This window comes from Rufibacter roseolus (assembly GCF_017916365.1).
Classification (GTDB): domain Bacteria; phylum Bacteroidota; class Bacteroidia; order Cytophagales; family Hymenobacteraceae; genus Nibribacter; species Nibribacter roseolus.
On sequence record NZ_JAFMSU010000001.1, the window covers coordinates 1,814,042 to 1,929,384 of the forward strand.

At 52.5% G+C, this 115,343-nt stretch carries 90 protein-coding genes (2 of these 90 running past the window's edge); 46 read left to right on the forward strand and 44 right to left on the reverse strand.

Going from position 1 to position 115,343, the window contains the following annotated elements; genetic code table 11:
* From J3P35_RS07140 to J3P35_RS07175, 8 genes are all read left to right on the forward strand, one after another.
* Window positions 1-91: the end of a DNA translocase FtsK gene (locus tag J3P35_RS07140; RefSeq protein WP_210463639.1), read on the forward strand. The gene continues 2,591 nt to the left of window position 1, outside the view; only the last 91 of its 2,682 coding nucleotides appear in the window; its start codon lies beyond the left edge, outside the window; its stop codon occupies window positions 89-91.
* 38 nt (window positions 92-129) lie between these two features.
* A complete protein-coding gene (locus tag J3P35_RS07145) occupies window positions 130-783 on the forward strand; it encodes a LolA family protein (RefSeq protein ID WP_210463640.1) in 654 nt (217 codons plus the stop codon).
* A 207-nt stretch (window positions 784-990) separates the two neighbouring features.
* A complete protein-coding gene (pyrF, locus tag J3P35_RS07150) occupies window positions 991-1,821 on the forward strand; it encodes an orotidine-5'-phosphate decarboxylase (protein WP_210463641.1) in 831 nt (276 codons plus the stop codon).
* A 153-nt stretch (window positions 1,822-1,974) separates the two neighbouring features.
* A complete protein-coding gene (locus tag J3P35_RS07155) occupies window positions 1,975-3,276 on the forward strand; it encodes a DUF2851 family protein (RefSeq protein ID WP_210463642.1) in 1,302 nt (433 codons plus the stop codon).
* Complete coding sequence (locus tag J3P35_RS07160) at window positions 3,273-4,568, forward strand: hypothetical protein (RefSeq protein ID WP_210463643.1); 1,296 nt, start codon at window positions 3,273-3,275, stop codon at window positions 4,566-4,568. The genes J3P35_RS07155 and J3P35_RS07160 overlap by 4 nt, the downstream gene beginning before the upstream one ends.
* 171 nt (window positions 4,569-4,739) lie before the next feature.
* The gene (locus tag J3P35_RS07165; RefSeq protein ID WP_210463644.1) at window positions 4,740-5,372 is read left to right on the forward strand and encodes a NeuD/PglB/VioB family sugar acetyltransferase; all 633 of its coding nucleotides are present in this window, start codon (window positions 4,740-4,742) and stop codon (window positions 5,370-5,372) included.
* Between the two features lie 221 nt (window positions 5,373-5,593).
* The gene (trhO, locus tag J3P35_RS07170) at window positions 5,594-6,562 is read left to right on the forward strand and encodes an oxygen-dependent tRNA uridine(34) hydroxylase TrhO (protein ID WP_210463645.1); all 969 of its coding nucleotides are present in this window, start codon (window positions 5,594-5,596) and stop codon (window positions 6,560-6,562) included.
* Window positions 6,563-6,703: 141 nt separating this feature from the next.
* Window positions 6,704-7,570, forward strand: a complete 867-nt coding sequence (locus J3P35_RS07175) for a nucleoside phosphorylase (protein WP_210463646.1) — start codon at window positions 6,704-6,706, stop codon at window positions 7,568-7,570.
* A 137-nt stretch (window positions 7,571-7,707) separates the two neighbouring features.
* Here the strand turns inward: J3P35_RS07175 and J3P35_RS07180 are convergent, their stop codons facing one another.
* Both J3P35_RS07180 and J3P35_RS07185 read right to left on the reverse strand, forming a co-directional pair.
* Entirely contained in the window at window positions 7,708-8,010 is a 303-nt protein-coding gene (locus tag J3P35_RS07180) for a hypothetical protein (protein WP_210463647.1), read from the reverse strand.
* Window positions 8,011-8,166: 156 nt separating this feature from the next.
* A complete protein-coding gene (locus J3P35_RS07185) occupies window positions 8,167-9,186 on the reverse strand; it encodes an acyl-CoA reductase (protein ID WP_210463648.1) in 1,020 nt (339 codons plus the stop codon).
* 123 nt (window positions 9,187-9,309) lie between these two features.
* Here J3P35_RS07185 and J3P35_RS07190 point away from each other — a divergent pair, with 123 nt between their 5' ends.
* Window positions 9,310-9,660 carry a 4Fe-4S binding protein gene (locus tag J3P35_RS07190; protein ID WP_210463649.1) on the forward strand — a complete coding sequence of 117 codons (351 nt, stop codon included), beginning with the start codon at window positions 9,310-9,312 and terminating at the stop codon, window positions 9,658-9,660.
* 573 nt (window positions 9,661-10,233) lie between these two features.
* Window positions 10,234-12,867 carry a valine--tRNA ligase gene (locus J3P35_RS07195; RefSeq protein ID WP_210463650.1) on the forward strand — a complete coding sequence of 878 codons (2,634 nt, stop codon included), beginning with the start codon at window positions 10,234-10,236 and terminating at the stop codon, window positions 12,865-12,867.
* A gap of 376 nt (window positions 12,868-13,243) precedes the next feature.
* Here J3P35_RS07195 and J3P35_RS07200 read toward each other — a convergent pair whose 3' ends face one another.
* From J3P35_RS07200 to J3P35_RS07210, 3 genes are all read right to left on the reverse strand, one after another.
* Window positions 13,244-13,786: a hypothetical protein gene (locus tag J3P35_RS07200; RefSeq protein WP_210463651.1), complete on the reverse strand. Its 543-nt coding sequence runs from the start codon at window positions 13,784-13,786 to the stop codon at window positions 13,244-13,246.
* Between the two features lie 207 nt (window positions 13,787-13,993).
* A complete protein-coding gene (locus tag J3P35_RS07205) occupies window positions 13,994-15,373 on the reverse strand; it encodes a dihydrolipoamide acetyltransferase family protein (protein WP_210463652.1) in 1,380 nt (459 codons plus the stop codon).
* Window positions 15,374-15,537: 164 nt separating this feature from the next.
* The gene (locus tag J3P35_RS07210; protein ID WP_210463653.1) at window positions 15,538-16,800 is read right to left on the reverse strand and encodes a competence/damage-inducible protein A; all 1,263 of its coding nucleotides are present in this window, start codon (window positions 16,798-16,800) and stop codon (window positions 15,538-15,540) included.
* Between the two features lie 72 nt (window positions 16,801-16,872).
* Here J3P35_RS07210 and J3P35_RS07215 point away from each other — a divergent pair, with 72 nt between their 5' ends.
* Together J3P35_RS07215 and J3P35_RS07220 are read left to right on the forward strand one after the other, a co-directional pair.
* Window positions 16,873-17,619, forward strand: a complete 747-nt coding sequence (locus J3P35_RS07215) for a DUF4197 domain-containing protein (protein WP_210463654.1) — start codon at window positions 16,873-16,875, stop codon at window positions 17,617-17,619.
* A gap of 384 nt (window positions 17,620-18,003) precedes the next feature.
* Window positions 18,004-19,284, forward strand: a complete 1,281-nt coding sequence (locus J3P35_RS07220; protein WP_210463655.1) for an erythromycin esterase family protein — start codon at window positions 18,004-18,006, stop codon at window positions 19,282-19,284.
* A gap of 437 nt (window positions 19,285-19,721) precedes the next feature.
* On the opposite strand, the gene J3P35_RS07225 is transcribed toward J3P35_RS07220, so the two are convergent.
* From J3P35_RS07225 to lpxD, 4 genes are read right to left on the reverse strand one after another with little or no spacing between them, the layout of a single operon-like run.
* Complete coding sequence (locus J3P35_RS07225) at window positions 19,722-20,363, reverse strand: ABC transporter ATP-binding protein (RefSeq protein ID WP_210463656.1); 642 nt, start codon at window positions 20,361-20,363, stop codon at window positions 19,722-19,724.
* Window positions 20,353-21,144: an acyl-ACP--UDP-N-acetylglucosamine O-acyltransferase gene (lpxA, locus tag J3P35_RS07230; protein ID WP_149089109.1), complete on the reverse strand. Its 792-nt coding sequence runs from the start codon at window positions 21,142-21,144 to the stop codon at window positions 20,353-20,355. Before lpxA ends, J3P35_RS07225 begins: the two co-directional genes overlap by 11 nt.
* Window positions 21,141-22,535 (reverse strand): bifunctional UDP-3-O-[3-hydroxymyristoyl] N-acetylglucosamine deacetylase/3-hydroxyacyl-ACP dehydratase, encoded by a 1,395-nt coding sequence (locus tag J3P35_RS07235; protein WP_210463657.1) that lies wholly within the window; start codon window positions 22,533-22,535, stop codon window positions 21,141-21,143. The genes lpxA and J3P35_RS07235 overlap by 4 nt, the downstream gene beginning before the upstream one ends.
* 31 nt (window positions 22,536-22,566) lie before the next feature.
* Entirely contained in the window at window positions 22,567-23,589 is a 1,023-nt protein-coding gene (gene lpxD, locus J3P35_RS07240) for a UDP-3-O-(3-hydroxymyristoyl)glucosamine N-acyltransferase (RefSeq protein ID WP_210463658.1), read from the reverse strand.
* Here lpxD and J3P35_RS07245 point away from each other — a divergent pair.
* From J3P35_RS07245 to J3P35_RS07285, 9 genes are all read left to right on the forward strand, one after another.
* On the forward strand, window positions 23,579-23,878 hold the full coding sequence (locus tag J3P35_RS07245; protein WP_210463659.1) for a hypothetical protein: 300 nt from the start codon (window positions 23,579-23,581) through the stop codon (window positions 23,876-23,878). The two genes, lpxD and J3P35_RS07245, sit on opposite strands and share 11 nt — an antisense overlap.
* Window positions 23,879-24,281: 403 nt before the next feature.
* Window positions 24,282-28,457 carry a hybrid sensor histidine kinase/response regulator transcription factor gene (locus J3P35_RS07250; protein ID WP_210463660.1) on the forward strand — a complete coding sequence of 1,392 codons (4,176 nt, stop codon included), beginning with the start codon at window positions 24,282-24,284 and terminating at the stop codon, window positions 28,455-28,457.
* Between the two features lie 642 nt (window positions 28,458-29,099).
* Window positions 29,100-31,955, forward strand: a complete 2,856-nt coding sequence (locus tag J3P35_RS07255) for a TIM-barrel domain-containing protein (protein WP_210463661.1) — start codon at window positions 29,100-29,102, stop codon at window positions 31,953-31,955.
* A 46-nt stretch (window positions 31,956-32,001) separates the two neighbouring features.
* Window positions 32,002-35,076: a SusC/RagA family TonB-linked outer membrane protein gene (locus J3P35_RS07260; protein WP_210463662.1), complete on the forward strand. Its 3,075-nt coding sequence runs from the start codon at window positions 32,002-32,004 to the stop codon at window positions 35,074-35,076.
* Window positions 35,077-35,095: 19 nt separating this feature from the next.
* Window positions 35,096-36,688 carry a RagB/SusD family nutrient uptake outer membrane protein gene (locus J3P35_RS07265; RefSeq protein WP_210463663.1) on the forward strand — a complete coding sequence of 531 codons (1,593 nt, stop codon included), beginning with the start codon at window positions 35,096-35,098 and terminating at the stop codon, window positions 36,686-36,688.
* Between the two features lie 120 nt (window positions 36,689-36,808).
* Complete coding sequence (locus J3P35_RS07270) at window positions 36,809-37,666, forward strand: hypothetical protein (protein ID WP_210463664.1); 858 nt, start codon at window positions 36,809-36,811, stop codon at window positions 37,664-37,666.
* Window positions 37,667-37,805: 139 nt separating this feature from the next.
* Window positions 37,806-40,235 carry a beta-galactosidase GalB gene (gene galB, locus J3P35_RS07275; protein WP_210463665.1) on the forward strand — a complete coding sequence of 810 codons (2,430 nt, stop codon included), beginning with the start codon at window positions 37,806-37,808 and terminating at the stop codon, window positions 40,233-40,235.
* Between the two features lie 85 nt (window positions 40,236-40,320).
* On the forward strand, window positions 40,321-40,977 hold the full coding sequence (locus tag J3P35_RS07280) for a GDSL-type esterase/lipase family protein (RefSeq protein WP_210463666.1): 657 nt from the start codon (window positions 40,321-40,323) through the stop codon (window positions 40,975-40,977).
* 125 nt (window positions 40,978-41,102) lie between these two features.
* Window positions 41,103-43,520, forward strand: a complete 2,418-nt coding sequence (locus J3P35_RS07285; protein ID WP_210463667.1) for a glycosyl hydrolase family 95 catalytic domain-containing protein — start codon at window positions 41,103-41,105, stop codon at window positions 43,518-43,520.
* A gap of 348 nt (window positions 43,521-43,868) precedes the next feature.
* On the opposite strand, the gene J3P35_RS07290 is transcribed toward J3P35_RS07285, so the two are convergent.
* Window positions 43,869-45,086, reverse strand: a complete 1,218-nt coding sequence (locus tag J3P35_RS07290) for a glycoside hydrolase family 88 protein (RefSeq protein WP_246850012.1) — start codon at window positions 45,084-45,086, stop codon at window positions 43,869-43,871.
* 1,552 nt (window positions 45,087-46,638) lie between these two features.
* Here J3P35_RS07290 and J3P35_RS07295 point away from each other — a divergent pair.
* Genes J3P35_RS07295 through J3P35_RS07310 form a run of 4 tightly spaced genes read left to right on the forward strand, consistent with a single transcriptional unit; the run spans window position 46,639 to window position 54,409 of the window.
* Window positions 46,639-49,863, forward strand: a complete 3,225-nt coding sequence (locus tag J3P35_RS07295; RefSeq protein ID WP_246850014.1) for a SusC/RagA family TonB-linked outer membrane protein — start codon at window positions 46,639-46,641, stop codon at window positions 49,861-49,863.
* Window positions 49,864-49,883: 20 nt separating this feature from the next.
* A complete protein-coding gene (locus tag J3P35_RS07300; RefSeq protein WP_210463668.1) occupies window positions 49,884-51,626 on the forward strand; it encodes a RagB/SusD family nutrient uptake outer membrane protein in 1,743 nt (580 codons plus the stop codon).
* A 30-nt stretch (window positions 51,627-51,656) separates the two neighbouring features.
* Window positions 51,657-52,832: a glycan-binding surface protein gene (locus tag J3P35_RS07305; RefSeq protein ID WP_210463669.1), complete on the forward strand. Its 1,176-nt coding sequence runs from the start codon at window positions 51,657-51,659 to the stop codon at window positions 52,830-52,832.
* Window positions 52,833-52,855: 23 nt separating this feature from the next.
* Entirely contained in the window at window positions 52,856-54,409 is a 1,554-nt protein-coding gene (locus tag J3P35_RS07310) for an IPT/TIG domain-containing protein (RefSeq protein ID WP_210463670.1), read from the forward strand.
* 263 nt (window positions 54,410-54,672) lie between these two features.
* Here the strand turns inward: J3P35_RS07310 and J3P35_RS07315 are convergent, their stop codons facing one another.
* Entirely contained in the window at window positions 54,673-55,086 is a 414-nt protein-coding gene (locus tag J3P35_RS07315; protein ID WP_210463671.1) for a hypothetical protein, read from the reverse strand.
* 87 nt (window positions 55,087-55,173) lie between these two features.
* Complete coding sequence (locus J3P35_RS07320; protein WP_210463672.1) at window positions 55,174-56,412, reverse strand: HD domain-containing protein; 1,239 nt, start codon at window positions 56,410-56,412, stop codon at window positions 55,174-55,176.
* Between the two features lie 144 nt (window positions 56,413-56,556).
* Here J3P35_RS07320 and porX point away from each other — a divergent pair, with 144 nt between their 5' ends.
* Genes porX through J3P35_RS07335 form a run of 3 tightly spaced genes read left to right on the forward strand, consistent with a single transcriptional unit; the run spans window position 56,557 to window position 59,792 of the window.
* Window positions 56,557-58,119, forward strand: a complete 1,563-nt coding sequence (porX, locus tag J3P35_RS07325; RefSeq protein ID WP_210463673.1) for a T9SS response regulator signal transducer PorX — start codon at window positions 56,557-56,559, stop codon at window positions 58,117-58,119.
* Window positions 58,112-58,588 carry a tRNA (adenosine(37)-N6)-threonylcarbamoyltransferase complex ATPase subunit type 1 TsaE gene (tsaE, locus tag J3P35_RS07330; protein ID WP_210463674.1) on the forward strand — a complete coding sequence of 159 codons (477 nt, stop codon included), beginning with the start codon at window positions 58,112-58,114 and terminating at the stop codon, window positions 58,586-58,588. Before porX ends, tsaE begins: the two co-directional genes overlap by 8 nt.
* Window positions 58,566-59,792, forward strand: a complete 1,227-nt coding sequence (locus tag J3P35_RS07335; RefSeq protein ID WP_210463675.1) for an alanine dehydrogenase — start codon at window positions 58,566-58,568, stop codon at window positions 59,790-59,792. Before tsaE ends, J3P35_RS07335 begins: the two co-directional genes overlap by 23 nt.
* A 454-nt stretch (window positions 59,793-60,246) precedes the next feature.
* Here the strand turns inward: J3P35_RS07335 and J3P35_RS07340 are convergent, their stop codons facing one another.
* The 4 genes from J3P35_RS07340 to J3P35_RS07355 all read right to left on the reverse strand — a co-directional run bounded on the left by J3P35_RS07340 (window position 60,247) and on the right by J3P35_RS07355 (window position 64,228).
* Window positions 60,247-61,158, reverse strand: coding sequence for a flavin reductase family protein (locus J3P35_RS07340; RefSeq protein ID WP_246850016.1), 912 nt, complete (start codon window positions 61,156-61,158; stop codon window positions 60,247-60,249).
* A gap of 242 nt (window positions 61,159-61,400) precedes the next feature.
* The gene (gene fahA, locus J3P35_RS07345; RefSeq protein WP_210463676.1) at window positions 61,401-62,678 is read right to left on the reverse strand and encodes a fumarylacetoacetase; all 1,278 of its coding nucleotides are present in this window, start codon (window positions 62,676-62,678) and stop codon (window positions 61,401-61,403) included.
* A gap of 172 nt (window positions 62,679-62,850) precedes the next feature.
* Window positions 62,851-63,120: a NifU family protein gene (locus J3P35_RS07350; protein WP_210463677.1), complete on the reverse strand. Its 270-nt coding sequence runs from the start codon at window positions 63,118-63,120 to the stop codon at window positions 62,851-62,853.
* Between the two features lie 4 nt (window positions 63,121-63,124).
* Window positions 63,125-64,228 (reverse strand): Mrp/NBP35 family ATP-binding protein, encoded by a 1,104-nt coding sequence (locus J3P35_RS07355; protein ID WP_210463678.1) that lies wholly within the window; start codon window positions 64,226-64,228, stop codon window positions 63,125-63,127.
* Window positions 64,229-64,435: 207 nt separating this feature from the next.
* On the opposite strand from J3P35_RS07355, the gene J3P35_RS07360 reads away from it, so the two are divergent.
* The 7 genes from J3P35_RS07360 (at window position 64,436) to J3P35_RS07390 (ending at window position 71,938) form a co-directional block, all read left to right on the forward strand.
* The gene (locus tag J3P35_RS07360; RefSeq protein WP_210463679.1) at window positions 64,436-64,987 is read left to right on the forward strand and encodes an META domain-containing protein; all 552 of its coding nucleotides are present in this window, start codon (window positions 64,436-64,438) and stop codon (window positions 64,985-64,987) included.
* A 79-nt stretch (window positions 64,988-65,066) separates the two neighbouring features.
* A complete protein-coding gene (locus J3P35_RS07365; RefSeq protein ID WP_210463680.1) occupies window positions 65,067-65,537 on the forward strand; it encodes a hypothetical protein in 471 nt (156 codons plus the stop codon).
* A 69-nt stretch (window positions 65,538-65,606) separates the two neighbouring features.
* Window positions 65,607-66,149, forward strand: coding sequence for an META domain-containing protein (locus J3P35_RS07370; protein ID WP_210463681.1), 543 nt, complete (start codon window positions 65,607-65,609; stop codon window positions 66,147-66,149).
* 210 nt (window positions 66,150-66,359) lie between these two features.
* Window positions 66,360-68,354: a DNA primase gene (dnaG, locus tag J3P35_RS07375; RefSeq protein WP_210463682.1), complete on the forward strand. Its 1,995-nt coding sequence runs from the start codon at window positions 66,360-66,362 to the stop codon at window positions 68,352-68,354.
* Entirely contained in the window at window positions 68,351-69,379 is a 1,029-nt protein-coding gene (locus J3P35_RS07380) for a potassium channel family protein (protein WP_210463683.1), read from the forward strand. The genes dnaG and J3P35_RS07380 overlap by 4 nt, the downstream gene beginning before the upstream one ends.
* A 375-nt stretch (window positions 69,380-69,754) precedes the next feature.
* The gene (locus J3P35_RS07385; protein ID WP_210463684.1) at window positions 69,755-70,957 is read left to right on the forward strand and encodes a bifunctional 3,4-dihydroxy-2-butanone-4-phosphate synthase/GTP cyclohydrolase II; all 1,203 of its coding nucleotides are present in this window, start codon (window positions 69,755-69,757) and stop codon (window positions 70,955-70,957) included.
* A 276-nt stretch (window positions 70,958-71,233) separates the two neighbouring features.
* Complete coding sequence (locus tag J3P35_RS07390; protein ID WP_210463685.1) at window positions 71,234-71,938, forward strand: hypothetical protein; 705 nt, start codon at window positions 71,234-71,236, stop codon at window positions 71,936-71,938.
* Window positions 71,939-72,048: 110 nt separating this feature from the next.
* Here the strand turns inward: J3P35_RS07390 and J3P35_RS07395 are convergent, their stop codons facing one another.
* The 7 genes from J3P35_RS07395 to J3P35_RS07425 all read right to left on the reverse strand — a co-directional run bounded on the left by J3P35_RS07395 (window position 72,049) and on the right by J3P35_RS07425 (window position 78,876).
* Window positions 72,049-72,825 (reverse strand): ABC transporter permease, encoded by a 777-nt coding sequence (locus J3P35_RS07395; protein WP_210463686.1) that lies wholly within the window; start codon window positions 72,823-72,825, stop codon window positions 72,049-72,051.
* On the reverse strand, window positions 72,822-73,724 hold the full coding sequence (locus J3P35_RS07400; RefSeq protein ID WP_210463687.1) for an ABC transporter ATP-binding protein: 903 nt from the start codon (window positions 73,722-73,724) through the stop codon (window positions 72,822-72,824). The genes J3P35_RS07395 and J3P35_RS07400 overlap by 4 nt, the downstream gene beginning before the upstream one ends.
* A 172-nt stretch (window positions 73,725-73,896) precedes the next feature.
* Entirely contained in the window at window positions 73,897-75,282 is a 1,386-nt protein-coding gene (locus tag J3P35_RS07405) for a M56 family metallopeptidase (RefSeq protein ID WP_210463688.1), read from the reverse strand.
* A 1-nt stretch (window position 75,283) separates the two neighbouring features.
* Entirely contained in the window at window positions 75,284-75,649 is a 366-nt protein-coding gene (locus J3P35_RS07410) for a BlaI/MecI/CopY family transcriptional regulator (RefSeq protein ID WP_210463689.1), read from the reverse strand.
* Window positions 75,650-76,009: 360 nt separating this feature from the next.
* Window positions 76,010-77,761 carry a M14 family metallopeptidase gene (locus J3P35_RS07415; protein WP_210463690.1) on the reverse strand — a complete coding sequence of 584 codons (1,752 nt, stop codon included), beginning with the start codon at window positions 77,759-77,761 and terminating at the stop codon, window positions 76,010-76,012.
* A gap of 136 nt (window positions 77,762-77,897) precedes the next feature.
* A complete protein-coding gene (locus J3P35_RS07420) occupies window positions 77,898-78,329 on the reverse strand; it encodes a hypothetical protein (RefSeq protein WP_210463691.1) in 432 nt (143 codons plus the stop codon).
* Window positions 78,330-78,435: 106 nt separating this feature from the next.
* Window positions 78,436-78,876, reverse strand: coding sequence for a DoxX family protein (locus tag J3P35_RS07425; protein WP_210463692.1), 441 nt, complete (start codon window positions 78,874-78,876; stop codon window positions 78,436-78,438).
* 194 nt (window positions 78,877-79,070) lie between these two features.
* Here J3P35_RS07425 and J3P35_RS07430 point away from each other — a divergent pair, with 194 nt between their 5' ends.
* Window positions 79,071-79,886, forward strand: a complete 816-nt coding sequence (locus J3P35_RS07430; protein WP_210463693.1) for a pentapeptide repeat-containing protein — start codon at window positions 79,071-79,073, stop codon at window positions 79,884-79,886.
* A 145-nt stretch (window positions 79,887-80,031) separates the two neighbouring features.
* On the opposite strand, the gene J3P35_RS07435 is transcribed toward J3P35_RS07430, so the two are convergent.
* On the reverse strand, window positions 80,032-80,754 hold the full coding sequence (locus tag J3P35_RS07435) for a hypothetical protein (protein ID WP_210463694.1): 723 nt from the start codon (window positions 80,752-80,754) through the stop codon (window positions 80,032-80,034).
* A gap of 131 nt (window positions 80,755-80,885) precedes the next feature.
* On the opposite strand from J3P35_RS07435, the gene surE reads away from it, so the two are divergent.
* Entirely contained in the window at window positions 80,886-81,719 is an 834-nt protein-coding gene (surE, locus tag J3P35_RS07440) for a 5'/3'-nucleotidase SurE (RefSeq protein ID WP_210463695.1), read from the forward strand.
* A 161-nt stretch (window positions 81,720-81,880) separates the two neighbouring features.
* On the opposite strand, the gene J3P35_RS07445 is transcribed toward surE, so the two are convergent.
* From J3P35_RS07445 to J3P35_RS07455, 3 genes are all read right to left on the reverse strand, one after another.
* Window positions 81,881-82,177 (reverse strand): hypothetical protein, encoded by a 297-nt coding sequence (locus tag J3P35_RS07445; protein WP_210463696.1) that lies wholly within the window; start codon window positions 82,175-82,177, stop codon window positions 81,881-81,883.
* Window positions 82,178-82,586: 409 nt separating this feature from the next.
* Window positions 82,587-84,254, reverse strand: a complete 1,668-nt coding sequence (locus J3P35_RS07450) for a S8 family peptidase (protein WP_210463697.1) — start codon at window positions 84,252-84,254, stop codon at window positions 82,587-82,589.
* Window positions 84,255-84,471: 217 nt separating this feature from the next.
* Window positions 84,472-84,963 (reverse strand): hypothetical protein, encoded by a 492-nt coding sequence (locus tag J3P35_RS07455; protein WP_210463698.1) that lies wholly within the window; start codon window positions 84,961-84,963, stop codon window positions 84,472-84,474.
* A gap of 266 nt (window positions 84,964-85,229) precedes the next feature.
* Here J3P35_RS07455 and J3P35_RS07460 point away from each other — a divergent pair, with 266 nt between their 5' ends.
* Window positions 85,230-86,876, forward strand: a complete 1,647-nt coding sequence (locus J3P35_RS07460) for an ABC-F family ATP-binding cassette domain-containing protein (protein ID WP_210463699.1) — start codon at window positions 85,230-85,232, stop codon at window positions 86,874-86,876.
* A gap of 159 nt (window positions 86,877-87,035) precedes the next feature.
* On the opposite strand, the gene J3P35_RS07465 is transcribed toward J3P35_RS07460, so the two are convergent.
* From J3P35_RS07465 to J3P35_RS07485, 5 genes are all read right to left on the reverse strand, one after another.
* Complete coding sequence (locus J3P35_RS07465; RefSeq protein ID WP_210463700.1) at window positions 87,036-87,962, reverse strand: bestrophin family protein; 927 nt, start codon at window positions 87,960-87,962, stop codon at window positions 87,036-87,038.
* On the reverse strand, window positions 87,959-88,234 hold the full coding sequence (locus tag J3P35_RS07470) for a UBP-type zinc finger domain-containing protein (RefSeq protein WP_210463701.1): 276 nt from the start codon (window positions 88,232-88,234) through the stop codon (window positions 87,959-87,961). The genes J3P35_RS07465 and J3P35_RS07470 overlap by 4 nt, the downstream gene beginning before the upstream one ends.
* 11 nt (window positions 88,235-88,245) lie before the next feature.
* Entirely contained in the window at window positions 88,246-89,907 is a 1,662-nt protein-coding gene (locus J3P35_RS07475; RefSeq protein WP_210463702.1) for an FAD-dependent oxidoreductase, read from the reverse strand.
* A 37-nt stretch (window positions 89,908-89,944) separates the two neighbouring features.
* Window positions 89,945-91,333, reverse strand: a complete 1,389-nt coding sequence (locus tag J3P35_RS07480; RefSeq protein WP_210463703.1) for an ATP-binding protein — start codon at window positions 91,331-91,333, stop codon at window positions 89,945-89,947.
* A gap of 212 nt (window positions 91,334-91,545) precedes the next feature.
* The gene (locus tag J3P35_RS07485) at window positions 91,546-94,836 is read right to left on the reverse strand and encodes a VPS10 domain-containing protein (protein WP_210463704.1); all 3,291 of its coding nucleotides are present in this window, start codon (window positions 94,834-94,836) and stop codon (window positions 91,546-91,548) included.
* A gap of 243 nt (window positions 94,837-95,079) precedes the next feature.
* Here J3P35_RS07485 and J3P35_RS07490 point away from each other — a divergent pair, with 243 nt between their 5' ends.
* Window positions 95,080-96,075 carry a DUF1028 domain-containing protein gene (locus tag J3P35_RS07490; RefSeq protein WP_210463705.1) on the forward strand — a complete coding sequence of 332 codons (996 nt, stop codon included), beginning with the start codon at window positions 95,080-95,082 and terminating at the stop codon, window positions 96,073-96,075.
* An 81-nt stretch (window positions 96,076-96,156) separates the two neighbouring features.
* On the opposite strand, the gene J3P35_RS07495 is transcribed toward J3P35_RS07490, so the two are convergent.
* Window positions 96,157-96,603 (reverse strand): energy transducer TonB, encoded by a 447-nt coding sequence (locus J3P35_RS07495; protein ID WP_210463706.1) that lies wholly within the window; start codon window positions 96,601-96,603, stop codon window positions 96,157-96,159.
* Window positions 96,604-96,822: 219 nt separating this feature from the next.
* On the opposite strand from J3P35_RS07495, the gene J3P35_RS07500 reads away from it, so the two are divergent.
* The 4 genes from J3P35_RS07500 (at window position 96,823) to J3P35_RS07515 (ending at window position 100,474) form a co-directional block, all read left to right on the forward strand.
* Window positions 96,823-98,208 carry a M28 family peptidase gene (locus J3P35_RS07500; RefSeq protein ID WP_210463707.1) on the forward strand — a complete coding sequence of 462 codons (1,386 nt, stop codon included), beginning with the start codon at window positions 96,823-96,825 and terminating at the stop codon, window positions 98,206-98,208.
* A gap of 181 nt (window positions 98,209-98,389) precedes the next feature.
* Window positions 98,390-99,040 (forward strand): hypothetical protein, encoded by a 651-nt coding sequence (locus J3P35_RS07505; RefSeq protein ID WP_210463708.1) that lies wholly within the window; start codon window positions 98,390-98,392, stop codon window positions 99,038-99,040.
* 87 nt (window positions 99,041-99,127) lie between these two features.
* Window positions 99,128-100,147 carry a glycosyltransferase family 9 protein gene (locus J3P35_RS07510; protein WP_210463709.1) on the forward strand — a complete coding sequence of 340 codons (1,020 nt, stop codon included), beginning with the start codon at window positions 99,128-99,130 and terminating at the stop codon, window positions 100,145-100,147.
* 78 nt (window positions 100,148-100,225) lie between these two features.
* Window positions 100,226-100,474: a glutaredoxin family protein gene (locus J3P35_RS07515; protein WP_210463710.1), complete on the forward strand. Its 249-nt coding sequence runs from the start codon at window positions 100,226-100,228 to the stop codon at window positions 100,472-100,474.
* A gap of 710 nt (window positions 100,475-101,184) precedes the next feature.
* Here the strand turns inward: J3P35_RS07515 and serS are convergent.
* On the reverse strand, window positions 101,185-102,462 hold the full coding sequence (gene serS / locus J3P35_RS07520; RefSeq protein ID WP_210463711.1) for a serine--tRNA ligase: 1,278 nt from the start codon (window positions 102,460-102,462) through the stop codon (window positions 101,185-101,187).
* Window positions 102,463-102,740: 278 nt separating this feature from the next.
* Between serS and rho the strand changes: the two genes are divergently transcribed.
* Window positions 102,741-104,726 carry a transcription termination factor Rho gene (gene rho, locus J3P35_RS07525; protein ID WP_210463712.1) on the forward strand — a complete coding sequence of 662 codons (1,986 nt, stop codon included), beginning with the start codon at window positions 102,741-102,743 and terminating at the stop codon, window positions 104,724-104,726.
* Window positions 104,727-104,957: 231 nt separating this feature from the next.
* On the opposite strand, the gene J3P35_RS07530 is transcribed toward rho, so the two are convergent.
* The 4 genes from J3P35_RS07530 to J3P35_RS07545 all read right to left on the reverse strand — a co-directional run bounded on the left by J3P35_RS07530 (window position 104,958) and on the right by J3P35_RS07545 (window position 107,901).
* A complete protein-coding gene (locus J3P35_RS07530; RefSeq protein WP_210463713.1) occupies window positions 104,958-105,563 on the reverse strand; it encodes a hypothetical protein in 606 nt (201 codons plus the stop codon).
* Between the two features lie 60 nt (window positions 105,564-105,623).
* On the reverse strand, window positions 105,624-106,505 hold the full coding sequence (locus J3P35_RS07535) for a UbiA family prenyltransferase (RefSeq protein WP_210463714.1): 882 nt from the start codon (window positions 106,503-106,505) through the stop codon (window positions 105,624-105,626).
* Between the two features lie 9 nt (window positions 106,506-106,514).
* On the reverse strand, window positions 106,515-107,297 hold the full coding sequence (locus J3P35_RS07540) for a class I SAM-dependent methyltransferase (protein ID WP_210463715.1): 783 nt from the start codon (window positions 107,295-107,297) through the stop codon (window positions 106,515-106,517).
* Between the two features lie 178 nt (window positions 107,298-107,475).
* A complete protein-coding gene (locus J3P35_RS07545) occupies window positions 107,476-107,901 on the reverse strand; it encodes a lipocalin-like domain-containing protein (protein ID WP_210463716.1) in 426 nt (141 codons plus the stop codon).
* Between the two features lie 184 nt (window positions 107,902-108,085).
* Here J3P35_RS07545 and J3P35_RS22095 point away from each other — a divergent pair, with 184 nt between their 5' ends.
* Entirely contained in the window at window positions 108,086-108,379 is a 294-nt protein-coding gene (locus J3P35_RS22095; RefSeq protein WP_210463717.1) for a LysM peptidoglycan-binding domain-containing protein, read from the forward strand.
* 187 nt (window positions 108,380-108,566) lie between these two features.
* Here J3P35_RS22095 and J3P35_RS07555 read toward each other — a convergent pair whose 3' ends face one another.
* From J3P35_RS07555 to J3P35_RS07570, 4 genes are all read right to left on the reverse strand, one after another.
* Window positions 108,567-108,830 carry a GNAT family N-acetyltransferase gene (locus J3P35_RS07555; protein ID WP_210463718.1) on the reverse strand — a complete coding sequence of 88 codons (264 nt, stop codon included), beginning with the start codon at window positions 108,828-108,830 and terminating at the stop codon, window positions 108,567-108,569.
* A 176-nt stretch (window positions 108,831-109,006) separates the two neighbouring features.
* Window positions 109,007-110,905, reverse strand: coding sequence for an acetate--CoA ligase (gene acs / locus J3P35_RS07560; RefSeq protein ID WP_210463719.1), 1,899 nt, complete (start codon window positions 110,903-110,905; stop codon window positions 109,007-109,009).
* 209 nt (window positions 110,906-111,114) lie between these two features.
* On the reverse strand, window positions 111,115-112,689 hold the full coding sequence (locus J3P35_RS07565) for a sodium:solute symporter family transporter (protein WP_210463720.1): 1,575 nt from the start codon (window positions 112,687-112,689) through the stop codon (window positions 111,115-111,117).
* A 34-nt stretch (window positions 112,690-112,723) separates the two neighbouring features.
* Entirely contained in the window at window positions 112,724-113,041 is a 318-nt protein-coding gene (locus J3P35_RS07570; protein WP_210463721.1) for a DUF485 domain-containing protein, read from the reverse strand.
* 177 nt (window positions 113,042-113,218) lie between these two features.
* On the opposite strand from J3P35_RS07570, the gene J3P35_RS07575 reads away from it, so the two are divergent.
* Complete coding sequence (locus J3P35_RS07575) at window positions 113,219-113,830, forward strand: ribonuclease HII (RefSeq protein ID WP_210463722.1); 612 nt, start codon at window positions 113,219-113,221, stop codon at window positions 113,828-113,830.
* Between the two features lie 458 nt (window positions 113,831-114,288).
* Here the strand turns inward: J3P35_RS07575 and J3P35_RS07580 are convergent, their stop codons facing one another.
* Both J3P35_RS07580 and J3P35_RS07585 read right to left on the reverse strand, forming a co-directional pair.
* A complete protein-coding gene (locus J3P35_RS07580) occupies window positions 114,289-114,732 on the reverse strand; it encodes a response regulator (protein ID WP_210463723.1) in 444 nt (147 codons plus the stop codon).
* A 43-nt stretch (window positions 114,733-114,775) separates the two neighbouring features.
* Window positions 114,776-115,343, reverse strand: the 3' end of a protein-coding gene (locus J3P35_RS07585; RefSeq protein WP_210463724.1) for a sensor histidine kinase. It continues 926 nt past the right edge of the window; the window shows 568 of its 1,494 coding nt (coding positions 927-1,494); its start codon lies beyond the right edge, outside the window; its stop codon occupies window positions 114,776-114,778.

A 115,343-nucleotide genomic window follows, 5' to 3' on the forward strand; every position in this document is an offset into this window, starting at 1 on the left:
GGTGGGGCCGTTTGAAGGCAGCAAGGCGCGTGAAGTTTTAATTCCGGATGAATACAGTTTGGAACAGTTATTGAATAACATGCAACCGTAAGCAAACAATTGCAGTTACCTTAACTTAAAAAAAGACCCATGAAACGATACTTTTCATTTCTGCTCGCCCTGCTGACGGTGGTTCAGATTGCCCAGGCGCAGAATGTGCAGAAAGACCCCCAGGCAGAGAAGATTCTGGATGCCATGAGCAAGAAATACCAGGCCATGAACGCCTTCAAGGTAGGGTTCACCCAAACCATTGAAAGCCCATCCGCCAAAGCAAAAGAATCTATCAACGGCGATATCACCGTTTCCGGAAACAAATACCGTCTGGCCGTAGCCGGGCAGGAAATCATCAACAACGGCGCCACCATTTGGACCATCATGAAGAAAGAGGGTGAGGTCACCATCTCTGACAACGACCCGGATGAGCAGGAACTCACGCCCAACCAAATCTACTCGCTTTACAAGAAAGGCTACCGCTACGTGTATGCCGGCGAGGAGAAAGAAGGCGGTGAGGCCGTGCACGTGATTGACCTTTCCCCTGAGGACCGCGACAACCAGGTATTCAAGGTACGGCTGCACATCAGCAAAAAGGACAATACCCTGAAATCCTGGAAGATGTTCCGCAAGAACGGCAACCGCTACACCTACAAAATCAACAAATTCACGGCCAATACCCCGGTAGACGCCAATACCTTCGTGTTCAACAGGGCCAAATACAAAGGCTTGAAAGTGGTGGACCTTAGATAGTATCTCGTAGCAAGTATCACGATGTTAAAAGGCTCCTGCTGAAAAGCGGGGGCCTTCTTCGTTTTAGGGCTTTTTTCCGGATAATGACGCCTAAACGGAATGTAGAATTAACTTCCTTGAGAAAGGAAGCAGTTTCCATTTTTTGCCTCTTTTCCCAAAAACAATAAGAAAACACTTTAGCTTTGTGCCAACCTACTGTTTTGCCTCATGACCAGACAAGAACTTTTTGAACAGATCCAGCGCAAACGGTCTTACCTATGCATTGGGCTGGATACGGACATCAAGAAGATACCGCCGCACCTGCTCCAACTGGAAGACCCCATCTTTGAGTTCAACCGCCAGATCATTGAAGCCACCCAAGACCTGTGCGTGGCCTATAAACCCAACATTGCGTTTTATGAGGCGCACGGCCCCAAGGGCTGGGTGAGCCTGGAGCGTACCCTGAGCGTCATCCCGAAGGATGTTTTCACCATCGCCGATGCCAAGCGCGGTGACATTGGCAATACCTCTGAGCTTTACGCCCGCGCCTTCTTTGACCAACTGAGCTTTGACTCATTGACGGTGGCCCCGTACATGGGCATAGATTCCGTGACGCCGTTCCTGCAGTTCCCTAACAAATGGGTCATTTTGCTGGCGCTCACCTCTAACCCCGGCCATGACGATTTCCAGATGCTGAGCGTGGTTTCTGAGGGCAAATCCTACTTCATGTTTGAGAAAGTCATCCAGAACAGCCAGGCCTGGGCCACCGCCGATAACATGATGTACGTCATAGGGGCCACCCGCCACGATTACATTGAACGCGTGCGCGAACTGGCTCCCGATCATTTCCTGTTGGTGCCTGGCGTAGGTGCCCAGGGTGGAGATTTGGGCGAGGTTTCCCGCTACGGCATGAACAAACAGTGCGGCCTCTTGGTGAACTCGGCCCGCCAGATTATTTACGCCTCCCAGGGCGAGGATTTCGCGGAGAAAGCCCGAGCCGCGGCCCTGGCTGTGCAGCAAGAAATGGACCGTTACCTGAACGAGTACCTGCCGAAGTAAACATTTTTAAGATATGCGGCTCCGCTGGTTTGTTTTAGGGCTGATCTTAGGGAAACGGCTTAAAATCAGCGGAGTAACAGTATCAACCGGAACAGCCTTTGGAATCTTTCTGCGTATGTACATAGATGGTTTGAAAGGCTGTTCCGGTTTTCTATGAAAGAGGATTTCCTGCACTACATCTGGCGCTACCAGTATTTCCGGAAGGAGCAGTTACGCACTTCGGCGGGAGAGGAGTTGCTGATTTTGCACCCTGGCTTTTACAACCGCTCAGATGCCGGCCCCGACTTCTCCGGTGCCCGCCTCAAAATAGGGGATACAGAATGGGTGGGCAGCGTGGAGATTCACATGAAAGCCTCGGACTGGCGCCGCCACCAGCACCAGTATGACGACAAGTACAACCAGGTGATTCTGCATGTGGTCTGGGAAGACGAGGAAATGGTGTGGCGGGAGGAGGGCACCCCTATGCCCACCTTGGAACTCCAAGGCAGGATAGCCTTGCCCCTGCAGGCAAAGTACCAGGAACTGACCTGGAGCAAAGAGGAAATTCCCTGTGCCGCCCAGGCCATACAGGTTGACCGCATTTTCAAATCCGCGATGATGGACCGCACCTTGCTGGAGCGGCTGGAGGCCAAAGCAAACCTGGTTCTGGAACGATTAGAACAGAACCGCCAGGATTGGGAAAGCACCGTGTACCAGACCTTGGCAGCAGGGTTCGGTTTCAAAGTGAACCAGGAAGGTTTTTTGCGGCTCACCCGGGTACTTCCCCTGAACCTGGTAAACCGCTACCGGTCTTCTCCCAAACAGCTGGAGGCATTGGTGTTCGGGCAAGCGGGTATGTTGGAGAAAAAGGAAGAGCAGGAGCCCGAAACGTATTTGCTGGATTTGGCAAAAGAATACCGTTACCTGGCCCAAAAACATTCCCTGCCTGAGCCATTACCCCCTGCCGCCTGGAATTATCTCCGGCTCAGGCCCTCCAATTTCCCGGCGGTAAGATTGGGGCAGTTGTTGGCGGTACTCCAATCGCAGTCGCATCTTTGGTCTGGCATGGTGGCTTGCGAAACCAAAGAAGATTACCTCCGCTTCTTCCGGCAAGAACCCCCATCTTATTGGCAGCAGCATTACGCTCCCGGCAGACCATCGGCGCAGACATTTGGCACCATCGGGGAGGAAAGCATCCAGGGGCTACTCATCAATGTGGTAGCGCCTTTGTTGGTAGCCTACAGCCGCCGCATGGACAACGTAGCCTACCAGGAGAAAGCAGTCGGTTTGCTGGAATGCCTGGGCAGAGAGCAGAACAAAGTTACCCGCTTGTACACCCATCTTGGTTTTCCGCATACCTGCGCCGGAGACTCTCAGGCCTTACTGAGCCTGTACCAAACATACTGCGCTCCCCGGAAATGCGTACATTGCGTCATCGGGCACCGCCTGATGAAACAGAACTTCCCTACTGCATGAACCTTCAGCACTGGCTGCACTTGCCGGTTTTCCTCTTCCTTGTTTACCTGCTTAGGCGCCAGGCGCGACACACCGAGGGGCTGCAAACCTTCTTTTGGGCTGGGTTGGCTTTGAAGTTGGTAGCGGGGCTGCTGTTGGGGTACCTGTATCTGGAGTATTATGGCGGAGGGGATACCTGGGGGTTCCACAAACAGGCCAAAGCGGTAAAGGAAGCGGCAGAGTTTAATGGAAACCAGTATCTCCGGTTGTTATTGTTCAATGAAAAAGGAGACCTCCCCATTGGGTTTACCAAATGGCCCCAATACTCCAACTCATTCTTCTTTGTAAAACTGCTAAGCCTACTTTATTTCCTAACGGGCAGTTCTTATTGGGCCAGCAGCTTGTACCTTTCCTTGTTGAGTTTCTGGGGCTGTTGGTTTTTGGTTCAGCAGCTGCAAAAGCATTATCCGGCATACGGTACCTCAGCCGCAGTAGTGTTTTTGTTCTTCCCTTCAGTGGTGTTCTGGACCAGCGGGGTTACGAAAGATTCGCTGTTCATAGGAAGTCTTTGCTTTACGGTTGGCCTGTTCCTGCAGCTCTATAAAACCAACAATGCTTCTGTAGCGGTGAAAAGGTCTATCCTGCACCTGCCTTCCATTTACCTGCTATGGCGGATAAAATTCTTCCTGGCAGCTGTGCTGATGGTGCTGCTTGGGGCACTTTTGGTCACCAAATGGGTAGCTAAGCGGTATCCTCAACTTCATTCCCGACCAAGGCAATGGATGCTGTGGGCTGGGATTCTAAGCATTGGAGCCTTTATAGCTTCCTTCGCGCACCCTACGTTCAACCTGAGTTTTTTTGTCCGGCACATTCTCTGGAACTACAAGAATATTGTGGCGGCTTCAGGTCATGATAGTCTGCTGTTGTCATTCCCGCATTTACAGCCAACCCTGTGGTCAGTAGTCGTGCACGCGCCATCGGCCGTGTTCCAGATGCTCACCAGACCTTTTCTTTGGGAGCCTGCTCCGTTGTTCTACAAATTGGCGGCGGCAGAGAACCTGTTGTTGTGTCTGCTGACCTTGCTAACCATTGTCCATGTGGTGCGGCACAGAAAATTGCCGAAGCTGCCTTCTTTTCTGGCGGTGTTGCTGGGATTCTTCTTTATCTCGGCAGTGCTGGTGACACTGCCCACGCCCAATCTAGGGTCTTTGCACCGCTACCGGGCGCCGCTGTTGCCTTTCTTTTTCCTGGTAGTGGTGGCCTGGGGACCATTGGCTGTTTTGCTGGATAAAGTGCTCAGGCGCCGGGGCTGACCTATTCCGTTTCTTTGCCTATTTTTGCAGGCGCATCCGTTTTGAGCTCGATTTCTTTGAATTGGGCTTAAAATGGAAACTATCAAGCGCCCTTTCAGAATAGAGAGGGAAGTGCAATCGGTTTTCTGGGGGAGGTACCCGTATAAAACCCCAATTAACGTAAAGAAGCTTATGCAAAATCCCGTTATCATATTAGGTGCCCAGGAACTGGGTGTATTGGCGCTGGATGCCTTCCAGAGCAACGATGTTGTGGTGTATTGTTTTCTGGATGACCAGGTGGCCCTGCAGCAGAAAGAGGTGAATGAGATCACCGTCATGGGCAACACCGAGGATGAGAACATCCTCAAGCTTTTGGGCAAGAAGTGCGATGTGTTCGTTGCCGCTGAGGATTCCGCCGCTCGCAAGAGCCTGACCAAAATGCTCAAAGAAGATTACAAAGTGGTGCCGGTGAATGCCATCCATAAATTCAGCTATGTTTCTGAGCATGCCTGGCTGGGCCACGGAAACTTCATCCAGGCCGGGGCCATCGTGAACTCCAACGCCAAGGTGGGGGATAACTGCATCATAGGCTCGCGTGCGGTGGTAGAAGCCAACGCTGTTCTGGAAGACCACGTGCAACTGGGATCGGGTGCCATGGTAAACACCGGGGTGACCATCGCCGAGGGAGCCTTTATTGGAACCGGTGCCGTGATTGTGTCTGGCGTGAAGATTGGCAAAAACGCGCGCGTGGGCGCCGGGGCAGTGGTAGTAGCCGATGTGGCTGCAAAGCAAACCGTTTTCGGGAACCCAGCCAAGCCTGTTTAAGGAAGACTTTAGGCGCTGGATTCTGGCGTAAGTCTACTATAGTCCTGATAAAAAAGACTCAGAACTAAAGACTCAGAACTCAGGACTGAAAAGGTCATTTTCTGTTTCCGGGCTGTTTTCCTTAAATTCGCACCAAAACAGAAAAGCTGTTGTTCATTAGCACATCAGCACCTTAAACCATTAGCACAATCAACTTTACACTTAGTCTGAAACTAAGCCGTATGAAAAAGTACAGTATCCTACTCTATTACCACTACACCAAGATTGAAGACCCCGAGTTGTTCCGCGAGGAGCACCATCTGCTGTGTCTTAACCTGAATTTATTGGGCCGCATCATTGTCGCTCCGGAAGGATTGAACGGAACCGTTTCTGGCCTGGTGGAAGACTGCGAAGCCTACATGGCCGCCGTAAAGGCAGACCCTCGCTTTGAGGGTATCGACTTCAAGGTGGACTATGCGGATGACCACGCCTTCACCAAACTGCACGTGCGTCACAAACCCGAGATCGTGCATGCCGGCCTGCGCAACATTGACCCCACTGAACGGACTGGCGTACACCTTTCGCCGCAGGAGTTCAGGGAGATGAAAGACCAGGAAGACGTGGTGGTGCTGGATGTGCGCTCGGACTACGAGCACAGCATGGGCAAATTCAAAAACGCCGTCACACTGGACATTGAGAATTTCCGGGAGTTCCCTGAAAAGATTGACGAGCTGAAGGAGAAGTACGAAGGCAAGAAAATCCTGACGTACTGCACCGGCGGCATCAAATGCGAGAAAGCCAGCGCGTTCCTGCTGGAGAAAGGCTTTGAGAACGTGTACCAGTTGCACGGCGGCATCATTAAATATGGCATGGAAGCCGGCGGCGAGGACTTCGAGGGCAAATGCTACGTGTTTGACAACCGCGTGGCCGTGGATGTGAACACTGTGAACCCGGTGGTGATTTCCCGCTGCCACGTGTGCGACACGCCTTCAGCCCGGATGGTGAACTGCGCCAATCCGCACTGCAACCTGCACGTGCCCATTTGCGAGAGCTGCGGCACTAAAATGGACGGCGCCTGCTCAACCACCTGCCAGGGACACCCCGACAAACGCCCGTATGATGGTACCGGCTATTACCAGAAAAACACGAACGGCTACAACCCGTACAAAGGCTTGAACCGCCGCAAAACGGAGGCACCAAAAGCCGTTTAAGCTATAAGCATTTTAAAAGGAAAGGCGCCGCCAGTTGCTGCAAGGCAACCAGGCGGCGCCTTCTTTATTTACCTTCGACGAGCCCCCCAAAAGGCACGCCACTAGATTGAAGCTCCATTTTCCACCTAAAACTATGAAACCATGGCCCGTATCCCAGAATCTGAATTAATCCTGAACGCCGATGGCAGCATCTATCACCTGAACCTGCTGCCTGAGCAGATCTCAGATACCATCATCACGGTAGGTGACCAGGACCGCGTGGCCCGCGTGAGTCGCCATTTTGATTCCATTGAGGTGGAGGTGGCCAAGCGCGAATTTGTGACCCATACGGGCTATTACAAAGGCAAACGGATCTCGGTGGTGTCTACCGGCATCGGGACGGATAACATTGACATCGTGATGAACGAGCTGGATGCCCTGGTGAACATTGATTTCGTGAGCCGCGAGCCGCTGGAGCATGAGGACCGCATCTCCCTCAAGATTGTGCGTATTGGTACCTCCGGCGCCTTGCAGGAGGATGTGCCGCTGGGCAGTCATCTGGCTACGGAGTATGCTTTGGGTTTGGACACGCTCATGCAGTTCTACCCGCTCATGGAAACTGGTTACGAGACCGAAATCGCGGTGAATATGCAGCTGGCACTAGGCATTGGTTTTCTGCCGTACTGCGCCAAAGGCTCAGACATCCTGCGGGAGCAGATTGCGGGGAGTGACATGCTCCACGGAAACACCATCACCTGTCCGGGTTTCTATGGCCCCCAAGGCCGATTACTGCGCCTGCAACCAAAAATTGAAGAGGTGATCCAGAAACTGAACGCCTTTAGGTTTGAGGATGTGCGGTTTACCAACTTCGAGATGGAGACCGCCGGTATTTACAGCCTGGGCCGTTTGCTGGGTCATGAAGTCCTTTCTCTCAACGCCATTGTGGCCAACCGGATTACCCACCAGTTCGCCCCTAACGTAGACCAGGTGATTGATGACCTCATTGTGAAGGTTTTGGACCGCATTTAACAAAAAGAGCCTAAAAACGCCTCGGCCTTTGGTTTGTACCAAAGGCCGAGGCGTTTTTAGGCTTTAATAATGTGAGCAGGGCAAAGCCGCCCATTAGGAGCGGTTTACTCCTGAGTTTGAAGTCGTCAGGCCGATTACTAGAAGAATTCCACCCCTAAAATTGCGTGGGTGGGCAAAGTGACGCCAGACTTGATAGTGGTGAATTCCTTATCAGCTTGCCAGATGGTAGTCTGTACCCTCAGAACCTCACCGGAGGCCACCTGGAAGGTGATTTCCACTTTCCCGTGGTAGCCATTACCCAGGCGGCTGGCCCGTTCCAAATCAACTTGACGTCTTACTTTAGATTCTTTATCCGACAAAACATCTTGAGTGCCGAACTGTAATTGCGGGATGCTTTCCTTCTCAATAAGCTGGTAATGGAGCACGGTGTTATTTTCCATGGTACGCGTGTTTGGTGTTAGTCTGTGGACCAATGAAGAAAGAATTTCTTACATCTACAAACGGTATTTAACACAATAAGTCTATGAAAAAACAGTTAACCATACCCAAAATGGTGTTTTAAGGCGGTTTTCTGGAAAATAGCCTTAAAATATTTTTTACAGGCTCTTCAGGAATTCCATGGTGTCCACGCCATCGGCGTAATCGCTTACTGACGGGCATTGCGCCTGTCCGAAAGCGTAGCTGTTGGGCCAGAGCGCCTCCTGCGAAACCACGCACTGCAGCTTCTCCTGGATGGTTTCCAGTTTCTGTTCCAGGTCCTGGTTGCTGGCATACGTCTCATAGAACAGCACCGAAATAGGGGAGACCAGCTGCTGACTTTCGGTCACCATCAGGAAACCGTTGTCCAGGTGCGGCACGCCGTTGACCAGGTAAATAGACTTGTTGTAGTCGTAGTTGTTCTGGTACTTGTGGTGGTTCACTACCTCTTTCTTGTATTCCATGGCCTCAAAGAACGGGGTGAAGTCATACTCAGCGGGCACAAACGCCTTGGCCACGTTGCGGCAGCCCAGGCCGTAGTAGCGCAGAATGTCATCGCCTAGGGCGGTCAGTTCTTCTTTTGTCTCTTTCCCGGTGAGCACGGCCACGCTGGTGCGGTTCTTTCTGATGATGTGCGGACGCTTGGCAAAGTAGTATTCAAAGTAGCGGGCGGTGTTGTCTGAGCCTGTGGCAATGATGGCATCTGATTCCTTCAGCATCATCACCAGTTGAATCTGCTCCTGAAAGCCGGGCTCAATCTCCACCAGTTTGTTCAGAAGGTGCGGAAGCAGAAACGAATCCTCGGAGCTGGGTTTGGCCTGAAGGATGTGGCCGGCCAACAGAATGCACAGCGCGTCATGGAAACCCACGGCCGGAATATTGCCTGCCATCACCACGCCTACTTTCTTAGGCGCTTCGTTCAACTGGGGCAAATCATAGCGCGCTACCCAGGCAGTCAGTTGGTCTTCCTCCAGCATGCTGGCAATGCCATCCAATGCCGCCGAAACATTGGGCAGGTCAAAGAAGTTATTGAGTTGGCCCGCCCGGCGGGCCAGGTATTCGCGTTCCTCCAGCGGTAAGTGCCGTAGGTAATCGCCTAATTTTATGAATGCGGAAAGTCTGTTTTCTAAAGTTAGCATGAAGGGGTAACAGTGGATGCGTGAGAAACGTTTGATACAATGCGTGCTACGTATTACTTTTGCGCGCAGAATGGCGTACCTATATTGGTGCAAAATTACTAAAAAGAAACAGGAGATACGATTATGGCGATAATGATCACGGATGAGTGTATCAACTGCGGCGCATGTGAGCCGGAGTGCCCCAACACTGCTATCTATGAAGGTGGCGTACAGTGGACGTGGGGAGATGGTACATCTCTGACCCAGGTAGAGATTGACGGTGGAGTAGTGGTAGACGGCAAAGCCCCGCAACCCCCCATCTCTGATGAATTCTATTACATAGTCTCTGACAAGTGCACCGAGTGCTGCGGTTTCCATGAGGAGCCCCAGTGCGCTGCGGTCTGCCCCGTAGACTGCTGCGTCGATGACCCGGATTACCGCGAGACCGAGGAAGCCTTGTTAGCCAAGAAAGAGTGGTTGCACGCCGCAAGCTAGTCTTTCCTTAAAAGCTATTCAGGAACCCGCCTCGTGCGGGTTTTTTGTTGTCTGGCGTTCTAAGGCTGTTTTAGGCAAAATAAGCACAAACCGTTTTTCGGTATTTTCGCTGGCGCGAGCCTCCGGCTCGTGTCCTGACGCATTGCTGAACCCTTTCCCAGTTTGTCATCCTGAAAGGAACTTGCGAGCAAACAGTAATAGCGCCTGCTCTCATGTCTTTTGAGTCCACCTATAAGGTCTTTCTAAGATGACAAAAGTGTGGAGTCCTTAGAGATATACCAGAGTGACAAATTTCTTTAGGAGAGCCAAAGATATTCAGCAATACGAGCGGGACGCTCGCGCCAGCGGAAGAAAACCTCGTAGTCTCCGAAAGTTCTACGAGTGTCTCAACTGGCTCCGTTTCTACCCTATTTTTCTGAAAACCGTCTGAAATCAGGAGCTTTCCCGCAGAGCTCAACCAATAACTGATAACTCACATCGGCTAATTTGCTATTTTTGCAGGTACACGTGACATGTGCCGGTTCTGCCATCATAGCACATCAGCACATTCAACACATTAGCATAGTATCTAAGATGTCGATTCCGAAGACCTATAACCCCAAAGAAGTAGAAGACAAGTGGTACGCCACATGGCTGGAGCGCGGCTTTTTCAAGTCCAAACCAAACCCTAGAAAGCAGCCCTACACCGTGGTGATTCCGCCGCCCAACGTAACGGGCGTGCTCCACATGGGCCACATGCTCAACAACACCATCCAGGATGTGCTGGTACGCCGCGCCCGTATGCAAGGAAAAGAGGCTTGCTGGGTACCGGGCACGGACCATGCGTCCATTGCAACAGAGGCGAGGGTAGTAGCCATGCTCAAGGAAAAAGGCATCAGCAAAAGTGACCTTACCCGCGAGGAATTTCTAGAGCACGCTTTTGAGTGGAAGGAGAAATACGGCGGTATCATTCTGGAGCAGCTGAAGAAACTGGGCGCCTCCTGCGACTGGGACCGCACCCGTTTCACCATGGAGCCCGCCCTCACCGATGCCGTTATCCAGGTATTTGTGGACCTGTACCGCAAAGGGCAGATCTACCGCGGCGTACGCATGGTAAACTGGGACCCCCAAGGGATGACCGCGCTGTCTGACGAGGAAGTAAACTTCAAGCAGGTAAACGGCAAACTGTACTACCTGCATTATGCCATAGAAGGCTCTGACGAAGTGTTGACCGTAGCCACCAAACGCCCCGAGACCATCATGGGTGACGTAGCCATCTGCGTGCACCCCGAGGACGAGCGCTATAAGCACCTGGCAGGCAAAAAGGCCATTATTCCATTGGTGAACCGCGCCATTCCCATCATCTTTGACGAATACGTAGACCGCGAGTTCGGAACCGGGGTATTGAAAGTAACGCCGGCGCACGATATTAATGACTACGAACTGGGCCAGAAGCACAACCTGCCCAGCATAGATGTATTGAACGACAACGGAACCATCCATGAGCGCGCCGGCCTCTACGTAGGCGAGGACCGCTTTGTGGTGCGTAAGAAAATCACGAAGGATTTGGATGCCCAGGGGCTGTTGGAGAAAGTGGAAGACTCTGTGTCTAACGTTGGTTTCTCAGAGCGTACCGATGCCGTGATTGAGCCCAAGCTGTCTATGCAGTGGTGGTGCAAAATGGACCAAATGGCCAAGCCGGCCCTGGAGAACGTGATGAACGATACTATCAAGCTGCATCCGGCCAAGTTCAAGAACATGTACCGTTCCTGGATGGAAAACGTGCATGACTGGTGTATCTCGCGCCAATTGTGGTGGGGACAGCAGATTCCTGCCTATTATCTGCCAGATGGTACCTTTGTAGTGGCCCGCACTGCTGAGGAAGCTTTGGAGGAAGCCCGTGCCAAAACCGGAAACCCAGAACTGCAATTGACAGACCTGCGTCAGGACGAAGACGTGCTGGATACCTGGTTCTCTTCGTGGCTGTGGCCAATCTCGGTGTTTGACGGTTTCAAAGACCCGGATAACGCCGATATCCTGTATTATTACCCTACCAATGACCTGGTTACTGCCCCTGAGATTTTGTTCTTCTGGGTAGCCCGTATGATTATGGCCGGGTACGAGTTCCGCAAGGAGTTGCCGTTCCAGAACGTGTATCTCACCGGTATCGTGCGTGATGCGCAGGGCCGCAAAATGTCCAAGTCGTTGGGTAACTCTCCAGACCCGCTGAACCTCATTGAGCAATATGGTGCCGATGGCGTTCGGGCGGGTATGCTCTTCAGCTCACCAGCCGGTAACGACCTGTTGTTTGACGAGAAGCTTTGCGAGCAGGGCCGTAACTTCAGCAACAAAATCTGGAACGCCTTCCGCCTCATCAACGGTTGGGAAGTAGACGAGACTTTGCCAAATCCGAACGAGAAAGCCATCAAGTGGTTCGACTCCAAGTTCAACGAGGCGTTGAACGTGCTGGAAGACCACTTTGACAAGTTCCGGATTTCGGATGCCTTGCTTACGGTCTACAAACTGGTATGGGATGATTTCTGCTCCAATTACCTGGAGATGATTAAACCAGCCTTCGGTTCACCAATTGATGCGGCTACGTTGCAGGCCACCTATGAGTTCCTAGAGAAACTAATGAAAGTGCTGCATCCGTTCATGCCGTTCATCACCGAGGAAATCTGGAACACCATGAAGGCCCGTTCGCCTAAAGATTGCCTGGTAGTAGCTTCCTGGCCAGAGAAAGGTAGAATTGAACCAGATTTGCTAAAACAGACCGAATACGTACTCAACGTGGTTGGCCAAATCCGGAACCAGCGGAACAGCAAAAACATATCACCCGCCAAAAAGCTGTCGCTCTATGTTCGCTTGGCCGAAGGCAAAAGCGCCATCGCGGGTTACGAAACACTGGTAAGCAAATTGGCGAACCTCAGCGAGATTCAGGAAACAGAGCAGCCACTGGACAACGCCTTGTCCTTCGTGGTGGAAAGCGCTGAGTTCTTCATCCCGATGGAGGGTAACATTGACGCCGCCGCTGAACGCGAACGCATCCTGAAGGAGCTGGATTACACCAAAGGCTTCCTGGCCAGCGTAGCGAAAAAGCTGAGCAACGAGCGTTTCGTGAGCGGAGCCCCGGAAGCGGTGATCAACGCAGAACGCAAAAAGCAATCAGACGCCGAAGCCAAAATCGCCGCCCTGGAGCAAAGCTTAGCTGCGCTTCCAACTGAATAAATTTGATATCTGATAAACATAAAAACGGCTGCTCTACTAAGGGCAGCCGTTTTTATGTTTATAGGTTATAAGTAGTTTAAAGTTACCATGATCTGTAAAGGCAATAGCTAAGCACAGACTCTCCCCTTGAGGGGAGATAAAGAGGGTGTTTACACAGGAGAGCACGCATTGCTGATTTACATTACCTTGTCACCCTTAGCTATCTTTTCTTTTCCGGATATCTAACTTCTTACAGTTGGGAACGCCATGATCAGCAGGTGTAAACACCCTCTACGCTCCCCTCAAGGGGATAATCAGCTCGTAGTTGATACACTCGGAATTGGGATCAATCTTGATTTCTTTTCTGACCTATTTTCTAAAAAACAGCCCTAAAACACTACAAGGTAGAAGAGTCTAACCTAGTCCAGGTAATGGCGCCGTTGTTCACGGCGTAACGTAGGAGCAGGTAACCGCCGTTGTGGCCGTCCTCAAAGTAGGCGAGGGCGTGGCGGTCGTTGAGGATTCTCACGTCCTGGATGGCCATGGTGCCGCCGGCCGTGCCAGTGGTGGGGAGCAGGGATTTCTGCTTGCGCATCAAATCGTTCATGAGGTCGGCCTCGGGGTTCTTAAGCCCCTTGTTTTTCAGGCGTTGCACCTCACCTTCGCTCAACGTGCCGATCTCCTCCTCAAATGAGGTAGACTCCGGTGGGGTGACTTTCTCCTCAGCCTCTGAGGGGATGGTATCGGGTTGGGTAGACTGGGTAGGCACGCGGGGTTCAGCGGGAACGTTGTGGGTATAGCGGCGGACCTGCTGCTCCAGGTTGGTGATTTTCTCGTTGGCCATGGCCAGTTGGCTCTCGGCCTGGCTTTGCTTCCAGTAGAAGAAGATGGCCAGGAACAACAGAAAGGCGATAACCAGCAGTAAAAGGGCGTTTTTCATAAATCAGGAACGGATAAGGTCGGGTTGAACCTCGGTAAGATAAGACTTTTACTATATTCTGCAGAGGTGGGTTGTGCTTTTCTGTTTCAGGGCTGTTTTTACCAAATCGGGCTTAAAACAAAGGGCATGAAAAAGCCCCTCCTGAACAGGAGAGGCTTTTTATACAGAGAGATCATTTTCAAATCTCCCAATCTACAAATCTTCAAATTAGATGCTGGTATTCGGGTCGAAGGCTTCCAGGTAATCGGCTACGCGACGCACGAACATGCCACCCAGGGAACCATCTACCACGCGGTGGTCATAGGAGTGCGACAGGAACATGAACTGACGGATCCCGATCAAGTCGCCCTCAGGCGTCTCAATCACGGCAGGCTTCTTCTTGATGGCACCCACGGCCATGATAGCCACCTGCGGCTGCATGATGATAGGCGTACCCATCACGTTGCCAAAAGAACCTACGTTGGAAATAGTGTAGGTAGGATCAGCCAGATCTGCCGGAGTCAGTTTGTTGATGCGGGCGCGGTTGGCCAAATCGTTCAGGCGCTTAGAGATGCCGTTCAGGTTCATCTGGTCAGCGTTGTGGATCACGGGCACAATCAGGTTTCCGGAAGGCAAAGCCACGGCCACCCCTATGTTGATGTCGCGCTTTTTGATGATTTTATCGCCGTCTACGCTTACGTTGATCATCGGGAAGTCTTTGATGGCTTTCACGATGGCCTCGATGAAGATAGGCGTGAAAGTGAGGTTCTCGCCTTCGCGTTTCTTGTAAGCGTCTTTGGTTTTGTTCCGCCAGTTCACAATGTTGGTCACATCGGCCTCAACAAAGGAAGTCACGTGCGGAGAGATACGCTTGCTGTCTACCATACGCTGGGAGATCATCTTGCGCATGCGATCCATCTCAATAATCTCTACGTTGCCGCTGTAAGACTGGGCCGGAGCTGTAGAAACCTGGGCCGCAGGGGCTACCGGAACAGCCTGTGGTTGCGGAGCGGCTTGCGGTTGCGGAGCCTGTACCTGAGGCGCTGGCGCTGCGGCTGGTTGGGCAGCAGGTGCCGTGCCGTTCTGGCGACTGGCTACATAATCAAGGATATCTTTTTTAGACACGCGGCCTTCTTTGCCGGTACCCGGAATGTACTCCAGTTCCTGCATGCCAATGCCTTCTTCACGGGCGATGTTGAGCACCAGCGGAGAGTAGAAACGGCCGGAGGCGGGTTGCTCCAGGCGCTGGGTAGCATGGGCCGCAGCTTGCGGTGCTTCGACAGCTTGTGCTACCGGGGCTGCGCTGGCCTGGGCTACTGCAGGGGCTTCCTGCTGGGCCGGAGCCGAGGTGGCAGGCTGGTCATCGCCGCCGGTGCTGATGATGGCGATAGGTGCGCCTACGGCTACTACCTGGCCCTCTTGTACCAGAATCTCCTGCAGCACGCCGCCCTGGATGGCAGGCACCTCGGTGTCTACTTTATCAGTGGCTACTTCCAGAACAGACTCGTCTTGCTCAATGGTATCACCTACTTGCTTCAACCATTTCAGCACGGTGCCTTCCATGATACTTTCGCCCATTTTGGGCATCACCATTTCTACAAGAGCCATAGATAAGAGTATGTCAGTTTTTTTGGGTTATTGAGATCAGAATACCGCAGTCAGGACAGGGAGCCGGTTGGTGCAATGTTACAGAAAAACAGCGAATAATCACTGGAAAGCCGTAAGCGGTTCTCGGAACCTAACTGTTGTTAGGCAAATTTAGGCTTTTTTGTTTATTCCTCAACCCGCCGGCGTAAACTTTGCCTTACCAGGTCCAGGACTTGCAGCGAGGTGTACTCAATATTGAGCAGGCGGGTTTTGTTGTAGCTGATCTTGCGGGCCACGGTTTGGTGGGCATCGGCGTAGGCGATCCAGATGGTGCCCACGGGTTTATCAGGAGTGCCGCCGTCTGGCCCGGCAATGCCACTGGTAGAAATCCCTATGTGGGTTTTCAGAAGTTTGCGCACGCCTTCTGCCATGGCGCGTACGGTTTCCTCGCTCACGGCGCCATGGTTTTCCAGTGTCTCGGCAGGTACTCCTAGCTGGGCTTTCTTGACCTCGTTGCTGTATGCTACCACGCTGCCCAGAAAATACGCCGAACTGCCGGGTACGCTGGTGAGTTTATGGGCCACTAGGCCACCGGTGCAGCTCTCGGCGGTGGCAATAGTGAGGTTCTGCTCTTTCAGGAGTTGTCCGATGGCTTCCTCCAAGCTGACTTCGCCGTAGGCAAAGATGTGGTCTGGGATGAGCGCGGTTAGCTTGTCTACCTGTGCCTGAAGTTGGGCTTCCAGGTCTTGCCCGTTCTCAGAAAACCCGGTGAGGCGCAGGCGCACGCCGGCAAGGTAGGGCAAATACGCCAGCTTAAGGTTAGCCGGCAGGTTGTCTTCCCAATCGGCAATCGTCTCTGCCAGAAAAGACTCTCCAATCCCGATGGTCTGTACTACTTTATGGATAATCTGCGGCAGGGCAAAATGCTGTTGCAAATAGGGCAGTACCGTATCAGTAACCATGCGCTTCATCTCAAACGGCACGCCCGGCATAGACACAATTACGGTGTCCTGCTCCTGGAACAGCATGCCCGGCGCGGTGCCCAGCACATTGCGGATGGGCGTGCACGTAGCCGGCAGAAACGCCTGTTGGCGGTTCACTTCCAGCATGGGCCGGTTAAAGCGTTTGAAGATGCCTTCCACATCGTCCAGCGAAGGTTGGTGCAGTTGCAGATCGGTGTTGAAGTAGCGGGCCAGCGTGTGCTTGGTGAGGTCGTCTTTGGTGGGGCCCAAGCCGCCGGTGATGAGTACCACATCGGCGCGGGAGATGGCTTGGGTGAGGGCTTCCGTAATAGCGTCTGGGTTGTCTGAGATGCTGGTAATCTGCTTTACCCTGATGCCTATTTTACCCAGTTCCTGCCCCAACCAGGCAGAGTTGGTGTCTATCACCTGACCATACAGCAGCTCATCGCCGATGGTCATGATTTCTGCCGATATTTCCTTTTTCATTTATTTGGCTTGATTTATGCGTATGCCCTTTCAGACCATCGTTGATCAAAAGTAATAAACATGTACGCACGTATGAAGAAACTTGTCTCCCCGTTATTTGTTTTGGGTAGCTTCATTTTAATCGGATTGACTTCCTGCACTACCGCGCAGATTGAGCAGGCCCTAGGCACTGTGGCGCAGCAGACCGGACAAACAACTCAGTCTGGAGCACTAACCCAATCTGAGGTGGCCTCGGGCCTGAAGCAGGCGCTCTCGCAAGGCATTAACAAAGGTGCTACGCAGGCTTCCCAAACCGATGGTTTCTATAAAAACAGCCTCATCAGGATTCCTTTTCCGCCGGATGTGCAGCGCGTGGAGAACACCCTCCGCACTTTAGGTTTAGGTTCTGAGGTGGATAAATTCGTGCTGACCCTGAACCGGGGCGCCGAGGATGCTGCCAAAAGCGCCGCCCCTATTTTCCTCAACGCCATCAAGCAACTTACCTTCAGCGATGTTTGGAACATCCTGCGCGGCGAGAAAGACGCGGCCACCCAGTATTTGAAGCGCACCACCACGAGTCAACTGACCTCCGCTTTCAGCCCAATCATGCGCAACTCGCTGGACAAGGTGAACGCCACCAAATACTACTCTGAATTGGTGAACCGCTACAATAAGATCCCGCTGGTGAAGAAAGCCGATCCTAACCTGGAGTCTTATGCCACCCAGAAAGCCATTGATGGTCTGTTTACCCTGGTAGCCCAGGAAGAAGCCAACATCAGAGAAAACCCTATCGCCCGTACTACTGAGCTCCTTAAAAGGGTATTCGGGTCAAGACAATAATTTGTAATAAACCGGTAGAAAAGGGAAGCTGTGCAAAACATGGCTTCCTTTTTTTGTGCCTTTTACCTAAAGAAAGTCAATAACTTAAACTTAGCTAAAAGCCCAGGCTAGTATCCTGTTTAGGAGGGTAGTTAATAAGTTTTAAATCGGTAAAAGGTTGGTGGTGAGTTCGCTATAAGTTAGTCCTGCCTTTGGGATATTTTGAAATAATGACACAATCCAAAGCTTTCGCTTAGAAAGGCCGCAGTAATTAGGTTATTCTAAGAATGGAAATTGGCATCTACTTTCCTTTCTACCTTTTTCTGAAAAAATAGGCTAAAAACGGGTAAACTTTCCCAACGCATGAGGGGTAAAAGGCAGGGAGTTCATTTTCCCCTATTATCCATGACTTATTCAAAACTGCCGTACCACCGGCTGGAGAACAAAGCTGATCTAGATATTCTGCTGGACGATATTGGTGATGCCCGCATTGTAATGCTGGGAGAGGCCTCGCACGGCACCTCTGAGTATTACGCCTGGCGCACCGCTATTTCCAAGCGTCTCATAGAGGAGAAAGGCTTCACCTTCATCGCAGTGGAAGGCGACTGGCCAGACTGCTACCAGATAAACAAGTTCATCAGAGGTTACTGCAAACCCGGCACCAAGGTGTCTGACGTGCTCAAGCATTTCAACCGCTGGCCAACCTGGATGTGGGGTAACTGGGAAGTGGCGGCTCTGGTAGAATGGCTCAAAGAGAACAACGACCGGCCCAATACCACTAAGGTAGGTTTTTATGGTCTTGACGTGTACAGCCTCTGGGACTCTCTGAACCAGATCATGAAATACCTGGAGAAGAAGGATGGCCACGCCGTGAAAGCAGCCAAGGAGGCCTTCAAATGCTTCGAGCCCTACAGCTCAGACCCGCAGGAGTACGCCCGGGCCGTGGCCTACGTCTCAGAAGACTGCGAAGACGAGGTGCTTTCCATGCTGCAGGAACTGGGCAAACGCGAAAGAGGTGAACCCTCCAACGCAGAAGCTGTTTTCGATGCTGAGCAGAACGCGCTGGTGGCCGTGAACGCCGAGCGGTACTACAAAGCCATGGTTCGCGGCGGCGGCAATTCATGGAATGTGCGCGACAACCACATGATGGAGACCCTCAACCGCCTGCTTGAATTCCACGGACCCGATTCCAAGGCGATTATCTGGGAACACAACACCCACATAGGCGATGCCCGCTTCACCGATATGGCCCGCGCCGGCATGGTGAACATCGGCCAACTGGCCCGCGAGCAGTACGGCCGCGAGAACGTGTACCTGGCTGGTTTCGGGTCTTATGAAGGCTCCGTGATTGCCGGTGATTCCTGGGGCGCGCCCATGAAAAAGATGGAAGTGCCGCCCGCGCGCAAAGGCTCCTGGGAAGACTGGCTGCATAACCTTGGCGCCACTGACAAACTTTTACTTTCCAGGGAACTGCGCGAGATAACCGAAGTGCGCCAGCAACTAGATCACCGGGCCATTGGCGTGGTATATGACCCCAACCGCGAGAAGTACGGCAACTACGTACCCACCATCATCCCGGAGCGCTATGATGCCTTCCTGTACCTGGATGAGACCGAGGCGCTTCGGCCCTTCATCGTCAAAACCAAAGAGAAAGAGCCACCAGAAATGTACCCGGCCAACGAATAAACATATATGCCATTTCTCTGTTGTAAAACAGAATCTGCGCCATCTTACTACATATATGGGAAAGCCACCGCTTGGGTGGCTTTTTTCATTTCAGGCGTTTGAAGGCTGGTTTTAAGAAAAGAGGCTGAAAGTGGATGTTGTGTAGCGGCAGTCCCTTGTGGTTGCCCTTGCGGTAGCAGGAGCATGATGGTTCTTGATGTGCTTTCGTCATCCCCCTACCCCCTTCAAAGGGGGACGAAATGCGTGCTTGTTTCCTTTGTTTGATGGGCTTGGTAATCTGCTGTTGAAAGGCCTTTGCCGTTGTTGGTGTTATCACCAACAACCAAAATTTAGATGGAATGCGAAAGGGCAATCACAAGAGATTGCCCCTACATTCACCTATCGTGGCCTGTTTTGGTGCCACTTTTTCCAAACAGCCCCTAAACGCCTCGGGCGAGTTACCCTCTTTTCCGTTCCGGGGCTTTGTAGTGGTATTCGTTGATGGGCAGTTGTTCGTCGCAGAAACTGTATTCGTGGGGTACGTTGGAGCCGATGATGACCAGGCGGTTCTGGCGGTTGCGGGCCAGGTGTTCCAGGTACCAGGCTACGCCAGCTTGGTCCAGGTTGGTGGTGGGCTCGTCCAGTAATAGGAGCGGGGTGTCTGAGTACAAGGCAAGGCCCAGTTTCAGGCGTTGTCGCATGCCCGAGGAGAAATCCCGTACTAATTTGTGTTTGGCGGCCTGGAGTTGCAGCAGATCGGGGAGCTGCTGGGGCGTGATGCCGCGCAGTTGTTTGAAACGGGTATGGAAATGGATCATCTCCTCCAGCGTGAATTCCTCCAGCAGATCCTGGTAAGGGGCCGCCATGGAAAGATAGCGGTACAGATCCTCCACTGGTATGGCTTTGCCGCCTATCTCATAAAAAACGGAACCCTCTGTAGGTAGCTGGTACCCACTCAGGATAGAAAGCAAAGTGGATTTCCCGGATCCATTGTGCCCCAGTACGGCATACGCCTTACCCAAGACAAACTCATAGGACAGATTCCGGAAAATCCACTCGTAATTATAGCGCTTGCCTAAAGAGGAAAGCTTAATCTGCATCTCTCTGGTAACCTTTGATAATGCCCCGGCCAGAGTTGCGCACAAAGTTCACAATCTCATCACGCTCTGTGCTGGGCGCTAAGTCAATCTCAATCTTCTCCACCGCAGAGGCCGTGTTCAAGCCACTCATGAAGAGGATGCGGTAAATCTGCTGGATGTCGTTGATTTGCTCGTTTGAGAAGCCTCTGCGGCGCAGGCCAATAGAGTTCACGCCCGCATAGGACAACGGCTCACGCGCGGCCTTGATGAACGGAGGCACGTCTTTGCGCACCAAAGATCCGCCGGACACCATGGCATGCGCCCCGATGCTCACAAACTGGTGTACCGCCGAGGTGCCACCAATAAACACGTGGTCATGGATCACAATGTGGCCGGCCAACTGCACGCCGTTGGCCACAATCACGTTGTTGCCGATGATGCAGTCATGCGCCACGTGCACGTACGCCATAATGAGGCAATTGGAGCCAATAGCGGTGGTGTTCTTGTCCAGCGCGGTGCCCCGATTCAAAGTCACGCACTCTCTGATGATGGTATTGTCCCCAATGGAGACGGTAGAGGGCTCTCCTTTGTATTTGAGGTCCTGCGGTGGGGCAGAGATCACCGCACCCGGGAAAATCTGACAGTTCTTCCCTATGCGCGCACCTTCCATAATGGTCACATTGGGGCCAATCCAGGTGCCTTCGCCAATCTCCACGTTTTTAGAGATGGTGGTAAAAGGCTCCACCACAACGTTGGTGGCGATTTTGGCTTCTGGGTGGATGTAAGCTAGTGGCTGGTTCATGCGTCTTTTCTTACGATACTTGCTAACATCTCGGCCTCCATCACCAGTTGGCCGGCCACGTAGGCCTGACCCTGCATTCTGGCAATGCCGCGTTTAATAGGCGCCAACAGTTCGCATTTAAAAATAATGGTATCTCCGGGTACTACTTTGCGGCGGAAACGGCATTTGTCCACGCCCATGAAGTAGGTCCAGTAGTTCTCTGGATCCGGAACGGTGCTGAGTACATAAATCCCGCCAGTCTGGGCCATGGCCTCAATCAGGATTACGCCCGGCATCACCGGATTGCCCGGAAAGTGACCCTGGAAGAAGGACTCGTTCATGGTCACGTTCTTCACGCCAGTCACGGTGGTTTCATCCAAGTGGATGATCTTGTCAATAAGGATGAAAGGGTAACGGTGCGGCAACGTCTGCGTGATGCGGTTAATGTCCATCACCGGCGTTTTCTTAGGATCGTACACCGGCACGTTCTTCACAGACGTTTCCTTGATGTATTTCTTGATCTTCTTCGCAAACGCCACGTTAGACGCGTGCCCCGGCCGGGCCGCCAAGATCTGGCCTTTCAACGGACGACCCACCAGCGCCAGGTCACCAATCAAATCCAGCAGTTTATGGCGGGCGGGCTCGTTTTTATAGCGCAGGTCTACGTTATTGAGAATTCCTTCCTTCTTCACGGCCACTTTGGGCTTTTTAAGAAGGTCAGACAAATAGTCTAGTTCGTTTTCTTCCACCACGCGGTCTACCACCACAATGGCGTTGCTCAGGTCTCCGCCTTTGATCAGGTTCTGCTTGAAGAGCATTTCCAGCTCGTGCAGGAAGCAGAAGGTACGGCAAGAGGCAATCTCATCTTTGAACTGACGAAGGTCAGTGAGAGAGGCGTGCTGAGAACCCAGAACCGGCGAGTGGTAATCTACCATCACCGTTACGCGGTAATCGTCAAGGGGAAGAATGGCGATCTCGGTCTCGCGGGAACCGTCGCGGAACATAATCTCCTCCGGCACCTCAAAGAAGTTACGCAGGGCGTTCTGCTCCTCCAGGCCTACTTCCAGCAATGGTTTCACAAAAAGGATAGAGGAACCATCCATGATGGGAGGCTCAGGGCCGTCAATCTGGATGAGGACGTTGTCAATCTCCAGGCCCACCAAAGCGGCTAAAACGTGCTCCACTGTATTTACCCGGGCGCCGTTCTGTTCAATGGTAGTTCCGCGGGAGAGGTCCACCACGTTGTCTACATCGGCGTCTACAATAGGTTGTTCTGGCAAATCAATGCGCTGGAATTTATACCCGTGATTGATGGGAGCGGGCAAAAACGTCATGTTTGACACCACTCCTGTATGCAATCCAATCCCGGATACCGTTACCGGCGCCTTTATGGTATGCTGTTTATCGTTCATGAAGCACTAAATAGGTAAAGAGGGGCTAAAGTTAAAGCTTTTCTCTGAGTTCCTCTACCTGTTTCTGTAACTCGGGGAGTTTCCGGAAAACGGCCATGGCCCTAAGATTTTGTTTATAGTCAAAGGCGGGCGCTCCCTGCACGAAAGTCCCTTCTTCTTTTATGTTTTTAGAGATACCGGATTTGGCTCCTACAATGGTTCTGTCTGCAATACTGATATGGCCTACCACGCCCACCTGACCGGCAATAGTACAATAGTTACCCACCTTGGAGGAGCCGGCAAAAGCCGTCTGCGCAGCCACCACCGTATGGCGCCCGATCTCCACGTTATGGGCCACCTGCACCAGGTTGTCTATCTTGGTGCCGGTCCTGATGATGGTGGAACCCATGGTGGCGCAGTCTACCGTAGTGTTAGCGCCAATGCGCACGTGGTCTTCCAGCACCACGTTCCCTATCTGCGGGATGGCTTTATAGGAACCGTCTTTCTGCGGCGCAAAACCAAACCCGTCGCTGCCGATGACGGCACCCGCATGGATGGTGCAGGATGCCCCAATCACGCAGTCGGCATAGATCTTGGCCCCGGGGAACAACACGGTGTTGTCCCCGATGGTGACATTGTCGCCAATATACACGTGCGGGTAGATGTGTACTCCCGTCCCGATTTTGCAATTCTTGCCTATGTAGGAAAATGCGCCGCGGTAATGCCGCTCTCCGATGCTGGAGTTCTCGCCTATGAAGCAGGGTTCTTCCACGCCGGTACGGGCGGCGGCCACTGCCTGTTGGTACACTTCCAAAAGGGTGGAGAAGGAAGAGTAAGGATCATCCACCAAAATAAGGTTGGCAGAAACAGGTTGTTTGATCTCCAAGGTTTTGGCCACTATCACGGCCGTGGCGCCTGTTGAGTACAGATAGTGCTCATACTTGGCGTTGGACAGAAAAGAAAGAGAGCCCGGGGTGCCTTCTTCAATCTTCGCCAGGCGGTTTACCGTGGCGTTACCGTCTCCGTGCACCTGGCCCTGGAGTAAATCAGCAATCTGTTGTACCGTGAATTCCATAGGGGCAAAGTTAAGGAAACAATTTTTAAACGAAGACACCTTCACCGTATTGGACAGCCCAAGGCCCAACCGTGAACTTTTTAGATTAGTACAAAAATCATGCTCAGGTAACCTACAAAGGCTTAAATCTGTTTTGAAACAGTTTTCTGAAAAACAGGGCCAATACGCCACTGCCTTTAAAGAACTACCTGCGCGGAGAAGTAGCAGAAAGAAGGAACGAGCTTTTTTAGTAGGCGATGGGCTTGATGATGAACAATGGGCTGCATTGGGTTTTAAGCCAAGTTTTTAGAAAACAGCCCAGAATTTATCTAAGCAACCTGCAAAGGTGCGGGCTCATTTTTCTGCCCAAATGATTCAGACCCAGGTCTTGGTTGGTTTGCTGCGGGTTCTTCTCAAAGAAAGTCTATTTTACTTTGTTGCGTTTTTGGTAAAGAGGGGCAATAGAAGTGGGTGGTTACTGGGTCTTTGGAAGGAATTCCTTTAAAAATTTATTAAAAATCTTATCTTGCAAGAGCTTTGAGAAGTGTTGGGTGGCTGTTCCTTCCAAAGGAAAGCCGCTCCGGAAAGGGTGAAAATCAGGCGACGGTCAAAAGCGTGGAAGGATTACTAGGAGAAGGCAGGTTCAGATGCTCTTTTCTGTAGCAGGCTGGTTTACAAAGGGAAGGGGTGTTCCCACAGGTGAAGTTTAAAGTATGTCAATACGTTTTCTTTTACATATTGCCTTTGCCTTAGCTTTACTGGCCAACGTTGAACCCGTGTTCGCTAACCAAGCCGATCAACGTAGGTTCCTGCATCTGGATGTGAACAACGGGCTATCCCATAACCAGGTCAACTGTTTCCTGAAAGACAGCCAGGGCTACATCTGGACTGGGACCTCGGCCGGACTCAATCGCTTTGACGGTTACGGAGTCAAAGTTTTCCGCCACAACTCCCGGTCTGCCGCCTCACTCAGAGACAACAGCATCAGCAAACTCTTTGAAGACCCTGAAGGCAACATCTGGGTTTCCTCCCAGAAAGGGTTGACAGTGTACCATCCGCGGGAAGACCGCTTCCAAAGAAATTATGCTCCGCTGCTGAAAAAGTATGCGCTGCCGCAGGCGCCGGTAGAAGACATTGTGCAGGACAAAGCCGGTAACTTCTGGTTTCTGCAGACCGGCCACGGACTCACCAGGTACAACCCTAAAACCAAGGTCTCCACCTCGGTTCCCCTGGCGCAGGCCAGGCCGGTTGCAGGGAATACCCGCCTGATAGATGCCATTGCTTTCACGCCGCAGGGCGATCTCTGGATTCTGCACACCTCAGGCCTGCTGGAGAAACGGAACGGGAAAACCCTGGACTTGGAGGCCGTGGAAAAAGGCTTGAAGGAACGGTTCAAGGGCCAGGCCATGAATTACGGCATGACCATAGACCGTGCCGGTGACCTGTGGCTCTATTCCCTTTCAGAGAGCATCGGGGCTTTGCTGTACCGGCCTGCCACCAAGGCCTTTAGCCAGTTCCATGAAAACGCTCCTCAGTTAAAGCTCAATTCCAACCTGGTGCGCGGCATCGTGGAGAACGAAGATGGCAACCTTTGGCTCGCCACGGACCACGGCGGCATCAACATCGTGGATAAAAAAGACTTTTCGGTTCGATTTGTCCAAAACTGCCCCGAAATAGAAAACAGCCTCTCGCACAACAGCCTTATCTCCATTTACAAAGACCGCGAGGGCATTATCTGGCTGGGCACTTACAAAAAGGGCGTCAACTACTACCATAAAAACCTCCTCCGGTTTCAGCACCACCAGCACCAGATTCTGGTGAAAGGCAGTCTACCCTATGATGACATTAACCGGTTTGTGGAAGACCCCCAGGGCAACCTCTGGATAGGCACCAACGGCGGTGGCCTCTTGTACTGGAACCGCAGCACAAACCAGTATACCCGTTTCCAGCACAACCCGAAGGACCCCAGCAGCCTCAGCAGCAATGTGGTGGTGAGCCTTCTGCTGGACAAAGACCAGAACCTGTGGGTGGGCACGTACTTGGGCGGCCTCAATAAGTTTGACGGGCAGAAATTCACCCGCTTCAGACACAACGCCCAGGACCCATTCAGCCTGGGGCATGACAATGTCTGGGAATTGTTCCAGGACAGCCAAAACCGCATCTGGGTAGGCTCCTTGCGCGGCGGTCTGCAACAGCTGGATCCCGGCACCGGCAGATTCTATCCCTACCATAGGGCTCCCGGCCAGCCGGGCATTGACGCCCTTTACGTGGCTGCTATCGCCCAGGACCAGAAAGGCCGCCTCTGGGTAGGCGGAGATATTGGGGTGGAGGTTTTGGACCTGAATTCTAAAAAATTGCTCAAATACCAGAATGACCCCAAAAACCCGAAAAGCCTGAGCAGTAACGCCGTGCTCAGCATTTTTCAGGACAGCCGTCAGCAGATGTGGGTGGGTACCAACGAAGGCCTGAACCTTTTCAATCCCAAAACCAATTCTTTCCGCCTGTTCACCAAAGAAAACGGGCTACCGGACAACATCATCCTCAACATCTTAGAAGACCAAAATCGCCATCTCTGGATCAGTACGCCCAATGGTATTTCAAAACTGGAGATATCTGGCCGGCAGGCGGCTGATCTGTCCTTTGTGGTGCGCAACTTTGATGAGTCTGACGGGTTACAGGGCAAGGTCTTCAACGAGAACGCCGCTTTCCTCACCCGCAAGGGCGAAGTCGTTTTCGGCGGGCCCAACGGGTTCAACCTCTTCCAGCCTCAGGAACTCACTACAAATAAAGTCATCCCTAACATCGTCTTCACCGATTTTCAGCTGTTCAGCAAGAGCCTGAAAGTGGGCGAGGAGGTAGGCGGCAGCGTCATTCTGCCCCAGGCCTTGTCTGATGGAACCCAGATCACGCTCCAGCACGACCAGAACATGTTCACCGTGGAGTTTGCTGCGCTCAATTTCTTCCACTCAGAGAAAAACAAGTACCAGTACAAACTGGTAGGCTTTGACAAAGAGTGGCACACCACCGATGGGAACAACCGACGCATCACCTACACCAACTTAGACCCCGGTGAGTACCAGTTAATGGTGAAGGCCGCCAACAATGACGGCATCTGGAACAAAAAAGGCATCGGTCTTGACATAGAGGTGCAGGTGCCGTTCTGGCGCTCAGATGTGGCCTACGTTTGCTATTTCCTGTTTGCTTTTCTGGGCCTGATGGTGGTGCGCCGGGTGGAGAAACAGAAAGCGAACCAGAAATATGAGCTGGACCGGGAGCGGCGCGAGGTAAAGCACATGCGCGAGTTGCACCTCATGAAAATCAAGTTCTTCACCAACATCAGCCATGAGCTGCGCACGCCGCTCACCTTGATCTTGGCACCATTGGAGAAACTGTTGGCCGGCTCGCAGGATGAACAGCAAACGCGGCAGTTCCAGATGATCAATCGTAACGCCAAGCGCCTGCTGTACCTGGTGAACCAACTGCTGGATTTCCGCAAACTGGAAGTGGAGGAGGTGGCCTTTGCGCCCTCGCATGGCAACATTGTCAAGTTTATCAAGGAGGCAGTGTATTCCTTCACAGATTTGTCTGAGAAAAACCACGTGCACCTGTCTTTTGAAAGCAGCATCCAGGAACTGCAGGCCTCTTTTGACATGGACAAACTGGGCAAGATCCTGTTCAACCTGCTCTCCAACGCCTTCAAGTTCACCCCGGAAAACGGAAACATTAAAGTAGAGGTGAATTGCCATGAGAACGATTCAGATTCGGCCGGTCTGCACCTGCTGGAGATCAAGGTTTCAGATACAGGCATAGGCATTTCCAAAGAAAACCAGGAGAAGATCTTTGACCGCTTCTTCCGGGAAGACGTGCCTGATAACCTCATGAACCAGGGTAGCGGCATAGGCTTGTCCATCACCCGCGATTTCGTGAAGATCCACGGGGGTATGATCCAGGTGCAGAGTGAACCGGGCCAGGGTAGTTGTTTCACCGTTACCCTACCTATCAAAGTCACCGGTTCTATTGTGGAGGGTTCAGACGCAGACCTGCCGGAAGAAGTGCAACCGGTTCAGGAAGCCAAACCCGAGGCGCCGAAACGCACCACAGAAGACGCGCCGGAAAATGAGCTGGTAGTATTGCTGGTAGAGGACAGCGAGGACTTCAGAACTTACCTTAAAGAAAGCCTGAGCGCCCACTTCACCGTGCTGGAGGCCAAAAACGGCAAAGAAGGTTGGCAGAAAGCTTTGTCCAGTCTTCCAGACCTGATTGTGAGCGACCTTATGATGCCCGAGCTGAACGGCATAGACTTCTGCAAGAAGATCAAGGCAGACGCCCGCACCTCGCACATCCCCTTCATCTTGCTCACTGCCCAAACTGCCGAGGAACAGAAGCTCAAAGGCCTGGGTATCGGCGCGAACGATTACATCACCAAGCCTTTCAATTTTGAGTTGCTGCTGTCACGGATGACCAACCTCATTTCGCAGTGCCAGTTGATGCAGAAAGCCTACGGGAAAAAGATCAGCGTGCAGACCAGCGCCATTGACATTGTCTCCCTGGACGATAAGCTTATCCAGAAAGCCATCAAAGTGGTAGAAGAGAACATTGACTGCCCTGAATTCTCGGTGGAGCTTATGGCCCGGGAACTGGGTATGAGTCGGGTTTACCTCTACAAAAAGATTGTGGCGCTCACGGGCCAGTCGCCGGTTGAGTTTATCCGGAAGATCAGGCTGGAGCGCGCGGCCCAGCTACTGGAAAGAAGCCAGCTCACCGTGGCTGAGGTGGCCTACGCGGTGGGTTTCAACAATCCCCGTTACTTTTCCAAGTACTTCAAGGAGGCCTACCATATGCTGCCCTCCGTCTACGCCGAGAGTAAACAGTCCCATCCCATCGCATAGGTTTTCCTTTTTAGCCAAAGTTCTACTTCTGGCTTTTGCTACAACCTAGCATCTCCAGAAATGCTGGTTCCTGTTTGGGCGTCATTTCTAAAAAGAAGCTCTTAAACGTTGTTCCCGCCAAAAACCTATTCACCACCCCGCCCTTCGGGCATCCCTCCTAAACCAGGAGGGGAGTTGTAAGCTACCAAAGCCGTCTACTCAAAAGACCTCGCAGCGTCCGGAGGTCCTGCGAGCGTCTGTGCCAATCCCAGCTATGCCAGCTTCTGGCGGTTCTAACCTTCTTTCCCAAAAACGGCTCCAAAACAGGAGCCAGATTTTTCGTCGTCTTCAGGTAGACGACACTGCTTTAAAGAATCCCTTCCTCTTTATCGCCTCTTTTTCTGAAAACAAGCCCAAACCTGCCACTTCAAGGAGCAACTGTAGGGTTTGTTAACATTTTGTAAAAATAAACCTGCATTTAAACGTTAAAAATGCAGTTTTTTCATTTGTTAACGGATGCAACATAGATAGGAAACATTTGATACATATGCCCTCCTGGGGCCTTCCTTACCTTCATCCTGTTAATTTCTGAGCCCTTTGAGACCGCCAACTAAAGGCGAGTTGGCGCCAGAAAATCACACCTTAACCTTTACCATTTATCTAATGAAGCTTAGAAACACGCTTTGTTTTGCCCTCGTCTCTACGCTGTTTTCCTTTAAGGAGCCGGCGGTGAAAAACTACCAGAAGCTGGCCGATGGGGTGCTTGTGAAGCTGGAACAGAAATCCAGCGGTGATCCGCAGTACGTGCAGTTACGGGTGGTGGCAGACAACATTGTGCAGGTGCAGGCCACGCCCGAGGAGAAGTTCTCCCCGGATCCCAGTCTCATGGTACTGGAAAACAAAAACGTGAAAACCGATTGGCAATTCCAGGAGAAAGGCAAAACGCTGGTGCTGAACACCAAAGACCTGCGGGTGGAAGTTGGCGCCGAGACCGGGGCGGTGACTTTCTTCGATAGAAACGGCAAGGTGCTGCTGCAGGAAAGCAACCAGGGGCAGCAGGCTTTCGCGCCGGTGAAACTGGATAACGAGCAGAGCTATCGGTTGAAGAAAGCCTTCACCGTGGACAAAGACGAAGCCTTCTACGGTCTGGGTCAGCACCAGACTGGCCTAATGAACTATCGCGGCTGGCAGATAGACTTGACACAGTACAACTCGGTGGCCGTGGTGCCGTTCTCGGTATCCAGCAAAAACTACGGCATTTTGTGGGACAACAACTCCATCACAAAATTCGGGGATGTGCGGCCTTACCAGCAGCTTTCCAAGCTGAAGCTTTACGGCAAAGACCAGAAAGCCGGCGGCCTCACCGCAACCTACGCTTTTGATAAAAAGACCGGGAAAGCGCCCATCGTGCGGCAGGAGTCTGAGATCAACTACGAGTTCCTGGAAGACCAGAACAAGTACCCAGCCGGTTACACGCTGGAGGGCGGCCTCATGACCTGGGAAGGTTTTATTGAGAGCGATGCCACCGGCGATCACCGCTTTGAGATGCCTTCCAGTGGCTACGTGAAGGTTTGGGTAGACAACAAACTGCTCCTGGACCGCTGGCGCGAAGCCTGGAACCCGGGCATGTCGGTGTTCAAGGCGCCACTGCAGAAGGGCAAGAAACACGCTTTCAAGATTGAGTGGAACCCAGACGGAAATGTTTCTTACCTGGCGCTGCGCTACCTCACGCCGCAATCGGCGGAAGATTTGAACAAGATCGGTTTCTCCTCTGAGGCCGGAAATAAAATGGCCTACTATTTTGTGTATGGCAAGAACCTGGACGAGGTGGTGGGCGGTTACCGCGAGTTGACCGGCAAAGCGCAGGTGATGCCTAAATGGGCTATGGGCTTTTGGCAGAGCCGCGAGCGCTACAAAACCCAGCAGGAGCTGCTGGATGTGGTGAAAGAATTCCGCAAGCGGAAGATCGGTTTGGACAACATCGTGCAGGACTGGTCTTACTGGAAAGAAGACCAATGGGGCAGCCAGGAATTCGATAAAACCCGCTTCCCGGACCCGCAGGGCATGATCAACGAGGTTCATGCAAACAACGCCAAAATCATGATCTCCACCTGGCCAAAGTTCTACGAGGGCATTGAGGCCTACAAAATGTTCAATGACAAAGGCCTGCTCTACAAAACTAGCATCAACGAGCAGATCAGGGACTGGATAGGCAAAGGCTACGTGTCTACCTTCTATGATGCCTTCAACCCCGAGGGCCGCCGCATGTTCTGGAACCTGATTAATGAAAAGCTCTACAAAATGGGGATTGACGCCTGGTGGCAGGATGCCTCTGAGCCCGATATCCTTTCCAACTCCTCCATCGCGCACCGCAAGGCGCTCATGAACCCCACGTACCTGGGCTCGGCTGAGAAGTACTTCAACGCCTATGTGCTGCAACATAACAAAGGTATTTACGAAGGCCAGCGGGGCACCAACCCCAATGACCGTGTCTTCATCCTGACCCGCTCGGCCTTCGGAGGGTTGCAGCGCTACGGAGCCGCCACCTGGAGCGGCGATATCGCCGCCACCTTTGAGGAAATGGGCCGCCAGATTCCGGCCGGTCTTAACTTCTCCCTGTCTGGGCTGCCGTACTGGACCACTGATATTGGAGGGTTCTTCGTGGAAAACAAATATGACCGCGGACCCATGACCCCGCAGGCCCAGGAAGAGTGGCGCGAACTGCAGACCCGCTGGTACCAGTACGGTACCTTCACACCGCTTTACCGCTCTCATGGCCAGTACCCGTTCCGGGAGGTATACAACATTGCCCCCGAGGACCACAAGGCCTATCAGTCTATTGTGTACTACAACAAGCTGCGCTACCGCCTTTTGCCTTACATCTATTCGCTCACCGGGCAGGTGTACCATCAAAACTCCACCATCATGCGCCCCCTGGTGATGGACTTCGGTGGGGATAAAAACGTGCTCAACATCAGTGACCAGTTCATGTTCGGGCCTAGTCTGTTAGTGAATCCGGTGCATGAGGCCAAGGCCACGAGCCGCAAGTTGTACCTGCCTGCTAATACTGGTTGGTACAGCCTCTATGATGGAACTTACCAGAAGGGCGGTCAGCAGATCACGGCCGCAGCTCCTTATGAGCGCCTGCCACTGTTCGTGAAAGAAGGCTCTATTCTTCCTTTCGGGCCGGAAGTGCAATACACCACTGAAAAGCCCGCCGAGGTTATCACCCTTTATGTGTACGGCGGCAAAGACGCTTCTTTTGAGCTCTACGAAGACGAAAACACCAACTACAACTACGAGAAAGGCAAATTCGCCACCATTCCCATCACCTATAACGAGGCCTCTAAAACCCTGACCGTGGGCAAACGCCAGGGCGAGTTCAACGGCATGTTGCAGAAGCGCACTTTCAACGTGGTGTTGGTGCAACCCGCCAAAGCCAAAGCCCTCCAGTTTGACGGCAAAGCAGATGCCACCATCGCTTATACCGGCAATGCTACCTCGGTAAAACTGAGATAATCCTTACCTGATCCTATACCAAATTATTCACGTCATTCTTTTACCTATGAGAAAATACCTACTGCTTACCTGGTTGCTCTGTTTGTGCGGGGTAGCCTTCGCCCAACAAACCGTCAGGGGAAGAGTCACGTCCCAGGAAGACGGCGGGGCTGTGATTGGAGCCACCGTGAGTGTGAAAGGCAACGCCACCCTGGCCACAGGTACAGACGTGGAGGGAAACTTTCAGCTGAGTCTGCCCACCGGAAATGAAACCCTGGTAGTCACCTATATCGGGTTTGTCACGCAGGAGGTAGCCGTGAATGGCCGGCCGCAGGTGAACATTGTGTTAAAGACCGATGCCAAGGCCCTGGAAGAGGTAGTGGTAGTAGGTTACGGGGTGCAGCAGAAGAAACTGGTGACGGGCGCTACTGCCCAGGTAAAAGGGGATGACATCCAGAAGCAAAGCACCACAGATCCTCTGCAGGCCTTACAGGGGCAAGCCTCCGGGGTGCAGATTTCTTCCACTTCGGGGCAGCCCGGCGAAAGCATGCGCGTGGTGATCAGGGGGCTGGGTACCATTGGCAACGCCAGTCCATTGTATGTGGTGGATGGTGTTTTAACCGGTGATATCTCTTATTTGAACCCCGCCGATATCCAGTCCATAGACGTGTTGAAAGATGCGGCCTCCGCGGCGATTTACGGGTCGCAGGCAGCCAACGGGGTAGTCTTGATTACCACCAGAACCGGTAAAAAAGGGCAACCCGCCCAAATTACCTTTGACTCCTACACCGGGTTGCAGAACCTGGGCAGAAAGCAGGAGATGCTCAATTCACGCGAGTATGCCACCATCATGAACGAAGCCAACGTGAACTCTGGCAGACTGCCCGCCTTCACCAATGAGCAGATCGCGGCCATGGGAGAGGGTACCGACTGGATTGACCAGATCTTCGTGAAAGATGCCGTAACGCAGAACTACTCTTTAGGTGCCACCGGTGGTACAGACATGACTACTTTCTCTACCGCCTTGTCTTACACCGGGCAAGAAGGCATAGTAGGCGGCAAGAACCTGTCCAACTATGAGCGCTACAACTTCCGGTTTAACTCTGAGCACAGCTTCTACAAGGATATCCTCAAGTTTGGTGAGCATTTAACCTTTTCTTACATCAAGAGAAACGGCATCAGGGTAGGGAACCAGTACAACAACTCTCTGCGGGGTGCCTTCAATACCAGCCCTTTTGTTCCGGTGTATGATGCAGAAGGCAATTTCTTTGATAACAGCAACTCTACCTGGTTCAACGGGGAGGCCAACCCTTACGCACAGCTGGTGTATGACAACCAGAACCGCCGTAACAACCAGCGGCTGCTGGGCGATGTCTATCTGGTGTTGGAGCCCATCAAGAACCTGAGATTCAGAACCAGCTTTGGGATAGACTATAGCGCCAGTGAAAGCCGGTCCTTTACGCCCATCTACAAGTTGTCTATCTATGCGTTCAACAACAACTCACGGGTAAACCAATTCCAGGGCAAAGGCCAATCCCTTATCTGGGATAACCTCTTAACCTATAACTTCAACGTCAACACAAACCACAACTTTGAGGTGATGGCGGGTACTTCTGCTTTCAGAAGCGACGGAGCCCAGCTCTCCGGAGCCAACATCAACCTGGTGCTGAGTGACCTGGAACACGCCTACCTTACCAACGCTTCCAATACCGATGGCACAACCATAGACCTTACCGGTGAGCCCTGGGCCCAGGACAGAAGAATGTCTTACTTCGGGAGACTGAACTACAACTTTAAGGAAACCTACCTGATCAACGCTACCTTCCGGGCAGACGGCTCGGCCAGATTCGGGAGAAACAGACGGTGGGGATACTTCCCGTCCATCTCTGCCGGTTGGGTGGTAACGAATGAAACCTTCGCCGATGGGGCCGGAGATTGGCTGGATTACTTTAAACTGCGCGCCAGCTGGGGCCAGGTTGGTAGCCAGAACATTGATCCTTACCAGTTCGTGTCTTTGGTGACGTTTGCCAATACCAACTACATCTTCGGGGACAAAGAGGGCATTCTCACTCCCGGGGCCTATATCAGCAGATTGGGCAATGATGATGTGAAATGGGAAACCTCAGAGCAAACCAACATCGGGTTTGATGCCAACTTCCTGGCGGGCAAACTGAGTGTCAACTTTGACTGGTATGACAAGACCACCAAAGATTGGCTGATCAGGGCCCCTATTCTGGCTACCGCCGGGGCCGATGCTCCTTTCATCAACGGGGGGGACGTGAAAAACACCGGGGTGGAGTTAGCGCTGGCTTACAACAGTAACGTGGGCGACTTCAACTACAGCATTGGCGTAAACGGTGCCTACAACAAGAACCGCGTACGCGAAATCCCTACCAATGACCAGATCATCCACGGCGATCCCAACGTGTTGTTTGACAACTCCCTGGAGTTCTACAGAGCGCAGAACGGATACCCCATCGGCTACTTCTGGGGTTTGAAAACCGATGGCATTTTCCAGACCGAGGCAGACGTAGCCGCCTACAGAGGTGCGGAAGGCAACCTGATTCAGCCCACTGCCCAGCCAGGCGATGTGCGTTTCGTGGACCTGAACGGCGATGGTGTGATTGATAATGCAGACAGAACCCAGATCGGGAACCCGAACCCAGACTATACCTTCGGGATCAACCTGTCTGCCAATTACAAAGGCTTTGATTTCTCTTTGTTGGCATCAGGCGTGGCCGGAAACCAGTTGGTGCAGTCTTACCGCAACCAGGCCAGCCAGTATCCAAACTTTACCACGGCCATCCTGGACCGTTGGCACGGACCGGGCTCTTCCAACACCATGCCCCGCGTAACCACCGATAACAGAAACTGGGCTACTTTCTCAGACCTGTACATCCATGACGGCGATTTCCTGAGAATCAGCAACATTTCCCTGGGGTATGATTTCGGTAAACTGATCAATAAAAGCTATTTGCGCCAGGTGCGGGTGTATGCCTCCGTGCAGAATCTGTTCACTTTCACCAAGTATGAGGGAATGGATCCGGAGATTGGATACAGCAACGGCTTTGCCAGCGGGGTAGACTTGGGGTACTACCCACGCCCCAGAACTGTTTTGGTAGGCACAAATATTAAATTCTAATTCTAGGAGATTCATAGAAATGAAAAATATAAGCAAAGCAATTCTCTTGGCGGGCGTCTTATCCTTAGGTGCCTGTAAGGACAGTTTCCTGGAGGTTGACCCCATCACCAACGTAACGGATACAAACTACTACAGAACCCCGGAAGATGCTTTCAGGGCGTTGGTAGGCTGCTATGATGGCTTACAAATCATTTGGGCCGAAGGGATTAGTTTACCGGTGGCTTCTGAGGTAATGTCAGACAATGCCTTCGGGGGTACCGGGGCCTCAGACGGATTCGGGTACCAGATGCTGGATGAGTTTGACAGGGCCCGCTCTCCCGCAGATCAGAACCTGTTCGGAGCTAACTGGACCGCCTACTACAAAGCGGTTTTCCGGTGCAATACCCTGATCGGGAAAATGGACCAGATCAACTGGACCGGAAGCGAGCAACTGAGAACGGCCTATGAGGCAGAAGCCAGGTACCTGCGGGCTTTCCTGTACTTTGACATGGTGCGTCTGTGGGGAAACATCCCCTTGATCACCGCTCCCACCACCGAGAACGTGCCCCAGGCTTCCCCGGACGAGGTATATAAACTGATAGCCGAGGACCTGAAGTTTGCCGCCGAGAACCTGCCTGCTACGAATTATGCCGCGCAGGCGGTAGGTAACCGGGGCCGGGTAACCAAATGGGCCGCAGAGTCTCTCATTGGCCGGGTGTACCTGTATTATACCGGCTACTACGGTAAGTCGGATTTAGTGGGTACCGTTTCTCAGGCCCAGGCTTTGGCTTATCTGGAGGATGTGATTTCCAACAGCGGGCATGGCTTGGTAGAGAACTTCGCTAACCTGTGGCCGGCCGCGTCGGTGGCCAACTATGCCGGCGAAGACAATAAGGAAACGGTGTTTGCGGTGAAGTACACCTACACCAGTGACTACAACGGAAACACCGACGGTAACCACTGGATGGTGATGTTGGGCATGCGTGAGCAATTCAGCTACCCTTACGGAAATGGCTGGGGTGGCGGCACTGTGAACCCTAAACTCTGGACGGCTTACAGTACCAATGATACCCGTAAGGCGGCTTCCATTATCTCCATCGCAGATGAGAACATCGCATTTGTGAATCAAGGAAAACAGCGGGAGTACACCGGTTACTACAACAAGAAGTACAGCCCCATGGTAGACGAGCAAGGCAACAGCATACCCGTTGAAAATGGCGCGGTGAACTTCATGATCGGTCAGTTCCAGGACTATGTCGCCATCCGGTTTGCAGATGTGTTGTTGATGGCAGCTGAGTTGGGAAGCCCCAATGCCCAAAGCTATTTTGACCAGGTAAGAAGACGTGCCTACAAGGAGAACTTCACCCCAGTTGCTGTGTCAAAAGCGGCCATCATGGCAGAACGCCGGTTGGAGTTCGCCAACGAGGGAATCCGATACTGGGATCTGCTCCGCCAGGGCATAGATGTGGCAGCCAACGCGATTGCCGAGAGCACGACCTTGCTCAATGCCGGCTCTCCGGTTTCTAAGGTGATTGCGGCAAACAAAGTAAGGGAAACCCAGGGCTTGCAGCAGATTCCGTATACCCAGATCACCCTATCTAACGGAGTCTTGAAGCAAAATCCAGGTTGGTAATCGCATTGATGCAGGCAAAATAAAAAGGAAGCTTTGGGCCTGATTTTCCACAAACGTGCTCTAAACGAGACCAGAAATTCAGCCCCAAAAAGCTGCCTTAGACAATCAAAACTTATAAAGATGAAAAAGTTAAGAGCTATTTTCTCACTCATACTCCTGGGCATGTTTGGTGTAACTGCCTGTCAGGACGATGACCATGAACTGGGGGCGCTGCTTTCCCCCTCGGATATTTCCATTAAGGTAGTCCAGGATTTATCCCTTGACCCCGGTGGGAACACGGTTATCCTGATCAACGAAACCCCGGAGACCATTTCAATGTGGGATTACCAGACCGGTAGGTCTACCCGCACCATTGACACCGTTAGATACGCATTTGCGGGTGACTACACCATCAAGTTCTCGGCGGTGACCGGTGGGGGGATTGTGGAACTTCCGGCCAAAACCATAACGGTCACCCAGAACAACCTCAACTATGTGAATGACCCGCTGTGGACCGCCCTTTCCGGCGGACCGGGCAACGAGAAGACCTGGATTCTGGACATTGACGCCCACCACTTTGACGGTCCTTTGTACTTCTATGGCACAGACACCGGATGGGAGGGCGCATGTACCAAGGCCGGCGGGGACTGCTGGAACTGGAACCCAGACTACAAAGGCAATTCCTGGCTCATGCCGTACGGTGACTACGGCACCATCACCTTCAGCCTGAAAGGGGGCGCTACGGTGACGGCTAACCATCCTATGATCCCCGGCAAAGGCACCGAGACCGGTACTTACTTCCTGGATGCTGCCAAGAAGACCTTAACCCTAACCGGTGCTTCTATCCTGCATGATGCCGGCCGTGATGCCTGCGTAGCCGATTGGGGTAATATCAGATTGCTGACCCTGACCGAGAACTCCATGCAGTTGGCGGTGCTGCGCAAAAGCTCCTGCGAAGGACCTGCCTTGCTGGTGTATAACTTCGTGCCTAAAGAGTAGTACCTGAGAATATTTTAATTTATTGCCCCTTATTCCATTAAAAGGCAAAAAGCAGAATCGGTTGGTGGACATTTGTAAAGCTGGTGGTCGCTAGCCGATTCCTTTTAAACCATTTCACCTATTATCCACTCCCACAAACATGATGCGGCAAAAACTGCACCTGCATACCCTGCTTATCACGCTATTGACTTTAGGAGCCTGTACTTCCACCGATACCTTGGTAAGAGAACGCTCTGATTTCACCAAAAACTGGTCCTTTAACCTCGGAGACAATGCCAGTGCCAAGGAAACCACCTTCAATGACAGCCAGTGGCGCAAACTGAGCGTGCCCCATGACTGGAGCGTGGAAGGCAAATTTGACGAGAAGAACCCGGCCGGCGTTGGAGGCGGCGCTTTGCCCGGGGGCATCGGTTGGTACCGCAAAACCTTTACCGTAGACGCCAAAGACAAAGACAGGCTGGTTTACCTGGCCTTCGATGGCGTCTACACCAATTCTGAGGTCTGGGTCAACGGCCAATACCTGGGCAAAAGACCCTACGGCTACATCTCTTTCCGGTATGACATCACGCCGCACCTCAAATACGGTCCGGAGCAGAACGTGGTAGCCGTAAAAGTGGACAACGCCCAGCAGCCTAACTCACGCTGGTACTCCGGGTCCGGCATTTACCGCAATGTGTGGCTGGTGAAGACCAATCCGGTGCATGTAGACCAGTGGGGCACCTTTGTAACTACGCCGCAGGTATCTGAGCAATCTGCGAGGGTAAACATCACCACCAGCATCAGAAATGCCAAACAGCAGGGCGGGAACATCACCTTGCGTACGCTTGTGGTGGATGCCCAGGGCAAGGAAGTCGCCCGCACCGCCTCAGAGAAAGTAGCTTTGCAGAGCGAGGTTACGGAGGTGAAACAGGACCTGACCGTGACTGATCCTAAGTTGTGGTCAGTGGAGAGTCCGTACCTGTACAAGGTGGTGACGCTGGTGGAGCAGAATGGCAAAGTGGTGGACAACTACGAGACGCCACTGGGCATCAGGACCTTCAAATTCGATGCGAAGACGGGCTTTACGCTCAATGGTAAACCCATGAAGATCAATGGAGTCTGTAACCACCATGACCTGGGGGCTTTGGGCGCGGCCATCAACGTGCGGGCGCTGGAGCGGCAACTGGAGATCATGAAAGGCCTGGGTGTGAACGGCATCCGGACCTCTCACAACCCGCCGGCCCCTGAGTTGCTGGACCTCTGCGACAAAATGGGCTTCATTGTCATGGATGAGTCCTTTGACATGTGGAAGAAAGAGAAAAGCAAGTATGATTACAGCCTCGCCTGGGACCAATGGCACAAACGCGATTTGGAGGATTTCATCAAACGCGACCGAAACCACCCCAGCGTGTTTATCTGGAGCATCGGCAACGAGATACCAGAGCAGTGGGCCCCGGAAGGAACCACCATCACCAAAGAACTGGTAAGCATCGTGAAGAACCTGGATACCACGCGTCCGGTGACGGTGGGCATCAATGAGCCCACGCCCAATAATACCATCTATAAATCAGGGGCGCTGGATTTGTTCGGCTTCAACTACCACCACCAGGATTTTGAGAAGTTCCCGCAGACCTTTCCGGGGCAGAAATTCATCGCTACCGAGACGGTCTCTGCTTTGATGACCCGCGGGCACTATGACATGCCCTCAGACAGCCTGCGCCGCTGGCCCATCAGGTGGGATCTGCCTTTCACCACTGGCAACAAAGACCTCACCGTCTCGGCCTACGATAACGTGAGCACGCCTTGGGGTTCTACCCACGAGGAGACCTGGAAGGTGATGAAAAAGCACGCCTACCTGTCCGGACAATACATCTGGACCGGGTTCGATTACCTGGGCGAGCCCACGCCATACGGCTGGCCGGCCCGCAGCTCTTACTTCGGGATTGTGGATCTGGCCGGTTTCCCCAAAGACGTGTACTACATGTACAAAAGCGAGTGGACGAAGGGGCCGGTGCTGCACGTTTTCCCGCACTGGAACTGGGAGCCCGGCAAGACCGTGGATGTGATGGCCTACTACAATAACGCCGATGAGGTGGAGCTGTTTTTGAACGGCAAATCTGTGGGCGTGAAAAAGAAACAGGGCGATGACCTGCACGTGATGTGGCGCCTGCCTTTCCAACCGGGCACCCTGAGGGCGGTGTCCCGCGCAGGCGGCAAGGAAGTGCTTTCCAAAGAAATCAAGACTGCCGGCGCCCCGGCCAAAATTGTGCTGGAAGCCGACCGCACCCAGATTTCCGCCGATGGCAAGGACCTTTCCTTTGTGACGGTGAAGATCATGGACAAAGACGGCAACCTGGTGCCCCGCGCCGATAACCTGGTTCACTTCAGTATAGACGGAAAGGCCACCATCGCGGGCGTGGACAACGGCTTGCAAACCAGCATGGAGTCCTTCAAAGCCAATCACCGGAAAGCCTTCAACGGCCTCTGCCTCGCTATTTTGCAGGCCCAGGAAGAAGTCGGCACCGTGAAACTGACCGCCACCTCTGAAGGGCTTGCCCCGGCTACCGTGACCATCCAACTGAAAAAGTAAAAGACAACCCTCTGTTTTAAGCCTGATTCTGAAGAAATAGCCTTAAAATAGAGGGAAAAATATGCTCTTAAAGATGATTTCCTACATGAAAAAACAAGTATCGCTCTTCTTTCTGCTAGTGCTGTTGGTTTGCTACGGAGCCTCGGCACAGAACAAAATCAAGGTGGCCTGCGTGGGCAACAGCATCACCGAGGGGGCTGGTCTTACCCAGCCTTATCCCGTAGTGCTGCAACAACTCCTAGGCGATGGCTACGAAGTGCGCAACTACGGCATGGGCGGCCGCACGTTACTGAAAAAAGGCGATTTCCCGTTCTGGAACGAGGCCAAATACCAGGATGCCCTTTCCTGGAACCCAGACATCGTGATCATCAAACTGGGTACCAACGACTCCAAGCCTCAGAACTGGAAATTCAAGGACGAGTTCATCCCAGACTATGTCCAGTTTGTGAACTCTTTCAAAAAATTGCCCTCAAAACCCAAAGTGTACGTCTGTACCCCAGTGCCGGTGTTCGAAGAGAAATTCAGCATCCGGAAAGAGGTGGTGAATACGGAGGTGCTGCCGGCGGTGAAAAAAGTAGCCAAAAAAACCAAGGTAAAGACCATTGACCTGTATACGCCGTTTCTGGGCAAGGCAGACCTCACCTATGACGGTATCCACCCCAATGATGCCGGCGCGGCTTTGCTGGCCCAGGAGGTCTTCAAAGGCCTGAAAATCAAAGCCCCGAAAGCCGCCAGCCGATAACCCCCGTTTCAGGCCTGATTATGCCAAATCAGGCCTGAAACAGAGTTTTTGCTCAGCATAGTTCTGCTGAGAAAGGCTGCGTTTGCCCATTTTGTAGCCTATTCTTTACCGTATTCCGCTTTTCAATGCCGCTCCGTTACATTTTCCTTTTGCTGGTTTTACTTTTCACGGGAGGTTCGTTCACGGCCTCGGGCCAGGCAGATCTCTTCAGTCAGCCCAGGAAAGGCTTCGCCAGTTGGTTGCCGGCGGCCAGTTGGGAACACGCGCTGCTCAGCGGTAACGGGGCCATGGGCGCCATGGTCATGGGCAACCCGCATGATGAGACCATCATCCTGAACCAGGCCCAACTGTATCTGCCCGCCACAGAGCCCAAGCCGCCCATTGACCAGGCTAGCAGGCTTGACGAGATTCGCGCGTTGATTCTGGCCGGGAAAGGGGAAGAGGCCGCCATGGTTCCGGTGGAGCAGAGCATGAAAGAAGGTTACGGCGGCCACCTGTGGTCTAACCCGTACGTGCCCGCCTTTGACGTGCGCCTGCAGATGAAACCCTCTAACGTGCAGAAATACGTGCGCACCGTGGACTTTGAAACCGGGGAGGCCAACGTCACCTGGACCGATGCCAACGGCACCTACCAGCGCCGCCTGTTCGTCTCCCGCCCAGATAGCGCCATTGTCATTTCCATCAAAGGAACCGGAAAGATCAACGGCCGCCTGTCCTTCGCCCGCCGGCCCGTGGAATGGACCCAGTGGGAGCAGATCAACAAGACCGTGGAGAGCGTGAACATCGGCGCTGCCGATAACAAATGGCTTACCTACAGAAGCGCCTACAAAAAGCGCTGGCCGGGCAGCCTGGAGGGCTACGAAGGCGTGGGCCGGGTAGAGGTGAAAGGCGGTAGCTCACGCACTGAGGGCAACGAGTTCATCGTCCAGAACGCCGATGAGGTGCTGGTATTCATCAAGATCAACGCCAACTATGACTACGCGCAATCGCAGGTAGACCGGATCAAAGAGCATTTGTCTGGCTTGCCCGCAGATTACCAAACCTTGGTTTCGCGCCACCGCAACGTGCACGGCGAGCTGTTCAATAGAGTAAAGCTTGATTTAGGCGGCGGGGCAGATGCGAACCTGTACACCGAGGCTTTGAACCTGAAAACCAAAACCGGGCAGGTGGCACCCGCCATCATTGAAAAGCAGTTTGATGCCGCCCGCTATCACATCATCTCGGCTACCGGCATCAATCCGCCTAATCTGCAGGGTATATGGGGCGGTACCTGGTCACCGGCTTGGTCGTCAGATTTCACCCATGATGGAAACGTGGAGGTCGCCATCTCGGCGCTGCTCACCAGCCGGGTTCCGGAGTTGATGTTGGCTTACTTTGACTACCATGACAAGCGCCTGCAATTCTACCGAGACAACGCCAAAAAGATGTTCGGGACGCGGGGCATCCACGTGCCCTCGCACACCAGCAGCCACGGTTGGGACAACCACTTTGACCCCATCTGGTGCCTCAGCCTCTGGACCGGCGGGGCCGGCTGGACCGCCAGCTTTTACAACGATTACTGGCTGCACACCGGTGACCGCAAGTTCCTGAAGGAGCGCGCCTACCCGTTCATGAAGGAATCGGCGCTGTTCTATGAGGATTTTTTGAAAACCGACCAAAATGGAAAGTACGTTTTCAACCCGTCATACTCACCTGAGAACAACCCGGCCAACTTCAAGTCCCAGGCCAGCATCAACGCCACCATGGACGTGATGATCGCGAAGCAACTGCTTAGGAACTGCATCTCGGCCGCTCAGGAATTGAAGACTGATAAAGCCCAGGTGAAGATATGGCAGGAGATGCTCACCAAAATGCCCGCCTATGAGCTGGATGAGGCCGGTGCTCTGAAGGAATGGCTCTGGCCCGGACTGCAGAACAACCACCAGCACCGTCACATTTCGCACCTGTACAGCCTCTATGACCAGGTAGACCCAGACTTTAAGAAGAACCCTCAGTTGCTTGCGGGAGCGCGCAAAGTGGTGGAGGAGAAAATGAAGTTCCGCTACAAAGAAAACGGCGGGGAGATGGTCTTCGGGATGGTGCAATTAGCTTTTGTGACCGCCAACCTGGAAGATGCGCCCACCACCGCCCAACTGATTGACTGGCTCTCGCGCTTCTATTGGACCAACGGCCTGGGCACCTACCACAATCCGGGTTCCTTGTTCAATATGGACTTGAGTGGCGGGTATCCTTCGGTGATCATGCGGGCGCTGGTGTACTCAGAGCCGGGTTTGGTGAAGGTGTTACCGGCGGTGCCGGAAGCCTGGCAAACCGGCAGCATCTCGGGATTGCTCCTGCGCGGCGGGGTGGAAGTAAAAAGCCTTGCCTGGAGTCAGGAAGAGGTAACCCTGGTGTTGCAGGCTCCTAAAAAGCAAAGTATCGCGCTGCAAGCCCCTAAAAACATGCTATTGGTTTCCGGCGCGAAAGCCGCCAAAAGACAAAGAACCACCAAAGTGGATCTATCCGCTAATAAAGAAGTTAAGCTTGTTTTCCGGGCGAAGTAGGTTCACCTTCCGGTGATTTTGTGAAAAGCCATTGTTTCTAAAACAGCAAGGGCCGCAGTTTTCCATACTGCGGCCCTTGCTGTTTTAGACCTGTTTTCAGGAAAGTAGCCTTATAATGTGCGGACATCAGCATACTTATTTCGAAAACCCATGCAGATACTGGCGCTAGGATGTTCCTCTTTAAATCAGTTGGAAAAGTCTCGCCAGCGAACTTGAATGCTTCAGCGGCAATGGAGCTGTTTAGAAAGTGGTTTGCCACGATAAAAGTAAATCCGATTCGGGGCTGTTTTCATCAAAACAGCCCCGAATCGGATTTACTTTTATTGAGCTAAGCTGGAGGTTGAATATCTATTTGATGAACGCCTGATAGCGGCGGAGGGCCTCAATGTAGTAATAATCGCCGTAGGTGAGGGGCGTGTCTACTTCTGTGCCGGCTGGGTGGTGTCCCACGCCATGCTTCAGGATAAAGCCGCCGTTGGTGCCTGGTGCCGCACGGTAGGTGTCTGTTGATAAAGTTTGTATGATGGTCTCAGCGGCGCTGAAGTACTTGCGTGCCGCCGCATCCGGGGCATAGAGGCAGAGTTCCAGCAGGGCGGCCGCGTTGATAGCCCCGGCAGAGGCATCCCGCAGGGCATTCGGAATATTGGGAGCATTAAAGTCCCAGTAAGGAATTTTGTCTTCTGGTAGGTTGGGATGGTTCAGCATGAAGTCAGCCATATGAATGGCTTGGGTCAGGTACTTCGGGTCTTTGGTCTCGCGGTACATGACGGTGTAACCATACAGGCCCCAGGCCTGTCCGCGCGCCCAGGCAGATTCATCAGCGTAGCCTTGGGCAGTTCTCTTTTGTTGCACCGCTCCCGTGGCTGGGTCATAATTGATGACGTGGTAGGAGCTATAATCTGGCCGGAAATGGTTTTTAAGCGTGGTGTTGGCGTGCGTAACGGCAAGTTTGTAGAAAGAAGAATCCCCGGTGGCCCGGGTGGCCCAGAACAGCAGTTCCAGGTTCATCATGTTGTCAATGATCACCAGAAACTCATTCTTGTCAGAGTCCCATGATTTAATGGCCCCAACTTTAGGGTTGAACCTTGAAGAAAGTGATTTGGCACTGTTTACCAGGATGTCTTTGTACTCGGCTTTTGGCGTTATCTCGTTTGCCTTGCCAAAACTGCAATACATCATAAACCCCAGGTCATGGGTGGAAGTGTTGTATTGTTCTTTCTTCAGAGCCTCCAGCATGCGATTGGCTTCTGAATTCAGTTGCTTGTCGCCGGTGGCCTGGTAAAGGTAAAGCAAGGTGCCCGGGTAAAAACCGCTGCACCACCAATCAGAACCGCTGGTTTCCAAACTGTCTTTTTGGGCGTGATAAGTCTTCGGGAATCTGTTAGCCGGAAGCTTTGCTGCCAAAATTTTGTATTGAGCCGCGGCATCCTGGTAAAATCCGGAGATGGTCTTGGTGGGGATGTTCGTACTCTGGGGAACCTCTTTTAAAGCTGTTTTGCTGGAACTGCAGTTAAACTGCAGGAATAGCCCGCTTATCAAAAGCGCCTTCATTAAGATCCGGGTCATTCGCATGGTTGGTCAGGGAGGAAGTGTTCTACCTGCAAGGATAAGGTTTTAGTTGTGAACCGCAATGGAGGGGTAGGTTGTTTTGGAGACTTGTATGGACCTTTAAGTACTTGGGAGTATGATTTCCAAAACCTCAGCCTGTTTGTCTATGTTTTTCCAACAGTTCAAGCCCTTATAAGATATATCAGCAGCCCTTGGGCTTGCTGCTCCCTGCCAAAAAAAACAACTTACTTACCTTCTTTTTTAGCATTGATGCAATAGTTGTAGCAGAAGAATATAATGGCTGCTCATTTTGGGAGGACCTATTATTGAAAAGCCTCTACCCTGTACTATGTCTAAGCTAAAGTTTAAGGGGTGCCTGCTCAAGCTCTTAGTAGAAAGGAACTGTTTTGAAAAATCATTAAGCAAAAAGCATTATAGGTGGCTATTTAAGTGGTTTTACATTTAATGATTATCATAAATATAACAATGTCGTTGCTTTGATAAGGATAGGATAATTGGGTGTGCTTAAAAATGTTATAAACTAAAAGTAGGGAGGAAGGGATGATTTGTATACAGAAGAGTAGATTAATCCTTTTAAGAAAAAGTTGGTTCTGGTGCCATTTTGCTTGTTTGGCGTTAAAAATGAACCTGGTTTTTCTAAAATTTTCAATGGATTTAACATTTGATGCCCTACCCTGAAACATTGATGGGCGTTTTTGAAGAAAGAAATGCCTAAATTTATCATATTGAAAAAAGGAGAGTTGCCTTAGAAATATCTTGTTAAGTAGTATTTCAAGTTCCTCTCTAAAAGGGGAGACTACTTTGCAAGGTGAAGTTCGTGCGAGGTATAAGAGTGAAGCCGCAGCAAGTAAGTCAGGCACGTTCGTTAGGATCTTCTCCTGGTTATTTCTTCGCTGGCTTTTCAACTACTTCCCAGCCTGATTACGATGAGGTATGAATGTTAAGTCAGCAATGGGTAAATAGGATAAAAGAATACCAGTTTAGAGGTCTTCCTTACACTTATATATAATCAATTACTTATCAGAAAAACACCTTTTTACTTAATTCAGGCAACATAGATACCTGTCTTGGTCTGTTTTTCTGCTTTGTATAAATTTGAAATAATCTGAACTGCATTATGAATTCTCTAAAAACAGATATTTTAAAGATGATTAAATTTTGTTTATGGAAATGGAATTTGTTTTCTATATTTATGCCAACGTTGGCGTGCATGGTTAGGTTAGACTGCCGCAATCAATCAAAGAATTGATAAGAAAGTATTATACGACGGCTTTAAATCTTCTTAGATTTGTAAGGTTACTGAAAGTGTTTGGAGGGTGTTGAAGGATGGAGAGGAACGTGACTGGCCTAAAAAGTGACTTTTGGTCCAAACAGGAACAAAACAAATGGAGGTTCTCCCCTAAAACCTCTGGTAGAGCATTAAAAGGCTTATTCTACTTGATTTTACTTGACACCATTTTCTTAAAGTTAATCTCCTGACTAGAGTGCATCTAGTGAGTTTTTATTATTCACCACTATACTATGTTTACTACCTAATTCAAATTACCCTATGATTCAAAACTTATACTCAGACAAAAATTACCAAAAAAGTAATTACGTCTTGAAATCTAAGAAAGTCTGGATGATGATAGCCATGGTATTGGCTATTCTGACCCAGGCTTTTGATGGTTTGGCCCAGACGGCCAGACGGACCATTACTGGTAGAGTAACCGCGGCTGCTGATAACTCAGGTATGCCAGGCGTAAGTGTAGTAGTAAAGGGTACCACCACTGGAGCCTCTACAGATGCGAACGGAAACTTCTCTTTGGAGGCAGGTAATGCCGATGTGTTGGTAGTAACCTTCATTGGCTATGTGTCTCAGGAAGTGCCGGTAGGGAACAACACTACTATTAATGTGAGTTTGAGAGAAGATGCTCAGACTTTGAACGAGGTAGTAGTAACCGGTTATGGTGAACTGAGAGCCAGTGATGTGCCTGCGGCGCAGACTAGTATCGGTGCAAAAGCCATTGAAAGAACTGTAAACACTACGGTAGAGCAAGCTATCCAGGGACGTGCACCAGGGGTGTATGTAACTCAGAATACAGGTGCTCCGGGTGGTGGTATCTCTGTGAACATCAGAGGTATCAACTCTATTAACGGATCTAACGAGCCATTATATGTAATTGATGGTGTTCAGGTTCAGGGTGCTACTTCTACTTCAGGTGTTAACCCATTGGCCTCTTTGAACCCATCTGATATTGAAAGCATGGACATTTTGCAAGGTCCTTCTGCTACCGCTATCTATGGTTCACGTGGTACCAACGGGGTAGTTTTGATCACAACAAAAAGAGGTAAAGCTGGTGACTTGAAAATCAATTACTCTTTCTTGAACAGTGTGCAAACTTCACCTAAGCCACTGGATGTAATGAATCTGCGCGAATATGCCCAGATGGATAATGAGTACAAAGCGTTGGCAGGTGGTGCGGTACGCGAAGATTTCCTTGATCCTTCTATCTTGGGTGAAGGAACCAACTGGCAGCGTGAGTTATTCAACAACGCGCCAATGAACAAACACCAGTTGAGCCTGAGCGGCGGTAGTGAGAACACTAGATTCTATTTATCAGGTGAGTACCTGGATCAGGAAGGTGTGGCCGTAGGATCAGGATTTGATCGTGCTTCAGTTAGGTTGAACCTGGATAGCAAAGCCCGTAAATGGCTTAACTTAGGTGCTAACCTGAACTTTGCCCAAACAAACGAGCAGATTTCTACAACTCAGTGGGATATCATTAATAATGCCATTCAGTTATCTCCAGCCATTCCGGTAAGAAACCTGGATGGAACCTACGGTGGTGGTGAGCCTAGACTTAACCCAGATGGTAGTGTTTCTGAGGCTGAGCGTTTTACACCAGCTAACCCAATTGGTTTAGCGAACATTATCACCAACGATATGGTGAGACGTCGGATCTTGGGTGGTCTGAATGCAACTGTAAACCTGGCTGAAGGATTAGAATTCCGTACCTCGTTCAATGCTGATTACGGAACCGGGTTCGGTACCACTTTCTTGCCAACTTACACCTTTGGTTATCAGAGAAACGTAATTGCCCGTCTGGATATCCGGAACGAGACCAATACTTATTGGAACTGGAACCAGATGTTGCAATACGCCAAACAGTTTGGTAAGCACAGCTTGACTTTGATGGCCACTCACGAATCACAGGCCTCTACCTGGCAGAACACCACCCTTGGCAGAAGCGGTTTCAATACAAACGAAATCATTGATATCAATGCCGGTGAGCAAAATGCCAACCAAAGAACCGGTGGTGGACAAGGTGACTGGGCTATGGAGTCTTACCTGGGTCGTGTGAACTATAACTTTGGAGACCGTTACATTCTGCAAGGTGCCTTCCGTGCCGATGGTTCAGCAAACTTTGGTCCTGACAACAGATGGGGTTATTTCCCTTCCATATCCGCCGCCTGGCGCGTGTCTGAAGAGCCATTCTTTGCTATTCCGGTAGTAAGTGACTTGAGATTGCGTTTTGAAACTGGTTTAACCGGTAATCAGGGAGCTGGCGGTAACATCTATGCAAGACTTCAGCAGTACCCAACAGAGTGGGGATCTGGTTTCTTGGCAGCCAACTATCCTAACCCAAATTTCAAGTGGGAAGAGACCTTAACCAATAACGCTGGTATCAACCTGGGTTTATTTGAGAACCGTGTTCAGATTGAGGCCGACTACTACATCAAGAAAACAGACAACGTAATCGTTAGAAGCTCCCTGCCTTGGTACATGGGATCTACTGGTAGTGGTTCCGTACAGGCTCCTCTGGTGAACTTTGGCGCCCTTCAAAATAAAGGCTGGAGTGCATCATTGAACACTGTTAACATTGATAAAGGTGGTTTCAAATGGGAAACAAACCTTAACATCTCCCACTTCCAGGCTGAGGTTACTAAACTTTATACTGAAACCAGTGTAGTGGCCCGCAATGCCCCAGATTGGTATATCCAACCACTTTGGTCACAAAGAACAGTAGTAGGTGAATCTCCTTGGTTCTTCTATGGTTACATTGAAGAAGGTATTTTCCAGACGGTAGAAGAGGTGCAAAACAGTGCCCGCCCTGCTGATAGCCAAGGAAAGCCTTTCCCAGTTGGAGAGAATAGTGTTTGGGTTGGTGATGTGAAATTCCGTGACCTGAATGGCGACGGAGTAATCACTGAGCAGGACATGACCAAGATTGGTAGCCCATGGCCTAAATACTTTGGTGGTTTCACCAATGATTTCACTTACAAAGGCTTTAACCTGAGTGTGCTTTTAACCGGAACATTTGGTAACGATGTGTACAACTACGTTCGTTTCCGTAATGCAAACCCTAACAACATCAACGTAGGACAGAACATGTTCAGAGAAGCTCGGGACTATGCCAGAGTGAATTCAGAAGGTGTGTTGGAAAACCCTGGTACAATTGTGCCTCGTCTTTCTGGCGGTGATGTGAACAAGAACTTTGCCCGTCACACAACTAAATATGTAGAAGATGGCTCTTTTGTGAGAATCAAGAACATCTCTTTGAACTACAGTTTACCTAATTCACTTGTTGCCAGACAAAAATTTGTGAAGGCAGCCAGAGTAGGTGTTAGCGCTCAAAACCTGTATACTTTCACTAAATACACCGGTTACGATCCTGAGGTTGGTACATATGTTGGACCAAATGTTGGAAATGATAGTGCACCAATTGGGGTTGATACCGGCCGTTATCCAATTACCCCTATCTATTCTTTCAACATTGGAATTGATTTCTAATTTTAACTGCAATACATAATATGATTAATAGATATATTTTAGCCGGGGCCTTTGCCGCTCTGGCTATGTTCACCGGCTGTAAAGAAGACTTTTTAGAGAGGCCACCACTGGATACGCTTACTGACGGCGCTTTCTTTAAGACCGATGCCCAGGTTCTGGCAGCTACTGCTCCTCTATACAACGTGGCTTGGAAAGATTACCATGATCAGGCTTCTTATTTCGTAGGTGATATCCGGGGTGGTACCTTGTTCTACCCATGGGAAGGCCCGGCAGAGCGCAGAGACAATGTGTTCTTCAGAGCTACCGGCGTTTCTAAATCCACCTTGTGGGCTTACCAGGCTTGCTACAATGTTATTGCGCAGTCAAACATGGCTATCTATAACATTAACAAGCTAGCTGGCCCAGATGTAACTGCTGCGGCTAAAAACCAGGCAATTGGAGAGGCTCGTTTCATGCGTGCAACTGCTTACAGCATTCTGGTAACCACCTTTGGTGAAGTTCCAATCATTACAGACAACGTTGCGGACTTAAATAACGCGGAGAAGGTGCGCAATACCATTCCTAGTGTATGGGAGTTCATTACCCGTGATTATTTGTTTGCAGCAGAGAATTTGCCTCTTACCTCTACCCAACCCGGAAGAGTAACCAGATGGTCGGCTGAAGGTATGTTAGCCCGTACCTATCTTACCCGTGCCGGGGTTGGTGCTTCAGGTGGTCAGAGAAATCAGGAATTCTTAGACAAGGCTAAAGAATATGCTCAACGGGTAATTACCCAAAGCGGTAAAACTTTGATCAGACCTTACGAGAACCTTTTCAAATACCCATACGACAACAACGCGGAGTCTTTGTTTGAAAACCAGTGGGTATTTGGTGAAAACTATGCGGCCGCTAACACCATGGCTTCTCAAATTTACCCAATGGGTGAAATAGCCGTGAACAACGATGGTTGGGGTGGCAACTACAGCGCTACCTGGTGGATGATGAGCTTGTACGAAGGCCTGATCACCAACCAGGAAGATAATGACCCGGCTAACGATGGACTAGCCAAAGGCTTTACCATGGACCAGCGGTTAAAAGCCACCTTTATGCTGCCAGGTTTCAATTATCCTGAAATTACTGTGAAAGATCCTTCCGGTAAACCAAAAGAGAAGTTGACTTGGGCTGCACCAGGCGCAGGAGCCACCAACAACTACGCTGTTATCAAGAAGTATGTGGTTGGAAATGAGTATGACTTGGGTGGACAGGCCGCTCAGCAAAGATATCCGCACAACACCTATATGTTGCGTCTGGCAGAGATGTACCTGACTTATGTGGATGCCGCGGTTGGAAATGCCGAGTCAACATCTGATCCGGTTGCTATCCAATACCTCAACGAAATCCGTACCCGGGCCGGTTTACAGCCAATTGCCGGGCCAATCCAGATGAACCGTAACTACCCATTGTCTGGAGAAGACCAGGTGTTTGAAGAGTGGGTGAAGGAGTTTGCCATGGAAAATCTAACCTGGTATGAGTTAGTAAGAATCCATTACTATAATCCGCAGAAAGCATTCAATATCATCAACAACCAGGACCGTGCCTTGTTCCTGGCGGCGCCGGATCGTTTCCCTAACCCAACCGGTTGGACATTTACCAAAACCTCTTGGGTTACTGAACGGACTCCAAATGTCAGCGATGCTAATTTCTACATGCCGCTGCCATCTGTGGAGCTTAGCCAGTCGCCAAGCTTAGGCCAACCAGCCGTTGATTATGAATTTAAGGACTAGAAATTAAGATTCAGATAAGAGAATATTTGTATGAAAAGTCAATTGAAATATTTCCTGTTCCTTTTTGTTGCCTTGGTGATGACAGGGACTTTCACCAGCTGTTCGGAAGATGATGATCTTCCGAACGGCGGTAAACCCATGATTAGCTATGTGCGGGTTACCCGCCCAGCAGCATCTGATTCCCTTGTTGTGAAGGCCGGACAAGGACAAATGATCGCCATTATTGGTGAGAACCTGCAAGATGTCCGTGAATTATGGATAAATGACCGTGAGGCAGCGCTGCAGTCTACCTTTATCACCAGCACTTCTATCATTACCCGTGTGCCATCAGACATCCCAACTGAAATCACAAACAAGATGCGTCTGATATTTGCAAACGGTGAGGTTTTGGAGCATGATTTCACGGTAGATATCAGCGAGCCATTGCCTACTTACATGGAAAGTGAGTTCGTAAACGCTGGTGAAGTTGCAACTATCAGAGGAAGCTTCTTCTATGAGCCGGTACACGTTTTCTTTACCGGTGCCAATGGGGCTCAGGTAGAAGGAGAGGTTGTTGACGTATTGCCTAACGAAATCCAGGTAAGAGTACCAGCAGATGCCCAGCCAGGACCTCTTACTATCAAGAGCAATTTTGGCGAGACAGAGACTTCTTTCTGGTTCCGTGATAACCGCAACATCATTGCCGATTATGAAGACACTGATTTCGGCGGCTGGTGGCATGGTCCAACTTACATCACCAGTGGTGGATCAGGTATTGACCCAATCAGTGGGAAATTCCTGCGCATTGACAAAGAGAATACAGGCGGTTGGTTTGAGGCATGGGTTGGTGAAGGAACGGTAAAAGAAAAAACCAAAAACATTCCGGCTGATGCTTTTGCAAACCCAGGTAACTACGTGCTTAAGTTTGAGATGAATACAGTTTCTCCGTTGGCTTATAACGGTATTCGGATCATGTTCAGCAGTAATGGTGGCCCTGGAAACAGAGATTTAGCTACTTATACCTGGGCAGCAAACATTGATACTAAGAACAAGTGGCAAACTGTAACTATTCCTTTCAAGGATATCCATGAGGCTAATAACAAAAACGGTAACACGTTCACCTATAACGCCAGTGGTTACGCAGTTTCCTTCCATTTCGTAGGCCCAGGCACTAAAGCCCAGTTTGCGATGGACAATGTGCGAGTAGTACCAAATGTTATCCCATAACGAAACCCTCTGATAATTGACGTATGAAGAACTTTTATAATATCAAGGTATTACTACTGGTATGCTTGTTCGCGACATTCGGATTCCTGCAGTCATGTAATGATGATGAGGAAGATGTAAACTCAGGACAAGTAGAATTATTGAGCTTTGGTCCTACGGGAGCCAAGCATGGCGAGAAACTCAAATTCATTGGTCATAACCTGAACAAGGTTGAATCTATTGAGTTTGTAGGTGCTTCTGTTGCCAAAACTCAGTTTACCTCGCAATCATCTGACCTGATTGAGTTGGTTATCCCAAACACAGCTGAAGAAGGTAAAGTAACCCTGAAGGTTTCAGGTGGCGAGGATGTTGTTTCTAAAACCGTGCTCAGCTTTGAAGTGCCGGTGACTATTGCATCAGTAACGGCAAAAGCTAAGCCAGGAACCAACATTACTGTGACAGGTAACTACCTCAACTGGGTAGACAGCGTTCAGTTTGGCACCCTGCAGGATAGCATCGTGACCACATTTGTAAGCAAGTCTATGACGGAACTGGTGCTTAGAGTTCCAATGAGCGCCAAAACAGGATCTTTGACTTTCTTTACCGGTGGTACTGAGCCAATGGCGATTGAGACTGAACAGTCGTTAGACGTAACTTTGCCTGCAGCTACCGCTTTTTCGCCTGCTTCTCTAAAACACGGCGAAAACCTGACCATCACTGGTACAGACCTTGATTTAGTAAAAGAGGTTGTGTTTACCGGGGTTGGAACTGCCAAAGCCTCCAGCTTCGTTAGCCAATCTGCTACCCAGATTGTAGTGACAGTTCCAGACAACGCCTCTGCTGGTACGCTTAAATTAGTGGCTAAGTCAGGTGTGGAAGTGCCTACAACCCAAAGCATCACCATTACCTTGCCGGCAATCACTAGTATGTCTCCTAACCCTGTGGATCCAGGAGCTAACCTGACCATTACCGGAACTAACCTTGATCTTGTAAAAAGCGTGAATTTCACAGGTGGTGCTTCCGTTTCTACCTTCATCAGTAAAACGCCTACCCAGATTGTGTTGAAAATGCCTACCCAAGATATCTTGAATGGTGTGGTTACTTTCATCACAACCCGTAATTATTCAGTAGCCACCGGGCAGACCCTTAGAATCAACATTGACCGTCCGCCGTACTTCATTTACAATGATGCATTGAACTCTGAGTGGCAGTTATGGGGTGGTTGGGGTAAATCCTCCGAGGATGTAGCCAATACAGAGCAGGTGTCTAGAGGTGCTAAAGCAATCAAAGTAAGCTTCAATGATGCCTACGGAGCGTTCCAATTGCATCCAAACAATGCGAATGTGTTTGATGGGTATACTACCATTGTGCTTTATGTACGTGGCACGGTAAATAGCCGCGGGGCAATCCAGATCAAGAATATGTCTGATGTTACCGGAACCGATGCACCGTTCGATATTGTAGCAGGTCAATACAGGCGGATTGAAGTTCCGATCAGTGCTTTGGGTAATATCACTGGCGGAATCAAAGAATTCTACATAAAGAACTACGGTACCAACCCTAACACCTTCTACATTGATGATATTGAGTTGCGGTAATTGAGCGCTTAATAGCTATAAACAAAAAGGGAGAGCAATTCTGCTCTCCCTTTTTGTTTATAGCTGAGTTTCACAATTGAATTCCCATGGACAAGGCAATCTACAGGAATTCATGAGGCATCATTTTCTCTTGGTTTCCAGGAATTAGATACGCTTGTGCTTAATTGAAAAAGCCGCTGCCTGTTTCGGAGCTGTTTTCTTAAAAACAAACCCAAAACAGGCAGCGGCAAAATCATCGGCTATCCAAAGCCGAAACAGATTAATCAGGCTGGTTCTACCAGGGTGCCCTTGAGCCAGGCGAAAGCCTCAGAGTAGTCTGTAAAAGTGCGCAAATCGATAGGGAAACGCAATTCCTGCCTAGCTTCTTCCACTTTGTTTTCGCGGGTGGAATTGGGCGTAAGGATGCGGGCCATCTTCTCCAACCTGGTCTGCATGAGGTTTTGCCCAAATTCTTTGATGACTTCTTTGTACTCGGCGCCGGGTATATCCAGAGAGGCGCGGCTGGAGTCAATCAACAGTTTCTTGATATCGTAGCTCTTGATGTGGTCTACCAATATTTGAAGTGCCTGCCGTATCTCTGGAACCAGAAAGTCTTGGATATCGGGCCACTTGATGAACAGAATGTCAGTGGCGGGGTCATAGTCTAGGGTGATTAAGCCACTCTGGTAAATGATCATGGACTAGCTAAGGCGTTAGGTGCGTTTGTGATGGTTGGCTGTTTTAGGCTTGTTTTCGGGAAAATAGGTCTAAAATAGGAAAGACAGTTAAAGGCTCATGCGCGTGATTTCCTTGGGATAGCACACGTAGTATTTCTCTACTTTCTTACTCAAAGCCTGAATATTGGGCAAGTCTGAGGCTTTGGCCACGTCCACCACCAGGCTTGCTTTTGTGAGCACGTTGATGTTCTCGCCGCCAGATTCATAAGCGTTGTTGCTGATCTTGCCTTCCACCACCATGTAGTGTGCCTCCTCTGGGGAAATGTTAAAGTGCTCCTGCGCCAGTTCGCGTACGCCCACCAGGAACTCTATGTCAAACGGGGTAGGGGAGAGCATGATCTTGAAGAGCTTCCGCTCCAGCATGGAGGTTGACAGGTAACTCAGGATACTGTCGGGGTGTTCTGCCCAGGCTTTGATGGCGCTCCAGACATCGTAGTCATCCAGAGACACAAAGCGTTTCATAATGCTGGGGTCCCGCTCAAAATCCAAAATGGAGAGGCTCTCGCGCAGGAAGAACTGCAGGTTGGGGCTAGCGGGTACGTGATCGCCGCGCCGGGTAAGTTCACGGGCACGTTGCATGATCTTCATTACCATCTGCTCGGCGCTGGTCACGGTCTTATGCATGTATACCTGCCAGTACATGAGGCGGCGGCTCACCAGGAAACTCTCAATAGAGTAAATGCCCTTTTCCTCCACCACTAGTTGGTCTTCATGCACATTCAGCATCTTCAACAGTCGGTCGGCGCCAATCTTACCTTCTGATACACCCGTGTAGAAGCTGTCTCGGTTGAGGTAGTCTAGGCGGTCTACGTCCAGTTGGCTGGAAACCAGCTGGTGGAAGAAGTGCCGGTGGTAATTATCGGTGAAGATGTCAATGGCCAGTTGCAGGCGGCCGCCGAACTCCTGGTTCAAGAGTTCCATGAGGTGCAGCGAGATGCGTTCATGCGGCACCTGGTCAAAGATGGCGGTCTCCAGCGCGTGCGAGAAAGGACCGTGGCCTACATCGTGCAGCAGAATGGCCGCCATGGAGGCTTCGCACTCTTTATCGGTAATGATGTTATCTTTGCCGGCCAGGCTCTGCAGGGCTATGTTCATGAGGTGCATGGCGCCCAGGGCGTGATGGAAACGGGTATGCAAAGCCCCGGGGTATACAAACTCAGTCAACCCCAGCTGCTTTATCCGGCGCAGGCGCTGGAAATAGGGGTGTTGGATGATGTCAAACAGCAGGTCAGACGGAACTGTGATAAAGCCGTAAACCGGATCGTTAAAGATTTTTTTCTTATTCAAGATAACTTAGTTCTTGTAGTGTCCGTTGTCGGTAAATGTAGCATTATGTAAATTCTACGGAAAGTGGCCTGGAAAGGCGAATTTTCCGGAAGAGCCGCTGGATGCGCAAGCCTAAACACAAGCTATGAAAACCAATAACTAGCCATGCAAAGATATACTATTTTGTGGGCGGACGACGAGATTGACCTTCTCAAGCCCCATATTCTCTTCTTACAGGAGAGAGGTTACGACATTACTCCCGTGAACAGCGGAGCCGATGCCGTGGAGAAGGTGCAGGAACAAACCTATGACCTTGTTTTTCTGGATGAGAACATGCCTGGCCTGAGTGGTCTGGAGGCCCTGGGTGAGATCAAAGCCGCGCGGCCCACACTGCCGGTGGTCATGATCACCAAGAGCGAGGAAGAGCACATCATGGAAGAGGCCATCGGGTCTAAAATCGCCGATTACCTCATCAAGCCTATCAACCCCAACCAGATCCTGCTTTCCGCGAAGAAGATCCTGGACAACCGCCGCCTGGTGGAGGAAAGAACCAATAGCTCCTACCAGCGCGATTTCCGCACGCTGGGGATGGCCTTTGGTGAGCGCCTGAGTTACCAGGAGTGGGCCGATGTTTACAAGAAACTGGTGTACTGGGAACTGGAGATCGCAGATACCGCGGGCAAAAGTATGGCCGAGGTCATCAACATGCAGAAAGACGAGGCCAACACCAACTTCGCCAAGTTCATCATGGACAACTACGAGGAGTGGGTGAACGATGAGACCGATGAGATTCCGCTCATGAGCCACCGCATCTTCAAGGAGCGCGTGTTCCCCATGATGAAGGAGAGCGACACCCCGGTGTACTTTGTCTTGATAGACAACCTGCGCTATGACCAGTGGAAGGTGCTGGAGCCCATCATCACTGATTATTTCAACGTGGAGCATGAGGAGATGTATTACTCTATTCTGCCTACCACCACGGCCTACGCCCGTAACGCCATCTTCTCCGGCATGCTGCCCGCTGATATCGCCAAGCGTTACCCCAACCTGTGGGTTTCTGACGATGAGGAGGAAGGCAAGAACCTGCACGAAGAGGATTTCCTGCAGATCCAGTTCCAGCAGAATAAGGTGAATGACAAGTTCAGTTACCACAAAATCACGAACAACACAGCAGGGAAAGAACTTCTGTCAAAGTTCAGCAACCTGGACAATAACAAGCTCAACGTGATTGTCTACAACTTCGTGGACATGCTCTCCCACGCCCGTACCGATATGCAGATGATCAGGGAACTGGCCGCAGATGAAGCCGCTTACCGGTCGCTCACCCGGTCCTGGTTCCTGCACTCGCCGCTGTTTGACACGCTCAAAGCCATCGCCGATAAGAAAGGCCGCCTCATCATCACTACTGACCACGGTACCGTGCGCGTGAAAAAGCCGTTCAAGATTGTGGGCGACCGCAACACCAACACCAACCTGCGCTACAAGCACGGCAAGAACCTGGGCTTCACCGAGAAGGATGTACTGGTATGCCGCAAGCCGGAGCGTTTCCACCTGCCCAAAAGCAACGTGTCCACGGCCTACGTCTTCGCTATGAACGATGACTTCTTTGCCTACCCTAACAACTACAACTACTACGTGAACCACTACAAAGACACTTTCCAGCACGGCGGGGTGTCTTTAGAGGAGACCATCATTCCATTTATAACGCTTTCTCCTAAAAATGCCTGAGCCAGCAGCGCGCCAGAAAACTATTAATATTCTCACAAAAGCGGATTTACCCCGGGCCGCCGCCGAATTATTGTCATTTATCGGACAAAAAAAGATAATTTTGTTTGAGGGTGACATGGCGGCCGGTAAAACCACCTTTATCAAGGCGATATGCGCCCAGAAAGGAGTCCGGGAGCCGGTCAGCAGCCCCACGTTTTCCCTCGTGAATGAGTACGAGGCAGCCGATGGGGAACTCATTTACCATTTTGATTTTTATAGGATCGAAAACGAGGCCGAGGCATTGGACATCGGGGCGCTGGAGTACTTCAGCTCCGGGCATCTATGCCTCATTGAGTGGCCGTCTAAGGTAACTGACCTGTTGCCCCAGGAGGGGGTGGAGGTAACCATTGCAACCGGAGAAGCCGAAGAGGCGCGTATTATTAGTTTGAGAGTATATGATGGAGGAAATGACGGAGAAGACCGGGTTTGAGGCCCTGACCAAGGCTACGGCCCGTGGTCTCATGCCCAAAGAGTCCATGCTGGCGATAGAAACCCGCAAGCGGAATCTTTTTATTGGTATCCCCAAGGAGTCTTCTTTACAGGAAAACCGTATCGGGCTTACCCCGGAGGCGGTAAAGCAGCTGACAGACCACGGCCACGAGGTATGGATTGAATCTGGGGCCGGCGCTCCCTCCAAATACTCAGACCACGAGTTCTCAGAGGCCGGCGGGCTCATCGTGTACTCCACCAAAGAAGTCTACGAAGCTGATATCCTGCTCAAGATCGCGCCGCCCACCTTAGCAGAGATGGATTACTTCAAACCGGGCCAAACTCTTATTTCGGCGCTGCAGATAGGTTCTCTCACCTCTGAATACATCAACGCGCTGGCCCGCAAGAAAATCAACGCCATCTCTTTTGAGCTGCTCAAAGACAAATCAGATACCAAACCCGTGGTGCGGGCCATGAGCGAGATTGCCGGCAGCACCGTCATGCTGATCGCAGCCGAGTACCTGAGCAGCAGCAATGAGGGCAAAGGCGTGATTCTGGGCGGCATCACCGGCGTGCCGCCTTCCAAAGTAGTGATTATTGGGGCCGGAACCGTGGCCGAGTACGCCACCCGCGCCGCCCTGGGTCTGGGTGCCGAGGTAAAGGTGTTCGACGATCATCTGTATAAACTGCGCCGCCTGAAACAAAACGTAGGCACCCAGCTGTTCACCTCCACCTTGGACCATACCATCCTCCACAAAGAAATCCAGGATGCCGATGTAGTCATTGGAGCCGCCATTGCCGAGGATGGTCAGGTGCCCTGCATGATCTCTGAGGATGTGGTAGCCAAGATGAACCCTGGCTCCGTGATCATTGACGTGAGCATTGACGAAGGCGGCTGCTTTGAAACCTCTGAGATGACTACCCACAAGCGGCCGGTATACCGGAAGTATGACGTGATCCATTACTGCGTACCCAATATTCCGTCCCGGGTGCCCCGCACCGCCACCAAAGCCCTGAGCAACATTTTCACGCCCATGTTCCTGGAGATCTCCAAATACGGCGGCGTAAATGAAGCCCTCTTCACCCACGAGCATTACCGTAGCGGCGTCTACATCTACAAAGGCAGCCTCACCAACGCTTCCATCGCGAAGAAATTCAACATGCGCTACAAAGAACTAAGCCTGATGATTGCCGTGCGCAATTAGTCCATCAGTACTTGAATTAGCCGCAGGTATTTATAACCGAAAAGCTGTTTTAGGCCTCCTTTCTTGAAAAGGTGCTTAAAACAGCTTTTTGCTTTTATGGTATTAACATGTAGAAAATGTAGGGGCAATCCCTTGTGGTTGCCCTTTTGTTTGCCAACACAAAATAGGTTATTGGAAATAACCCAACAACGAAACACGCATTCCGTCCCCCTTTGAAGGGGGTAGGGGGATGACAAAGACGCTGGAAGAACCGCTCTACTCTTGACACGGATAAAGGGCAACCACAAGTGATGGCCCCTACATTGATCAGATACCGTCTGCCTCATACCGTGGAGACAAGGCGTGCCTTGTCTCTACAATGAATATTTCTCTCATCCTTGCAATGCCGCGTTCAGCAAGATTTGAGCTAAAGACGTTTTAAGCCTGTTTTTGGATAATTAGCAGCAAAACAGAATTAGGAGTTTCCCTTTGAGGAAAGAGTCAAAAGTGCTTTCCAGGCTTCTGTTACCCGGCCTTCTTCCAGGAACTGTTGGGCTAAAAGATGGATTTGGCGTTCTGCCTCTGGCGGGTTGTTTTGGTGCTTGTGGAGCAGGTAAGCGTAAAGGGGATCTTTGGTGAAAGCTTGTACTTCTTCTTGTGTGGGTAGGGAAGAGGTGTTGCCAAGCCGGGCGAGGTTGTTGCCGGTGAGTACGGGGCTTTGCCGAATGTGGACGGGCAATTGGTCTATGCCAATGCCCTGGTTCTGCAACGGTTTGGGCAGCTCAAACAGGCAATCTCCCTGCGCCCGGAGATACCAGTTGCCGCCCAGGCGAGCCACGGCATCCAGTTTGAATGGATCAATGGTTTTGCCATCGGCGCCGATCACTTCCTCTTGTACGTGCAGGAGAACGGCTTCGCAGATTACCAGGTTGGCAGCCCCGCCTTTATCTCCAATTGGTTTTACCTCCAGCACTTTGCATTCAAAGGCGGCAGGAGTCTCGGCTACGCGGGGCGGTTTTACCATAGTGGAGGCCACGGGAGTAAGGCCAGACTTCACGAACTCATCCACGCCCTTGTCATACTCTGTGCTGGCCAAAGACATCTGCTCTACAATAGCGTAATTCCCGATGTTGATGACCACTTCGCCCGTTTCCAGCACATTGTCCAGCGTATGTTTGCCGGTGTTGTCCCGTACCCGGCGGGCGGGCGAGAAAATAAGAATCGGCGGATTAGACCCAAAGCAGTTGAAAAAGCTAAAAGGGCTCAGGTTCACGTTCCCTTCTTTGTCTACCGTGCTGGCAAAAGCAATAGGCCGCGGCGCAATAGCCCCCAGCATGAGACTATGGAATTCACCGGTAGATATTTCTTTGGGGTCAAAAGTTCTCAAGGCAGATTTGGAGATTTGAAGATGAGGAGTTTTGAAGATGTGGAGATTGCTTCCCTTTTTGTCATCCTGGAAGGATCTTGTGGGCGAATTAGAAAAGCGGCCTTTATTGCGTTGATCATCAAGCAGCCATAACAGAGCTTATGAAGATTTATGCCTGGATGTTTCTGACTTTACATCTGCACATGCCTTATTGCCGTTCGCTCACAAGGTCCTTTCAGGATGACAGGAGGAGGGTGCCTCATCTAAATAGCAGGTAGAATCTGGGTGCGTACTTCGCCGAAACCTACCCTGATGCCGTTTTTCTCGGCGTAGCCGCGCATGGTGATGATGTCGCCGTCGTGGAGGAACTTGCGTTCTGAGCCATTGGGCAGGTGGAGGGGTTGCGTGCCGCGCCAGGTCAGTTCCAGCATGGAGCCGTAGGAGTCTGGGGTAGGACCGCTGATGGTACCGGAGGCGTATAGGTCGCCCACTTCCAGGTTGCAGCCATTGATGGTGTGGTGTGCCAGCTGCTGGTTCATGTTCCAGTACATGTGTTTGAAGTTAGACCGGCAGATCACGGTTTCTTCTGGCAGGCTGGGTGCCTGTAAGGTTACCTCCAGGTTGATGTCCAGGTTCTTGTGGCCGCTGTACTCCAGATAGGGCAGTACCCTGGGCTCCTGCACCGGTCCCGCTACCCTGAAAGGCTCCAGCGCATCTAGGGTCACTACCCAGGGCGAGATGGAAGACGCGAAGTTCTTGGCTAGAAATGGCCCCAGCGGCACGTATTCCCAAGCCTGAATGTCTCTGGCCGACCAGTCATTGAACAAAACCAGCCCGAAAATATATTCCTCCGCCTCTAAGGTGGTGAGGGAAGTGCCTAACTCGGTGGGCTGACCCGTGATAAAGGCTACCTCTAACTCAAAATCCAGCTGTTTGGTGGGCCCGAAGACCGGAAAATCGGCATCGGCGGGTTTGGTCTGTCCTTTGGGCCTTCTGATAGGCACGCCGGAAGGCACAATGGAAGATGCGCGGCCGTGATAACCCACCGGCAGGTGTTTCCAGTTGGGCAGCAGGGCGTTGGCCGGGTCCCGGAACATGGAGCCCACGTTGGTGGCGTGTTCCATGCTGGAGTAGAAATCTGTGTAGTTGGGCACCCGCACGGGCATGAGCATCTGCACGTCTTTCTGCTTCAGGAGGCACTCGGCCATGAGGACGCGGTTGTCCCTGATCTCGGGGTTGTCGTTGCGGAGCAGTTCTGAGATGCGGCCGCGTACCTGCCGCCAGATGGTGCGGCCCAGCGCCATGAAGTCATTGAGGTACGGCCGGTGGAACACGGTAGGGTCTTCCACGTCCAGCATGTCAAAAAGGCCGTGCTGCGTGAGCACGTACACGTCCAGTACATACTCGCCAATGGCCACGCCTACCCTGGGGTCCCGGTCCTGTGCCTCAAAAATCCCGAAGGGCAGGTTCTGAATCTGGAAATCACTGTTAGGGGCAATCTGAATCCAGGAGTGCAGCGAGGGGTCATTGGCGGTTAGCATGGTGGTAGGGAACGGTGGTCAGGCAAAGATAAAAAGTCTGGGAGAAAAGGGAAGAGGCTTTCTCTTTTTGCCTCAGTTTACGCACAATAGCCCCAAAACAAAAAGCCCGCCGGGTACAGACGTCAAAAAACATCTGTACCCGGCGGGCCTGTATCTGGTAAAAGCGGTTTGCCTAAACGTCCATGGGGGTGAGGTTCACGGCCTGGATGCCTTTGATCTCTGGCACGGCGCGCATGATGGCTTGCTCAATGCCGCCCTTGAAGGTCATGGCAGACATAGGGCAGGAGCCGCAGGCACCCATCAGTTCCAGCACCACCACCCGTTCTTCCGTGATGTCCAGGACTTTCACATCGCCTCCGTCTGTTTTCAGGTACGGGCGAATGGAGTCCAGGGCCAGCTCTACCTGCTGGATTAAAATCTCTTTTAATGCGATCTCTGCCATTATCTTACGCTTTAATTTCTACTACTTTGGTTTTGCCCAGACTGGCGTTCCTCACGGATACCTGCCGGGCCACTTCCTGCGCTACGCCTTCAAAAGCCTGCGAGGCGGGTGAGCCTTCCTGCAGGATCTGCGGCGTGCCCTGGTCACCGCTCTCGCGGATGCTCTGCACCAACGGAACCTCGCCGATGAACGGAACGCCGTAGCGTTCTGCCAGGTCGCGGCCGCCGCCTTGCCCAAAGATATAATATTTATTCTCTGGAAGCTCAGCCGGGGTGAAGTACGCCATGTTTTCCACCAATCCAAGGATTGGCACGTTGATCTGCGGCTGCCGGAACATCTGCAAACCTTTCACAGCATCGGCAATGGCAACTTTCTGTGGGGTAGTCACAATGATGGCACCCGTTACCGGTACTGTCTGTACCAACGTCAGGTGAATGTCGCTGGTTCCCGGAGGCAGGTCAATGAGCAAATAATCCAGTTCGCCCCAGTCTACCTCGGTGATGAACTGCTTCAGGGCAGAGCTGGCCATTGGGCCGCGCCATACCACCGCGCTCTCGGCCGGGGCCAGAAACCCGATGGACATGAGCTTGATGCCGTACTTCTCAATAGGCTCAATAAGGTTGCGGCCATCGGGCATGCGGTACACCGCCGGACGGGCATCTTCCACCCCAAACATGGTAGGCACCGATGGACCGGAGATATCAGCATCCACCAGACCAACTTTAGCGCCTGATTGGGCCAACGCCACGGCCAGGTTTGAGGTCACCGTAGACTTGCCTACGCCACCTTTACCGGATGCCACGGCAATGATGTTCTTCACGCCTTTGAGCAAAGCCTGGTTGTCTTGCCGCGCCGAGGTCACGCGGGAGGTCATGTTCACCGTCACGTTCGCATCCTTGTCCACCATGGTGTGGATGGCTCTGATGCAGGCGTTGCGGATCAGGTCTTTGAGCGGACAAGCCGGGGTAGTCAGGATCACGGTGAAGGCCACGTCCAGACCGTTTATTTGCACGTCCTCAATCATGTTCAGGGTCACCAGATCCTTGCCCAGGTCTGGTTCCTCTACATAGCTGAGGGCTTTTAATACGTCTTCTTGGGTAATTGCCATAGGTTCTACAGCGCTAAAAAATCGCTTATACAAAGATACACACTATCTGTTTAACAAGCTACCAGAAGCCGTTTTAAGGCCGGTTTCCTAAAAGTAAGGCCGAAAAGAGAATTTGTGAAAAGGCCCGTGCAACCATTGAAGCCGGAGAGGGGTCATGAAGACAAAGGCCATATCCTGGGTTTGAGAATAAAACTTATAAACTCCCCTATGATGCGTTTAGGTAAACCCCATTTCCGGCAAGTAAGATCCGCCCTGGTTCTTTTGAGTACCATCCTGGTTTTGGGCTGTTCTGACGCTTCTGAAGATCCTGCCCTTTCTTTGCAAGGTTCCTGGATGCTGTCACAGGTAGAGCCTATGGCCTACAACAATTATGCGGCCCCAGACCTGAGCATGTGCGCTGACCTGGTCTTCACCAAAGAGGAGGAGCCCGCAGAATCTAACCGGTTGTGGGGCTACAAAATGAGCGGGGAGATGCCCGTAAATTCTTATCAGGGGAACTACCAAGCATCACAGGATGCGCTTTACAACCAGGCCGGCGAGATAGACTTTGTAAACCTGGGAAACACTGAAGTGGCGGCTGCACCTCCTGTTAAGCAATTTGAAGCCTATTACCTCCAGACCTTACAGGACGTGGATAAGTTTGAGGTGAAGAACGATGTGCTCACGCTTTGGGTATCTGGGAAAAACCAGAAACTGGTGTTTGTGAGAGGAGCCTCCTCGTGCGGGAAAACAATTGATCTGTTTGGGGCTTCTTTTTAAAGAATATGACTTAAACGGGGCAAGGTAAAGTACCTCATTTACACTTTCAATTAACTGTCAAAACCTATAGCGGATATCTATGAAACGGTTACTGTTTTACTGTTTGGGACTGATGACCTTACTGGGCTGCGAGCCAGAAGACCAGTCTCCCTTTGAGCCGGATTATCTGGTGTTCGGGCATTTTTACGGTTTTTGCGGCGGCGAGCAGTGTGTGGAGATCTTCAAGATACAGGGCGGTCAGCTCTATGAAGACACCAAAGACCAGTACCCCAACAGGAATGGACCTTATGACGGTAATTTCGTGCGGAAGAGCGAGGTCTTGTATGAAAAGGTAAGGGATTTGCCTTTCAATTTCCCGCCGCGGCTGCTTCTGGAAAACGATACCATCATTGGTATGCCCGATGCTGCAGACGGGGGCGGCATTTACCTGGAGATCAGCAAAGATGGGCAACGGCGGTATTACTTCATAGACAAAACCAGGTACCAGGTCCCCGATTACCTGCACCCTTACCTGGACCAGGTAGAAGCCGCCATTAATGAGTTGAAGTAATGAATCAGTCGCCAGGAATCAATTTTACTGCACCATATTCTATATTCTATCGTCCTAAATTTAACCACTATGCAAACTCCCCTAAAAAACCTTTTCCCTTTGCTGACGGTGTCTCTGTTGCTGGTTCTGCTCACCGGCTGTTGGGAGAAAGATGATCCGGTTCCTGAAGACAAAGATCTCTTTGGCTCCTATGTTTTGCAGTACATAGAACTGCCGCAGGAAGGCGGTGGCGTCACCCGGGTAGAAGGCCAGAACATCCGGTTACATCTCACCAATGTCTCAACCTACCAGCAGGCCAACGAGCCCTTTGCCTATGATCTGAACGGCGATATGCTGGTGAACCAGTATTTCGGGCGGTACAACATCACGGGTGCTCCCATTGTGCCCTCAGATGATCCGCTGGACCAAGTGCTGGAGGTACGCCAAGTGGGCACCACCAAGGTAGGCGGTACCCCAGAGCAAATGGCCTTGGAAGAGCTCTACCTGAGCGCGCTGGAAGAGGTGAACCTGTCCCGCCTAAGCAATAACGGGAACCAGTTGGTTTTTCACTCCCGGTACCAGAACGCCCGCCTGTTTTTCGTGTCCCCAGAGTATTGCTCTCTCCCCCAATAAGTAAACGCTTTTTCATAGAAGGACTGTTTAGGGCTGTATTCCTAAAATCAGCCCTGAAACAGAAGTAGACTAACGCCAGCCTTTTAGGTTGGCGTTTTTATTATCCCTGGCTGAAATCGTCTACTGCAGCCTCAATCTGGAAGTGCTTACCATCTGAAACCAACCCCAAAATCTGTATCTTTGTCTACCGCCTAATTTTCCTGAGTACCCATGGCCCTGATAAAGAAAGAAGTTGTTGACCAGATCATCCTGCAAGCCGACATAGTGGAGGTAGTGGGGGATTTTGTGAGTTTGAAGAAGAAGGGCCAGAACATGTGGGCTTGCTGCCCGTTCCACCATGAAAAGTCCCCCTCCTTCAGCGTAGCGCCTAACAAAGGTATCTACAAGTGCTTCGGTTGCGGAAAGGCCGGTAACTCGGTGCAGTTTATCATGGACATTGAGGGAACCAGCTACGTGGAGGCGCTCAAGTACCTGGCCAAGAAGTACAGCATTGACATTGAGGAAGACCAGAGCCCGGCGGCAGTACAGGCCCAGAACGAGCGTGACAGCCTCTACATTCTATCTGACTTTGCGAAAAAATACTACGTAAACGCCCTCCACAAGCACGACGAGGGACAGAGCATAGGCGCGCCGTACTTCAAGCAACGGGGCCTCTCGGCGGCTACCATCCAGAAGTTTGAGCTGGGCTACAGCCTAGATTCCTGGGACGATTTCACCAAGGCGGCCCTGGAAAAAGGCTACCAGCTGAAATACCTGGAAGAAACCGGCCTCACCATCGTCAAGCAGGAGGAAGGCAAGCAGTATGACCGTTTCCGGGGGCGGGTGATGTTCCCCATCCACAACGTCTCGGGCCGCACCATCGGGTTTGGCGCGCGTACGCTTAAGACCAACGACAAGAAATCACCCAAATACGTCAACTCACCGGAGTCGCCTATCTACCACAAAAGTGATGTGCTTTACGGCATGTACCAGGCTAAGCAGGCCATCCGGCAGGAAGATAACTGTTACCTGGTGGAAGGTTACCTGGATGTGCTCTCGCTGCACCAGGGCGGTATTGAGAACGTAGTGGCCTCCTCGGGAACATCGCTGACCGAGAACCAGATCAAGCTCATCGGGCGGTACACCAAGAACATCACCGTTTTGTATGACGGTGACCCCGCGGGGATTAAAGCCTCTTTACGAGGAATCGACCTCATTCTGGAAGGCGGCCTGAACGTGAACGTGGTCTTGTTTCCCGACGGCGATGACCCGGACTCCTATATCCGGAAGGTAGGGGACACCGCTTTCAAGGAGCACCTGACCAAACACAGCCAGGATTTTATCTCCTTCAAGTCTGAGCTCTACGCCCAGGAAGCCAAGGACAACCCGGTCAAGAAAGCAGATGCCATCCGGGAGATGGTGGTCTCCATCGCCAAGATCCCAGATGCGATCAAGCGCTCGGTGTTTTTAAAGCAGTGTAGCATTCTGTTCGGGATAGACGAGCAGGTGCTTATCTCTGAGTACAACAAAATCGCCTTAACGGAGCAAAAGAACTCCCGGACGCAACAATCGCAGTCCTCTTCTTACAGTTCCGCCCCGGCTTCCTACGCGCCCGGTTCCTTTGAGGAGATGGCCGCTGAAGCCGAAGCCGCCGCTGCCGCGGAGGCCGCCATGTACGAGGAGGAAGACCAGCAGGAAACCGGCCAGAACGATTTGCTGCGCACCCGTGAGCGCGAAGTGATCCGGTTCATCCTCAATTACGCCGACAAGGAAGTGGAGGAGGGCCTTACCGCGAGCCAGTTCATGCTGGGCGAGCTGGAAGACATTGAGTTTAAGACCCCTATTTATAAAAAGCTGTTTGATCTGTGCCGCCTCAAACTGGAGCAAGGGTTTCTGCCCACCGCCTCTGAGTTCATGCAGCACGAGGAAAAAGAGATCCGCACGGAGGTGGTGGACCTGCTCAGCGAGAAGTACGAGCTGAGCAAAGGCTGGGCCGTGCACGAGATTATTGTGCCGCACGAGAGCGACCTAGTTTCCTACGGCTCTGAGCGCGAAGTGCTGCGGCTTAAGTGGCGCAACGTGCAGCTCATGATCAAGGAACAGATGGACAGCCTGCCCCGCCTCACCGATGCCCAGGAACTGGACAAAACCCTGCGCACCATCAAGGCCCTGAAGGAATTTGAGAAACAGATTGCAGATTTACTAGGCATAGTGGTAAGCAGATGAACTGGCGGCGCCTGAGACTGTACCGGTTCATGTTGGCCTTCGGGCTGATCATGGCCAGTCTGGTGTTGGGCGTCTGCGTGTACCACCTCCTGGAAGGTTACTCCCTGGGAGAGGCCTTCTACATGACGGTGATTACGGTCACTACCACGGGGTTTCAGGAGGTACAGCCGCTTTCTGAAAAAGGACGCCTGTTCACGGCCTTTTACCTGCTGCTCAACGTCTGCATCATCGCCTACACGGTATCGGTGATTACCACGTATCTGTTTGAAGGCGAACTAAAGGCCCTCTGGAAAAACTATATGAACGAACGGGAAATAAAGCGCTTCTCCGGCCACGTCATTGTCTGCGGCTACGGCCGGAATGGCTCCAAAGCCACCCGCGACCTACTGTCCTGCGGCGAGCAGATAGTGGTCATTGAGAAAGACCCAGAGCTTCTGAAAGGCCACCATGGCCGGGGCGATGAGAAGGTGAACTTCCTCAACGGCAACGCCACCGAGGATGAGTTGCTGGAGCGGGCGGGCGTGCGGCAGGCCAAAGCGCTCATCTCCACCCTGCCCACCGATTCTGACAACGTCTTTGTGGCGCTCACCGCCCGGGGCCTGAACCCAAACCTGCAGATTGTGGCCCGCGCCTCAGAGAAAACCACCCAGCAGAAACTCATCAGGGCCGGGGCCGATTACGTGGTCATGCCAGACGAGATTGGCGGCAGCTACATGGCCAGCCTCATCACCCAACCCGAGGTCATCCACTTTCTGGACCTTTTGAACGGCACCGGGACCAAAAAAATGCACCTGGAAGAAGTGCACCTTGACCAGCTTCACCAGGACCTGCGCGGCCTTTCCATCCAGGAACTGGACATCCGCAACCGCTCCGGCGCCACCCTCATCGGGCTTAACCGCAACGGCAACGAGTTCCTGGTAAGCCCCGATGCCGAAACCTGTCTCCAGGCCGGCGATGTGTTGATTCTGCTGGGTTCCCATGCCCAGATCCAGAACTTCACCCGACTCTTCTACAAAAACGGGTAACATTGCGTTCTTGGGTCATTTCCAGTCAACAATGGTAAAGCGGTTTTGGGGCTGTTTTTCAGAAATCAACCTCAAAACCATTTGGCTTGCTGAATTGAATGCCTGAACGCCTTCCGCTTCTTTCTGTTTATTACCTTTTACAGCTGAGCCTTTCATTTATCCTTCGCTTCCGGAGAAGGGCCAGTTTCCTCTAGAAATTTCCGGTTCTTTGTCACCAAACCCCGCACGTAATTGTTTCATCTATAGCAGGTATAACAAGCGTTAGTGCCTTGCCGCTGCATGAACGCACAAACCCGTCAAAATCCGCTATCTTTGCGCGCATGAAGGCGGGCGCAGCCGAACTTTATCGCTTGCCGCATAGTAGAAGAAAACACCATGTTAGATAGAATAGAAGACGCAATAGAAGATATAAAAGCCGGGAAAGTAGTGATTGTGGTAGATGATGACGACCGCGAGAACGAAGGCGACTTTATCTGCGCCGCGGAGAAAATAACTCCCGAGATTGTCAACTTTATGGCTACCCACGGCCGCGGCCTCATCTGCGCCCCCCTCACCGAGGAACGCTGCGATGAACTGGGCCTGGAACTGATGGTGGGCCGCAACACCGCCCTGCACGCCACCCCTTTCACCGTATCCGTTGATTTGCTGGGCCACGGCTGTACCACGGGTATCTCGGCCTCTGACAGAGCCAAGACTATCCTGGCGCTCGCCGACCCCAAAACCGATCCGGCCTCTTTGGGCAAACCCGGGCATATATTCCCGTTGCGCGCCCGCAAGGAAGGCGTGATCAGGAGAGCCGGCCATACCGAGGCAGCTGTGGACCTGGCCAAACTGGCGGGCCTGTCGCCCGCAGGAGTGCTGGTGGAGATCATGAACGAAGACGGTACCATGGCCCGCATGCCCGATCTGGAGAAAGTAGCCGAGCGTTTCAACCTCAAGCTGATCTCTATCAAAGACCTCATCAAGTACCGCCTGCAGAAAGAGAGCCTCATTGACCGCGAGATCGCCGTGGAGCTGCCTACTGACTGGGGCGATTTTGACCTGTATGCCTACACTCAGCGCAGCAATAACGCCAAACACCTGGCCCTGGTAAAAGGCAGCTGGGAAGAAGACGAGCCTATTTTGGTGCGGGTGCACTCTTCCTGCGTCACCGGCGATATCTTCGGGTCTTGCCGCTGCGATTGCGGTCCGCAGCTGCACAAAGCCATGCAGATCATTGAGCGCGAAGGCAAAGGCGTGATTGTGTACATGAACCAGGAAGGCCGCGGCATCGGGCTCCTGAACAAACTAAAAGCCTACAAGCTACAGGAGCAAGGCCTGGACACCGTAGAGGCCAACCTGCAACTGGGTTTTGGGACTGATGAGCGGGACTACGGCGTGGGCGCCCAGATCCTGCGGGACTTGGGGGTAACCAAAATGCGGCTCCTCTCCAACAACCCCCGGAAACGGACCGGCCTCATAGGCTACGGACTGCAAATTGTGGAGCAGGTGCCCATTGAGATTGCACCCAATGAACATAACCAGCGGTACCTCACTACTAAACGGGATAAGCTGGGTCACTTAATCTTGAAAAAGTAAAAGAAGCAAAAAGGCGGGGGATTTTCTTCCGCCTTTTTGCTTTTAAAGAACACAAGGTTTCTAATGTTTCCCTTTTTAAGTATATTTAATTGAACACAGGGCCAAGCAGAAGAACCAGAGCAAATTAAGGCTTTAGTGCCCAATCTAAGCCATACAAGAAAATACCTGCATTTGCGTTATAAAGTACTGGGAATAAGACAACCTTCTCAGTTTTTCAAAGTATATTTTTTAAAGAAGCGTATATCATTTTATTTGGAGAAGTATAAAGAAATGAAGATGATGGTAAGAAAAGCGTGTGGGCTTTTGGTAATAGTTTTCCTGTGGGCAGCCAACGCGATGGCGCAATCCACCGGTTTGGTGGATGAGTGGCCAACCGGCAGGGTGTATTTGGCCAACGGGGATTCTATCAGCGGGAAAATCACGTATCACCGGTCAGAAGACATGATCAGGGTGAACAAGCCGGACGGCTCAGTGGTGGCGTACTCACCCATCGCGGTGCGGGGGTTTGAGGCTGTGGACAATGACGGCCGTTACCGCCGGGTGTTTGTAACCCAACGCTGGAACCTGGGCAATGACTACAGTGATTTCCTGGCCCCGGCTTTCTTTGAGCAGATCGTGATTGGGAACTATGGCCTACTTAAGCGTGAAACCATGACCCGCCGTGATGTGAGCCGTGACGCCATGTACAGAGGAGGCTATTATCCTTACGGAGGCTACGGAAGGTACCCTATGGGTGGCCCCATGTACGTAGACCAGCGCCTGGATAATTTTTTCATCCTGATGCCCAGCGGCAAGGTGAAAGAGCTCCGCAACGTGAAGAAAGACCTGGAAGTGATCTACGGCAAGAAAAACAGCCAGATGAAGCAGTACGTGAAGCAGAACAAACTCAAGTACACCAGCCTGCCTGATCTAGCCAAGATTGTGAGCTACCTGGGTGCCATTTCCCAGCCTGAGGTAAAAACCACTGCCGTAGACCAATAAGCGCTTTGGTAAAACATAACCACCCATAAACAACAGAACGCCCCGTTAACCTAAGTTAGCGGGGCGTTCTGCTTTAAAGGTATTATCCTGAAAATAGGCCTGAAACGGCTTTACAGATCGCGGGAGCGGAGTAGTTGGTAGGAGAGGAAGCAGAAAAGCGTCACGTACAGCACCACCGGCATTAAGGCCTGCATGGGGGTAAGGACTTCGGAAGCGCCCAGAATCAGTTGCTCCACCTCGGCGTGGGGGTTAGGCGTAAGCGCGCCCAGAGATTTCATGGGAAAGTATTGGTCTATCCCGTCCGGGGTTTTCCACTGGATCAGCCTTTCCACCACCAGCGTGTAAGCCATGAACAGCATAATGGCCAGACCGGTTTTCCTGACCAGAAACGCTATGAACATAGCCAGAGACATGTAACCCACCAGTTGCACCAGGTAATAGAAAATAGCCTGCACGTTGGTGAACATGGAGGTTTCGTTTCCGGTGTTGTTTCCGTAGAATAGCCCAAATCCGAGGCCCAAAAAGACCACATATACCGCGAGCAGGGCCGCGAGCAAAAGAATGACGCTGTACTTAGCCTGCACCAGGTTGGCGCGCGAGAAACCGTCAATCACCTGTTGTCGCAACGTGCGGAAAGCGTATTCGTCAGAGACAAGGATGATGATGAGAATGCCGGGAATGAGGTTGAGGAAACTGGACACATAGGCCAGGTGCATCCACAGCTTGGGAAATTGGTAGAGTTCGGCACCGGCCATCTGCCCGTTCACCATCACGTTGCCCCGGGCGTAGAAGAAGACGAAAAGCAGAAAGCACTGCAATACCAACAGTACCCAGAAGGTGGAGTAAGGCAGCAGTTTACGGAGTTCTATTCTTAAAAGAGAGGTCATACAGAATCGGCTTTGATGATTTCCAGGAACTGGCTTTCCAGGCTTTTCTTGCGCACCACCAACTGGCCCAGCGCAATACCCTGGGAGAAGAAGGCGCGGTTCAGCTCAGAACTGTCGGTCTCCGGTTGAAGTGATAGTTGCAGTTGCTGGTTTACGGGGCGGGCATCGGTCACGAAGGGCAAGGTGCGGGCTATCTGCAGCAATTGGTCCAGCGAGGCACCGCCGCTGATGAACACCAGGTCATTGGCCGCCATGATAGAAGAAACGGGCCCTTGGGCTTTGAGCTTGCCGCTGCGCAGCACCGCCATGTGGGTGCAGACTTTCTCCACCTCGTCCAGCAGGTGACTGGCCAGGATAATGGTTTTGCCCTGCGCCGCGATGTCAATGATAAGTTGGCGCACCTCGGCAATGCCTTCAGGGTCCAGGCCGTTCGTGGGCTCATCCAGCACCAGCACCTCGGGGTCACCCAAAAGCGCGGCCCCGATGGCCAGGCGCTGTTTCATGCCCAGCGAGTAGCCCTTGAACTTGTCTCCCCGGCGTTGGGCCAGGCCTACGGTCTGCAGCACCCCCGGAATGCGGGCGTGGTCCACGCGTTTCACATCGGCGGTGATGCGCAGGTTTTCTTCGCCGGTAAGGTAAGGGTAGAAATTGGGGGTTTCCAGCAGGGCGCCTATGCGGCGTTTGGTGCTTTGAGAGGCGGGCTGCCCGAACCACTGGTAAGTCCCGGCGCTGGCATTTATCACGTCCAGCACAATGCCCAGGGTGGTGGTTTTCCCGCTGCCGTTGGGTCCCAGCAATCCGTAGATGCTGCCCTCGGGTACTTTAATGGTCAATTGGTCCAGGGCCTGCACCGCGCCGTAGCGCTTGCTCAGTCCCTGAATATCTAAAATGTCTGCCAAATCGGTCTTGGTTCAAAAGGTTGATGCACAAAGCTAGAAGGATTTGTCAGAATTGCGTGAAGGAGGGGGTGTTTAAAACAGAAAGCCCACCAGCTATAGGGGGGCTTTCTGTTTTAAACCTGTTTTCCTGAAACTGCCGCTGAAACAGACAGGAGTTCAGGGAAGCGACCGGCTACTTGTCTCTTTTGGTTTGGACCGGTGGCGGAGGAGGCGGTAGTTTGCCGTATTTTTTCTCAAAGGCAGCTCTTCCTGATGGGGTGTTGTCAAAGCTCTCTACTTCGCCAGACTTGTCCACCACGTAAATGCTTTCGTCGCTGATGCTCAACCCTTGAACCTTGGGGTTCCGCTGTCTGAAATCCTTCGTGACGTCTACGTTGAAAGGCGGTGGCGGAGGGGGCGGGGCTAGAGCCGCATCCGGGGCCAAGGGAGGCGCTGCCGGATCTGCCGGTACCGGAGGGGGTGGCGGCGGAGCAGGGAGGGTGCCGTATTTTTTCTCCAGGGCGGCAATACCCTCAGGGGTGTTGGCGTACTGCTCTGTTTTCCCCGATTTAAGGTTCACAAAGACTGTTTCATTGCTCCACCTCAGGTCCTTCACCATGGGGTTGCGTTCCATAAAGGTGCCATACTGGTCCTGCGGCTCCTGGCCAATGGATACTTGCTCCTGCGGAAGCATTTCTCCCAGCTCGGCGCTGGAACCCGCAATGCCATGGCAGGCGAGCAGCCCCGAGAGCAGCAAGGGAACAACCGCCACGAAACGGAATTTCTGGGCTTTGCCAGAAGGGGTTTTGTTCATCATCATGATTCGGTGTTTTAAAGATGGATAACTGAAAGAGGAGGTAAAGGAAAGCGGGGCCGCACCCGTGGTTTGCAGGAGCGAGAACTGGTATTGTTTGCGGTCAATGCCGGCTTGCAGGGTCTGGTGATCAGTGAGGAACTCTAGGTTCTGTTTCAGGTCCTGGCCCAGGAGCCACACCACGGGGTTAAACCAGTTGAAAAGCGTGGTGAGCTCCATGAGCAGGATATCCAGCGTATGCCACTGCCGCACGTGGGTATGCTCATGCTCCAGAATGGGCAGCCAGTCTTTGGGCGGGTGCTGACCGGGGTTGAAGTAAATGGCCTTCCCGAAGGAAAACGGCGCCAGGTCAGTCTCAATCTGCCGGTAACGGATGCCCCCGTACGTAGCATATCCAGATTTCCGGTGGATGTTGTACAACGACGCCATCTGCACCACCAGCCGCACGGCCATCACGCCCACCCCCAACCAGAAGAGCCCCACCGGAACAAGCCAGAAATCAAAACCAGGCCTTTCCGTTGCCAGGGTTTGCGGCATTTGCCAGGTTTTTGAGAAGCTCTGGAGGGTCTGGTAGATCTGTTGTTCCTTTTTGAAAAACCGGGTCAAGTCAATCAGCGGGAGCAAGGCGGGAACCACAAGGCCTGTCAGCAAAAACAGCCTATTGAGTTGATGGAACGTGGTTTGCCGCAACACCAGCCGGTAAGTGGCGTAGAACAAGGCCAGGCCCACGTTCACTTGCAGAAGATAGAGGAGAAGTGCTGGCATATCATTCAGACTTTTGGTTCTCAATCATGTCCATGATCTCTTTCAGTTCCTGCGGGCTGAGCTGTTTCTCCTTCACGAAGAACGCCACCAGCTCTTTGTAGGAGTTCTGGAAGTAGTTGCCCACGAAGCCCTTCATGAACTTCTTCTTGTATTCCTCGGCTTTGATGAGCGGCGCGTAGCGGTAAGTATTGCCCAGTTTCTCGGCCTGCACGAAGCCTTTCTTCTCCAGGTTCTTCACCGTAGAGGCTAGGGTGGTGTAAGGCGGTTTGGGCTCCGCAAGTTTGTCCAGGAAGTCCTTGATAAATCCGCCCTCCGTTTCCCAGATCACCTGCATGGCGTCCTCCTCCTGTTGTGTCAGTTTCTCCATAGCTGCATTATTTACGACTGTTTCGTAATTTTACGAAAATTTCGTAATAAAGTATCATTTAAGGAGAAATATTTTTCAGCGGAAATGAAAAAGCCTCTTTCTGTGGTGGAAAGAGGCTTTTTCATTTGAAGTAAGAGGTAAGCCAAAGCCTGGAATTCACCACCTTTAATCATCTCCCATATTTGTCATCCTGAAAGGATCTTGTGTGCGAACCGTAATAGTGGCTGTTCTTTATCTTTCTAGTTTGTCACCAAGATCTTTCCAAGATGACAGAAGGGGAATAAGTAAGGGCAAAAAAAGAACCCTAAAACCATTCAGGGTTTTAGGGCTCTTCTACAAAAATCGGCTTAAAACAAAGGACTATTGCACCGGCAATGCCCCGCCTGTCCAGCGGGCAACCGGGTAGCGCATGTGGGTGTTCTCGTAGTGCGGGGTGTTGCGGTACACGAAGTTAAGTTGGGCCTGTGCACTTTTGGCCAGCGACGGGTCTTTGGCTTTGGCCTCTTCCAGGGCGGCTTTCAGTTTGGGGTCTTTCCGGAGGTAGTCCGCGGCAAGATCCTCGAACACGTAGGCTGAGAAATGCTCTTTCTGGCCCAGCATGGAGTCAAAGAAATTCCAGGCAAAATAAGAGTCCGGGGCTTGCGGCTCCAGGGTCTCCACCAGGAAACGGTTGCTCACCTGGTTCAGGTACACTAAGTAGTCGCCGGCGAAGTACTGGATGGGCTGCTGGATTTTACGCACCTGCACATCGGTGTGCAGGTAGTGGCCCTCGTAGGGGCGCTGCCCGGTTTTGTAGTCGGTGATGTAGTAGGTTTCCGGGGTGAGGACGGTGTCTTTGCTCAGGCGCTTGAGTGCCACCTGGTTCTGCTGCAAGCGCTCAACCACCTCGGTCCAGGCCTGGGGAATAATATAGGCTACGGGTTTTGTAACGGTGAGTGTGGGCTTGAACGTGTCAAAGAACTTCACGGGGCGGGTGAACGGCGCCTTACGGTCATAGTACAGGCGCTCCAGACCGGAGACTTCGCTGGCTTTGTATTTGGCCTCAAAGCCTTTGAAGTTGATGGTTTCTACCTGGTTGGTATCGGGTTCCCAGTTCAAGACAAACTGCTGTTGGGTAAGCAAAGCGGCGCGGTCCTGCTGGCGGGCAGTTTGGATAGCCTTTCCGTTTTTGGCGGTGTAATCAAGGAACTCCAACATGAGGTCATAGGTAGAGGCCACGCGCTTGTCAAAGGCCTTGAGCATGTGCGTCTCGGGGATGAAACCCAGGGTCTGGAAAAGGGTGGTGTAGCCGCTGGCGTAGCGGGGCAGGTCGGCGAAGCCAAAGATGCCGGTCTCGGGCGTCTCGCCGCGGGAATTAACGTAAGGCACCAGCGGCCATTTGCGTTTCTCCATGCCTTTATAGAGCGCCGGAATCATCTGTTTTTTCAAAAGCGTGCCCAAAGCGCCGCCCAGTTTGTTGTGCTGCGTGGGGATGAGCGTCATGGTGTACTGGTAATCGGCGCCGTTGCTGGTGTGGTTGTCCACGAACACCTCAGGGTCCCAGGTCCGGAAAATGGTGGCGAAGGTCCTGGCGTTTTTGGAGTCTTCCTTGATGAAATCGCGGTTCAGGTCCAGGTTGCGGGAATTGCCCCTAAAACCGTAGCTCTCGGGTCCGTTCTGGTTTGTGCGGGAATGGCTGTTGCGGTTCAGGGCGCCGCCCACGTTGTAAATGGGGATGATCACCAACACCGTGTTGTCCAGTTGCGCGCGCAGTTTCTTGTTCTGCACCAGGTCACGGGCCAACATCATGGTGGCATCAATGCCCTCAGGCTCACCCGGGTGGATGCCGTTTTGCACCAGTAGCACCGTCTTACCCTTCCGGTGGATGGATTGCGGGTCGAAGTCGCCGTCGGTGGAGATGACCACGGTGTGCAAGGGTTTGCCTACATCGGTCATGCCCACGGGTGTCATCTTGATCTCGGGATAGGCCTCGTCTAGGCGCTGGTAATAATCAATGCACTCCTGGTAAGTGGCGGTCTGGTTGCGGTTGCTTTTCTCAAAAGGGGTGCGCCAGTCGGGTGCCGGCGCCGGGGACAGCAGGGTGCTAAGGGTAGCAAACAGGGTTAAGAGCATGTGGGTTAACGCGAGGTAAATGAAGCGGTAATGTTAGCCATTCTGCGGGAGAAAAGGAAAATAGCCCCCAGATTGTGGGCTTCCTCAGAAGTAGCGTTTCATTTCTAACCCAAGCTGCAGTTTGCCGAAGTCATCTTTAATTAAGGCCGTTTGCTAGAGCATCCGCTCTGTCCTCTTTCACGAAAGTTGGCTCTTTATAATCACCATTGCTGTTTTTTAAAACATTCCGCTCATAGACAACAGGCTCGCCTTTGTACTTATCTATTTCCTTAAGATTGATGGTGATAGTATCGTGAACCTTATTCCTGAAATCCGGGCAAAGGATGAGGAGCTTATCCTCATAAACCTCTATATCCTCTATGTAAGGGGATGAATATGATTCAAAAATTAATTCTTTACTATTTTCTTCTCCTTCAGAGAAATTAATAAGCCACCTGTAGGAAGAAGTGGCACCTCCGTCCAGAACTTCCCAGGTGATTCTGTTGCCGTTCCAGTTAGCTTCTTTTAGCACACGAGGCTCACTACATGATATTAGCAATCCTGAAATCCACAGATACTTTAATTTCATAGTTTCCTTTTACAGCCAACTACCAGATAGTTCAGACTAGTTATTTAATGCCCATTTTCCCAAAACCGCGCCCGAAACAGATAATCGGCCAAAGTCCATGTACTTTTTAGTACAGCCGGTTTTTGGAGGCGTTGCCCAGTAACTTCTCATCCAGGCTGTAGCGGCCGGGGCCAATGAAAAAGAGGCTTAAGAAAAGAATTGCCATCTCCAGCGCGTGCGAGGCCCCGTTGATGCCCTCGCCGGCGGTAAAATGGTGGATGGAGGCCATGACCATGGTAATGAACAGCAGCACTAAGATGGGCCGGAAAAGCAGACCCAGCATGAGGAACAACCCGCCCACGGTCTCGGCGAAAGCCGCCATGAACCCGAAGAAAGTGGCGCCCGAGGTGATGCCAACATTGGCCATGGCCGCACCTACCATGGCCCACATTTCCTTGCCACCCGTGATCTTGGGCCAGCCGTGCAGAATAAACATAAACCCGATGCCGATGCGGAGCAGCAAAAGACCCGCGTGTTGGTAAGGATAATAATTGCGCAAAGGAGCCATGGTTAAAAACAGATTAGGGGGTATCAGTTTTTGAATCGGTTTTACGAAAGAAAAGGAAAAACAGCGAAAGTTAGCCCGGCGGGTGCAACCCCCAGGCAATTCAGCTGTCTGTAGAGTAGAAAGGTTCCTGTCGCGCAGCCGCCTTTGGTCAACCTCATGTGTCAGAATCAACCCAACCTTTAACTTTTACCGCCATGACTAAAAGATTAACCCACCTGCTGTTACTGTTTTTCTTGCTACCTGCCCTGACCTGGGCCCAGACCTCTGTTCCTGCCGCTGAGATTATAGCCAAAATCAACCGCGGCGAGGCCGTTTCTTACCAGAATGCCACCATCACCGGCGACCTTGACCTGACCCAACTGCAGAATAAAACCTCTAAGCAGCAAGAGGGCGGAGGCAAACATGACAGCAAAGTATACACCAGCACGGTGACCGCCCCGGTTTCCTTTACCAACTGCACCTTCCAAGGTAATGTGCTGGCCTACTATAACCCCAACAGCATAGACGGCGACGGCGTTAAAGTGAACCTGCAGAAGGGGAAAGACGAGGTCTACAATACCAATTTTGAGAAAGACGTGCGCTTTGAGAAATGCACCTTTGAGAAACGCAGCGCCTTCAAATACTCTGTTTTCAAGGAGGATGTCTCTTTTGCCGGCAGCACCTTCCAGCGCGAGGCGCTTTTCAAATACAGCAAATTCAACGGGAAAATAGATTTCGCCAAGGCCAGATTCAACGAAGTAGCCAACTTCAAATACGTGAATTTCCCGGCCAAGGCAGATTTCAAAGGCGCCTCCTTCAATGAAGAGGCCGATTTCAAATACGCCTCTTTCCCGCAGGGCGGCGACTTCCAGAACGCGGTGTTCAACAGCCTGGCCAACTTCAAATACGCCAAACTCTCAGACCCCATGCAGTGGAAAGGCGCCTCGTTCAAAGGCAGCCAGGACCTCAAGTACGCCTCCTTGAACCAGAAGTCTTTCAGTGCCGCGGCGCTGCAGGAAAGAATCAAGTAACCTGTCGGCACTTGAAATCCGTTTTAAGCCTCTTTTTAGAAAACCGGCCTTAAAACAGCCATAAGAAAAGCCTGTCAAACAGAAGGGCCTGCAGTGGTGCAGGCCCTTCTGTTTGACAGGCTTTTGCCTTTGTTCAGGAGTAACCTTAGTAGAGCATCACCCCGGAAACAAGCGTGGAGTTAGGCACATCGTTCACCTTCAACTTGGCCCACCGCTGCGACGGTATACCCCGCATGTCCAGCACGAAACTGATTTTGGCATCCTCTGAGATGGCCACAAAGCCGATCTCGCCGGGCGCCACGCTGGTGATCTTGAAGTTCTCTTTCACGTCTCTGAACGTACTGCCAATACCCACGCCGCTCTGGCTCTTGAAGGCGGGGTTCAGGACCGTGATACGGGATACCTTGCAGGCCGTGCCGGCGCATTCCTGTTCCACACGCAGATCTGGGCGATGGCGCTCGCCCAGCACCTCGTAGGCCGCCGTGGTATTGCCTTCTATGGAGTGTTCAATGGACCGGAGCTTTGTCTCACCGTAGACTTTTTTCAATTCATCTATAGACATCCCAATCTTCACCCGACCGGCCTGGCCGCTTTGCAAGGTAAGGTTGAAGAGCGGATTGGCAGCCGAAGGCGGTGTAGAAGCCGTGGAAGGTGCGCCGGGCAGTGGTTCCTCAGTCATTGGCTCAGAGGCAGCGGGGGCAGGAGTGGCACCGTCGGGGCTCTGGGTTGCTGCTTCACCCGCCTCAGTTGATACATCGCCAGCGGCTTCTTCTAACTGCGTCTCGTTATTGTCTTGCGCGTTGGAGGCATCTTGCTTGCAGGACGCCAGCGCCAACAGCGTCCCGAACAGTAGGATTGTCTTTTTCATAGCCATTCAAGTTTCGTACAACATAATTAACGTTTCTTCCTGCAGAACGCAAGCGTTTGCACCAATTGCGCTATTTCAATTTGCCTGTGGTGCGTATACAGACTAATTTGGCTCCAAACTATGAACTGACTATGGAGAAGAAACCCTTAATTTTAGTTTCTAACGATGACGGAATCACCGCGCCCGGTATTCATACGCTGGTAAAGGTGATGCAGAAGATAGGCGAGGTAGTGGTAGTGGCACCAGACGGGCCGCAGAGTGGCATGGGGCACGCCATCACCATCGGTAACACCCTTAGATTGGATAAGTCGCTGGCATTTGATGAGGTGGAATCTTACGAGTGCTCCGGCACCCCCGCCGACTGCGTGAAGCTGGCCAAGCACCACGTGCTCAAGAACCGCAAGCCAGACCTGGTGGTGAGCGGTATCAACCACGGCTCCAACTCCAGCATCAGCGTGCTGTACTCTGGTACCATGTCGGCGGCCATTGAGGCAGCCATTGAGGGCCTGCCCGCCATTGGCTTCTCGCTCTGCGACTACGGCCATGACATTGACTTCTCGCACACCGAGGAATACGTAGAGCTGATCACGCGCCAGGCGCTGGAGTTCGGGATTCCGGCCGGCGTGGCCCTGAACGTGAATTTCCCCAAGAAGTCTGAGAAGCCTATTGCGGGCATCAAGGTTTGCCGCCAGGCCCGCGCCAAATGGGAAGAAGAGTTTGATGAGCGCAAAGACCCGCATGGCCGCGTGTATTTCTGGCTCACCGGTAATTTCGTGAACCATGACAAAGGCGAAGACACTGATGAGGCCGCCCTGGCCCAGAACTATGTTTCCGTAGTGCCCTGCCAGTTTGATATGACCTCCAACTACGCCATTACGGTGCTCAACAATGAATGGAACCTGAACCCCGAGGCCGAGCCCGCGGTAAGCTCCAAATCCTTGGAAAGCGGCCGCGCCGAAGGCTGATCCGTTTCAAGCCCAGTTTCAACAAATAAGCCCTATTCCGGGCTTGTTTGTTTACGGCCTCTTCTGCATCCATCTAATAAGTGGTGACAGCCGGAAGAGCATAAAAAAGCCTTTCTGTTACTGGCAGAAAGGCTTTTCACGAAATATGTATTCTGCAGAAACTACGCCTGCTGCGCGATTTTCTTTTTGTTGAATTTCTCAATAGGGCCGTACTGTGCTTTCTTGATGGTGATGCCTGCTACGCGCAGTTGCACTTCCACTGGCGCCAGCTTTTTGGTGAAATCAGAAGAAACCACTTTGCCGTAGAATTCTTTCGCCTCTTTGGATTCACCTTTCTCAAAAGAGTGGGTAGACAGCTTCTTGGTGATAGGCAAACCCGGGATCACCTGATAGGTAGTGGTCACCACCTCATAAGAAGGCAGAAAGGGTTTAATGGCTTTTTTGAGTAAACGTTTCATGCAATAATAGTATTAAATAAGAGGGTTTAGTAGAGCGTAAGACAAAGATAGACTTTCTTTAGTTCTCTTGATAGCCAGCCCCTGCATCTTTTTAGGCAATTCTGCCAAAGAGTATAAATGTACCATTGTTAAGAAAGTTTAAAACACCAAAGTCTGCGAAATGAGCAGCTTTTTAATGGCAAGTGATTGGATAAAAGGTGTTTTATCATTTAAAGAGATGGGTAAAGTTTAACTGGACTTTTCAATGATTGGTTGAGATTACTTTTCTGCTTCCCGGTAACCGGTAAAGGAAATTCTTACCTCAGCCTTGTTTCTTCACTGATTTTGAGAAATCGGCATAAAAACAGAGCGGCCTCTGATTGTTAGATCAGAGGCCGCTCTGTTTGGTTATTGCTTTCCAGACGGTAGCTTAGCTTTTGGGAGCTTTCTGGTTTACCGTTTTCTCTGCGAGCATCAGTGCATTGTAGGCATTCACCAAGCCACCGGTGCGGGAAAGGTCCGCGAAACGGGCTTTCTTACGGGCTTCGCCTTCCAGGTTAGGGTACAGCGCGGTTTCCTTGGGGTACACCGTCGCCGATTTCAGGATGACATCTTTCAGTTCCGCCGCCGTGAGTTCTGGGTAGTAAGACCATACCAGCGCGGCCACGCCGCTCACAATAGGGCTGGAGAAGCTGGTGCCGTCCATTTTGCCGTATTTGTTTTCCGGGGCCAGGGAGACAATGTCCACGCCAGGCGCGAAAAGGTCTACCGTCTGCTTGCCGTAGTTGGAGAACACGCCCACAAAGTCTTTGCCCAGCATCCGCGAAGAGGCGCCTACCTCAATCCAGGTCTTGATTTGGGAACCATCATTCAATACGCGAGTGGGGTAGTGGGTGACTTTGTCGTTGTCGGTGGCCTCGTTGCCGGCCGCGTGCACCAGCAGCACGTTCTTGGACTCGGCGTATTTTATGGCCTCGTCCACAAACGATTTCTCCGGCGACATAATCTTCCCAAAGCTCATGTTGATGATGTTGGCTCCGTTGTCCACGGCGTACCTGATGGCCAGCGCGATGTCTTTATCGCGCTCGTCACCTTCTGGCACGGCCCGCAAGGCCATGATCTGCACGTCCTCGGCAATGCCGTCAATGCCCAGGTTGTTTCCGCGGAGCCCGGCAATGAGGCCAGACACCGGGGTGCCGTGGGTTGGGCGCGGGCCCACCACATCGTTGTTCCCGTACTTTTTATCCGTGATGGATTGTGGGTTGTCATTGATGATGGTACGCGGGTTGAAGTCCAGGTTCAGGTGCTTGTCCAGGAAAGTATCGGTGTGCTCTTTGTACTTGAGGAAAGCCTCTACCGTGAGGCCTTGGCTGTATTTGCTCAGGAGCCAGTTTTTGGCGTTCATCACATTCTGGTCCGGAGAAGAAATGCGCTGCACGTCCTGCAAGGTGTATTCCTTTGTTTGGAGGTGATTAGCCAGCACGTTCTGCACCTGGATGAGGACCTTCTCAAAAGCCGCCAGGGTTTGCCGGGTCTGCTGGTATTTGGCCAGTTCCTTGTCGTAGAGTTGTTTGCTTTGCTGGTAGAGCCTGTACTCGGGCTGTTGGGCCAGCGGCACCTCGGAGATGGAGTTTACCTTCTCATAGGTAGGCGCCAGGCGGCGCAGTTGGCGCACGTACTCATAGGTCTCATAGCGGATGTTCTCGCCTTTGGCATTGCCCAGAAAACCCCAGCCGTTTACGTCATCTACGTAGCCGTTCTGGTCATCGTCCTGGCCGTTGCCGGCCACTTCTTTCTTGTTCGTCCAGATGCGGCCTTTCAGGTCTTCGTGGAGTATGTCAATGCCGGAGTCAACCACCGCCACCACAATCGTTTTCTTCGGCTTTTTGTTGGTCAGTAGTTCTTTGTAGGCTCTGTTCACGCCCGTGCCTTGGATTTTGTCCTGCGTGGGGTCCAGGTTGTGCCAGTTCACGTAGGCTTGGTCAAGTTCCGAGACGGAAGAAACCGGATCATCCTGGGCCAGCGCCGGGAACACAGTAAAGCCAGCCAAAAGCAGGCTGGCCGAGGTTCTTAGTATATTCTTATTCGGGATTTTCATAGCAGCACAACGGCAAAAACCATTCCATGCGTGTGCCCGCCGCCAGGTTTTGCCGTAAATGAAGTGTTCTTTTTTGAAAAGGTACGACTATTTCGGGTAACCAGCCTCCTGAGCCAGCCCGTTTCTATTCTCCTAGGCAAAACCGTTTCAGGCCTGTTTCCCTAAAAACAGGCCTGAAACGGTTGCTGAAACAAAATGGATAATGAAATGGAGAAATCTACTTCGTCTCCGTCACTTTCTGGTAATAAGCAGTTGGCCCATCTGCGGGCGAGTAGTCTAACAGGAGGTATTCCGCTTCCCCGTTCCCCAGCCACATCTCTTGACCAAACCCTTGGTTACGATTCCCGAAGGTGTGGAATGCCACTGAAGGATCATCAAATTTGACGGCAACGTACCATTGTGTGGCAGTGTGATTGGTTTTGACGGAAAATGACCCTGTCGCCTTTACGCCGTTCCGGTACCTTATGACAGAACTATCAGGTTGCAAGTGCAAGACTTCCTCATAGGGTAAGGAATATGTATAATCAGATTGGCCCCTTATCTGGGCCCGATGAGTCATCTTCACCAGCTTCCATTGACCAATTGCCTGAGAAGGCACCAGCGTCCCTGGCCTATAAGCATTTGGATCTGGCTCGGGGGAGATCTCGTCTGCCGGGGTGCAACTGATGGCCATGAGTAAAAACAGGAAAGGGTAGAGGATATTCTTCATACGCATCGCTTTGGCTTTTTTACATGACCCTGCTCAGGCCCATTAGGTTGCAGCGCCTGGTTTTCAGTTCACCATAATTCATCATTAAAATAATACTTTCAGGCCGATTTTCTAAAAACAGACCACAAATGGAGCAAATCTAATGCGATCTGTGTTGTGCTGGTTCCTGAGAGATTTCCCCAAGTCCTTGTAACTTCTGATGCTTTTGAAAGTCAGCCTAATCGGGGAAATACTAGTATCTTTGTTTTCTAATTGTAAAACGCACCATGATTTCAGTTGATTCGGTCGCCGTTGAGTTTAACGGCGCGGCTCTTTTTAGTAACGTTACCTTCAACATCAATGAAACCGACCGCATCGCCCTCATGGGGAAAAACGGGGCCGGTAAATCCACCCTCCTCAAGATCATTGCCGGGGTAAACAAGCCTACCAAAGGTAAAGTATCGGCACCCAAAGATGCGGTGATCGCCTATTTGCCGCAGCATTTGCTTACCAAAGACGAGAGCACGGTTTTTGCCGAGGCTTCCAAGGCTTTCGGGCAGATTCTGGAAATGAAGGCCAAAATGGACGAGCTCAATACCCAGCTGGAAACCCGCACCGACTACGAGTCTGATGCCTACATGAAGCTGATTGAGGATGTCTCTGAACTGAGCGAAAAATACTACTCTATTGAGGAAATCAACTTCGATGCCGAGGTAGAGAAAACGCTCCTGGGCCTGGGCTTCCTCCGCTCAGATTTCACCCGCTCCACCAGCGAGTTCTCCGGCGGATGGCGCATGCGCATTGAGCTGGCCAAAATCCTGTTGCAGAAACCAGACCTGATTCTGCTGGATGAGCCTACGAACCACCTGGACATTGAATCGGTGCAGTGGTTGGAGGATTTCCTGGTGAACAACGCCAAAGCCGTGATCGTGATTTCCCACGACAAGACCTTCGTGGACAACATCACCAACCGCACCATTGAGGTGACCATGGGCCGCATCTACGACTACAAGGTTCCTTACACCCAATATTTACAGCTGCGTAAAGAGCGCCGCGAGCAGCAGCAGCGCCAGTATGATGACCAACAAAAGGAGATCGCCGATATCACCGCGTTTATTGAGCGTTTCAAGGGAACTTACTCCAAAACGCTGCAAGTGCAGTCGCGCGTGAAGATGCTGGAGAAAATGGAACTGGTGGAAGTGGACGAAGTGGACACCTCGGCACTAAGCCTGAAGTTCCCGCCCGCCCCGCGCTCCGGTAACTACCCCGTGATTGTGGAGGAACTCACCAAGAAGTACGGCGACCATACCGTTTTCCAAGATGCCTCCATGACCATTGAGCGCGGCGAGAAAGTAGCCTTTGTAGGCAAGAACGGCGAGGGTAAATCCACGCTTATCAAAGCCATCATGGGGGAGATTGACTTCGAGGGCAAACTGCAATTGGGCCATAACTCTATGATCGGGTACTTCGCACAGAACCAGGCTTCCCTCATGGACGAGGACCTGACGGTGTTCCAGACCATCGACCAGATTGCCGTAGGTGACATCCGGACCCGCATCAAAGACATCCTGGGTGCCTTCATGTTCAGCGGCGATACCGTGGAGAAGAAAGTGAAAATGCTTTCGGGCGGCGAGAAAACCCGTCTGGCCATGATCAAGCTTCTGCTACAGCCCGTGAACCTGCTCATCTTGGATGAGCCCACGAACCACTTGGACATCAAAACCAAGGACATCCTGAAAGACGCCCTCAAAGCCTTTGACGGAACCCTGATCCTAGTTTCCCACGACCGCGACTTCCTGGACGGCCTGGCCGAGAAAGTATTTGAGTTCGGGAACAAGCGCGTCCGCGAGCACTTCGAGGACATCAACGGCTTCCTGCGCAACAAGAAAATGGAGAACCTCCGCGAGATCGAGAGAAAGACCATAGCCAGCTAAGCTGCTGTTTAGGATACATGAAAGATCCCCATTGGTTAAAGCCGATGGGGATCTTTTTTTAGCGTAGGTACACCGTAACGATGTGGTGCTACACAGCAATACGTTCCCACGTTAGCTTCAGAGAAAGCAAAAGTGAACGCCATTTTAGCCAAAACAGACTCAAAATACTTTCTGGTACAAATTCTTCTCCGGCTCGTTTTCTACGTGCCGTACTTCCAAAATCTCAAAGACATTCTTCTTGATGGTATGCGCGATATCGCCGGTGGGCAGGTCGTTGCAGTCCAGCCCGAACGGGTCTTCAATCTCCTCGGCCATGAGCTGCACACCCAAAAAAGCGAAGGCAATGAACATCACAAACAGAATGGCAAAGTACCCGAAATGCGGAATCAGGCCGAAGGGTAGAATGCCGGTGTACACCATGATGTACAGCTTGAGGTACACGTTGTAAGAAAACGGAATGGGTGTTTTCTTGATGCGCTCACAGGCGCCGGTTACCTCCAGCAGGGCTTGCGTATGCACCTTCAGGTTCAGGTGGTCTTCGCCGGCTATGTCGCCGTTTCGGAAGCTCTGCTGAATGAGGTGCTGAATTTGCCAGGCCAGAAAACTAGGCAAGTGGGCTTTGCTGGCGTATAGCTGGTGCTCTTCTGGCGAGAGGAAAATGAGGTCCTCCAACTGTACCCCTTTCCGGAGGTGCTCTTTTAGGGTATAGCCGAAGTTGGCCAGGTGCACGGCCAGAAACCGACGGGTATCCAGGTCTTCTTCGGGGAGGGCTGCGTGTGCCATCACCGCCAGGTTACGGCTGTCATTGACCAGTCTGCCCCAGAGTTGGCGACCTTCCCACCAGCGGTCATACGCGCTATTGGTCCGGAATACCAGCAAAATGGACAGCACAATGCCCAGCAGGGAAAACAAGCTGCCCTCAATTTTCCAAGGGGGAAGTTGCAGAACATCTAAGGTGAGAAAGGCAATGACGGCCGTGATAGCACCCATGACCAGCGTGTGCTGCATGATGCGTTTCATGGTGTAACTCACCGACAAGTGCCGGACATCCCGCAGCCAGCTTTTATTCGCCTCATAAACAATCATAAGGCAGGCATGAACAACTGATCTTCGTAGCACCAGGCCCAGCTCTCGCCGGGTTGCGCCGAGGTGATAACGGGGTGCTTCGTCTCCAGGTAATGTTTGGTGGCGTGCCGGTTGGGCGAGGAGTCGCAGCAGTGGGTTTCACCACAGGTCTGGCAGAGGCGTAGGTGCACCCAGGTGCTACCCATGGCCACGCATTTGGCGCATACGTGAGAGATAGCCGGCTTCAGGTCCTCCGGAGAAGGCAGGTGCTCACAAACTTTGGTTTCCATCATCAGAAAGAATCTTAGGTTTCAGCGAGGTATTCGTGCACGTATTTGATGGCCATGGCGCCTTCGCCTACCGCCGAGGCCACCCGGTTCATGGCGCCCGCCCGCACATCGCCGGCGGCGAAAATACCGGGCACGCAGGTCTCTAGCAGGTACGGGTCACGGGGGAGTTTCCAGGTTTTCTGGAAGAGCGGGTACTTCTGCAGGTCGCGGCCGGTTTCCACGCAGCCTTTGGAGTTTTTGATGATGTCCAGCTTGATCCAGTCGGTGAAGGGTTTGGACCCGATGAAGATGAACAGGGCATCGGCGGGAACGGTCTTCGTGGTGTTATCCTGATCGTTGCGCAGCACCAGGCAGGTCAGCCGTTGGTCGCCGCGGGCCTCCGCTACCTCGGTGAAGGGCAGCAATTGGATGTTGGCCGTCCCCTTAATCTGGTCTATGAGGTACTGCGACATGGTGGAACTCAGGTCTGGTTTCCGGATGATGATGATCACCTGCGCCGCGTACTTGGACAGATGCATGGCGGCCTGCCCCGCCGAGTTTCCGCCGCCCACAATGTAGACCTGTTTCCCTTTGAACGCGTGGGCCTCACTCATGGCGGCACCGTAATAAATGCCCGCTCCCGTGAATTCCTCTACGCCCGGGGCCTCCAGTTTACGGTAATCCACGCCGGTGGTAATGATGATGCTGCGGCTGCTGATCTCGTTGCCGTTGGACAGCCGTACAATCTTGTACTGGTCCTGTAACCTGATCTCCACCACCTCCTGCGGCGACAGGAACTCGGTGCCAAGGCGGGTAGCCTGCACGATGGCGCGGTGCGCCAGATCGCTGCCGCTGAGGCCGTTGGGGAAACCCAGGTAATTCTCAATGCGGGAGCTGGTGCCTGCCTGCCCGCCGGGTGCTTTTTTGTCTATCAGCAAGGTCTTTAGGCCCTCCGAGGCGCCGTACACCGCGCCCGCCAACCCGGCCGGACCGGCCCCAATCAGGACCACATCGTACAGAGAGTTCGTCGCGTTGGATTTCAGGCCCAGTTTCTGGGCGATGGACGGAATCTCGGGCTGGCAGAGGTAGGAGCCGTCTTCAAAGAAAACCACGGGCAGCTGGCTCTCATTCAGGTTGTTCAGGCGCAGCAGTTCCATGGCCTGGTTGGGTTCGTCCACGTTCAGCCACTGGAAGGGGAACAGGTTGGCGCCCAAGAAATCCTTGAGTTGGTGCGATTTAGGCGACCACTGGTTCCCGATGACCCGCAGGCCGGTATATTCAGGAATAAACGTGGCCTGCCACTCGTCCAGCAAATCTTGAATGACCGGGTACAGCCGCTCCTCGGGCGGGTCCCAGGGTTTGAGCAGGTAGTAGTGAAGGCCCACCGCGTTAATGGCCTTGATGGCGGCCTCCGTATCTGAATAGGCGGTGAGCAACACCCGCTTGGCATCCGGGAAAATCTTGATGGCCTGCTCCATAAAATCCACGCCGGGCATCTCGGGCATGCGCTGGTCACAGATGAAAAGGGCGATGGTTTCGCTTTGGTTCTTGAGGGTTTTCAGGCTTTCCAGGGCTTCCAGGGCCGAGGAGGTGCTCAGGACTTTGTACTCTTTCCGGAACTGTTGCCGGACATCGCGCACCAGGGCCTTGAGCACCTGCGGATCATCGTCTAACGCGAAAATGATGGGCTGTTTCATGGATGGTTTCTCAAAAGAAGGATGAAAACGGAGGGCCTTACAGCGGCAGTTGCACGGTGAAAGTGGTCTGACCCGGAACCGAGGTCACGAAGATTTCTGCCCCGTGGTGCTGGATGATCTTGCGCACGATGTCCAGCCCCAGGCCGCTGCCTTTGCCCATGGGCTTGGTGGTGAAGAATGGGTCAAAGATGCGGCCCATGATGTCCGGTGCTATGCCGGTGCCGTTGTCTGTGATGCTTACTTTGACAGTTTTCCCCTCGGGCCAGGCCTTGATTTCCACCGTTCCCTGATCCGGGGCGGCGTCAATGGCGTTGTCCAGCAGGTTGGTCCAGACCTGGTTCAGCTCGCCGGCGTAGACCGTGACTTTGGGCAGGTCCGGGGCATAGGTTTCCTGCACCTGGATGCGCTTTTCCTTGAGCTTGTGGCCCAGCATGGTGAGCGTGCTCTGGATTTCCTTGGGCAAGGTGACCGGCTGTTTGTCCTGCGCCTGGTCCATGTGCGAGTAGGTTTTAACGGCGCTCACCAGGTCAAATATCCGTTTGGAGGCCACCTGGATGTCATTGATCACGCGCTCGGTAGTTAGGGCGTTAGCCACCCATTCCAGAACCTCGTCCAGGTGCTTCCCGTCCAGGATTTTTTCCACCAGGTTCAAGTCGTCCAGGTCCAGGCCGGTCTCCACGAAAATATCGGCCAGGGGGTAGGGGTCTTCCAACTGGCGGTCTTCCATCCATTCCAGCAACTCGTCTTCCTGCCGGCTTTTTTCCAGCATGGTGTGGGTGCTCAGTTTGCAGCTCTGAATCTTGGCGAAGGTGAATTCCACCACCTGGTCCACTTGTTCCGGCGTGAGGTGCATCATCATCACGCGCTTGAATTTCTGGGGAACGTTGTGGTGGATGCGCAGCAGCTCGGCGGAGCTCCGCACGATGGCCGCCGAGGGGTTGTTGAGCTCATGGGCCAGGCCCGCCGAGAGCTTGCCCAAGGCCAGGAGCTTCTCGTTGAACTGCTGCATCTGGGTGAAATCGCGTACCCTATCGGCCATGAGGCTGACCAGCACCTGCAGCAGATCGGGGTTGTTTCGCTCCAGCTCGGGAAAGTTGCTTTTGTGCAGCACCAGCAATAGGGTAGGCTTCACTGCCTGGCCCACGCCCTTGGTATGGGTAAGCCGGGAAAAAGGCATCACGCCGGTGATTTCCCCTTTATGGAAGGTAAAGACCTGTTTTAAGAGCCCGCTTTCCTCTAGCCGCACGTCTATCTGGCCTTCCAGCACCACGTACATGTTCTCGGCGGGTTCTCCCTTCTGGAAGAGTGTTTGGCCGGGCATAAGCTCCAGAAAGGTGGCGTGCTCCAGCATCCAGGAGAGTTGCTCCAAAGGAACCTGTTTGAAAAGGGCCAGGTCCTGAAGTTCGGCGGCTTCGGTTGTTTTCATGGCTCAGGTGTATGGATGATCCTGATTCAATATACAGAAAATCAAATTGTAACAGGTTCTCCGGGCTGTTAATTTTAGAGGTTGTCACCGGATGGACAAAGAAAACGGGTTCCTACGCCTGGAAAAGGGAAGGAGGCCAAACGCAGCAAAAACAAAAGCCCCGCTACTGTAAGGCAGCGGGGCTTTTCAGGGCCGTTTTTCAGAAATCGGGCTTAAAGCACCACTTTGTTGTCTTTGTCCTTGAACACGCTGAGCGCCGCCGACTGCACTTTCTGCTTGTACCCGGCCCATACGGTAGAGAAGAAGGTGTTCACCTTGCCTACCGCTTCCTGGGTGAGGGTTTCGGCCTGCTCTACTAGTTGCGTCTCGGTTTGGGTAATAGGCTCCATGCGGCCGGTCACGTAAGAGCGCGCTTCCTGCAGTTTGGAAACCGCCGTAAGCTGACTTGGGCGGCCGTACCCCTGGCGGGAGAGGCCTTGCCCCTGGATCATCTCGCGGTAAGTCTTAATAGAGTCCTGCATGGCTTTGGTGGAGCGCTGCAACTCGGCTTTCTCTTTGCCACTCGCTAATTTCAGTTGGGTGTTGATGGCCTCGGTGGCCTCAGAGGCTTCCTGCAGGCGGTCCAGCACCTCAGTCAATTGCTGGGTCTGCTTGTTCAGGCGCTCACCCAGTTGCCGGCGGGCGATCACGTTCTCTTTCTGGAACGGGAAGCGCGGGTCTGCTTTCACGGTCACGAACGTGGAGTCTTTGCTGCCGGCGTATTGCATCACCAGTTTGTAGGTACCGGGCAGCACCGGGTTCCCCGATGGCTCTCCGCCGCCGCCTCGCTGGCCACGCCCCCCGCTGGGTTGCCGGATACCGCGTTCGGTCAGGTTCCAGGTCATCCGTTGGAAACCTAAGGTAGAGTCTGGCTTCTGGCGCAGGGTCCTGATGAGTCTGTTATCGGCATCGAAGATGCGGAGCTGCAGGGAATCTGCCTTCACGCGGGCTACGGCCGGAACCGAGGCGCTGTCGCGGGCGGGCAGGGAAGTGGCCATGCGCTCACCGGTTTCTTTGTTCAGTTCTGTAGCGGGCTTCTTCTTTTTAGGGGCCGCTTTTTTGCCGCTGGCCGGGGCTGGCGTAGTGGCTTTGGGTTTGATGTAATAGGTTACCGTGGCGCCGGCCGGTTTGTTGGCGGCCTGGTACAGGTTGTCGGCCTCGGAGCCGTAGCCGGGTGCCGAGGCGTAAGAGGCCAGATAGGCTTCTGAGGGCTCAAACACGGCCAACGGTTTCTGGAGGGTTTTTCCATTATCAGCCGCTAACTGGCGCAACGGTTTGATATTGTCCAGCACGTACACGGCGCGGCCAAACGTCCCGATAACCAGATCGGCTTCACGCTCCTGGATGGCCAGGTCCATCACCGGCACTGAAGGCAAGCCTTGGGTCCACTGAGTCCAGTCTTTGCCCCCGTTGATGCTCACCCAGAGGCCGTGCTCGGTCCCGGTGAACATTAGATTTGGTTGGGTGGGGTCCTGCAGGAAGGAAAGGGCGTAGCCGCGTACTTTCTTGTCATCTACCAGGCGGGTCCAGGTTTTCCCGAAATCGGTGGAGCGGTACACGTAAGCGCTGAAATCCTTCCCGAAACGATAATGGTTGGCCACCACGAACGCTTCGCCGGCACGGTGGCGCGAGGCAGTGATCTGCGGAATCCAGGCCTCGGCGGGCAAGCCGGGCAGACGGTCGCGCAGGTTCGTCCAGGTCTTGCCGCCGTCGCGGGTGAGCTGCACGTGTCCGTCATCGGTGCCTACCCAGATCACGCCTTTCTCCAGTGTGCTGGGCGCGATGGTGAGGATGGTGTTGTGGTTCTCGGCGGAGGTGATGTCCAGACTCAGGCCACCGCTTTCCATTTGTTTCTGCTGGGCGGGGTTGTTGCGGGTCAAATCTGGTGAGATGGTTTTCCAGCTCAGGCCTTTGTCTGCGGACTGGTGCAGGAACTGGCTCGCGTAGAAAATACCGCCTTTGTTGAACGGGTCCAGCGCGATGGCCGCGTTCCAGTTAAAGCGTAGTTTGGTCTTGAGGTCCGGTGCCGTAGGTTTGGCGATGTAGGAGTTGCCGGTTTCTTTGTCATAGCGCGCCAGGCTTCCGCCCTGTGACATCGCGTAGCCGTAGCGGGCATCCTCCGGGTCTGGCACAACGTCAAAGCCATCGCCGCCCTGCACGGTTTGCCAGTAGTAGTTACGAAGGCCGCCGCGGGTAAAAGTATAGGCCGGTCCGGTCCAGGAGCCGTTGTCCTGCAGGCCGCCGTACACGTTGTAAGGCACCTCGTTGTCTACGTTGATGTGGTAGAACTGCCCAAAAGGAAGCGCCTCCGGGAAGCTCCAGGTCTTGCCCCGGTCCCGGCTGATGGCCAGGCCGCCGTCGTTCCCGTCCAGAATCAGGTTCGGGTTCTCCGGGTGGATCCAAAAGGCCTGGTGGTCGGCGTGGACCGCGTCCATGGAGGCCGTCACGTTGAACGTCTTGCCGCCGTCTTCGCTCACCGCCACCGGCTGGTACAGCATGTAGATGCGGTTCTCGTTTTTAGGATCGACGTAGATTTCGTTGAAGTAGAAGGCGCGGTTCGTCACGATGGAAGGGTCCTCGGTCACCTTGGTCCACTTCTCGCCGCCATCGTCTGAGCGGTACAGACCGTTTTTGGTGGCCTCTACCATGGCGTAAATGCGGCTGGGCATGCTGCGGCTTTGCGCCAGGCCCAATCGCCCGAAGTCCCCGGCCGGCAAACCGTCAGCCGCGCCTTTCTTCCGCCAGGTTTTCCCGCCGTCATACGTGATGTATAATCCTGATCCCGGACCTCCCGATTTGAAATCCCAGCCCGTGCGGCGGTGTTCCCACATAGCCACGATCAGTTTGTTGGGGTTGCTGGGGTCCATGACCATCTCGGCCACCCCCGATTTCTCATTCGTGAACAGCACGCGCTCCCAGCTCTGGCCGCCGTTGGTAGTCTTGTACAAGCCGCGCTCGGGGTGGTCTCCGAACGGCAACCCGATCACGCCCGCGTACACCACGTCTGGGTTAGAGGGGTCAATGATGATGCGGTGGATGTTGAAGGTCTTGTCCAAACCCATGTGTTTCCAGGTGCGGCCGCCGTCAATGCTTTTGTAGATGCCGTTACCCATGTTCACCGAGTTGCGGGGATTGCCCTCGCCGGTACCGGCCCACACTACGCTGGGGTTGCTCTGCTGGATAGCCAGTGACCCGATGTTGATGTTAGGCTGCTCATCAAAGACCGGGGTAAAGGTGGTGCCGCCGTTCTCGCTTTTCCAAACGCCGCCCGAGGCTGCGCCCACGTACATGATGTCTGGATTGCTCACCACCGCGTCAATGGCCGTTACGCGGCCGCTCATCACGCCCGGCCCAATGCTGCGGGCCTTCATCTGGTTGAACTGCGCCTTGGGCAACGTTTGGGCCTGCGCCTGCCCCAGGGCCAGTAAAGACAGGCAGAAGAGCTTGGGTAAATGTTTAATCATAAAGGAGAAGTAGTTTGTGTAGATTGGTTTGGGTCTCTAAATGTAAGGAACTAAGCGCAGGTTTGGAAGCAGGGTGGGAAACGTGCCGTTTAGAGCCTGTTTTAAAGAAAACGGCTCCTAAACGGACGGGGTAAAAAGCAGGGGCGGTGGAGTAACTTTCTGTACGGCTGCCTCTTGGCGCAGGATAAACCAAGAGCGGCTAATTTTCCTTATCTTACAGGTCTATTTATTAGACAAAACAACATGAAAAAGCTTTTGATTCTTCTGGGTTTCGGTGCCCTGGCCATAAGCCAGCCGGCCGCGGCCCAGGTCTATAAACCACAGGAGCCGCTGGCCCACACCTATTCCATTGTGGCCCGCGACCCTAAAACCGGCGAGATGGCTGTAGCCGTGCAAAGTCACTGGTTCTCGGTTGGCACCTCCGTGAGTTGGGGTGAGGCCGGAGTAGGCGTAGTAGCCACCCAGTCGTTCACAAACAAATCCTTCGGGCTGCGCGGACTGGCGCTGATGAAACAGGGAAAAACCGCTGAGGAAACCCTGAAACTATTGCTTGCCAATGATCCGGGCCGCGAGGTGCGCCAGGTAGCTATCCTGGATGCCAAAGGCGGCGTGGCTACCCATACCGGTAAAAAATGCATTACCTATGCCGGGCACATCACGGGCAAAGACTTTTCGGTACAGGCCAACATGATGCTGAACGAGACCGTGTGGCCCGCCATGGCCAAGGCCTTTGAGCAGAACTCGCACCTGCCGTTGGCTGAGCGGATGCTGGCCGTGCTGGACGCTGCCGAAGCCCAGGGCGGGGACATCAGGGGAAGACAATCTGCCGCGCTGTTGGTAGTTCCGGGCAAAAGCAAAAAAGAGCCCTGGAACGAGCGGTTGGTGGACCTCCGGGTAGACGACCACGAACTGCCTTTGCGGGAACTGCGTCGCCTGCTCACCGTGCAGCGCGCCTATGAGCACATGAACAACGGCGATCTGGCCGTGGAGAAAAACGACATGGCGCTGGCTATGAAGGAATACGGCGCCGCAGAGAAACTGCAGCCCAACAACCTGGAGATGCAGTACTGGCACGGCATCACGGTGGCCAACACCGGCAAAGTAGATGAGGCCATCAAAATCCTGGAACCCGTTTTCAAAGCCGAGCCCAACTGGCGCATCCTCACCGAGCGTCTCCCGCCGGTAGGCCTGCTCACCGTTTCAGCGGAAGATTTGAAAAGGATTTTGGAATTGAAGTAACATCGAAGACGCAATTGTCAAATCCTTTTACCCACTTAGCGCTTGTGGAGGGATGGCCCTGAAACCATCTCTCCACAAGCGCTAAGTTATTTTTACCCTGAATGGAACGCTGAACCTTACCGCTACTCTTTTTCCCTTGTTTCGGGCTGGCTTCCAATGTGGCATATTTTGGATTACCTTGACCAATTCCCGGTCTAAATCAGGATGAAGGGATTCTTTGATTTCAACAGAAACGATTCTTCCTTTCTTATTGATGATAAAGCTGGCTACCGCCAACCCTTCAAGTCCTGCCCGTTTAAGATGGCTGGGAACAATAACGTTATTTCCTAAATATGCCATTAGAGCATTGATTCCTCCGGGAAACTCAGGTTTTTCGTCCAGTTCCAGGTGCTCATAAGAGGCGTTCTTGGTAGTGGAGCTATCTGTTTTCTGTGCCTGAGCTTGTCTGCTGTTGCAAAAAAGAAAAAGTAGCAGCAAAACAGTAAGGCGTAAACTACCTGAAAAGAAGGAATTAAAAATGGGTTGCATCTGGTAAATTGGATTTCAACAACTAAGGTATAGAATAATTGTGAAAGGCGTTTTAGGACTGTTTTTGAAAATACATCTTTGAAATGCCCTTCTGCTTGTAAACTACTATAGAAACAGAAAGAATGAACTAGTCTGTGGTTTTGCAGTTGACAGTTCCTATTTTTGGATGCTTGGATAAGTGAACTGCTGACTATATACCATCCTACCTCACCCTCTTATATGCTTCGCTCTCTCAAACAGATTACCCTGGCTGCCGCCCTTTGTCTGCCATTGGCGGCCAGTGCTCAGAACCAGGATTCCCTGCACATCCGCAGGATTTATGATGTGGCACTTACCCAGGGCCAGAGTTATGACCAACTGCGTTACCTTACCAGCCGCATTGGCGCCCGCCTGAGCGGCTCGCCGCAGGCCGCCGCTGCCGTAGAGTGGGCCCGCCAGGAGATGGAGAAGATGGGTCTGGACCGGGTGTATTTGCAGGAAGTGATGGTACCGCATTGGGTTCGGGGCGAGAAAGAGTACGCGGCCATCGTGAACTCCAAGATCACCCCTACCCGCGAGGTGAACGTGCTGGCCCTTGGTGGTTCTGTCGCTACCCCTGCCACCGGGCTCACCGCCGATGTGATAGAGGTAAACAGCCTGGAAGAGCTGAAGAAGTTGGGCAAGAAAAAGGTGCAGGGCAAGATCGTCTTTTTCAACCGGGGCTTTGACCAGACGCACATCGTTACCGGACACGCGTACCGCGGAGCCGTAGACCAGCGCTCCAGCGGGCCCTCCGAGGCCGGACGGCTGGGTGCCGTGGGCGTGGTGGTACGTTCCATGGCCTCCAACAACGATGACTTTCCACATACCGGCGGTTTGCGCTACGCCGAGGACGCCCCTAAAATCCCGGCCGTGGCCATCAGCACCAAAGGCGCCGATTTATTGAGCAAATTGCTCAAAGAAGACCAGAAACTTCAGTTCCACCTGCGCATGAACCCGCAATGGCTCCCCGATGTGCTCAGCTACAATGTCATTGGCGAGATCAAAGGCACCGAGAAACCCGAGGAGATCATTGTAGTAGGCGGCCACCTGGACAGCTGGGACATCGGTGAAGGCGCCCATGATGACGGAACCGGTTGCGTGCAGTCTATGGAAGTGCTGCGCCTGATGCGCGCCATGGGCTACAAACCCAAACGCACCATCAGGGCGGTGATGTACATGAACGAGGAAAACGGCCTGCGCGGTGGTACCAAGTACGCCGAGGTGGCCAAAAAGCAGGGCGAGAAACACCTTGCCGCCATTGAATCGGATGCTGGCGGATTCACGCCCCGTGGTTTCGGGATTGCGACTACTACCGAGGCGGCTTACCAGAAAGCCTTCGCTTGGCGCCAATTGCTGGCTCCCTACGGCCTGCATGACATTGACCGGGAAGGCGGCGGCGCCGATATCGGTCCGCTGAAAGATGACCGCGTGGCCCTCATCGGCTTCCGGCCAGATTCCCAGCGCTACTTTGACATCCACCACACCGCCAATGACACCTTCGACAAAGTAAACCGCCGCGAACTGGAACTAGGCGGCGCCTCTATGGCCGCGCTGGTGTATTTGCTGGATAAATACGGGTTGTAAGGGATTGTGTCTTTGAAAAGGAAAAGCCTGCGGCAAAAGCTGCAGGCTTTTTTGATGTTCAATTCAGAAAAGGGCTCTAAAACAGAATAGCCATAGTGAAAGGTTTTTTTCTATGACGTGAATTTATGGAAAGCAGTGCCCTGGTTCATCCTGTCTAAACTAATCAATTAAACAGAATTTTATGACCAAATTGTTGTTCGTGATTTTTTTCATGGCTCTAACTTTCAACTCTTTTTCTTCAAGTTGCTCATTGCCAGATGAAGAAAATTGGTTACCTGTAGTTCAGAAGTATATTCAAGAAAGCGAGACTATATTTCTTGGCGAAGTAATTGGATCAAAAGACAAGAGCACAATCATTAAAGTTTTAGATGTATTTAAGGGTGAAGTAAGCACAGATACAATTTACTTAAGTGCTGACATTGATTATGAGCCCTTGGGTTATGTAAAAAAGTGGCCTATGGGTGTAGCGATATTTTACACTAAACAAGCAAGCGTTAATTCCTACAAAGAAGTTCTTATCAATAAAAGTTGTGGGATGTCTAGAAGTATTACAGATTTACCTACGTTCAGGCCATTAGAGCTTCAAATAAGTGAGAAAAGTGAAATGTTTTCTGAAAATGAATTATTACAAAGGGAAGCAGAAGCTTATATGCGCATTCAACCACTCTTACTTAAAAACTGGATCAACGAATATGCCCTCCTTAACGCTTACCGCAACAGTCACCAAAAAGTAGAAGAACCTCAATTCAGTAAATCAGACTATCTTTCTTACCTCGCAGTGGCGCTTTTAATGGTGGCTGTTTTGGTGGCCTTTTTCAGAAAACAGCGTTAAAACTGAGGAGACCAAAGCTGCCTCTTTCACCCGCGGGAAATCTGCCGTAAGACCCGTACCTTTGCCGATGGGTTAAACTGTTTGCGCTTGAAAAAAATCCTCATCATCCGGTTCTCTTCCATCGGCGATATTGTGCTCACCACGCCGGTTATCCGGTGCGTGAAAGAGCAGGTGCTGGGGGCAGAAGTTCATTTCTGCACCAAGGCCGCCTTCCGGAATATCATTGCCAGCAACCCGTATGTGGACAAGGTGTTCTGCCTGGAGAATTCCCTAAAGGATTTGCTTCTGCAGTTGAAAGCCGAGCGGTATGACCTGATCCTGGACCTGCACAACAACCTGCGCACCCGCGTATTGAAATCTCGCCTGGGCCGTCCCGCCCGCAGCTTTGATAAGCTCAACTACCAGAAGTGGCTGTTGGTGAAGTTCAAGATAAACCGGATGCCGGATGTGCACATCGTGGACCGTTACCTGGCCACGGCGGCACCGCTAGGCGTGCAGAACGACGGGGAAGGCCTGGACTATTTCATCCCCGAGAAAGATGAGATAGACCTGAGCACCTTGCCGGCGTCTCACCAGAAAGGCTACTACGCCATTGCCATCGGGGCGCAGCACTATACCAAGCGCCTACCCGTAGACCGCCTGATTGAACTGTGCGAGAAAATCAACGGCCCCATCGTACTGCTGGGAGGCAAGGAGGATGTTCCCATTGCGCACATGATTGAGGTCTTTTTCACCTCTGAGCCTTATCATTCCCACGAATCTCCTAACCCAGCAAACCGTACGATTATCTACAACGCCTGCGGAAAATACAACCTCAACGGATCAGCCTCGCTGGTTCGTCAGGCCCAAGCGGTTTTCAGCCATGATACCGGCTTGATGCACATCGCCGCGGCCTTCCAGAAAAAGATCTACAGCATTTGGGGAAACACCGTGCCCGCCTTCGGGATGTACCCTTACACCAAGGACTTTGAGGTAATGGAGGTGAAAAACCTGTACTGCCGTCCCTGCTCTAAGATAGGCTACACCAAATGCCCTGAGCGCCACTTCCGCTGTATGCGCGAAATCAACTTCGATTTCCAACTGCCGGAGGTGGACCACCTTGCTTGAGACTTATGCCGGAGGCGCCTTGTTTTCGGCCTGTTTTCCGGAAAAGACGTACAAAACGGCAAACCAACCCTCTATGTTATGGCCGCCAAACCCATTCTCTACGGTGCCGATTGGTGCAAGAAAACCGTTGCCATTCAAGACTACTTCAAAACGCATGACGTGGCTTATGACTACATCAACGTAGAGCAAAGCGACGAAGCCATGCAAGCCATCAAAGACATGAACCGCGGCAAAGTGCGTTTTCCCATGGTAGTGGTAGGGGAGCAAACCCCCATGAAAAACCCCTCCCCTGAAGAGTTGGATGCTGCTTTGGCGGGTAACGGGTAGGATGTAGTGGAGATCGTGCAGAGTACAGGACAACCACAAAGGATTGCCCCTACGAAATTTGCCAAGGGAATGAGTGATCACCAGGTGTAGACACCCTTCCTCCCTCAAGAGGGGCTACATTTTCTAGTATTAAACCTGTCCTCGTCCAATTGTATCCTCACGGCAGTTGCAAACTGCCGGTCATTTTAGGTCCAAGTCACAGACTTGAACCATGTCAAATATAGAAGACACTCGCAGGACCTCCGGACGCTGCGAGGTCTGAGGCGTTCCTACCATATTCCCAATCCCAGCCTTTCGGTGGAGCGCCTTTGTTTTAGACCTGGTGCCGCAGGCAGGCCAACCGGCCAAGGCTAAAACAGCAGCGCGAGGCCGGAAGGCGGGGCCTCGCGGCCGTGAGCGCACGGAGCCCAGCTATGCAACAACTCAGCTCATGAACCCACGCAAACTGCGGCCCCACGCCAGCACAACCGGACTACGCAATAGCAAATCAGCCTCAAAAAGCTAACTGGAAAAGCCGCGAAATCAAGTCACACCAACAAGAATAAGGAGCACTTTGCAAACACTTGCATTTTCCATGCACGTTGCTAACATCAGGAAAACCCTCCTTCCAAACCCTAATAAAGCCAAAAAGCGTTTCAAACCTGTTTTTCTCAAAACAAGCCTGAAACGCTTTTCAGAATCAAGAAGAATTATCCTCTGGCAGAACTTATTTATTTGGTGATCATCTCAAACCCGGTGAAGGCCTGCAAGGCTTTCGGTATCCTGATTCCTTCTGGGGTTTGGTTGTTCTCCAGCAGGGCTGCTACAATGCGGGGCAGGGCCAGGGCGCTGCCATTCAACGTGTGCAGCAGCTGAGGTTTACCGCCTTCGGTGCGTTGGCGCAGTTTCAGGCGGTTGGCCTGGTAGGTTTCAAAGTTAGAGACGGAGCTTACTTCCAGCCAGCGGCCCTGGGCGGCAGAGTAAACTTCCATGTCATAGGTAAGGGCAGAGGTGAAGCCCATGTCGCCACCGCAGAGACGGAGCACGCGGTAGGGCAGTTCCAGTTTCTGCAGCAGACCCTGGATATATTGGCTCATCTCCTCCAGCGCCTGGTAGGATTTTTCCGGTGCCTGAATCTGCACGATCTCCACTTTGTCAAACTGGTGCAGGCGGTTCAGGCCGCGTACATCGGCACCCCAGGAACCGGCCTCGCGGCGGAAGCAAGGCGTGTAGCCCACGTTCTTGATGGGCAGCTTGCTTCCATCTATGATCTCGTCGCGGTACAGGTTGGTGATGGGCACCTCGGCGGTTGGGATCAGGTAAAGGTTATCGGCGGTGGCGTGGTACATCTGGCCTTCTTTATCAGGAAGTTGGCCGGTGCCGTAGCCCGAGGCTTCGTTCACCACAATAGGAGGCTGTACCTCGGTGTAGCCGGCTTTGAGGGCTTCGTCTAGGAAGAAATTGATGAGCGCGCGCTGCAAACGGGCTCCCTGGCCTTTGTATACCGGGAAACCGGCACCCGTAATCTTAATACCCAATTCAAAGTCAATAATGTCATACTGCTTGATCAGGTCCCAGTGGGGCTGGGCGTTCTGGGGCAAAGTTGGGATAGTACCATGTTCCAGCACCACCTCATTGTCCTCGGCAGAACGACCGGCGGGCACGCTGCTGTGTGGAATGTTGGGCAGTTTATAGAGGGCCTGTTGCAGCGCCTGCTCCAGGTTCTGTACTTCCTCGTCCAAAGACTTGGTGCGCAGTTTCAGCTCGGCGGTTTCGGTTTTGAGGGCTTCGGCCTGTTCCTTTTGGCCGCTTTTCATAAGGCCGCCAATTTCTTTGGCCAGGGCATTGGCGCGGCCCAGGAGCTCATCGCGCTCGGTTTGCAGGGACCGGCGTTTCTGGTCCAGGTCCAGCAAAGCCTGCACTTCCTGGGCGGCATTTGGATAGTTTCTTTTCTGCAAGCCAGCAAGAACAAGATCGGTTTGCTCGCGTAAAACGGGTATCTGTAACATGGTGCGTCTGGTTATCTGTACGCAAAAATAGAATATTTTGGATAGGCTGCGGCAAAGGGCACTTTTTTATGAAAATTTGTGTAACTTTATATATTAATTTTCTCGTACTGCTTGTAAAATAGAACAAGGCTGTCTAACATTGCAGTACATTTTCTGAACGACCGTCATCCGGGTTCTTCATTACCTTACACACCAAGTTTTTTCCTGTTTTTATCCGTCTGCCCGTTGCGCTCTGCAACTGCTATGCATTTAAACCGAATAGCTAATTAATTCAATTTATGTACAACATTGACGAGTTGAAAGATTCTCTTCTTTCAGAACTCAAAGAAATTGCTGAGAACCTCGGCGTCACGAACTTCAAGAAGCTCAGCAAGCAAGATCTGATCTATAAAATCCTGGATCAGCAAGCCGTTACCCCCCTTGAGAATCTCCCCAAAAAATATAAAAAATCTTCGCGCAAGGCAGACGAACTCACCGATGCCCCGGTGGCCGTAGCAGAAGCTGCCGCCCCTGAGGCCCTGGTAGCCGACGCGCCCGCCCCAACGCCTGCCCCTGCGGCAGAGACCCCGGTTTTAGCTGCGGTTGAAGAAGCACCTGCCCCAGCACCCGCCCGCCGCCCGGCCAGAACCGCCCCTGAGCGTCCGGCCAGAGCAGAGCGCGCACCGGCCACGGCCCGGGAAGAGCGCGTGCGCACGCCTAACACCCTGCGGGAAGATACCCGTGAGACCCGCGAGTCAGCCGCGCGCCCAGAGCCCCGCGAGAACCGCGAACCGCGTGAGAACAGTGCCCCTCGGGAAAACCGCCCTGAGCCGCGTGAGAGCCGTATGCAGCCCCGTGAATTCCAGCCGCGCGATGCCCGTGAACAAAGAGAGCCAAGAGAAGGGAGAGAGAACAACGCGCCGCGCGAGCCTCGTGAAAGAGAACAGCGTGAGCCAAGAGAATTCCAGGCCCGCGAGCCAAGGGAAAATACCGCCAGAGAGCCTCGTGAGCAACGTGAGCCGAGAGAAAACGGAAACGTGAACCGCGAGCCGCGCGAGAACAATAGCAACAATAACAACCCTAACTGGCAGAACCGCCGCGAGCCCAACCAGAACCAGAACCAGAACCGGCCGCAGCAGAACAATGCCAATAGTGTCAATTACCGCGAGTTTGACGGCGTCATCGCCAACGAAGGCGTGCTGGAATTAATGCAGGACGGCTACGGTTTCCTGCGCTCGGCGCACTACCACTACCTGGCCAGCCCAGATGATATCTATGTGTCTCCGTCGCAGATCAAGTTATTCGGTCTGAAAACCGGTGACAGCGTGAAAGGTACCGTACGGGCCCCGAAAGAAGGCGAGAAGTATTTCGCGTTGCTGAAGGTGGATTCCGTGAACGGCCGTACCACCGAGGAAATCAGAGACCGGATTCCATTCCAGCATTTGACGCCTCTTTTCCCGGAAGAGCGTTTAAAACTGACTACCCGCTCCAGCCAATACTCAACCCGCATCATGGACCTGTTTGCCCCCATCGGGAAAGGTCAGCGTGGTTTGATCGTGGCCCAGCCTAAGACCGGTAAAACGGTATTGCTGAAGGAGATTGCGAATGCTATCACCGAAAACCACCCCGAGGTTTACTTGATGATCCTGTTGATTGACGAGCGCCCAGAGGAGGTAACCGATATGGCCCGCAGCGTGAAAGCCGAGGTAATTGCCTCTACCTTTGACGAGCAGGCCGAGCGCCACGTGAAGATCTCCAGCATTGTGTTGGACAAAGCCAAGCGCATGGTAGAGTGCGGACACGATGTGGTTATTCTACTGGATTCCATCACTCGTCTGGCCCGGGCTTATAACACCGTGGTTCCGTCTTCCGGTAAAATCCTATCTGGTGGGGTGGATGCCAACGCGTTGCACAAACCTAAGCGTTTTTTCGGGGCAGCCCGTAACGTAGAGAACGGCGGCTCGTTGACCATCATCGCTACCGCTTTGATTGACACCGGCTCTAAAATGGACGAGGTGATCTTTGAAGAATTCAAAGGAACCGGTAACATGGAACTCCAGCTGGACCGCAAGCTTGCCAACAAGCGGGTGTACCCAGCCATCGACGTGCCGGCTTCCGGTACCCGCCGCGAGGATCTGCTCATGGACCGCGACGAACTCAGCCGTGTTTGGATCCTGCGCAAGTTTATGTCAGACATGAATTCCGTAGAAGCCATGGAGTTCCTGAAAGACCGCATGAAAGGGACCAAAGACAACGACGAGTTCCTGATCTCCATGAACAGCTAGTCTTAAGCATATATTACAACAGGAAGGCCCCGCAGAGAAATCTGCGGGGCCTTCCTGTTTTTAAGTGTTTTCAGAAAAATGGGCCTTAAAACAGCTAATGGCGCAGACGCTCGCAGGACCTCCCGATGCTGCAAGGTCTTTTAAGCAAACGGTATAGCGCAGGCATTCAGAAACTCCCCTCCTGACTCAGGAGGAGTGCCCGCAGGGCGGGGTGGTCAACAATTCTACCGCTTACCCACCGAAGCTGCCGTAGCGCACGGCTTTCTTCTGCGCGGAGTCATAGACCAGCAGGCGGCCATCTTCTTTACCCAGCATGTACTTAAACCCGATGGCTTTGGGGTTGGCCTGGATGCGTTTCCAGGTGGTCTCGTTCACAAAAGAGGCTTGTACCGGAGCATTGGGCGCGATGGCGGGCTCCACAAAATCGGCGTTTTCTACAAAGCCTTCCATGCGTTTGATGATGTAATCCTCGCGCTCGGCCTGTGTGGCAGAGGAGTTTTCCATTTCATAGACCATGCTGGCCTCCAGATCGGCGGCGGGAAAGTTTTCCTCGTAAATGGTGGTGCCGTCTTGGGTAGTAATGGTGAATTCCACTTCGCCTTTGGCGATGGAGTTGCCGTGCAGGGCCAGCCGGAAGTAGTCTGGCTTCTCTGGAGAAGAGAACGGATGGGTGCGCTGTACAATATGTTGCACCGGTTGCGCGGAATCGCTGGTGGCGGATTTCTTTGCAGGGGTGCCGGAAGGGCCAGTTGAGTTGGAAGTGGCAGTTTCTTCTGATGGTGAAGATTGGCAACTGAACATAAAGGCCAGTACCGCTACCCAATAGATTTTCAGCATGATTTCAGAGATTTGGCCTAAAAACGATGTACGTGCCACGCAGGCCATAGTTCCCTTCATTTAGCCGCGCCAGAGTTGCCAGAGCAAAATAAAGAAGAAAGAGAAGCTCATGCACAGAGAAGATACTTTGTTCATGCGCATGGTGTTTTCAAAGTTGGCCGCGGCGGGGTTCTGCCTTACCTGCCATAGCCAACGGCTGAAAACCATCAAGACCGGACCCGTGCCCAAGAGGAAAAACAGGATATGCCAGGTTTCCTCGCGGCGCCAATACGTGTAGAAGAGCACCCCCGAGGCCACCAGCAGGCTGACGGCCGCAAAGATGAAAGTGCCCCACAAACCCAGTTTCAGGCTTAATGTTTCATCGCCGCGGCGGGCATCTTCCTCGTGCTGGTACACCTGCGTGAGCGGATAAGAGCCGCATAGAAACAGGGAGCTTACCAGGGCCAGCAGCAGGTTGTTTGTGCTTAAAATCTGTTCATCAGCTACGCCGCTGCCTACCTGCACCATGGCAAACGTGAAAGCCCCCTGGAAAACCACTACCACCAGCGTGCTTAGGATTGGGTATTTTTTGAGTCTGATGCCTTCATAACTATAGGCTTTAGACACCAATAGGTACACAAGCACCATGGCGGCAAAAAGCCAGGAAAGCAGCGCGGAGAACGCCACCGCCAGCGCATCGAAGATCAGCACGAGCCAGTACAGCGTCTGCGTGACTTTAGGCGGGTGTTTCAGGCCGCCGATGCTGCCCTCATCCCGGTCATAGTAGGAGTTGTAGCCGTTGCTGGCCGGGTACACCAACAGGTGCAGGATAAGGAAGACGGCCACCGCCCGTATTGCAGACACCTCCGGCACGGCGCTCAGCGCGAACCAGAAAATAGGCATCAGGAACAAAGAAAACGGGATGCGGAGGAGGCGCCAAGCATCGGACCAGGAGGAGTTCATACGGGTAGTTTACGATGGATAGCCTACTAAATACAAGACGCCGGTGCCGCTCCAGTGCCGGGCCCGCCCGATGTGCCAGGTATAGTGCGGCGCGTGGATGGAGGCCACCATCTTCTCCAGGTGCGCCGGCGTGTACAGGCGCAGCAAAGAAACCGTGCCGTCCCAGATGGTGCCCAGCGGAATCAACGGGATGATGTAGGTGAAGAAAAGGCGGCGCCAGGTAAATGGCCGGATAAAGGGCGTAAAGAGCAGAATGGCCCAGGGAAACACAAGCCAAACCAACAGCAGCTCGTGCCAACGCTTGCCCGCTCCCTCAAACACACCAATTCCCTGGTTCTGCCGCACTGCATCCGTCAGAATGGCCGTAGCCGTTTCTGGCCTGAAATGGTGAAAAGCCGAGAAAACCGTCCGGAAACCTGCCAAAGACGGCGGAACGGCGGTGGCGTCTACGGGTTGTGTCTCAAAAAGAAGGCCTCCGTTTGTCTGGGCCGCCAGAAACGCATAGGCCTCCAGGTTGGGGTATTTGTCGGTGAGGGTGATGGTGAAGCGCTGCCCGGCTTGTTTCTCCAGTTCCTGCCACACTTGCCGGATGCCGCCGCCCGCGCCCGAACAAAGGTCTACGAGATGGGTTTGCCCGGTATGGGCCAACGCATTCCGCAACAGCGGTACTATGGGTTTGTAAATGCCCAAGGCCGTGATCATGAACCGCAGCACATCCATCATGCCCTGACGCACCACATGCGGAAACCAGGGTTGGTCTTCCAGTTCAAACAGGTGCAGACGGAATTTCATGGAGGGCCGGGATGAGGTGAGAATCTGGTTCCTGCGTTAATGATACGTTTTTGAAAAATGGGGCGCAAATCTGTCCTCGGGGAATCACCGGTTGCAAATGACTTAGTCTTATAGCCGAAGGCAAAAAATAGCCCACCCAAAAATGTCTGGGTGGGCTATGGTTGAAAACAAAGGAGGTTTACTCAGCTTTCAAGGTCATGGTGGAGCCATCGGGGGCCTGTAGTTTCATGTCATCGTCGTCCAGTTCAGCCACGGTGAAATTCTCGCTTACGTTGTTGTTGGCGTAGGTCAGGCTCAGGGTCTTGTTAGGCGCGCTGTAGGTCCAGGTGCCGTTCGCCGACTGGCTTTCTGAGGTCTGGGTGAAGTTTCCGTTGGCGAAGAATTGGATCTGCTCCTGTTTCTCAGTGGAGGTGAGTTTGTCTTTTTCGCCGGAGGCGGTGGTTTCTTTGCTGGCTTTCCAGATTTTGCTGGTGGTACCCGAGATCATCTGCGTGTTGCCGCCGTCCTCAGCCTTCTTGTTACAGCTGTAAGAGAAAGCGCTGAGCCAGACCAGGCAGATAAGCGTGAACAGACGGGTAGCCGGAGAGGTGATTGTCATTTTCATAGTTTTACGTTTAGGTTCAGGTGTCTACGTATTTGCCGTGAGCAAACACGTTTTTCATACGTGCGTTTTTGTACACAGTTCTATGAAAATAAACAAACCAATCTAAACCAGCCGCGTAAGAATTAGCCTGTATACCAATTGGATATCGTATAAAGGATCTGACCATCAATAGAAAAATACAACTATGGGACTATTTGATTTTCTTAAAAAAGGGGAGGAGAAGCCGGTGCAAAAGCCTGTGGCCCAACCTGCCGCCAAGCCAGTAGTGGCGCAGCCTGCCGCTGCCCAGCCTGCTGCGGCCACCCAACCCGCCTTTGACACCTACACGGTGAAAAGCGGAGATTCGCTTTCAAAAATCGCCAAGAACTTCTACGGCGATGCTTCCCAGTGGCATAAAATACACCAGGCTAACTTAGATAAAATCAAAGACCCCAACCTCATTGACGTGGGTTGGACCTTGAAAATACCTAAAGCCTAGGCAAAGATCTAAGGTTTGTTTGTAGAGAGAAGAGTCTGTGCCCCGGCGCAGGCTCTTTTTCGTTTTAAGGCCGTTTTGAGCAAAACGGCCTTAAAACAGGAAGGGCAGGCGTCCTGCCTGCCGTTCCTGTTTTGCTTCAAGCCATCTGTCCGCTAGCCGGCCAAATCACCGGGAAGCAGCGTGGAGATTACAGCGGATTCCTCTCCAGGTATTTGGCCACCGCCGGACAGGAGGCGCGTACCTCTAGGCCTTTGGACACCGCGTAGTCAATGCCGTGTTTGATGAGTTTTTCGGCGTAGCCTTTGTTCCGATGTTCTTCCTCAATGTAGGTGTGCTGAAAGTCAATGGTTTCCTCATCTGGGAGCGCGTAGGCTAATTCGCCTATGTCTTCTTTTTCCAGCAGGGCAGTGAATTGCTGGGCATCTTCATCGTGTTGGATATCTAAGTTCATGGTTTCCTGGGTTAGTTTTACGTGAGGGGTTGGCAGGCAAATCCCCTTTTCCTTACCCCATCCCCCGCTAAAAGGTTGAGGCAATTACCTCTCCTCAGAAACAGCGCGGCAAGAATTTTGTTTTCATGCCGATTTTCCAAAAACAGGCTTAAAACAGCGGGCATAAAAAAAGGGGGCTATAAAGCCCCCTGGATAATTTCGTCTACAATGGGTGGGTCCAGCAGCGTGCTGGTGTCGCCCAGGTTGGAGGTATCGCCCTCGGCCACTTTCCTGAGGATGCGGCGCATGATTTTCCCCGATCTGGTTTTGGGCAGGCCGCTCACAATCTGGATTTTGTCTGGCTTCGCGATTTTGCCTATCTGTTCCACCACTGTTTCAATAACCTCGGCGCGGAGGTGCTCTGGACTGGTTGGCGCTTCCTCGCCGCACACCACAAAGGCGTAAATGCCCTGTCCTTTCACGTCATGCGGGTAGCCCACCACGGCGCTCTCCACAATGTGCCTGTTCTGGTTGATGGCGTTCTCAATCTCGGCAGTGCCGAAGCGGTGCCCCGATACGTTGATCACGTCATCTACCCGCCCGATGATACGCCAGAGGCCGTTGGCATCACGCTTAGCGCCGTCGCCGGTGAAATAGAGGCCCTTGTAGGCACTGAAATAGCTTTGGCGGCAGCGTTCGTGGTCGCCGTAGGTGGTTCTGATGATGCCGGGCCACGGGAATTTCATGCAGAGGTAGCCTTCCACCTCGTTCTCGGTGATCTCCTCGCCGTGCTGGTCCAGCAGCAAAGGCTGCACGCCCGGCATAGGGAAGCCCGCGTGGCTCGGTTTCATGGGTGTCACACCGGCCAGCGACGAGAGCATGATGCCAGCCGTCTCGGTTTGCCACCAGGTGTCTACCACCGGACAGCGTTCTTTGCCCACGTGTATGTGGTACCAGTGCCAGGCTTCCTCGTTGATAGGTTCCCCCACCGATCCCAGCACCCTCAGGGAATCCAGGCTGTAAGAAAGTACGTGGTCCAGGCCAGCGGCCATGAGCGAGCGAATGGCGGTAGGCGCGGTATAGAAAATGTTCACCCCGAATTTGTCAATTACCTGCCAGAAACGGCCCGGATCCGGGAACGAAGGCACGCCCTCGAACATCAGCGTGGTGGCACCGGACAAAAGCGGACCATACAACAGATAGGAGTGACCCGTAATCCAGCCGATGTCGGCGGTACACCAGTAGATGTCGCTCTCGTCGTACTGGAACACGTTCCGGAAGGTATAATCTGTGTAGACCATGTAGCCACCTATGGTGTGCACCACGCCTTTGGGCTGACCGGTAGAGCCGGAGGTGTATAGGATGAAGAGCATGTCCTCGGCATCCATTTCCTCGGCGGGGCAGGTTTTGTCCACGTGCTGCAGTTCCTCGTGGTACCACACATCACGGCCTTCTACCATGTTCACGGCCCAGCCCACGCGGTCTACCACCACCACTTTCTGTACGCTGGGGCAGGTTTCCAAAGCCTCGTCTACCACGCGTTTCACGGGGATCTGCTTGGGGCCGCGGTTCAAACCATCTGAAGTCAAGACCACCTTGGCCTGGGCATCGTTGATGCGGTCGGCCATGGCGGTGTGCGAGAAACCCGCGAAAATCACCGAATGCACCGCCCCGATGCGGGCGCAGGCCAATACGCTGAACGCCAACTCGGGAATCATGGGCATGTAGATGCAGACGCGGTCGCCTTTCTGCACGCCGTTGCGCTTGAGGATGTTGGCCATCTGGCAGACTTTCTCGTGCAGCTCGCGGTAGGTGAACCGGATGTAGCGCTCTTTGGGATCGTTGGGTTCCCAGATGAGGGCCAGTTTATTGCCTCTTTTCTCCAGGTGGCGGTCCAGGCAGTTCTCGGTGATGTTGAGCTTGCCGTTCACAAACCACTTCACGTTGGGCTCCTCAAAATTCCAGTCCAGCACCTTGTCCCACTTTTTGCGCCAGGTAAAATTCTCGGCAATGCCGGCCCAGAACTCCTCGGGCTGCTCCACGCTTTTCCGGTAAGTTTCCTGGTACTCTTCAAATGATTTTATGCGGTAATCCATTTGTTTGTGTCGTTCGGTTTGAGGTCTTAAAGTTAGAATTTCTGCCGAGGGAGCCAAGAAAAGCCTCCCTTTGTGGTCAGAAGCAGATGTTTTAGGCCCATTTTATAAAAAACAGCGCCAAAGCAGCGGTGCGCCTGAAAATGGCCAGCCATGCGTTTTGAGGCCGTTTTCATGAAATCAGCCTTAAAACGCCAGGAGAAAGAGATAAACTATTCAGCGCCCACGCCCAGGTACGTCCTGAGCTTCTCAGACTCAAACTTGAGCGCGGCAGATTCCTCCGGCTGAAGCAGGGAAACAATAATCCCCATGAGGAAAGCGCCGGACATAGACACCAGCGCCGGGTTCTTCAAAGGGAAAATCGCCTCGTCATAACCCATGATGTCTACCATAATGGTGGGGCTCAGCACGATCAGAACCAGAGAAAGGATGGCGCCCGTGGCGATGCTCCAGACCGCACCTTTGGTGGTGAACCGTTTCCAGATGATAGACATGAGCAGGGCCGGGAAGTTGGCGCTGGCCGCGATGGAGAACGCCAGACCCACCATGAAGGCCACGTTCTGCCCTTTGAACACCAGGCCCAACACAATAGACAGAATACCCAAGGCCACGGTAGCGCGCCGGGCCACTTTCATCTCGCCTTTCTCATCAGAGACGCCGTGTTTGAATACGTGCACGTACAAGTCATGCGAGATGCTGGAAGCCCCCGATAAGGTCAAACCAGCCACCACGGCCAGGATAGTCGCGAAAGCCACGGCGGCAATGAAGCCCAGGAAAGCGGTGCCGCCGGTTTGTTCGGCCAGCAGTAAGGCCGCCATGTTGCCGCCCTTGTCTATGCCTTCAATGGCTGGTTTGCCCACTAGTGCCATGGCCGAGAAACCGATCAGGAAGGTTAATAGATAGAAATACCCGATGAACCCAGTCGCCACGAACACCGATTTACGGGCGGCTTTGGCATCGGGTACGGTGTAGAAACGCATGAGAATGTGCGGTAGTCCAGCGGTGCCCAGCATTAATGCCAAGCCCAGCGAAAGCGCATCAAACGGATTGGTGATGTAGCCGCCCGGCGCCAGCATTTCCTGGCCGTACTGTGTGCTCACACTTTCCAGCAAATTAGCCGGGCTGAACCCGAATTTGGCCAGCGACAGCAATACCAGCACGGTGGCACCGCTTAACAGCAACACCGCCTTGATGATCTGCACCCAGGTAGTGGCAATCATACCACCAAACAACACGTACAGCGTCATCACGCAGCCCACCACTACCACGGCAATCTCATAATCCAGCCCGAAAAGCGTTTTGATCAACCCGCCGGCGCCCACCATCTGGGCAATGAGGTAAAAGGCAATGGTCAGGAGCGAACCTACGGAAGAAACGATGCGGATGGGACGCTGCCGAAGCCGGAAAGCCACCACATCAGCGAAGGTGTACTTGCCCAGGTTACGCAGCGGCTCGGCAATCAGGAACATGATGAGTGGCCAGCCCACCAGAAACCCGATGGAGTAGATGAGGCCGTCGTAGCCTTTGGTGGCCACCATGCCGGCAATACCCAGGAAAGAGGCGGCGCTCATGTAGTCTCCGGCCAGCGCCAGGCCGTTCTGGAAACCCGAAATGTTGCGGCCCGCGGCGTAGAACTCAGAGCCGGTTTTGGTTTTCTTGGCGGCCCAATAGGTGATATAAAGCGTCACGGCCACAAACAGGAAGAACATGGCAATGGAAACCGGGTTGGCCGTGCCTAGCGTGGAAGTGCTGGGGGCCTGTAACAGTAGCAGAAGAGAAGAGGACATGGTGCTTTTGAGTGTCAGTTTGGGGTTGGGACGGCTATTGGATTTTGTCTTTCAGGTTCTGCACCGAGGTGTCATAGTCGCTGTTGGCCCAGAAGACATAAACGCCCGTGAGTACCCAGGCAAACAGGATAATGCCCAGCCCGATGGGAATGGCCAATGTGGTATACTCCCCGATTCTGGTGGCCAGCACCTCTTTGTTGAACGCCACGGTGAGCAGAAACCCGAAGTACACCACCAGCATGGTAAAGGTGAGCACCAGCGAGACCGACCAGCGTTTCTTGACCAGTTTCTTAAAATCGGGACTTTCCAGAATCTCGTGCGGGGTTTGGGTTTTCGGAGTCATCGTTTGCATGTTTGTTTGGTGTGGGTGAGGGCAGGGAAAAGAAGCCTTGAACGCATGTTAGTCAGTAGCTTCTAAAGTATTTGACCGCTTAATTTAATGAGATATATCTAAAAGGAGCTATACATTCCGCGAATTATTTGCCTCCTTTGCCTGTTTTGTATTGAGAATTGATAAAAACGTCTTACAATGCTGATTGCAAATCATAGCGGTAAATTGCTGGAGGTAGGCCTGGATGAAGCCGGGCGCGGCTGCCTGGCCGGGCCCGTGGTGGCCGGGGCCGTGGTGCTGCCGCTGGATTATTCCCACCCGCTGCTCACCGATTCAAAATTGCTCACGGCCAAACAGCGGGAACAACTGCGGGAGGAGATCTGCCGCGAGGCCATCTATTGGGCCGTGGCCGAGGTGAGTCCGCAGGAGATAGACGAGATCAACATCCTCAACGCCTCTTTCCTGGCCATGCACCGCGCCACCGATCTGCTGAACATTTCGCCGGAGTATTTGCTGGTGGACGGAAATCGGTTTAATCCTTACAAGGAAGTGCCGCACGCCTGCATGGTCAAAGGCGACAGCCGGTTCTACAACATCGCGGCGGCCTCTATTCTGGCCAAAACCCACCGCGATGACCTCATGTGCGCGTTAGCCGCCACTTACCCGCAGTACAAATGGGAACAGAACGCGGGTTATCCTACCAAAGTGCACAGAAACGCCATCAGGGAGCATGGTACCACGCCGCACCACCGCCTGTCCTTCAAATTGCTGCCCGATGCAGAAGTTTCCATATTAGAGGAAATCCTGTAAGGTCTACTATCCTGTAGATTCTCCTATAACTCTGGTTCAAGTTTTAAACTTGGACCTACCTTGGGCTGAAGTTTGCAACTTCAGTGAGGCGACAGCCTCAGGAAAAATCAGGAAATAAATTATTTCTTTTTTGCCAGATAGAACTGCAATAGGCTACAAAAGAAGATGAGGGGTAGAAGTAGGTTCCTTTTGCCGCGAAACTTACTGTTAAATCATCAGGAAAGCCACTTTGAGGCTTTTAGCCTCACTGGAGTTGCAAACTTCAGCCCATAATAGGTCCAAGTTGAATACTTGAACCAGAGACATTCCAGAGACATTATGGATGCTAGGACCTTGAGTGGTCACTTCTAAGAGGAACCTCGGAAGCAGTATATAAAAGAAGCCGCGGGGCGTTTGGGAGCCGTTTCTGAGGAAACGGCTCCCAAACGCCCCGCGGCTTTTCCGGGGGATAAAAAAGGTTATTGGGGTTTCAGTTTGAGTAAATCCAGGAAAAGGCTGAAGCTGTCCAGGCTGGAGGCGCCGTCGTTGAAGGTGTCAAAGGTGAGGGGTTTTACAATGTAGCCGTTCACGCGCAGGTTCTGGGCGGCAAATCGGTCTGAGTCTTCGTTGGAAGTGGTCATGATGAACACGCTCATGTCTGAGAGGTACGGATCATTGCGGAGCTCTTCCAGAAACTCAATCCCGTTCATCTTAGGCATGTTGATGTCCAGCAGAATAAGGTTGGGCAATGGGTCTAACTTAGGTGTACCAGGCTCCCCCCGTAGCAAGGCCAGGGCCTCGCGTCCGTTCTTGGCTTTGTGTAGCGGCACCATTACCTTGATTTTCCGCAATTCACGCTCCACGCTCATGGCATCAAGGTAATCGTCTTCCACTAACAAAATACTTGGTTGCAATTCACTCATAGTTACTCTTTTGGTATTGGTAATTCTTCAAATATAAGGGTAATCAGGCTTCCTCCAAAACGCGGGTAGGCCAGGTGAAGGTAAAAGCCGACCCTTTTCCCAAAGTGGAAGTGACTTTGATGGTTCCCCCGCGGCGCTCAATGATCTTTTTCACGATGGCCAGACCCACGCCGGTACTTTCCACGGCATCACGCTCCTGCAAGGTCTGGAACAGCACAAATATGCGATCATGGTACTCTTCCTCAATGCCGGGGCCATCGTCAATGACTGAGAACTCATGGGCATCTTCCAGTTGCTGGTGCGTGACGGTCACGTTGCCGTGTTCTCGGTGGTGGTACTTGATGGCATTACTGAGCAGGTTGGAGAATACCTGCTGCAGCTCCACCTTGGCGCCCTGCACCACCGGTAGCCTTTCTGGCAAATGCACCTTGAAGCCCTGGGGTGGGTTAAGCATGTCAATGACCTCAAACAGCAGCGCCTGCACATCTACCATGCCTTCCTCGAGGTGGGACCGCCCAATGCGGGCCAGCGCCAGAATACCGTTGATGAGGTTCTCCATGCGGTGAACCCGCACGCGCATCATCAAAAGGTACTCCTGGATGTGAGAGGGA

What these genes read in the sequence shown, in the direction of transcription:
- J3P35_RS07395 (WP_210463686.1), bottom strand. Translation starts at nt 72,825, where the DNA reads ATGACCTCTCTTTTAAGAATAGAACTCCGTAAACTGCTGCCTTACTCC.
- J3P35_RS07285 (WP_210463667.1), top strand. Translation starts at nt 41,103, where the DNA reads ATGCCGCTCCGTTACATTTTCCTTTTGCTGGTTTTACTTTTCACGGGA.
- J3P35_RS07255 (WP_210463661.1), top strand. Translation starts at nt 29,100, where the DNA reads ATGAAGCTTAGAAACACGCTTTGTTTTGCCCTCGTCTCTACGCTGTTT.
- J3P35_RS07485 (WP_210463704.1), bottom strand. Translation starts at nt 94,836, where the DNA reads ATGATTAAACATTTACCCAAGCTCTTCTGCCTGTCTTTACTGGCCCTG.
- J3P35_RS07155 (WP_210463642.1), top strand. Translation starts at nt 1,975, where the DNA reads ATGAAAGAGGATTTCCTGCACTACATCTGGCGCTACCAGTATTTCCGG.
- J3P35_RS07160 (WP_210463643.1), top strand. Translation starts at nt 3,273, where the DNA reads ATGAACCTTCAGCACTGGCTGCACTTGCCGGTTTTCCTCTTCCTTGTT.
- J3P35_RS07495 (WP_210463706.1), bottom strand. Translation starts at nt 96,603, where the DNA reads ATGCAACCCATTTTTAATTCCTTCTTTTCAGGTAGTTTACGCCTTACT.
- porX (WP_210463673.1), top strand. Translation starts at nt 56,557, where the DNA reads ATGCAAAGATATACTATTTTGTGGGCGGACGACGAGATTGACCTTCTC.
- J3P35_RS07410 (WP_210463689.1), bottom strand. Translation starts at nt 75,649, where the DNA reads ATGGAGAAACTGACACAACAGGAGGAGGACGCCATGCAGGTGATCTGG.
- J3P35_RS07290 (WP_246850012.1), bottom strand. Translation starts at nt 45,086, where the DNA reads ATGACCCGGATCTTAATGAAGGCGCTTTTGATAAGCGGGCTATTCCTG.
- J3P35_RS07300 (WP_210463668.1), top strand. Translation starts at nt 49,884, where the DNA reads ATGATTAATAGATATATTTTAGCCGGGGCCTTTGCCGCTCTGGCTATG.
- J3P35_RS07420 (WP_210463691.1), bottom strand. Translation starts at nt 78,329, where the DNA reads ATGAAATTAAAGTATCTGTGGATTTCAGGATTGCTAATATCATGTAGT.
- J3P35_RS07460 (WP_210463699.1), top strand. Translation starts at nt 85,230, where the DNA reads ATGATTTCAGTTGATTCGGTCGCCGTTGAGTTTAACGGCGCGGCTCTT.
- J3P35_RS22095 (WP_210463717.1), top strand. Translation starts at nt 108,086, where the DNA reads ATGGGACTATTTGATTTTCTTAAAAAAGGGGAGGAGAAGCCGGTGCAA.
- J3P35_RS07260 (WP_210463662.1), top strand. Translation starts at nt 32,002, where the DNA reads ATGAGAAAATACCTACTGCTTACCTGGTTGCTCTGTTTGTGCGGGGTA.
- J3P35_RS07250 (WP_210463660.1), top strand. Translation starts at nt 24,282, where the DNA reads ATGTCAATACGTTTTCTTTTACATATTGCCTTTGCCTTAGCTTTACTG.
- J3P35_RS07235 (WP_210463657.1), bottom strand. Translation starts at nt 22,535, where the DNA reads ATGAACGATAAACAGCATACCATAAAGGCGCCGGTAACGGTATCCGGG.
- J3P35_RS07190 (WP_210463649.1), top strand. Translation starts at nt 9,310, where the DNA reads ATGGCGATAATGATCACGGATGAGTGTATCAACTGCGGCGCATGTGAG.
- J3P35_RS07465 (WP_210463700.1), bottom strand. Translation starts at nt 87,962, where the DNA reads ATGATTGTTTATGAGGCGAATAAAAGCTGGCTGCGGGATGTCCGGCAC.
- J3P35_RS07385 (WP_210463684.1), top strand. Translation starts at nt 69,755, where the DNA reads ATGTTAGATAGAATAGAAGACGCAATAGAAGATATAAAAGCCGGGAAA.
- J3P35_RS07225 (WP_210463656.1), bottom strand. Translation starts at nt 20,363, where the DNA reads ATGCAGATTAAGCTTTCCTCTTTAGGCAAGCGCTATAATTACGAGTGG.
- J3P35_RS07450 (WP_210463697.1), bottom strand. Translation starts at nt 84,254, where the DNA reads ATGAAAATCCCGAATAAGAATATACTAAGAACCTCGGCCAGCCTGCTT.
- fahA (WP_210463676.1), bottom strand. Translation starts at nt 62,678, where the DNA reads ATGCTAACCGCCAATGACCCCTCGCTGCACTCCTGGATTCAGATTGCC.
- J3P35_RS07370 (WP_210463681.1), top strand. Translation starts at nt 65,607, where the DNA reads ATGCAAACTCCCCTAAAAAACCTTTTCCCTTTGCTGACGGTGTCTCTG.
- J3P35_RS07145 (WP_210463640.1), top strand. Translation starts at nt 130, where the DNA reads ATGAAACGATACTTTTCATTTCTGCTCGCCCTGCTGACGGTGGTTCAG.
- J3P35_RS07380 (WP_210463683.1), top strand. Translation starts at nt 68,351, where the DNA reads ATGAACTGGCGGCGCCTGAGACTGTACCGGTTCATGTTGGCCTTCGGG.
- J3P35_RS07475 (WP_210463702.1), bottom strand. Translation starts at nt 89,907, where the DNA reads ATGAAACAGCCCATCATTTTCGCGTTAGACGATGATCCGCAGGTGCTC.
- J3P35_RS07480 (WP_210463703.1), bottom strand. Translation starts at nt 91,333, where the DNA reads ATGAAAACAACCGAAGCCGCCGAACTTCAGGACCTGGCCCTTTTCAAA.
- J3P35_RS07565 (WP_210463720.1), bottom strand. Translation starts at nt 112,689, where the DNA reads ATGTCCTCTTCTCTTCTGCTACTGTTACAGGCCCCCAGCACTTCCACG.
- J3P35_RS07265 (WP_210463663.1), top strand. Translation starts at nt 35,096, where the DNA reads ATGAAAAATATAAGCAAAGCAATTCTCTTGGCGGGCGTCTTATCCTTA.
- lpxD (WP_210463658.1), bottom strand. Translation starts at nt 23,589, where the DNA reads ATGGAATTCACGGTACAACAGATTGCTGATTTACTCCAGGGCCAGGTG.
- J3P35_RS07445 (WP_210463696.1), bottom strand. Translation starts at nt 82,177, where the DNA reads ATGAAACGTTTACTCAAAAAAGCCATTAAACCCTTTCTGCCTTCTTAT.
- J3P35_RS07295 (WP_246850014.1), top strand. Translation starts at nt 46,639, where the DNA reads ATGATTCAAAACTTATACTCAGACAAAAATTACCAAAAAAGTAATTAC.
- serS (WP_210463711.1), bottom strand. Translation starts at nt 102,462, where the DNA reads ATGTTACAGATACCCGTTTTACGCGAGCAAACCGATCTTGTTCTTGCT.
- J3P35_RS07430 (WP_210463693.1), top strand. Translation starts at nt 79,071, where the DNA reads ATGACTAAAAGATTAACCCACCTGCTGTTACTGTTTTTCTTGCTACCT.
- J3P35_RS07215 (WP_210463654.1), top strand. Translation starts at nt 16,873, where the DNA reads ATGAAGAAACTTGTCTCCCCGTTATTTGTTTTGGGTAGCTTCATTTTA.
- J3P35_RS07435 (WP_210463694.1), bottom strand. Translation starts at nt 80,754, where the DNA reads ATGAAAAAGACAATCCTACTGTTCGGGACGCTGTTGGCGCTGGCGTCC.
- J3P35_RS07515 (WP_210463710.1), top strand. Translation starts at nt 100,226, where the DNA reads ATGGCCGCCAAACCCATTCTCTACGGTGCCGATTGGTGCAAGAAAACC.
- J3P35_RS07555 (WP_210463718.1), bottom strand. Translation starts at nt 108,830, where the DNA reads ATGAACTTAGATATCCAACACGATGAAGATGCCCAGCAATTCACTGCC.
- J3P35_RS07580 (WP_210463723.1), bottom strand. Translation starts at nt 114,732, where the DNA reads ATGAGTGAATTGCAACCAAGTATTTTGTTAGTGGAAGACGATTACCTT.
- J3P35_RS07535 (WP_210463714.1), bottom strand. Translation starts at nt 106,505, where the DNA reads ATGAACTCCTCCTGGTCCGATGCTTGGCGCCTCCTCCGCATCCCGTTT.
- trhO (WP_210463645.1), top strand. Translation starts at nt 5,594, where the DNA reads ATGAAAAAGTACAGTATCCTACTCTATTACCACTACACCAAGATTGAA.
- lpxA (WP_149089109.1), bottom strand. Translation starts at nt 21,144, where the DNA reads ATGAACCAGCCACTAGCTTACATCCACCCAGAAGCCAAAATCGCCACC.
- J3P35_RS07470 (WP_210463701.1), bottom strand. Translation starts at nt 88,234, where the DNA reads ATGATGGAAACCAAAGTTTGTGAGCACCTGCCTTCTCCGGAGGACCTG.
- J3P35_RS07335 (WP_210463675.1), top strand. Translation starts at nt 58,566, where the DNA reads ATGACGGAGAAGACCGGGTTTGAGGCCCTGACCAAGGCTACGGCCCGT.
- J3P35_RS07310 (WP_210463670.1), top strand. Translation starts at nt 52,856, where the DNA reads ATGAAGAACTTTTATAATATCAAGGTATTACTACTGGTATGCTTGTTC.
- rho (WP_210463712.1), top strand. Translation starts at nt 102,741, where the DNA reads ATGTACAACATTGACGAGTTGAAAGATTCTCTTCTTTCAGAACTCAAA.
- J3P35_RS07540 (WP_210463715.1), bottom strand. Translation starts at nt 107,297, where the DNA reads ATGAAATTCCGTCTGCACCTGTTTGAACTGGAAGACCAACCCTGGTTT.
- tsaE (WP_210463674.1), top strand. Translation starts at nt 58,112, where the DNA reads ATGCCTGAGCCAGCAGCGCGCCAGAAAACTATTAATATTCTCACAAAA.
- J3P35_RS07415 (WP_210463690.1), bottom strand. Translation starts at nt 77,761, where the DNA reads ATGCTCTTAACCCTGTTTGCTACCCTTAGCACCCTGCTGTCCCCGGCG.
- J3P35_RS07570 (WP_210463721.1), bottom strand. Translation starts at nt 113,041, where the DNA reads ATGCAAACGATGACTCCGAAAACCCAAACCCCGCACGAGATTCTGGAA.
- J3P35_RS07315 (WP_210463671.1), bottom strand. Translation starts at nt 55,086, where the DNA reads ATGATCATTTACCAGAGTGGCTTAATCACCCTAGACTATGACCCCGCC.
- J3P35_RS07425 (WP_210463692.1), bottom strand. Translation starts at nt 78,876, where the DNA reads ATGGCTCCTTTGCGCAATTATTATCCTTACCAACACGCGGGTCTTTTG.
- J3P35_RS07350 (WP_210463677.1), bottom strand. Translation starts at nt 63,120, where the DNA reads ATGGCAGAGATCGCATTAAAAGAGATTTTAATCCAGCAGGTAGAGCTG.
- pyrF (WP_210463641.1), top strand. Translation starts at nt 991, where the DNA reads ATGACCAGACAAGAACTTTTTGAACAGATCCAGCGCAAACGGTCTTAC.
- J3P35_RS07200 (WP_210463651.1), bottom strand. Translation starts at nt 13,786, where the DNA reads ATGAAAAACGCCCTTTTACTGCTGGTTATCGCCTTTCTGTTGTTCCTG.
- galB (WP_210463665.1), top strand. Translation starts at nt 37,806, where the DNA reads ATGATGCGGCAAAAACTGCACCTGCATACCCTGCTTATCACGCTATTG.
- dnaG (WP_210463682.1), top strand. Translation starts at nt 66,360, where the DNA reads ATGGCCCTGATAAAGAAAGAAGTTGTTGACCAGATCATCCTGCAAGCC.
- J3P35_RS07210 (WP_210463653.1), bottom strand. Translation starts at nt 16,800, where the DNA reads ATGAAAAAGGAAATATCGGCAGAAATCATGACCATCGGCGATGAGCTG.
- J3P35_RS07175 (WP_210463646.1), top strand. Translation starts at nt 6,704, where the DNA reads ATGGCCCGTATCCCAGAATCTGAATTAATCCTGAACGCCGATGGCAGC.
- J3P35_RS07360 (WP_210463679.1), top strand. Translation starts at nt 64,436, where the DNA reads ATGATGCGTTTAGGTAAACCCCATTTCCGGCAAGTAAGATCCGCCCTG.
- J3P35_RS07545 (WP_210463716.1), bottom strand. Translation starts at nt 107,901, where the DNA reads ATGAAAATGACAATCACCTCTCCGGCTACCCGTCTGTTCACGCTTATC.
- acs (WP_210463719.1), bottom strand. Translation starts at nt 110,905, where the DNA reads ATGGATTACCGCATAAAATCATTTGAAGAGTACCAGGAAACTTACCGG.
- J3P35_RS07355 (WP_210463678.1), bottom strand. Translation starts at nt 64,228, where the DNA reads ATGGCAATTACCCAAGAAGACGTATTAAAAGCCCTCAGCTATGTAGAG.
- J3P35_RS07305 (WP_210463669.1), top strand. Translation starts at nt 51,657, where the DNA reads ATGAAAAGTCAATTGAAATATTTCCTGTTCCTTTTTGTTGCCTTGGTG.
- J3P35_RS07205 (WP_210463652.1), bottom strand. Translation starts at nt 15,373, where the DNA reads ATGGCTCTTGTAGAAATGGTGATGCCCAAAATGGGCGAAAGTATCATG.
- J3P35_RS07455 (WP_210463698.1), bottom strand. Translation starts at nt 84,963, where the DNA reads ATGAAGAATATCCTCTACCCTTTCCTGTTTTTACTCATGGCCATCAGT.
- J3P35_RS07490 (WP_210463705.1), top strand. Translation starts at nt 95,080, where the DNA reads ATGAAAAAGCTTTTGATTCTTCTGGGTTTCGGTGCCCTGGCCATAAGC.
- J3P35_RS07195 (WP_210463650.1), top strand. Translation starts at nt 10,234, where the DNA reads ATGTCGATTCCGAAGACCTATAACCCCAAAGAAGTAGAAGACAAGTGG.
- J3P35_RS07575 (WP_210463722.1), top strand. Translation starts at nt 113,219, where the DNA reads ATGCTGATTGCAAATCATAGCGGTAAATTGCTGGAGGTAGGCCTGGAT.
- J3P35_RS07220 (WP_210463655.1), top strand. Translation starts at nt 18,004, where the DNA reads ATGACTTATTCAAAACTGCCGTACCACCGGCTGGAGAACAAAGCTGAT.
- surE (WP_210463695.1), top strand. Translation starts at nt 80,886, where the DNA reads ATGGAGAAGAAACCCTTAATTTTAGTTTCTAACGATGACGGAATCACC.
- J3P35_RS07165 (WP_210463644.1), top strand. Translation starts at nt 4,740, where the DNA reads ATGCAAAATCCCGTTATCATATTAGGTGCCCAGGAACTGGGTGTATTG.
- J3P35_RS07185 (WP_210463648.1), bottom strand. Translation starts at nt 9,186, where the DNA reads ATGCTAACTTTAGAAAACAGACTTTCCGCATTCATAAAATTAGGCGAT.
- J3P35_RS07390 (WP_210463685.1), top strand. Translation starts at nt 71,234, where the DNA reads ATGATGGTAAGAAAAGCGTGTGGGCTTTTGGTAATAGTTTTCCTGTGG.
- J3P35_RS07270 (WP_210463664.1), top strand. Translation starts at nt 36,809, where the DNA reads ATGAAAAAGTTAAGAGCTATTTTCTCACTCATACTCCTGGGCATGTTT.
- J3P35_RS07505 (WP_210463708.1), top strand. Translation starts at nt 98,390, where the DNA reads ATGACCAAATTGTTGTTCGTGATTTTTTTCATGGCTCTAACTTTCAAC.
- J3P35_RS07530 (WP_210463713.1), bottom strand. Translation starts at nt 105,563, where the DNA reads ATGCTGAAAATCTATTGGGTAGCGGTACTGGCCTTTATGTTCAGTTGC.
- J3P35_RS07405 (WP_210463688.1), bottom strand. Translation starts at nt 75,282, where the DNA reads ATGCCAGCACTTCTCCTCTATCTTCTGCAAGTGAACGTGGGCCTGGCC.
- J3P35_RS07365 (WP_210463680.1), top strand. Translation starts at nt 65,067, where the DNA reads ATGAAACGGTTACTGTTTTACTGTTTGGGACTGATGACCTTACTGGGC.
- J3P35_RS07280 (WP_210463666.1), top strand. Translation starts at nt 40,321, where the DNA reads ATGAAAAAACAAGTATCGCTCTTCTTTCTGCTAGTGCTGTTGGTTTGC.
- J3P35_RS07500 (WP_210463707.1), top strand. Translation starts at nt 96,823, where the DNA reads ATGCTTCGCTCTCTCAAACAGATTACCCTGGCTGCCGCCCTTTGTCTG.
- J3P35_RS07180 (WP_210463647.1), bottom strand. Translation starts at nt 8,010, where the DNA reads ATGGAAAATAACACCGTGCTCCATTACCAGCTTATTGAGAAGGAAAGC.